Below are 115,343 nucleotides of genomic sequence, written 5' to 3'. Positions count from 1 at the left end.
TTGGGTTTGATGATGGCAGTTGCGAATGTTTGTGGTTCATTGGTTGGCGTGAAAATGGCGTTAAAATATGGTAGTGGTTTTATCCGTATTTTATTTTTGATTTTGGTCAGTATCTTAATTTGTCGTCTTGCTTATCAAATGTTTTGGATGTAAGTCATTCTCATTACTAAAATTTCTTATACAAATGATTGCAAGCGCTGACAATATCAGCGCTTTTTATTTTCTATGATGATAACGCTCTGATCAAAAAATGTTTGAAATCTTTTAGGATAAAAGGAAAATCATCATGAATATATTTGAAGCTTTAAGAGAAAGTCACGACATTCAAAGAGAATTATCTGAAAAATTATTAAAAACTTCAGGGGATACACCTGAACGCAGAACTTTATTTGAGCAATTAAAAAATGAATTGTTTGCACACGCTGTAGGCGAAGACCGCTATTTTTATATTCCTCTGATGATGACAGATTCGGGTTTGAATATTACTCGTCATGCTTTGTCTGAACATCACAAAATGGATGAGCTTTTGGAACAACTCAGTGAAACTGAATTTAGTAATCCTGGTTGGTTAGCTATTGCTAAAAAACTGTCTGAAACTGTGCATCATCACTTACAAGAAGAAGAGCATGGTTTCTTTCAGCAAGCAGGTAAAATTTTAGAGGATAAGCAAAAAGAAAGCTTAGCTAAGCAATATTTAGCTGAGTATAAAAAATATAAAGCGAAAGAAAAGGACAGTTTGGTTTAGTGAACACACAAGAATGGGTAGATGCATAATCAGCCCATTTTTATTAAAGAGGTTTTAATTTTCAATCACAGTTGATTTGGGTTTGAATGTTACCCCAATCGAAGCAATCATAATGCATAGTAAAGCGATACTTTGCCCAAGGCTAATGTGTTCTTTGAGCAGTACCATGCCTGCTATGGCAGCTAAAGCAGGAGAGAGGCTGGATAGTGTTCCGTAGCTTAGTTTGCTTAAGGTTTTGAGTGCCATTAAATCTAAAGCGTAAGGAATTGCTGTCGCTAATAGTGCTATGATGAGTGCTTGTCCCCAATACTGAGTTTGCATTAATGCAGTTGGGTTATGTACCGCACTGATGGGGAGCATCACTAGCGCAGACAACGTGATGGCAATCGTCAGCGCATGCATACCAATATTTTGCCGTACCACTTTTTGCCCAAAATAAATATAAAATGCCCAACATATACCCGCACCGAGCGCAAAAGCTGCACCCACGTAGGAAAAATGATCTTGCTGGGTATCTTGCCAAGGCACCATTAAAGCAATACCGATCATGGCAAGAACGACCCAGATATAATCGATTTTGCGTTGGATCGACAGGAGTGCCAGTGTTAAGGGTCCTAAAAATTCTAAACCTACAGCAATGCCTTGTGGTAATTTACCCAAAGATGCATAAAACAAGACATTCATTAAGCACACTGAAGCGCTATAAAATAATAAGTCTTTCCATTTTAAATGGGGCAAACGTTTGATGATTTTCCACGAACGGAACATCATAAAAATTAAAATAGAGGCAAAACACAAGCGTAATGTAACGACAGTTAACGGGTCTAAAACTTGAAAGAGTTGTTTGGCAAATGAGGCACTGATCTGATATGCCACCATCGACATGATCATGTAAAATACAGCAAGAAATTGAGAGTTTTGCATAGTGCAGACAAGAAGAAATATTGTGCAATTCTAACATTTTATTATTTCAAAAAGGCATATTCTCATTTATATATAAATATCTTAGAATAGCTTAGCTTGAAAGTTTTTAAAATTTGAATGGCTTTGATTCTTTTATCAATATTGGTCGTTTTTAGCTCAAATAAAATTGAAAATATGCTTGAAAGAATAGAAAAATGAAGTCCTTGAAAATTGTAAATTTATGAATAGGTAATATGATGTCAGACATTAAAATAGAAAATAAAAAATCTTTACAATCGAAAGATGTGGTGCACTATGGGGATGATCATGCTGTAAATTATCAGCATATCTTATATTTAGAAAAACAAGGTGCGGCAAAAACAGATCAAGATGCACAGCAACGCGTGGATATTTTAGTGAATGCTTCCAATGACAATTTTGCCGCAGCGAGTATGCTGTTAGGGCAATGGCATTTCTTGGGGCATTATGTCGAACAAAATATTGAATCGGCTGTGTTATTTTTTAAACATGCTGCGAAACTTGGCGATGCTTTGGCGATGGTTGAGTTAGCGCATATTGGACGACAAGCTTTAAGTGCAAATGTCAGTGCTGAAGAAGGTTTAAATTATTTACAACAAGCTCTGGATTTAAAGCATCCTGAAGCAATCTATATGTCTGCATTAAATATTTTGCAAAATGATGCTGAGGCTGCTTTAAATTTATTATTGAATAATTACCAACAGCATCAACATGAAATGAGTTTAAAAACTTGTATTGAAAATCTTGCATTTGATCCAAATGTAGTCATTGAGCAATTGGAAAATTTGGCGCAAAACGATCACTTTGCGAGTGCTGTGGTTGCTTTTCAGTATTTTAAACAAGGTAATGACAAAAAAGCGTTTAAATACGCACAAAAAGCACAAGAGCACAATGATGCATATGGTTGCTATGTACGTGCATTAATTGAAGAAAAAGACCCCAAAGGTGACCCAGATGTAGCTTATGAATTTTTAGGCAAAGCTGCACAGTTAGGGCATATTGAAGCATGCTATTGGTACGGAATCGAGACTTTACGTAAAGCTGAAAGAGCACAGGATGAAGCAGAGACATTGCAGCTCAATCAACGCGCGTGTCAATTTCTTCAAGTTGCAGCATTACATGGAGATGTTGCCGCAAAATTTTATTATGGACAGTGTTTACGTATGGGAATCGGTATAGAGAAAAATCCTGACGAGGGTATACAGTGGTTGGATCAGGCAGCGCAACAAGGCAATACAGATGCACAATTTGAATTGGCGATGTTATTAAATCCTGAAGATCCTCGTCATGTGGCTTTATTAAGTGCAGCTGCAAAAAATGCTCATGTCCAAGCAATGTTATGCATGGCTATTTATGAACAGCAAAAGCAACAATTTGGGCAAGCAATTCAGTGGTTAGATCTTGCACAGCAAGCAAAATCAGCCCGTGCTTCTTATTTATTGGCACGTATGTATCGTGCTGGGCAAGGGGTGGATGTTGATCTAAAACATGTGGTGACGTTGTTGCAACAAGCTGCTGAAGGGGGAGATGTCGATGCATATTTTGAGTTGTATCAGGCATATTCACAAGGTTTAGGCATTCGAAAAAATAAGAAAAATGCTGAAAAATATTTGGCTTTGGCACAGCAAAATCAACATATTGAAGCCTGTGCAATCGCATTGTAATTGAGCAGTTAGATGCAGTTTAACAACCCGATTGAATACTATCATCACCAACACGGTCGCTTATTTGTGGTGGGAGATCTGCATGGTTGTTATGATCAATTAATGCAAAAGCTCACCCGAATTCAATTTGATTTTCAACAGGATGTCTTGGTTTGTGTGGGTGATTTGGTAGATCGAGGTGCTGACAGTTTAAAATGTCTAAATTTGAGTCATGAGCCATGGTTTAAAAGCATTATCGGTAATCATGAAGAGATGTGTTTGCATTCTGCGATTGATCCGATGATGGCACGCTTACATGCACAACATGGTGGTGAATGGTTTTATGCCTTGTCAGAAACCGATAGAAACCAAGTGGTTGAGCTATGCCAAAAGATGCCGATTATTTTAGAAGTTGAATATCTAGGGCAAAAGTATGGCTTTGTGCATGGTGATATTGAACAGAATGATTGGAATGCATTTAAAGCGACAATTCATACTGAAAAGCAGCGTGAAATCGCCCTGTGGGGACGCTCTCGTATTCGTAATTCTGTTAAGAAAAATTTTCAAAATATTCAAGGGATTGATACTGTTTTTCTAGGGCATACGGTAGTTGATCTCGTGACCAAACGCCACAATTGTTACTTTATTGACACGGGTGCTGTCTTTGATATGCGTTTAACAGTATTGGAGATCCATCCTGATTTACCGATCGAAAAACAAGTGACAGTTGTCTAAATAGATATTTGAGCAACATTTAAAATTTACTTTTTTAATTTTTTTCAATGGCTTGCTTTGCTTGTTGTGTGGTGTAGGTACAGCCAATCGATGCCACAATAATCACCATTAAAGCCAACCATTGTGTCCATAATAATTGTTCATGTAAAAATATAAAGCCCGAAAGTGCGGCAATGGCTGGCTCTAAACTGGTCAGCGTACCAAAAACAAAAGGGGATAATGTGCGAAGGGCAACCATCTCCAAACTAAAGGGTAATGCACTCGCAAGAATTGCCAAAATCATCAATAACAGTAAGTTGTCAGCATGGAACGTGGCGAGTGGCATGCCAACAAAAATCGCAATGGGCATCAAAAAACACATGCCAATAAACATACCTAAACATACGGTATGATTGCCCGAAATACCCGAAGGTTTTTGTCCAAAAATGATATACATTGCCCAACATGCACCTGCACCTAAAGCGAAAGCAATGCCTAAGGGGTCTAAGCGGTGTTGACTTTGATCAAAGGGGAAAAGCAAAATTAAACCTAAAATTGCAAGTCCAACCCAAATGAAATCAAATTTTTGTCGTGCATAAAACAGTGCCACGCTAAGTGGGCCAATAAACTCAAAAGAAACAGCAATACCCAATGGTAAACGATCAATAGATAGATAAAACAACGCATTCATGCCAGCTAAGGCAATGCCATAGCGAATGACTGCGGGCCAATTGATTTGTTTAAAATTGACCTGCCAAATTTTAAAAATCACCGCCAAAATTGCTGAACCCAATAACAAACGCATAGCGGAAACCGTGAGAATGGGGAACTGATCAAATAATATTTTGGCAAGTGAACCACTACTTTGCATACTGATCATGGCAATGAACAATAAAATCAGTGCATGTAGATGAGGCGTATTTTTTAAATTTGGCATTGAATAGACTAAATAGGTATAAGTGATTCAGCTTTTATCAATGATTTGATTGAAACCGTAGAAAATGAAAAGCATAAAAAAACCACAGCCCGAAAGCTGTGGTTTTACAATACGCTAAAACTTAGAACAATACACGTACACGAATTGTGCCTTCAACTTCATGTAGCGTATCAAGTGCTTCTTTTGATGCAGTTGCATCTACATCCATCACTAAATAGCCGACATCACCTTTGGTCATTAAAGATTGACCAGAGATGTTGATGCCATGTTCAGCAAATAAGTTGTTGATTTTAGATAAAACGCCCGGTACGTTTTTATGAATGTGTAGTAAACGGTGTTTACCTTCAGTCAATGGCAACGCAATTTCAGGGAAGTTTACTGCAGATAAAGTCATACCTTTATCAGAGTAAGCAACGAATTTCTCAGCAACTTCTAAGCCGATGTTCGCTTGCGCTTCCATGGTTGAACCACCTACGTGCGGTGTTAAAATCACGTTAGGAATGTTGCGAAGAGGAGAAACGAATTCTTCACCGTTTGCTTTTGGTTCTTTCGGGAATACGTCAACCGCAGCACCTGCGATATGACCTGATTTTAATGCATCAGCAAGATCTTCAATCACCACACATGTGCCACGTGCAGCATTGATGAAGATAGAACCTTCTTTCATTTGTGCAAATTGTTCTTTGCCCATGAAGTTACGTGTAGAAGGAACGTCAGGTACATGGATCGATACTACGTCAGCATTGGCAAGAAGTTCACCCATAGAACCGACTTGACGTGCATTACCTAAAGGCAATTTAGTCACAGCATCATAATAAATGACATGCATGCCCATACTTTCTGCAAGGACAGAAAGTTGAGAACCGATAGAGCCGTAACCCACGATGCCTAAAGTTTTACCACGTGTTTCAAATGAACCGACAGCAGATTTGTTCCAACCACCTGCATGTGTGTCTGTAGATTTTTCAGGCACACGGCGAAGAAGGAGAATTGCTTCAGCAAGTACAAGCTCTGCAACAGAACGTGTATTTGAATAAGGAGCATTAAATACTGGAATACCACGAACCATGGCAGCATTTAAGTTCACTTGGTTTGTACCAATACAGAAACAACCGACAGCAATGAGTTTTTGTGCTGCTTCAAAGACTTCTTCAGTCAATTGAGTACGGGAACGAATACCAATAAAGTGTGCATCCTTAATCGCTTCTTTCAACGCTTCACCCTCAAGCGCAGTTTTACGATAGTCGATGTTGGTATATCCAGCAGCATTTAATGTGTCGATTGCATTTTGATGAACGCCTTCTAACAACAAGAAACGAATTTTATCTTTAGGCAGTGAAAGATGTTGGCTCATTACGGCTCCGCTACAAAGGCCAAATTTAGTGGCGATATAATAGCATAGGACAGCGACCGATATACATTTCCTTTATGGCGATGATTGTAGGTATTTTTGCAAAATATAAGACATAACTTGTCGTATATGGTCTATTTAAATGTGTAATTTCCATAGTGACATTATGGAAATAGTTTTTTTAAGGGTTTTATTGAAAAATGCCTTATAATGAGCCTTCGTGAAAATAGCCTGTCTCTACGGTGCTGCTTTTATATTCACATTGGTCTAGAAATCACACGATTTGATTGATTTATTTTTAGACACTTTTTACTTGTTTACTTCTGCTAGGTCTGCAAACGATGAACGCTCCAGTCGCTTTAACACCTGAGTTATTAACCCAACTAACTGCAATTGTCGGTGAAAACCGCATTAAAACAGATGCGGATAGTCTCGAAAATTGGGGACGTGATCACACCAAACATTTTGATCCAAATCCATCGGTCATCGTTTTTCCATCAAGCACAGAACAAGTTCAAGCCATTGTAAAACTTGCCAATCAATTTAATGTTGCGATTACGCCATCAGGTGGTCGTACAGGTTTATCTGCAGGCGCAGTGGCTGCCAATGGCGAAATCGTGATGAGCATGGACAAGATGAACCAAATTTTGGAATTCTTCCCTGCCGATCGTATGGTTCGTGTACAAGCAGGTGTCGTGACTGAACAATTACAAAATTATGCTGAAGAACAAGGCATGTATTATCCAGTCGATTTTGCATCTTCTGGTTCATCACAAATCGGTGGGAATATCGGAACCAATGCAGGCGGGATCAAAGTCATTAAATATGGCATGACGCGTAACTGGGTGTTAGGTTTGACTGTTGTGACAGGTAAAGGCGATGTGTTGCGTTTAAATAAAGGCATGATCAAAAATGCCACTGGCTACGCAATGCAGCACTTATTTATCGGGGGTGAAGGGACTTTAGGTTTAGTGACTGAAGCGGAAATTAAGCTTGAGCGCCAACCGCATGATTTACAGGTTTTAGTCCTTGGTGTGCCTGATTTTGATGCCATTATGCCTGTGTTACATGCATTTCAAAAGAAAATTGACCTTACTGCATTTGAATTCTTTGGTGAATTGGCAATGCAAAAAGTGTTAGATAATGGTCATGTACAACGTCCATTTGAAACACAATGTCCATTCTATGTCTTGCTTGAGTTTGAAGCGCCGTATGAGCCAATCATGGATGCGGCAATGGAAATCTTCGAGCATTGTATGGAACAAGGCTGGGTACTTGATGGTGTGATGAGCCAAAGCCTTGAGCAAGTTCATAATTTATGGCGTTTACGTGAAGATATTTCAGAATCTATCGCGCCATTTATTCCATACAAAAATGATATTTCTGTACTCATTACACATGTTCCTGCATTCATTAAAGAAATTGATGCAATTGTGGAAGAAAACTATCCTGACTTTGAAATTTGCTGGTTCGGTCATATTGGTGACGGTAACTTACACTTAAATATCTTAAAACCTGCGGATTTAAGTAAAGATGAATTCTTTGCAAAATGTCAGGTTGTAAACAAATATGTGTTTGAAACTGTGAAAAAATATGATGGTTCAATTTCAGCTGAACATGGTGTAGGCATGACCAAAAAGCCATATTTAGACTACACACGTACAGCTGAAGAAATTGAATATATGAAAGCCTTGAAAAAAGTATTCGATCCAAACGGGATTATGAATCCGGGTAAATTATTTGATCTTTAACTATTTAAAGTAAAATTAAAACGCTCTTTCGGGAGCGTTTTTTTATATAAGATTTTTTTAAATAATGTAATATATTGATTAATAACTGAAATAATAAATAATTGAAACGGGGAAAATATGAATCTAAAAAAATGTACAGATTGTGGACAAGATTATAGTGTGCGAGCGCCTGCCTGTATTCATTGTGGTGCGCCGAATGATGATATGCAGTCTGTTGCAACAAAAAGTGAAAGTTCATCTTTTTTAGGTTGGATCGGGGCGGCAATTTGTGTTGCGATAGGCTTTTATAGTGTAAATCCGAGTGGATTTATTGACATCATTCGTTTTTTTAAACCTGATGTGAATGTCATTGCAGAGTCAGATATCCGTTCGTGTAGTTCAAATGGTGCACAAGCACAGATGAGATCTGCTTTTGACCAAAGCCAATATGCTTTAGCAAATAGCTTAAAAGTCATTTCAATTGAGACGCAGAAAGTGGCAACTGAGGATGGCAGCGCTTTGAGTTGTCATTCACAATTGATGCTGAACAACAGTGAAAAAGTTAATTTTATTTTTAATTTTACACAAAAAGATGATCAATATTTAATTACGGGCAGACCCTTATAACTCAATTTTTCATTTTTATAAGCATGATTGATCGGTGTATTTATTTTTGTGTTTAACTTATCTAATTGATTTTAATTATTTAAATAAATTAATTTTTTGATTTGTTACATTGCTTAAGTAGTATCCTGAGCTAAAAACAGGCATGATGGTTTTATAGATAAAAGATTTGGTTGAGTATTATGATTCGTTTATTTTCTATTTCTGCACTGTGTTTTGCAGTATTGACAGGGTGTGCGACAACTGAAAAATTAGCAAGTAAAGTAAGTTTTGGTGGGGCAGATACACCGATGCAACAGGTGATTAAAGCTCAGCCATCCATCCTAAAAAACCAAAATAGTCTGTCTGTTCGTCAAGTATTTAATCGTGTGGAAAATCCGACAGCAGCACAAATCGCAGTGATTGATTCAAACTTATTGGATGATTCTGTGAGTGCGATTCGTACAGATTATATTTTCAAACGCGTAGAAAATGAATGGAAACTACAAGAAACGAAAAAGACTTATCAATGTAGACGTGGTCATTCGAAAGAGTTTCAGTCAAATTTATGCTCTTAATTTCGGTGTCGTTGAGTGAACTTACGAGATGAGCGATCTCGTAAGTTGAATTTAGTACATACGATTGAATAAACGTATTTCATCTGCTTTTGGTAAAACATCACCATAACCCAGTTCTTTGTACAATGCTGTCGCTTTAGCTCGCCAAATTTTGGCTTGTTTGGCATCGGCTTTAAAAGCTTTGCTGCCATTTTCATATAAGTTCACTAGCAAAATGCCTGCAGTTGGGTTGCCTTGTTGTAATGATTTTTTATAAAGTTCTGCGGCTTTGGCAGGGTCTGCTTTTACTAAATAGCCATGTTCATAATAGCGTGCTAAATCCAGTAATGCCCGATCATGCCCAAGTGCAATGGCTTGATTTAGAGAGGCAATAGATTTTTTGGGGTTATAAATTTTCCACTCTTTTTGTGCGTAAAGTTGTGAGAGTGTATAGAACGCATCTTTTTCTTTTTTTGCAGCTTTATGTTCTGCCATAAATAACTCAGGTTCATAGGTTAATTCTTCAAATTTTTTATTGCTATTTAATAGCTTTAAAACGGCTTGTTGTGCTGCAATATTATCTTTATGAGCAGACATTTTGTAATATTGCATTGCATCTTCAATGGGTTGATTATTCATATTTTTATCTTCAATCATTTTCCCCATCATATAGGCAATAAAGCCTGTGGGGTCAATTTGTATAGAATATAAATGATTGGCTTTTTTCCAATATTGCAGCGCCTTTTCTTGATTTTCAGATCGCCCAACACCGTAAGCATAGCTATATGCAACGTATGCCCAATATGCACCTATACTGTCGGCATTACTAGGATGGTCAGCAAAAAGAGAAAGTAGATCAATGCCTTGTTCTTGAAGTTGTGTATAACCAATTTGATGCATGACACGAATACCAATCAGTTCCATAGCATCAAAACTGCCTAAATCAACAGCTTCAAGAATTAAATCATTCGCCTTGCTTTGGTCTTTTTTTACACCTTCTCCCAAATCGTATTTTTGAGCTTCAAGCAATTTTTTATAGATCTTAATGTCATTTTCATCAGGTTCACGAATGTTTGCCATGTCGCGATATTTCCGTTTTTCTTCCTCACTCATGTTTGAACTTTCAATTTGTGGCAAATTATTTTTAATTTGTTCTGCAAACATACGAGACAGTGATTGATCATTTTCTGGGTCAGTTAAGTAAGCTTCCCATAAGGCTTGGTTAAATGTATCAATGTCATTGATTTGGTGGAATTCAGCAAAGATCGGCGTGTGTTGCACAGAGGATGGTGAATTATGTTTTATGCTGTTTGGTGTTGTACTTGCCAATACATTTTGAAATGGTATAAAAGGCATTAAAATTGCGGTGCAAAGGCTTAGGGTGAGAAGTGGTTTTTTCATTTCTAGTTAAAATATGTGATTGAATTTCGTTAAGTATTTATAGCAAAAATAGCTTTTAAACTGTGTTAAGTTGAGTAAATTTTAAATGCTTGGAAAATATAATTTTAAAGAGATGCAAAAAATCCTAACATTGCCAAAATTAATGATATAAAACCTGTAGTCTTACCTCAAACGTGAAAATAATGAATATCCAACAAGAAATCCAAAATCTATTTCAAAACCGAGATGAGCATCCGCTGTTTTATATTGAAAGTGGCAGCCGTTTATGGGGTATGGCAAGCCCTGACAGTGACTATGATGTACGTGGTTTTCACCTGCCTTGCAAAGCCCAATATTACGACTATCGAAAGCATCGTGATTTAATTGAAATTATGGATGGTGATTTTGACTTTGTTTCTTTTGACCTTAATAAAATGTTTGGTCTACTTGCTAAAAGCAATCCCACTGTTTTGGAATGGGTACGTGCACATATTGTTTACTTTAATCAATTTCCTGAATGGGAAAAATTTAGAGATGGATTGCTGGAGCGTATCGATTATAAGGCTCTGTATTATCATTATTTGTCGCTTGCCAAAGGCGGTATGCATGTGATGCAGACAGCAGATAACTTTACCTACAAAAAAGTGTTTTACTCGATTCGAGGTCTAATGTCAGCCGAACTTGCAACTCAGGAAATCATGCCTGAACTCCTGATCACCAACTTATTTGCCCAAATTGATGAAAATGATCCACTGCGCCATTGGGCAGAAGATTATCTGGAAATTAAAAAACAACAGAAAGAAAAAGCTCAGGTTCCTGCACCTGAACAGGCACAGATTTTAAAATTGTTAAATGATAAAATTGAAGCTTTAAATTTGCGTGCAATTGAGCCAACCAATGATGTGGCACAGCTTCAGCAATATTTAACCGAATATAGCTTTCATTTAAAACAACATTTTTATGGGTGAAACTTTAAAAATAGAAATTAAAAATATAACATCATGAAAAAAATCGCTTTTATCCACTGTAATGACACAATACTTTCGGTTTGGGGATTTTCATCCTGCTAAAACTATTTTTCCCCAAAACAGGGCGACTGCAATTTTAGCAATAAAATGGGGCATTGAATGATGACATATTAGAAGATCAGGCACTTGTAGTCATAGTGAGCAGGTTCAGGTGACCGCCTTGGATGATAGTAAATTTTTATTGCTCAGTGCTGCACCATTACTATAAATGAACCGGTCAAGGCCAAAGGTTTTTTTTGATGAATACTTACACAGAAATTTTACAGGCTTATGACGATCTGAAAAATGGGAGATTTATTCAGCAATCGTCAATACGCTAGCTTCATAACAAATGGATAACTTTCACTCAAAAAAAGCCTGTGTTACACTCAACATTCTGCGTTTGGTTGTACTCTGTTTCAACGTGAGTCTGTAGGACTCAAGTGAACATTGACGCAGATCTATCTCACTCTATTTTCTATTTTGACTTGATTTAGACACCTTGTGAATACGGTGTTGATCTCGCTTGATTAAAGCAAATCTCAATTTATTTTAAATTCTCAGTGCTTGTCATTGGGCTGACGTTTATTTACTGAAAAATAAGCGTAGACCTACAAGCCATTATGATCTGTAGAAAACAATGCAAAATAATGCACACAATGTAATGCAAAAAGAGCAGATGACGACTTTGAGCCGTGCAACATTCATGTTTCCACTGGCGTTAGTTTTGTTCGAATTTTCAGTCTATATCGGTAATGATTTAGTACAACCTGCGATGTTAGCGATTACCAAAGAGTTTGGTGTCAGCAGCACTTGGGCACCTTCATCCATGTCTTTTTATTTGTTGGGAGGGGCCTGTGTCGCATGGTTATTGGGTCCCTTATCAGACCGTTTAGGACGTAAAAAAGTCCTGTTGGCAGGTGTAATTTTCTTTGTGATGACCTGCGTACTCATTTTATTCACACATCATATTGAAAGCTTTTTAGCCCTACGCTTTTTACAGGGTTTTGGTTTATCGGTCATTGCAGCAGTGGGTTATGCCGCAATTCAAGAAACCTTTGAAGAGCGTGATGCGATTAAAGTCATGGCTCTCATGGCAAATATCTCTTTGCTTGCACCTTTAATTGGACCTGTTTTAGGGGCTTTTCTGATTGACCATGTGTCTTGGCACTGGGGTTTTATTGGAATTGCCTTTTTTGCCTGTTTGAGTTGGTTTGGTTTAAAAGCCAAAATGCCTGAGTCTAAAGTGAGTATTCCTAAGCAGCCTTTGCGTTATATTTGGGATGATTATCAAAAAGTCCTGAAAAATAGAACTTTTATTGGCATGACTTTAGGTTTGCCTATGGTGGCGATGCCATTGATGTTATGGATTGCGCTTTCACCTGTCATGTTGGTTGAGGAGTTAGGACTCAGTAGTCTGCAATATGGCTTGGCTCAGTTTCCTGTTTTGGGCGGTTTAATTGTGGGTAATATTGTCCTGATTAAAATGATTGACCGTTTAGCCTTAGGTAAAACCGTTTTAATGGGCTTACCGCTGATGCTGTTAGGAACTGCAATCATCTTACTGGGAGTGATTTGGCGTGAATATTTTCTCTACTGCGTCATTTTAGGCATGACTTTGGTCAGCTTTGGTGAAGGGATTAGCTTTTCAATACTTTATCGTTTTGCATTGATGGCGTCAGATGTGTCTAAAGGAACGGTTGCTGCGGCAGTTTCAGTGTTAATGATGTTTATCTTTTTCTTTGTGATTGAGTTTATTCGCATCATGTATGAACATTTTCATTTATGGGCATATGCTTTGGCATGTTTTACCTTGATCGCTTTATGGTTTACGATTCCCCGTAAATTATTAAAAGAAATCATGCAACAGCGTCAGGCAAATGGTGAGTTTTAAAAGCTTATTTTATTTTTAGGGAGAGGGTTTTTAAAATGAGCTCTCTTTCATCCCTCCTGTGAGGAGGGAGGTTTTGAAGAGAGATTTTTTAGATCGTTTAAGCAGAGAAAACTCAAGGAAGAAAGGATTTTATTGCGCTAATTTCTTGAGTTTATGATCAAAGACAAAAGGTCCAAACGGTAAAATCGAAGCAATTAGTCCTAAAATAAACATTTTAATCGACCATTTTTGCTTTTCACAGACCACAAATAAAACCACTAAAAATAAAATGAACAGTACGCCATGCCCCATTCCGACATATTTCACTAAAATAGGGTTATCAAACATATATTTCATCGGCATTGCAATGAATAATAACAATAAAAATGAAATGCCTTCGAGAAGTCCAACAAGTCTTAAGGTTTTGATATTCATGGTCACTGCATAAAATGAGAATGAATATTCAGTGTAACGGATTAATGCTTGAAAGCAAAATAAAACATCAATAATAAAATATATTAAATAATTGAATTTATTGAAAATAAAACCAAGCTATTGGCTTGGTTTTAATCCAAAAATTGACTTAACTTGTTCAGTATAAAGTGAATTTGATGCGCTTGAAATTCAATGTTTTTATTTAATTTCAAGTTTTAATAACGTCATTTTGAGCTTCAATAATTCAGGTAAAGTTTCCAATAACAAACTGATTTGTTTCAGTGCCAATAATAAATCGTCGGATAGGTTTTCTTGTTCAGTGAATTGTTTAATTTCTTGTAATTTCTCCTGAATGATCAGCTCATCTAAGGGGTGTTGTTGAATTAAGGCATGATGTAAGGTAGCTTTACACCATAACATGAGCTCTAAAACTTGTGCATCATTGACCTGTGTGCGATGTGTACCCAATGCAGATACATAGCTGAGTTGGCTATGACTATAAACCAAATACCGAAAAGCGGTGTGGATCAAGTCCTGATTGGGATTGGGTTCAGTACTTAAACTTGAAATCATACTCGACAGTTCGATTTGTGCATTATGTGCAAAGCGTCGAGCTTGACGGTATTCCACACTGTTATTTTTACCGTGTTGGTACTGTGACACGATTGCATCAAAATAGTTCAATGTTGCCTGACTACTTTTGCGGATATTATTGGAAATATTACGAAAATTCCAATCCGGCCAAATAAAACTGACAGCAAACCATGCGATTAAACAGCCTAAAATCGTGTCGATGATACGCGGTAAAATAATCGCATAGCCTGCACCTTTGAGATTAAAAATCAATAACACCATTAAGGTTGCCATTAAAGTGGCTATGGCATATTTTTTGGAACGTAAATAAAAGAAATACACACCAAAAATGATGGTAAGCACCAGTTGACCTTCAACACTAGGTACAAAATATAAAATTGGAATGCCTAAAAGCACACCTAAAACAGTACCTAAGGTGCGCAGTTGCAAACGGCTTTTGGTGGCAAAATAACTGATTTGACAGACAAATAAACTGGTCAATAAAATCCAATAGCCATTTTTAGCAAAGGGTAACAACGAAATGCTATAGCCGACAGCAAAGACAAAGGCGATCCGTACTGCATGTCGAAATAGGGCAGAATTCGGCGTGAAATGAGGTTGAATTTTCAACCATAAATCATGCATACCATGAATATCATCATCCAATAAATTTAAATTATCCTGATGTTCACTATAACTTTGCTGATAATTGCCTTGCTCAATACTTAAATTATGAAATTGTTCTTGGACATTTTTTAAATTGCGCAGGATGAGTTGTAGATTTTTCACTTCAAGATTACGTGGATTTTCCACAATCCATTCATGCATAGAGTGTTCTAGATTGTGTAGAGCGGTGGTGTTTTTAGGCGTAATTGAAAAATTTTCTTGTTGAACAATAGCATGTGCCAAGCGTTGACAATTTTCTGCATGCAAAACAATATTTTTCTGAATCCGATAAATTAAATCTGTACGACTAAAATTGCGCTGAATATGTTCATAATGCAAATAATTCGAGGTTGCTTGCTCATGAATATCTTGTGCTAAAAAGTATAAATTTAAACAATAAATTGTATTTTTATTGGCACGAGAGGCTTTTAAGCGTGTGAGTAAAGAGGCTTTGGTAAAATTCAGTTGTTGTACAACAATGCTGTTTTGTAAGGATAAATCATATAAAAGCTGTTCGACATTGTCTTGATTGTCTGGGTCAAAGAGTTTAGATTTTGCCAAAAGTAAATTCGCAAGCGATTGAAAATTATTGGCTAAATTATCTTGTAAAGCTTGTGTGGGTTTGAGTAAATAAAAAATAATCGAGCTCATGCCATACCATGCAACCCCCAATACAAAATAGCTAGGCTGGTCGTACCATTGATCGTATTCCCCCAAACCAAACATGGTGTAGATGGACAAAAGTACAGTGCCAAATGAAATGGTGGCATAACGTTGCCCCAATGCACCCATGAGTATAAATAGCCCACTCGAAAGCGATAAATAAATTAAAAAGAGAAATTTATACGGAGATAAAAACTCTAAAATACTGCTCACACTAAAAAATAAAATCGCTACATAGATCAAATTTCTGAGACGAATACTGAGTCGATCATCAAAATCGGTGAGTGCTGTTGCAATTGCACCTAAGGTCACAGGCACAATCAAATATTTCAAATCTAAAAAATATAATCCTAGCGTTGTTCCACTTAATACAATCAACATCTGTAGGCAATAGATCAGAATCGAATTTGATTTAAAAGCGTGTAGATGGATTGAAAAATGATTCACAGGAATAAACTGACATTGAAGAGAAAGGGTAAGGATTAGCCTGATATTATTTTAATTTATTGTCAATTTCTAAGAACGATTCACTACAAAAATGTGCAGATTTGATGGGAGGATTGCTTCTGAGGATAAGTTTGAGCCACTGTGAATAAATCTGAATTTATCCACAGTTGCGCTATTGTGTTCGTAGATTTAAAAAATCTTAAATTACCCCACAAGCAATACGATCACCACCACCGCCTAATGGTTTTGGATGGTCAGAATAATTGTCACCCCCTGCATGAACCATAATGGCTAAGCCTTGAACGTCTGCAAGTTTTAAACGAGGCGCATAGACCGTGGTTTTAGCATGACCTTCTGTATCGACATTAAGCACAGGTAAGTCCCCTAAATGCCCATCATTGGGTGTGCCATGACCGGTGGCTTGTGTTGGGTTGAAATGCCCACCCGCAGCCAATGCAGCAGCCATTTTCCCATCTTTTTCGGCAGCTTCACATGAACCTTTTTCATGAATATGGAAACCATGAAAGCCGGAAGGAAGTTGCGTGAGATCAGTTGAAATTTTTAAACCTTGCGTGCTGTCTTCTAATTGAATAGTACCAATTTTTTCACCAATTCCTTCCGCACTGACGGCATGTACATCCACAGTTTCATGTGCTGCCTTTTTTGCAGAAGTGATTGATGTGGTTGTACAAGCAACAGTAGTCAAACTAAGCAATACAGATAACGCCGTGAATTTAAAAATCTGATGAGATAACATGCACAAGCATCCTATGTTTTGTTGTTTATTGCATTATTCAAACAAAATACGGTGTATTGCACAGTAGAAAATAAGTGTTTGAATGTAAATATTTATAAATGAAAAATATTTACTTCGGTGCTTTGAAATCATTGTTCTCAATGTCATAAGCCATGGTTGCATCAGGGACTTGTTGTGCTTCATGGGTTTCATGTAACCATTCACGCCAAATCGCCAATAACACCGCTAAAATCACAGGGCCGATAAATAAACCAACCAAACCGAAACTCGCTAAGCCACCTAAAACACCAAACATGATCAATAAAAAAGGAATTTGGGTTGCACCAGAGATAACCAAAGGACGGATGACATTATCTGCTGTACTCACAATACACACTCCCCATGCCATGACCCCAATTGCTTCAATGGTCATGCCTTTAGAGAACAGCCAAAGTGAGACGGCTCCATACGCCAACGGTGGACCAAAAGGAATGAGTGCCATTAAAAAGGTGATAATGGTCAATACCATCGGGTTGGGTGCACCCGCCACAAAATAGCTTACGCCTGCAAGTAAGGATTGAGCAACCGCAGTTAAACCTACCCCATAGACAACTGCACGTGTGGTTTCAGAAATCGTATCTAAATAATGATGGATACGTGGACCGATGACCATTTCTAAGGCTTTACTGACTTGTTGTAAAATGGTTTGTCCGTCACGATAAAAGAAGAATAACGACATAATGGCAAAACAGAGTTTCACCAAATTTTTCGAAATTTCACTCAGAACAAATTTACCGTAATTAAGATGCCCCTGAATCCAAACGCCGATATTTTGTGAAATGCTGCTTGGATTTTCATTGATATCACGGACGATGCGAGAAATTTCTTTACCAATAATTGGTAGTTGACGTAAGACATCAGGCACATCAAGATGTCCTGAAGACAGTTGACGTTGAATATCAAAATATAAATTTCGACCTTCATGTTGCAACATGAAAATACCAAAAATCAAAGGAATACCAATCACCAAAACCACCATAGTGATCATGATTGAGGCGCTCAGACTCGGACGGTTTTCACCACACATACGCAAAATGCGTTTATACAGCGGCCATGTCATATAGGCAATAATACACGCCCATAACACAGGAACAATAAAGTATTTGAGAATATCAAAACCTAAAAAAACCAGGATAAATAATAAACCAAATAAAAGCACACGCTGTAAAGTGGAAGTGAAATCGGACACGAATTTCTCGAAATTAATTAATTATCGTATAGTTCATATTAACTGAAAAATAGCCTCAGGCAATGTTAAATGCACCGCCTGAAATATTATTTTTGAAAATGCTGACCATGATCTATTTAGAACCAATCACTCGGATCATCAATTAAAGCATCTAATAGCGGTTGCCATTGCATTTGAATTTGGACAAAATTCTTTTGATTTTTATCAAAAATAGATAAGCCTTGCATGGCCAGTTGCCCATAAGCACTGCGTTCAGAGATCCAAGCCACAGGTTGCTGTTCGATTTTTTCAAAAAACTGTTGAATATCTTTAGCACTAGCACTGTTGGGTTTAACACGATTGGCAAGCAGTAAAATATCAACTTTACCCTTACGAATACGCTTAATCTCTTGAATATGCTTTAAAAAGCGTTTGGTGCTGTCGATGTCGAAAAAGGAGGGTTGTAAGGGCGTGACGATGGCATGACATTCACTGATGAGTTGTTCAGCATGTGCACCTGTCAGAGCCCCAGGCGCATCAATAATTAAATATTGTAAATTTTTTGGCGCATCGCCAATCGACTTTTCATGACGCCAATCTAAGCTTTGAATTTCATTGGCATCGTTTGGTCGCTGTTTTAACCACTGCAAGGCAGATTTTTGATTGTCTGCATCGGCAAGTGCCACGCTATAGCCTTTTTGTGCAAGCGCAGATGCGAGTGTAATCGCAGTAATGGTTTTTCCGCAGCCACCTTTTTGATTTGCAATGAGAATTGTTTTCATAGTTTTCATTGATTCACCCAACCCGTCCTGCCACTAGCTTAGCATTATTTTTAAAGTGATAGGTTACAGATGACAAAAGTCTTAGAGTTGTTTACATTGAAAATTATTTTACAAAACCTAAGCTTAATTTTAAGCCCAATGAATGATAGATAGGAACTCATTATGTCGCTGTGGATGGCAATGTTGCTTGGTGCATGTATCGGCATTGTTTTAACAACATGGGTGCTGTCCAGTACACGAAATGGAAAAATCAAAGCAGAATATGAGCGTTATATTGCCGAGTTAGAACTTGAACATCAGCAGGCTTTAGCTGAGGCAAAAAAACGCAGTGTAAATACCAGTCGTGCAGTTTTAAAAGGGAAAATGGCAGAGCAACTCGCACCCATCATGCCACAATTTCAATATTTACCCAGTGATGCCAAGTTCTTAGGCGATCCCATCGATTATGTCGTCTTTGATGGGTATAGTGCATTTCGTGATGATGAAGGTGCGGCTGAAGAGATTGAAATCGTACTGATTGATATCAAAAGTGGGGGCGCACGTTTGACAAAGGGGCAACACGCTATTGCCCAAGCCATCCGAGCAGGGCGAGTGCGTTTTGAAACCATTCGCATCGATTTTGATGATTAAAAAATATCAATTGAGCTAGGCTTTTTGTACACGTGCCAACAACATACGGCATCCCACTTTGGGTAGGTCATCGGCATCAAAATAATATTTTTCGACAAATTTAAAGTTTGCATTGGATAAATACAGTTCAATATTGCGGTTTAAATGACAACCATCTGCAATGACTTTTTGCACAGGGGTGAGTAAGTTTTGCAATTTTTTCAGGGTTGGGTGATCGTGATATTGCACATGTTCAACCAAATGAAAAGTTCCTTCAGGTTTCAGCACCCTATAAATTTCAGCTAAAGCTTGTTCTAAATGGGCAATACTACACATCGTCCATGTACTGACAATATGATCTAAAGAATGGTCAGCAAAAGGTAGTTTTTCAGCACTGGCTTGAATGTGCTGGACATGAAAAGGAGTATTTAAAACCTGTTTTTGTGCCAACTGATAAATATCAGCATTGGGTTCTAAGGCGATGAGTTCTTCGACTTGGTAAAAGGGTAAATTTAGACCTGTCCCAAAACCAATTTCTAAAGCACGGCCATGCACTTTTCTGAGTAGCTCTGCACGTGCTTCCATCATACTTGGGGTTTGCATAATGTGATTGAGTAAATGTGGAAAAATACGTTGTTGATAAAATTTATAAATCATTGCTTTCACAGTTTTATTATTAAAGAAAATAGTGTAACGAAAATATAGACTTAAATATAAGACAAACAAGTGACAAAATTTCTATATTTTGTTACTTAAACTTGATTTTATTTTAATTTTCATCAGCGATACTGATACTGAAGAAATCGTTCAAAAGAGATGTTGAAGGTGAAGAATATGACACGGAATTTATGGTGCGCAGCAGTTTTGGCATTATGTTCAGCATCTGTGAATGCATCTCAATCTGCTGAATATAATATTGCTAATGGATTAGCGCCGATTATTAAAGATCAAAGCATTTCTGTACTTGAACCCTTTCATGGTGAGTTTCGTATTTTAGGTTCGAAAGAATATCAAGATGATGAACAAGCCAAATTTTCACCCATCGATTATGCAGTCACACGTGGCATTTTTACTGAACCTGAAATTGCTCGGCAGATTTCAATTAACCAATATGATCGTTATTTGAATTGGAAAATGGCACGTCCACCTGTGCCGCCAAAACTGGCAACGCAAATGGTGAGTAATATGCATATTATTCCTGCTAATCCCAAAATTGCCCAAGAAATTAAGAAAGTTAAACGAGGTGATCTCGTCCGTTTAACGGGAGATTTAGTGCAGATTAACGATAAAGACTTGGTTTGGAAGTCAGCCCTAGATTGGACTGGAATTGGCGATGGCGCATGTAAATTGATTCGAGTCGACTCAATTCAGTGGGTTGAAAAGCAGAATATTTAAAATCAAAAAAATGATGGGAGAACTGGGTAGAAAGTTCAATATCCTGCGTATTTCTGAAATACATAACATAAAGCTGCTGGGATCGATCTCAGCAGCTTGCTCTTGAAAGCAAATTTTCAATCTCTTATTAAATGTTTATGGAGTTGTTTTGGTTTTCCAATGATCTAACTGTGCTTCTGCACTCAGCAAATCACTCATACCACGGACAGATTCAGCAGGATTATTCGCTTGATCCTTCGTTTGCATTTTACTGTCAAAGGCTTTGGCTTGATTTTCCCAATATTGATAGAGCAAACCTTGAATATAGCGACCTTGTTCAGTTTTTAAATCTAACTCTTTGAGCATATTTAAAGCAGATTGGATGCTATCTCGTTTACGTTGTTGGTCAATTTCCTCAGTCAATGTGCCTTCAGCATCCATTTTTTCTAAATCAGCTTCTAAAGCTTCATTCATGGCATCGAACTTTTCTTGATATTCATCAAGTAAAGTAATGTCGGCTGCATCTTTAGGTGTACTTGGAAAATTTTGAATTGGCTTAGTTTTGAGTTCTTTCATGACCGCTTCAGAACTTTGTTGGGTTTTATCTGTTGATTGTTCTGCATTCTTATCATTTTGTGATGAACATGCACCAATCAGAACAGCGCTTAGGAGGACTGAAATATAAGCCAAGGGACGTAAGAGGTGCATGAAACTAAAACTCCTTAAGATATTCATCGGGTTTGCTTTTTAAAGTGATAAGCATAAGTGACGTAAGGAAACTCGATTTCGTCATCTGCATATTTGCCTGTATGTTCTAATATAATAGCTTCAAATTGTTGTTTTAGCTGTTGCTGTTGTGTGGAAGGCATAGCAGCAATAAAGCTAGTTGACAATAATCGTTTACTGACCACATTTTCAACTGTTCCTTTATGAATTTGTGAAAATAATTTTAAACTTTCGAGCTGAAATAAAAATTGATGTTCAAAGACGTGTTGCCAATCGCCACGATGATAACGAGGTGTATTTCCTTCAAAGGGAGCAATTAAGTCGGCTAATGCTTTAACCCAGGGTACATTTTCATCGCGCTGATTCCACACTAAGCCTAAATGTCCTTCGGGTTTTAGGATATGGTAAATTTCATTCAAGCTCTCGATATTGGCAAACCAATGAAAGGATTGAGCACATAAAATGGCATCAACACTTTCTGAAGCCAGTGCGATCTCATCACTTTTTGCTTGTAATGTTTGGACATCGGGATGAGCAAGATGTAACTGAGTAAGCATTTCTGCCACAGGTTCTACCGCAATAATTTGCGAGCTTGCTTGCTTTAAATAAGGCAAAAACTTACCTGTTCCTGCACCTAAATCAACCACAGTCGAGTTGGATTGAATTTTCAGCTCATCAATTAGCCAATTAACAATTTCAGATGGATAATTTGGACGTACTTGTTGATATAGTTCAGCAGCAGAACTAAACCCTTTCTGTGCAGCAGGATGTAGAGAATGTGTCATATTTTGCGCTTTTTTATCTGTGCAGACTCTATAAAATATGACACTTGATACGATGAATAGGCAAGTTATCTATTTATTTAATTTTAACGAAAGATAAGAGAGCCGTTTTTCGGTATTGCAATGGACAAGCAAATCATTTTTGAAGACGATCATATTCGAGCAATTTACTTACAAGGCACAACTGACACTTTGGTTTTGTCATTTGGTGATTTGATTACACGTGCCAAAGGCTTGTCGATTAATGCTGAAAAATCATTGATGAAATATGACTATAGTATGGTTGGCATCATGCCAAAACAAAAGTCATGGTTTCCTATGTCAAGCATGTTGGCTTTACTTGAACAGTTACAACCGATTTTAAAACAATTTAAAAAAATCGTGGGGTATGGCGGCTCAATGGGTGGCTATGCTGCAATTAAATATTCAAAACCATTACAAATGACACGTGTCGTGGCGATGGTGCCACAATATTCAATCGACCCGAATGAAGTTGAAGATAAACGTTATACCGACTTTTATGATGCCAAATTAAATGCAGATATGAGGATTCAGGCACAGGATATTGTCGAAAATTGTGAATATATTATTGTTTACGATCCGTATTTTGAAAATGACAAAGAGCATTATTTAAAAATAAAACCACTGATTCCACAATTACATACCTTGCATTTGCCTTATACAGGACATGATGCCATTGCGGTTTTAGCAAACTCTGCTTTATTACATGACTTTATTGAACATCCTTATGATCAGACTTATTTTTATAAGCAAATTCGTGAAGTCAAAAAGAACAGTAAATTTTACTATCGCAGTGTGATTGCGCATTTGTTAGGTACGCATAATGAAGCGTTAGGAAAAATATTAAAAGGGGTTGATTTACAACTCGATAGCACTTTTTTTGATACCAATTTAAAACAGACCATCACCCGTATTTTACTGACGAATAAACGTGTCGATGAGCAAGATTTACAAAAGCTTGGTATTCAAGTGAACTTGCCTTTTGAAGAAAAAACTCAGTTACAGGACTGTTTTGGCAATATCATTGTATTTAATGTTATTACCCAAAAACTTGAAAGTTATAACCAGCAAGTGATTGATGTCAATGGAAAATATATTATTCCTTTGAGTGTTGAACACACGGGTTTAGTTGAAATCGAAGTAAAAAAACAGACCTATTTGATCTGTATGAATGATCGCCGTGTGACCAAATTATTCAAATGTGATGATGCTTTGTCGATGGATATGAACCCAATTGTCATTAAAAAATGTGCAGATTTTTATGTGTTGAGCTATAAAAATTTATATATGCGTTGTGATGAAGCTGGAAATTGTTATTTTGATGCTGAAAGTGTGCAAGAGACTGAAAAATACAGCATTATCTAGCGACATTTGTTTAATTCTATGCGTGAAAATAAAGATCGATATTCCTGAAAGTCGGCGAGTGTTTGCGGTGCTTGAGGGTTTAACTCAATACGCTGGTGTTGAGTTGTAAAATGACCTTTATTTTCCGATAGATTGGTTAAACCACCATCGGTATAGCGATATTCATAACGTGCTGCATAATTTAATTGTTGTTGTTGAAACAGATAATTTTCTTTAATTTTGCCTGTTTCACCAAAAAATAGCGCTTCGATTTTACAGCCTTGTTTGAGTTTGGAAAGTCGTATAGCATTTCCTTCAGTTGATGAGTATTGTTCAACATTTTCAATTATTTGTAGTGTGGTATCAGCCTGACAAAAAGAACTGAATAGATACATACAGCACATGCTGAATCCAAACTGAATCTTTGCAAAACAGTGTACATTGAACATTTTTGTCTGACCCAACAAATGAAGATTTAAATATGCAATAAATCAGGCAGAAAAACAAATTTAAGTCTGATACTGATGAAAAGTCTCTTATTGTTCAGATACTGTGTTATATTTCATCAAATTCATTTAAATTTTTATTGCAATTTCAATCGTTACAAAATGAAAAATAGAGAATGATGTGAAATACAAGTCAGGGATTGGCTGTTCGATATTCAACATAAATGTGTGGATATTGAGATGATAAAATAAGGGCTAAGTATGATTAAGGCACAGGCGACATCAGTTTTGAAAAAAATAAGAAAAAAAGCAGTGCAGCCTAAGCAAGAGCGTACCCAGAAACGTATGCAGATGGTGATTGAAAAAACCCAAGAATTATTACTTGCAGTCGGCATTGAGCGGATTTCGATTCCTGAAATTGCCAATGCGGTGGGTATTCCTCGTACCAGTATTTATCAGTTCTTTCCCAGCAAATATGATCTACTTCGACATATTGCATTGCTGCATTTAAATGAGTTAGTAACAAGAATTGGGCAGGCCGCAATCTCAGTGCTGAGTGAACATCCGCAATCTTCCATTGAAGACTATGGCAAAAAACTTTCTGCGAGTATGATCCGAACCACCGCCGATTTTTTTAATGACTCTGAAGTGGCGAGTTTAATTATTTTAAGTGGACCTTTTACTCGTCAAGCTTATATGGAATATCAAGTTGAGCTAAAAAAGGTCAGTGCCAGTGTACGTAAGGCATTGGAAATGATTCAAGTCGATAGTTATGTACCCCAAGAACCTGATGCTTTGACTATTCTGATGGAATTGGTGTTTACCTGTATGAAGCATGGGTATTACACAGAAAATTATATTTCTGAAGCCATTATTCAAGAAGCTTATCGGATTGCGATTAGCTATTTATTTTCCTTAAAAAATAATGACTTTGTATTAGACGCAGAGCGACCATAGTCATATGAATAAAGCAGTTTTTACAGATAAATTATGGTAAATTTCAATCGTTTATTGATTAATTTGTGCAGGGATAGCCATGAAAGGTGTATTTTTAGATTATTCATCATTGGATAAAAATGACTTAAATTTTAATGATTTAAAGTCCTATTTTGATGATTTTAAATTATATACATCGACGACACCTGAACAACTGCTTGAACGTATTCAAGATGTCGATGTAGTGATCAGTAACAAAGTGGTGCTTGCGGCTGAGCATATTCAACAAGCTAAAAATTTAAAATTAATTTTGATCTCTGCGACAGGGACAAACAATGTTGACCTTGTGCAAGCGAAACAACACGGCATTGTGGTGTGTAATTGTCAGGGTTACGGCACTGCTGCTGTGGCACAACATACACTTGCGCTGATGTTGGCATTGGCAACTTCTTTAATTCAATATGATCGTGCAGTTAAGCAAGGTCAGTGGAATAATTCCCCAATTTTTTGTTTGTTGGATTTTCCTATTGTTGAATTATCAGGTAAAACCTTAGGGATTGTGGGCTATGGTGAACTGGGTCAAGCTGTTGCACGTTTAGCAGAAGCATTTGGCATGCGTGTTTTACTCGCTGCATTGCCTAATCGTAAGATGGATGCAAGTCGTATTGCCTTAGCTGAATTATTGCCACAGGTAGATTTTTTAACTTTACATTGCCCTTTAACCGAACAAACCCGTGATTTAATTGGGGCAAAAGAGTTTGAATTAATGAAAAATTCTGCTTTTCTAATTAATTGTGCTCGTGGTGGTATTGTTAATGAACAGGCCTTGGCAAATGCACTGCGACAAGGGCAAATCGCAGGGGCTGCAACGGATGTTTTAACTGTTGAACCACCAACACAAGGCAATGTTTTGTTGGGAGAAGATATTCCAAATTTAATTATTACCCCACATAGTGCATGGGGCAGTGTGGATGCAAGGCAGCGCATCGTGAGTCAACTGACTGAAAATTTAAAAGCATTTATAAATGGCAATGTAATTCGACAAGTGAATTAATTTTTTATTCGCATTAATTATAAAAAATCCCTCAATCAATGAGGGATTTGAAAAGTATTTAAAATAGATTGCTAAACATTAAGCACCTGTTTTTGTTGCACGTTCAGCAGCTTTTGTTTCTTCACCACGGAAGAATTTTTTGGTTTTTTCCCATGTTCTAGAGAAAAAACCTTGAGTTTTTTCAGATTGTTCTTTGACGACTTCTTTGGTCTGTTCTGCTTTTTCTACAACAAACTCTTTTGCTTCAACAGACTTTTCAACAGCAGCATCTTTTACTTCAGTCGCTTTTGTTGCAGTTGCGTCGGTCGCATGCGCAATTTTATCTTTTGCCACATCTTTAGTTTCAACTGTTTTAGCCACGACAGCATCTTTTACTTCAGTCGCTTTAGTTGCAGTTGCGTCGGTTGCATGCGCAATTTTATCTTTTGCCACATCTTTAGTTTCAACTGTTTTAGCCACGACAGCATCTTTTACTTCAGTCGCTTTAGTTGCAGTTGCATCGGTTGCATGCGCAATTTTATCTTTTGCCACATCTTTAGTTTCAACTGTTTTAGCCACGACGGCATCTTTTACTTCAGTCGCTTTAGTTGCAGTTGCATCGGTTGCATGCGCAATTTTATCTTTTGCCACATCTTTAGTTTCAACCGTTTTAGCCACGACTGCATCTTTTACTTCAGTCGCTTTAGTTGCAGTCGCATCGGTTGTATGCACAATTTTATCTTTTGCCACATCTTTAGTTTCAACCGTTTTAGTGATTACGGTATCTTTTGCTTTAGCCGCAGCATCCGCTTTAGCCACAGCGTCTACTTTTACTTGAGTTACAGCAGTTGTTTCAGCAAAAACAGGTGTACAAGCCAAAATACTTGCAGCGATGATCGTTGTTTTTATGGTTTTCATAAATGACATTCCTCAAAGGTGAGGAGTACCGATTGTACCCCAGTAATAAGGCCGAAATATTAAAACTAAGTTATTGATAAATGTAAAAAAGAAATGAAAGTTATACATCTTGGATACAACAAGACCACAAAAATAGACATTATGGTTAAAGCATTGTTTTTAAAAAATAACTTTTATATTTCAAATGTTTTTTTTTATTTTTATAGTCTATTTGTTATATTTATATTACATAAAATTACAATATGATTAAAATAAAAGCAGTGAAAATAGCCAAGTTCTACGCAGAAATTTTCATCATGATATATCGTCATTATATGCTGCACAGATCAGGGCTTGGCGAATGAATATGACTGATGCTCCAAGCCCAAATTTAGCGTGCACGTTTATTGTGGAATATCTTCTTTTTGGGCTGAAGGTTGAGTTGAGTCTGTTGTGTTGCTTGCCTGTGGTAGTGGCAGTGATTTAAAAGAAATCTCTGGTTCTTCAGGTGCTGTTCCATTTTGTTGGGTTGGATCTATGGTCTTTGCAACATGAGCAACAGGCACAGTAGATGTCGTTGTTTCTAAGGGTATTGTTTGAGCGGTTGTATTTACAACTTGTGTTGATGTTGCTTGTTGGGTCGTGGTCGTTGATGAAGATTGACTCAAACGACCACGTTCAATAGGAACTGTGCCCTGATTTGTTCCCACTATAGCGTCACGGGTGTTATTGGCGGTTTCTGTCACTTTTTCAGCACCTTTTTGTACGCCTGTTTTTGCACGTTCAGTCTGTTGTTCTGTAAAGGTTTTTGTTTCTTCCCATGCATTGTCTACTTTCGGCTTAATTTTTTCTACACCACGTTCAGCAGCAGCACCTACACGCTCAGCAGTATTTTGAATTTTTTCACCTGTTTTATGTGCTAATACTTTGAAAATATTTGGGTTGTCACCATAAGGTGCAGGTGTTTTTGTTTCTGCATAAATTGAAGATGTTGCCAAAATGGCAGTAGCAAAAGACAAAATTTTAATACTTTTCATTGTGACTCATTCCTTCATATATGTGTAGATCAATAACGTGTTTACTCAGCATCATACTGTGAAAAAAGTAGTGACATCGGCTCTGTAAGCAAAGTAATACAGAGTAAAAACAAAGATATTGTATAGTCTACATGTAGAAGAAGATCATTGAGAAATTAAAAATGATAAAAATTAAATATTTAAATATATTTTGGCTAATTCTCCCGATTTTATTTTTACAACCGAGTTTTGCCTGTGGTTGTGGTGGGGAATATTCTTTAAGCCTTGGTCATCAAATTTTAACGTGGATGATCAGGGTGATCGTCCTATTCATTTATTTAATACCGAGCTTGTGGTTTGTAAAATTTTATCAGTTTTTATCATTAAGAATAGTTCATCTTATTGTTCCTCATATGATTTTATTTTTAATGATTGGGGTATTACTTAATACAGATACTTTGGGTTTAATGAAAATTTATGATCAAATTCGAGATGTTATACCCCCATTTTTTGTGATTTTTGTCGTGGGAATATTTGCGCTATTTTTGTGGTTCTATCCAATTCTTTATGTTTTAAAGATGAATAGAAAAAGAACTACTTCAAAGCTTTAATTTAAAGTAGTTCTGTCATGATTATTGGCATTTTTCTAAGTTTGTTGCTTTAAAATTCTTTTGTAAGGCTGCAAAATTTTTCAGTTTTTCAGTATCTTGAATGTCGAAAACGGTTTGTTTATTTTCTACTTCGGCATTTACATTTGAAAATGCGGAAATGAGTTGATCACCTTTAAAGATCCAATGTTCTGTGGCTTTGCCTGTTTCAAAGTTGCCTGTAAATTCGATCACGCAGTTGTCTTTTTGCTTAATCAAACGTGCAAGATTGTGTTTAGTTGTGGGTTCAGCCGAGATGTTTTTGTGTTGTTCTAATACGACAGGTGCGTTGGGATTGGTGGGTGTTGTAGAACAAGCAGAGAGGGCTAAGGTTGTTAGAATTGTAGAGAGGGTAAGTTTTGCAGACATTTATAGGTGCCTTAGGTTTCTAATAGATTCGCATGAGTTTATACAATCCATTGAGATGATTCAGTTTTATTTGGTTTTAGATTGTTAATGGTGAATCAACTTTAGGTATGATCTGTCTTATCGGTGGCTAATATCTTTTTTAATTCATCGATTGTAAGTGGTGGGTTTTTACGATGAATCATTGCATGGCAATTAGCACAAACAGGGACTAAATCTGTAATAGGATCTAAAATATATTCTGTTTTGATTTCTGAAAGTGGTTTTATGTGGTGGACGTGAATGAAATCTTTACCTAACTCACCATAAGTTTTTTCAAAATTAAAACTACAACATTGACATGAGTACTTCCAATGTTCTAAACACTTTTTCCGTGCTTGAGGATTTCTTTCATAAGCATTTACAATAATTTGCTTAATTGATCCTTCAGTATAAGTTGTATTCTGATCTTCAATTAATTCATCTTGAGAAGAGTTTAGTGCTAATGAATAGTTTGTAATTTCGCGACCATTCACTTTAACTTTTGTTCTTGAATATTTGTCTTGCCATTCAGCAACAATATCAGACTGTTTTGTTAATTCAGCCGAGAACCAATCCACCATATTTTGTGCAATAAATAAGATAGATTTATTTGAGTTTTTAGCAATTTTTTCTAAAGTAGTTTGATATTGCTCTAATAGATGTTGAACAATTTCATCACGATGTATTGAAGATTGTTGATTCAAAGCTAAATCAATTTCGTCAGCAATAATTGGAAAATAAATTCTTTTCTCAAATAGAGTTGCATTTTCTTCTTGATTTATTAGATTAAAAATTTTATTGAATGTTAATTCTGGAACAATATTTCCATTGCCCTCTGGCGTCCAACGCATATTTGGATCTATTTTTTCTAAATCTAATAATGAGATTAAAGGGGACTTTGAAAGTTGTGAAAATTCTAAATTTACAAAATTTGCTTGTGCTATTTTTTTGATTACATCTTTATCTGTATAGACATCGGAGACAATTTTTCCACAACCAATAATTCCTTTTTCATTTTTAGATAATTTTCCTAATTTCATTAGTAAAAAGTTATCACCTATTCCTATATCATTTTTTCGGTTTGTTTTCCATTGATGGTTAGGTTTTAGATTAGGCAGTTTTGAAATCATGTCATCTAATGTTTCCCACGACCATTGATCTGGATTCCATGTGAATAAATAAGTACTCATGTTTTTATCTATAAATTATAAAACCCCACTTATTTAAGCAGGGTTTTACTTTTATTACAAATATTTAGCTTAGTGCTGAAGCACAGAAATATCTGCAACACTTTTAAACAAAACATTTAAATATTTGATTGAATTTCAACTGATATTGTTCATTTCTTAAAACTTCGGTAAAAAGAATAACACAACAATTGCCCCTAAAATTCCACCCAAAATCAGCCAATCTTTTTTACGCATATCCGCAATATGTATGACTGAGAAATAAAGGCTACTGTAAAAAATCAGCACAAAAATAATAAAGGCTAAAGGGCTGTTATAAAAAAATTTGGTGACACCAAAAAAGATAAAAATAACTGTACTTGAAATCCAATAGAGAATCGCTAAAAAGAACTTATACATAGATAAGTTGCGAACTGTACGATCTAAACGGGGTAAACTAACGGCTAAAAAAACTAATCCAATAATTCCACCTACGATAGAAATGATCATAAAAAATAGAGCACTCATATCTTTCTTTTCAGGAACGTAGGCAAAGTTTTTGGAAATTAAATAGCTACCAATCAAAAACAAAACATGAATTAGTATAAGTTTGAGATCTATACGATAAGGACTTTTTTGTGGTGTTATATTCATTGTTGACATTTTTATTGTAGAGATTAAAAAACCCCACTTATTTAAGCAGGGTTTTTATTCTATTTCAAATATTTAGCTTAGTGCTGCAACACCGAAATATCTGCCACAGCTGTAAACAAACCACGCAACTGCGCAAGGATGCGTAAACGGTTGGCTTTCAGTTCAGCATCTTCAGCCATGACCATGACATTATCAAAGAAAGCATCAATTGGCGCACGTAAAGCAGCCAATTTAGAAAGTGCTTCAGTATAATCTTTCGCAGCCAAAAGCGGTTGAACTACTGGAAGAAGATTTTGAATCTCCGTATAAAGCGCTTTTTCAGCATCTTCAACTAATTTAGATTCAACGATTTCACCTGTAGGCGCAGCTTCTTTTGCTAAGATATTCGCAACACGCTTATTGGCAGCAGCAAGTGCAGCAGCTTCAGGCAAGTCACGGAAATGATTTACCGCATTTACACGCTTATCAAAATCTAAAGGAGATTTTGGAGAAAGCGCTTGAACTGCTTGGATCACATCAACCGCAACGCCTTGATCTTCATACTTCGCACGATAACGACCTTCAAGGAATGCAACCGCATCATTTAAAGTCTTCGCATGATCTTTAATCACATCGCCATAGGCAGCCAAAGCAAGCTTGATCAATTCTTCAATTGAAACATCAAGATTGTTTTCAGTCACTAAACGCAAGATACCAATCGCAGAACGGCGAAGTGCAAACGGGTCTTTCGAACCTGTCGGTGCTTGACCAATACCAAAAATACCTGTGAGCGTATCTAAACGATCTGCAAGGGCAATAGTCGTACCTGTCTTAGTTTTCGGTAAAACATCACCTGCAAATTTAGGAAGATATTGTTCACCTAAAGCTTCTGCAACTTCATCGTTTTCACCTTCAAGACGTGCATAGTAAGTCCCTGCAATCCCTTGAAGTTCTGGGAATTCACCTACAAGCTCAGAGGTTAAGTCGCATTTCGCAAGCAGTGCCGCTTTTTCAGCATCGGCAGGATTTGCACCTGTGATTGGCGCTAAAGCCACAGCAAGTTTGGCAATACGTTCAGATTTGTTCCATAAAGTACCCAATTCAGCTTGGAACACCATGTTTGCCAATTTTTCTTGACGTGAAGCAAGCGGTTGTTTTTGGTCTTGCAAGAAGAAGAATTCAGCATCTGACAAACGAGGACGTACAACTTTCTCGTTACCTTCAATAATTTGAGTTGGATCTTTAGACTCAATATTTGAAACGGTAATAAAGTAAGGCTGAAGTTTATTGTCCGCATTCACCAAACAGAAATACTTTTGGTTGTCTTGCATGGTGGTGATTAATGCTTCTTGCGGAACAGCAAGGAAGCGTTCTTCAAAGCTTGCACGAAGTGCAACAGGCCATTCAACCAAAGCAGTCACTTCATCACGAAGGTCGCTTGGTACAATCGCAATCGCATTCACTTCATCTGCAAGTGCTTTGACTTGACTGTCAATGAGTGCTTGGCGTTCTTCAAAAGAAGCAACAACATGCGCTGCTTTTAATTTTGGTAAATAATCATCTGCATTTGCCAATGTAATTGCTTCAGGTGCATGGAAACGGTGACCATATGTCACGTTATCCGCTTTATGATCCTGAATGGTTGCATCAACCACGTCATTGTCTTTCAGCAATACAACCCATTTTACAGGACGAACGAATTCAGTACGGCTTGCCGCTGAACGCATACGTTTTGCAATTGGTAGATTGTCCAACGCAGTTTGTAGAATTTGTGGAAGTAAAACGTCAAGGCTTTGACCTTTCACATCTTTCAAATAACACACTTTTTCAACTTTACCTGCTTGGAAAGTTGATACTTGATCTACAGTGATGCCTTGACCACGCATAAAGCCTTCAAGTGCTTTAGTCGGTTTGCCTTCAGCATCAAAAGCAGCTTGTTTTGCAGGACCATCAAAACGTTTTTGAGTGTCTGCTTGAGCACCGTCAACATTGACAATTTTCAATGCCAAACGACGTGGTGCTGCATAAGCTTCGATAGAATCAAATGCTAAGCCTGCATCTTTTAAACCTTTAACCGTTTCAGCTTGTAATGCATCACGTAAAGTTTTTAAGCTTTTTGGTGGAAGTTCTTCACAGCCTAATTCGAACAATACTGTATGTTTAGACATTATTTGCTCTCCTTAGATTCAGCATTTGCTTCAGCTTCAACTTGTGCTTTTAACTGTGCCAATACCTCATCACGTAAGTGTGGTTCAGCCATTGGGAAACCAAGTTTTGCACGAGCAGCTACATAACTTTGTGCGATTGAACGGGCCAATGTACGTACACGTAAAATATAGCGTTGACGTTCAGTTACAGAGATTGCGCCACGCGCATCGAGCAAGTTAAAGCTGTGTGATGCTTTGATGACTTGTTCATACGCAGGAAGTGGAAGTTCAGCTTCCATTAAACGTGTTGCTTCAGCTTCATAGAAGTCGAAAAGCTCAAACATTTTTTCAACGTTGGCATATTCAAAGTTATAAGTCGATTGTTCTACTTCGTTTTGATGGAACACATCGCCATAAGTCACAGTACCGAATTGACCCTTAGTCCAAACAAGATCGTAAACAGAATCTACACCTTGTAGGTACATGGCTAAACGTTCTAAACCGTATGTGATTTCACCTGTAACTGGGTAACACTCAACACCACCGACTTGTTGGAAGTAAGTGAACTGAGTCACTTCCATACCGTTGAGCCAAACTTCCCAACCTAAGCCCCATGCACCAAGTGTTGGAGACTCCCAGTTATCTTCTACGAAACGAATGTCGTGAGTCAACGTGTCGATCCCAATCGCTTTTAACGAGTCAAGGTATAACTGTTGAATGTTGTCAGGGTTTGGCTTAAGCACCACTTGGAATTGGTAATAATGCTGTAAACGGTTTGGGTTTTCGCCATAACGTCCGTCTTTTGGACGACGTGAAGGCTGAACGTATGCTGCGTTCCATGTTTCAGGACCAAGCGCACGAAGGAAGGTTGCTGTGTGGAATGTCCCTGCACCCATTTCCATATCGTAAGGTTGTAACACCACACAACCTTGTTCAGCCCAGTAGTTTTGTAAGGCAAGAATTAAGCCTTGGAATGTATCAATATGCGATATGGCGCGACTCATGCAGCATCCACTATAAGTATTAGAAAAAATTGGTTCTAAGTATAAGGATTTTGGGGGAGAGTGGCAAAGGTTATAGATCAAGTTATACTGTTTTTCATGGTGATCAGAATTAAAGCAAAACATGTATCTAACCGATTATGAAAATAAATTCAAAAGTTGGACAAGTTTTAAAGACTTGCCATTTGGATTGTCTTTTTTAGATGATGAATATGAAATAGAGAATTATCTTGCTGAGCGGACAACTTTTTTAAAGGGATTCGAGGCAACTGAGTTTTCTCGACTGTTTTTTTTTAAATGCCAAAGTCTTTTAAGTATGAGAAATTTTTAAATATTGTGGATGGTTGGGATTCTGAACAAGATATTGCCAATGTTCGTGAATGGTTATTTGAGCTAGAAATTCCTTTCGATCAAGATATTTACATGCTTTATGATGAAAATGTTATAAAAACCAAATGGAAAGTTTTTGTAAAACATTGGGATGTTTTTAGTTGGTTAGTCGGGTTTAGTTTAAATATTGTTGATCGTACAAGAAGCTGGATGTTAGAAGTTCATCATGATCAAGTCATGAATTTTTATTCGATGGAAAATAGATGAATCATTTAGAAATTATTGGCAAAAATTTAGTTCATGAAAGAAGTGTGGAAGATTATATTGATTGGGCAATTTTGAAACTTGAGCAAGGTTTTGAAACAGAGTCGATTATTGCTTTAGTGTCTTTGATGTTGGAAGTTTTTCCTGAGTTGAATATTGCTGAACACTATTTTACTCAGTCTATTGACGAAATTGGTTTAGTTCATCCAAGTGATAAAGCAGCAATTTATGCATATTTGCAGTTTTATTGTGATGAAGTGATTCTTGGGAAAATTAAACCTGAAAAGGCTGTCAGTGAATTAACGGAGATTTGTGAAAATATAAATTTAAGCCCAGAATTAAAAGAAATTTATCATCCAGCAATGACAGTCTGGTATCAGTTAAGTGAGGATTTATATATGTTTTCTATGGATGAATCTTCAATTTATCATTATGAATTTAACCATTTAAATACAGATGCTTATATTTTAAAAATGATACATCAATTTCAATCAAAACTAATGATAGATTGATCACAATAACTTAAAATGATTTAGGTGGATGATGAAATTAGCTTTGTTTGACCAGAAATGGTTAGTTTGGCAAAAAGGTCGACAACAATCAGGCTATGACAAACTGCTCTTAGCCTATATTCCAATGGGTATTAAAGTAGATCTATTTTTATTGCGCTTTCCGATAGGCTCAGAAATTCCACCTCATCGGGATATTGTCAAAGCAGGGCGACATTTTCGTTTAAATATCATCATTAAAAAATCAAAGAAAGGCGGTGAGTTTATCTGTGAAAAGCCTATTTTAAATTTAGACCGAATCAAATTATTTCGTTCAGATGTATATACACATTCAGTCACGAAAGTCAGTGGTTCTGCACGATATGTATTGAGTGTGGGGTGGATATTAGCAGCATAAATCAAAACTTAATCTTCAAACCATAATTTTTTTCATAAGATGGATATTAAATATATCTTATGACTACAACGACGTATAATTATACTCAAATCGGTAAAATCAAGGAACGACGTGTTTCATACTCAACTTGAATGGCTTAATACCCTAAAACCCAATTTTAAAGTTTTACCCCTCAAAGACCGATTGTTATGTGGTGTTGGCGCATTACTAGGTTTAGCAATCTCATCGCTCATCAGTTGGTATGTGTTGGGTGATTTTAATGCATGGTATATCGCACCGATGGGCGCATCGTCAGTTTTACTCTTTGCCGTTCCTGCAAGTCCCTTAGCACAACCGTGGAATATGGTGGTGGGCAATATCATTGCAGGGGTGATAGGGGTGACTTGTGCGATGTTTATTTCCAATCAAACAGAAGCATTTAGTATTGCAGTTGCTACGGCTATTTTCTTGATGATGACCACAGATTCGCTACATCCACCGAGTGGGGCAGTTGCAATTACAGCCGTGTTAGGCGGAGATTCGATTCATCAATTGGGCTACAACTTTATTTTCTATCCTGTTTTATTAAATTCTGTTTTGCTTTTGGCTGTGGCAATTATTTTTAACCGTTTACTTGGCAAGCAATATCCACAAGTGGCTCAAGTCAATACACGTTCTAAAGATCCCACACCGACACAAAAAGTCACCATTCAACCGCAAGATATTCAAGAGGTTTTAGAGCAACAAACTCAGTTGTTAGATATTAGCGAATATGACCTGCAAAAAATTATTTTACAGGCACAAGAAAAAGCCAGTGCGCGTGTAGTGACACAGTTTCTCTGTGAAGACATTATGTCGAAAGATGTGATGAGTTTGCAGGAAAATGATAATATTCATCATGCTTTAGATCAGTTTAAAAAAGTGAATTTGATGAGCTTACCCGTCATTAATGTACAACAAGAATTGGTTGGAACGTTGGCTTTATATGATGTCGTTGAGTGGTTTAAACGAGCTGCCGATCCACGAGCATCATGGGAACATATGGTCAAACAAATTATGAATCGGAAAGTCGTTACGGTGCAACCACAGCAAGACATTCAAGATTTAGTGCCTTATTTTGTAGAACGTTCTTTTAACTATATTCCTGTGGTTGAGCAACATCGATTGGTGGGTATTATTAGTCGTGCAGATATGATTGCTGCCTTACAACAACAGATCAATAGCTTGAAAAGTTTAAAAAATTAAAATTTGGATATAAAAAACGCTACGACAGTTTAGGGGATACTTTGTCGTAGCGGTGAAAATGAAACAGTGTATTAAAACAATGAGTGAAAGATTATTTAAATTTTTCGTTTTGCACAGTACGAATGGGTTGTTGATAACCATTTGAGTATGGGGACTGCAATTGCAAATCCTGTTTAGGAATCAATAACCAAAGCACCAGATAAACTAAAATTCCTGGAAAAGCCGCACTCATACATGAAACGATAACGAAAATGATGCGTAATAATGTGACATTCCAACCAAAACGTTCAGCAATACCGCCCATGACACCGGCGATCATATTATGTCGGCTAGAACGATATAAACCAGATTTGGCCATGAATTGTTTCTCCTAAAAAAATTTAAAAAGGAAAATACCTTTAAAATATATATTGGGCGAGTTGAATGGTTTTAAAGAGGAAATCTTATTGCGATTGTGTATTTTCTGTAAATAACAAGCAGATATTGATCTCATCCATAGTGATAAATTTGAGATAAAAATGTGTGCTAATGATTTGAATAGTTGTGTCTTTTTGTAACAATTGCGGTTGATCAATTTATAGTTTATATAAAAATAAATTACTATAGAGCGATTATTACAAAATTTGAATTTTAAGCTCAAAGATCGTTTTATAGATATGAAATATGAAGTTATCTCTAAATTTTCAACCCTATCTCGCTAAAATTATCACGGTTGGAATATGTAGTTTTCTTACAGCGTGTGATTTTCCGCAGCAATCTGCGGATCAAATAGCAGCAAATAGTACAAATCTTGGGGAGCTGAAACAGGATGCACAACAAGAGGGTAAACGTCTAACAGAAGTTGCAGGCAGAACAGCATTGCCACATGCACAATCTTCTGAATCTGCTGCTCAAGAAATTGTCTCTACACAGTCGCAACCTTATGTTGGGCGTTATCATGTAATTGTTGATTGCAGGGAAAAATTCGCATTATGTGCACAAGGTAAAGCTGAGTTTGTGATTAATTTACTTAAAGATGGTACTTCACATCGAACTTTAATTTATTTGGGGAAAATGAGCTATGAAAAGAAATCTAACCAAGCAAATCGCGTATATCAACAAAATACATGGCGATTTAATCCCCAAACACGGCAAATCGAAATACGTCGTATAGAGGGTGTATATTTTTATTATAACGTTAATAAAAATGGTGATTTAGTTATTGATTTAAAAAATATTTATTCAAATAATGAGATAGAAAATGGTCGATTTATTGACGGTACATATGTTCCAACGCAGGAATATGTATTGAAAAAGTTGATAAGCGAAGAAGAAAATTAAAACAAAAATAAATTGATAGGTTGTGTGGGGGATGAACCCCTAATCCACTTGCTGAGTCGCTTAGGACTTACGTGTATTTATAAATGGGGGTAATTATTGGATTTAAAGGGCTTTGTTGCACAAAACTACCGTTAAAGGCTTATTCGGTATTATAATTCTCAAATGAATAAGCCCACACCTAAAATCTATCGTACAACCCATTGGTCTTCTTATAACAGAGCATTAATAAATCGAGGAAATATTTCTATTCGTTGATTCTATTGGCTTAAAGTTTTTAGGTGAAGGCGAATGGAAACCTAAAAAACATCAGCCTGAATATCGTCGCCAATGGCGTAAATTACATATTGGTATTGATGCTGAAACCCTTCAAATACGCGCTATTTAGCTCACAACCAACAATATGAGTGATTCACAGGTGCTTGATGATTTACTGGATCAGATTCCACAAGAAGAACAGATAGACTCGGTCTATACTGATGGGGCTTATGACACCAAACAATGTCGTCAGGTCATCGCAGAGCGACAAGCGCATGCGGTGATTCCACCAAGAAAAAATGCGAAACTTTGGAAAGATACAAAGACCAGCTCGCTATAGCGAAATGAATTACTTCGAACAGTTAAAAATTTAGGCAGCACACTATGGAAAAAATGGTCAGGCTATCATCGGCGAAGTTTGGTCGAAACCAAAATGCATTGCATCAAATCTTACGAAGCAGAGCTTCTCAGGCGATAAACTGAGTGCAAGGAGCTTTCAAAGCCAAGTCAACGAGATGCATGCACGTGTGGCAGTATTAAATACATTTACGGCGTTGGGTTGACCTCACACCCGAGTTGTCACCTAAATTTGGATAACTTGGTGAAAGTTTAGCTTTTGAATGTTTGTGCGACAAAGCCTATTTCCTTGTTAATTTGGCTTTTTATGAGCGATTTAATGCAACTTTTACCACTGTTCTTTTCATACACTTTGTTATTGTCTTCTTCGCTTAATGACTCAAAAATTTTTATTAGATAATCGCAAGCTTGTTCAGTCATAGATTTTGTAGGAGCTGATCTTGTTTCAAGATGATAGATAAATTGTTTAAATTTAGCGGAATCTATAAAAAAATAATTTAGTATTGAATGTAATCTATACTAGTCATTAAAAGTACGGAAATTTCTATACTCGTGGTGCTGTATTTCTTTAATGAAAATTGGAGAGATACTTGTAAAGTATGTTTCATTTTCTATGGAAAATGGGCTAGGTGGGTGAAGCAATTTACTTAGAATGACATCGAGACTATTAATGAGTTTTTTGACAATAGTCTATTCTCCGAATTTAAGTATTTGCTCATTTGTATGTAATTTGCATATTATAAGATTAATACAAATTTGAAGATTGATTTTTGTATCGAGATTTCTAGTAATACGATTGTCTTCAGCTTCTAAGATTTTTTGAATTTCAGAATTAAGTCTTTCAGCTTGTCTCTTGTTTTCATATTCTAGATTTCTTAATCCATCAATCAAATTATTCATTTTTTGCTACCTATTCCTAAACAGCTAATTTTGTTTTTATTTTATTTTCTATAAGTTGTTGAAATATATGGTGGGTTGTGTGGGGTTCGAACCCACGACCAATAGATTAAGAGTCTACTGCTCTACCAACTGAGCTAACAACCCTGAAAAAACTTTAAAATATCATTTTAAAATTTTACAAGAAAACGCCGTGTCTGATTTTTAATATTAGACCACAATACCATCTAACTGTTTTTAAGTTAAATAATTGATATATAATATCAAATTTATAGCTTTAACAGATAAAATTAACAAAATTTCGAGAATGGCGAAGCATCTGAAGAAGATGTTTAGTCTTGGTCGGAACTTGTAGGTTTCTATTCATTATATACCAAGCTGGTATAGAAAGAAGCCCTAAGAAAGAATGGTGGGTCGTCCGCGATTCGAACGCGGGACCAACGGATTAAAAGTCCGCTGCTCTACCAGCTGAGCTAACGACCCTGAGCAAGGATAAGCTATCCTGAGCAGGTATTGTAAAATTAGCTTTTACAATAAGATGGTGGGTCGTCCGCGATTCGAACGCGGGACCAACGGATTAAAAGTCCGCTGCTCTACCAGCTGAGCTAACGACCCATCTAAAGATGATCAAAATAAGTGGTGGGTCGTCCGCGATTCGAACGCGGGACCAACGGATTAAAAGTCCGCTGCTCTACCAGCTGAGCTAACGACCCACTATATCTAAGTTTTCACTTAAATACGTAGTGTAAAATAAATTTAAACACTACTTTGTTTTGATGGAGCGTATTTTAGCAATTTATTGATAGAGCGCAAGTAAAAATTAATAAAGTTTGCAGCGTTCGGTTATAAATAACACAATTTTAGGGGTTATTTTCTAAAAATTCCATTTATAACCGAAGCTGGCATTAGAAACGATACTTATATGCTTCTATATTTTGGCAAATTTCATCGTTAATTTCACAATAATGATTTGCACCTGGTAAAAGAACATATAAACGATCTGTGGTTTTTTTCGGATCGTAGCCTTGTTCTTTGAGTTTATTTTTTTGGTATTTAAAAGTACCCGTGGTTTCTACGGCTTCTTGAATACGTAAAAATACAGGTACTGCATAAGAAGGTAAACCTTTTTTGAACTCAGTGACCATATTGGTTAAGTCTTGTTCGCTAAGTTCAACACCATCATTTAACGTGATGGCTGCCATACCTGCACGCCCATTGGTGTTTGGAATTTCGACTCCATAAACCACCGCTTCAGTGATTTTTTCGTATTCACTAACAATATTTTCAACTTCAGTAGTCGATACGTTTTCACCTTTCCAACGGAATGTATCGCCTAGACGGTCAACGAATTGTGCATGACGGAAGCCAATATCACGGACTAAGTCACCGGTAATAAAGTAAGAGTCACCTTGAGTAAAAACATCATGCATGATCACAGATTTATTTTTTTCAGGGTCAGTATAGCCATCAAAAGGTGAGCGTTTCGTGATTTTACCCAGCAGTAAGCCAACTTCACCTTTTTTAACTTTAATGCAATAACCTTTTTTATCACGTACAGCTTCGTTCTTTTCTTTGTCAAACTGGATGATTGCATAAGGGATTGGTGAAAAACCGACTGTATTATCAAAGTTGAAGATGTTGCTAAAACCGACATTACCTTCGCTTGATGCATACAATTCTAAAATTTCTTTAATACCAAAGCGTTGTTTGAATTTGCTCCAAATATTGGGGCGCATCCCATTGCCGATCATTTTGGTGACACGATGTTTGCGATCATTGTCTGACGGTGGTGCATCCATTAAATAGCGGCAGAGTTCACCGACATAACCAATGGCAGATGCATTAAATTTCTGTACATCAGTCCAGAAACTAGAAGTTGAATATTTTCGGCGAATTGCAAGTGTAGCTGCGCCTGCGATTACTCCACACCAACACACCACCATACCTGTTGCATGATAGAGGGGTAGGGTGCAGTACAAGACATCATCTTCATTTAAATTGAGTACATGCCCATAGGTTCCAAAAGCGAGCATCCAACGGCTATTGGTAAAAATAACTGCTTTGGGTAAACCTGTCGTCCCTGAGGTATAGATGTAAAATAAGCCATCTTTGCCTGTGACTTTATGGGTTGTTGGGACATTGAATTTAGGGAAACGATCAATGACTTCTGCAATGTTGACATAATTTTTAGGTGCTTGACCCACATCTTTTTGCGTTTCTTGGTCAGCAAACCAGTGAAAGCGATCTTGTGCAATATTAAGATCTTGGCGGATGTCATCCACTGCTGCACGACATTCTTCACCAACAATAATTGCGATAGGATTTACGAGGTTAATGCTATGGGCAAGTACTTTGCCGACTTGAGAGGTATTGACCAGTGCAGAGGTTACCCCAATTTTTGCTAAAGCAATGACTGTTGCAATTAATTCAGGGCGGTTTTCAATCATCACCGTGATGACATCACCTTTGCTTGCACCAATCGACAAATAGTAGTGTGCAATTTGGTTTGCCCAATTGTTAAGTTCTTTATAGCTAAAACGTTGCTCTTCAAAAAGCAAAGCATCGCCATAAGGGTTACGTTTCACTGCACGTTCAAATGCTAGACCTAAACCCGAAGGCGTATTGGGTGTACGTAAATAGGCTTGTTTTAGTCCTGTGAGTAAATTGGGTACTTTACTGAGAAACTGAGGTAATCGTGCTGCGACATCAGTAATCCCAATAAGATCGTTTTGTATATTTGCGCTCATAAGCATCCTATTTATTTTTCGTAATCCAATAAAGTCTATTTTGTTTGCGAGTAACTTTACGTAAATTTTACAGTTGTCCTTTTAAGGGTATAGTGCTAGTGCAATCAACCTAATTTGACAAAACTCATCAAAATAGTATTAAAAATAGCAAAAAAACCTAGCCATCGAAATGACTAGGTTTTTTAAAATTACCCGCAATTCAGCAAATTATTCAGCTGCAGGCGGTGTCGCTTTTTTTGGTGGGCGACCACGAGGACGGCGTGGGCGCGCTGGTTTTTCACCATCAGCTTTGTCAGCATCTGCATTTGTCTCAGCTTTTTTACTGGTTTTTTCTACTGGTGTAGATGTTGCAGTATCAAGTGCTAAGTCTTGTTGTGCTTTTGCTTTGCTTTGCGGTTTTTCAGTTGTTTCTGCCTTTGCTTCAACAGCCTGTGGCTCAGCGTGTACTTCAACTTTTGGTGTTATTTCAACCGTAGTTTCAGTTGCTGTGTCAGAAGGGTTTTCAGCGTGTACAGCATCATTTTGTGTTGCTGCTGTTTCGACGATTGCTACTTCAACAATAGGTGCTGCAGCTACGGCTTGAACAGGAGTTATTGTTTCAGTCGCATGCTTTTGTTCCACATGTGCTTGTTTTGCTTGTTCAGCAGCAAGCTTTGCTAAACGGCGACGTTCGCGAGGATCGTTAGCAACACGTTTGTCTGAAACAGGTTTTGGCGGTGTTAAGTCTAACACTGGCGCAGGTTCAGCTTCAGGTGCAGCCTTGCTAATTTCCACATCACGAGTGACTGCTTTTTTCTCTACTGCGACTTCAGATTTTTCAATTTGAAGTGTAGATGCATACTCATCTGTGAACTTTTGTAGTGCACGATTGAAGGTTGGAATCAGTCCAAATTGTTCAATTAATACCGCACAGTCTTCACCATATACATGACGAATTAAGCTGCCAATGGTGTATTGACCTAAAGTTGGCACTTGTGACGGTGTTAGCCTTGGTGCTGCAACAGGTGTAGATTTTGTTGCTTCACGTTGTTGACGGCGGCGTTGGCGTGGATCATTGCTTGCACGTTTTACAGGTTGGCTTGGCGCTTCAAGCTGCTGCTCAGGTACAGATGTAACCTCAACTTTTTTTGCCACAGGCTGAGCGATATCTTGGCTCACCAGTGCTTCAACTTCAGTTTTAGCGACAACAGGCACTGTCACTTCTTTTGAGGTTGGCACAGCTTTTTGTTGTGGTGCTAAAGCGATGATTTCACTTTTTGATTGATCTACATTGACCACAAGTGCAGTGGTCAATGTGTCATTGCGTGGAGCATCAACCAAGTCCACTTTAATGCTTGCAGTTTTCTCTACTGCTTTTGCTTCAACAGGTGCAGTGACCTGTGCTTGTGCAGTTGGATTTTGCTCATCATTAAACACGCTTGCATCGCGGTGGCGATTTGGACGGTTTGGACGTTGATGGTTGTTACGATCACGGCGTGGAACTGCAGGTTCAGCGTGATGATTTACATCTGCATGCTGCTGTTGCTGATCGTGTTGAGGACGCTGTTGTTTCTGTTGACGGCGTTGCTCTTGACGTGGTTCACGCTGTTCATGACGTGGCGCTTGCACAACTTCTTCAATCACTTGATTTTGTTCATGTGACTGTTCGCGCGCTTCTTTGTGCTTATTATTGTTATTACGTTTTTTGTTGTTACGTTGAGATTTTTCATCTTTCTCAAGCGTTTTTTCAGCGTAATCACGTTGTTCATTTTTTTGAACAGGCGTGTGACTTAAATAAGCATTGGTGTCTGCGACTGGACGTTGAGGTGCTGTTGTTGGTACTGGCGCAGCGACAACGTTTGTATTCACTTGGCCAAACTGACCACGACTGACTGCACCACCATTGATCATTTGTTCAATCGCAGCTGCTGCATTGTTTGCAGTACGTGATTGATCAATAGTTGTTGCTTGTTTTTGTACAAACAAGTTTTCTAACCATGCGCATGGGCTAGATGAAGGTTGTGCAACTTGTGCTTGCACCACTTGTTGTGGTTTTTGTTGTTGCGCTTGTGCTGCATTTTGCTTTCTATTGCTGTTGCCTTGCTTTTGATTTTGCTGTTGAGCAGGCGCAGCTGGGTTGAGTTGAGCAGCTTGTTGCTGTTCTTCTTCTAAATGCCATTCAGAAGACTCATAACCTAACTCTTTTTCGCTTGAACGAGTTGCTTCAGTACGTTCATAACTGGTTGGTGCAAAGCCTTCAGGGTTATATGAAATTTCGTAATGAGGCGTTTCTAAATGTGGATGTGGCAATACAGTCACACGTACATTTGAAGTTTGTTCTAAGTAGACAAGGCTATGACGTTTTTCATTCAATAAGAATGCTGCAATTTCAACAGGAACTTCAACTTGAACTTCACCATGACGTTCACGAAGCGCAATTTCTTCTACTTTACGCATGATTGAAAGTGAAAGTGAACGTAAGTCACGTACCATGCCTGTGCCATGACAGCGAGGGCAGACATAACCTGTTGCTTCTTCAAGAGAAGGGCGTAAGCGTTGACGACTCATTTCCATTAAACCAAAACGTGATAATTGACCGAATTGGATACGGGCACGATCACTTTGAGTCGCTTCACGAAGTTTAGCTTCAACCATGCGTTGGTTGCGCTCTTTGGTCATGTCGATAAAATCAATCACCACTAGACCGCCAATATCACGTAAACGCAGTTGACGAGAAATTTCTTCAGCCGCTTCTAAGTTAGTACTTAACGCAGTTTCCTCTACGTCATGACCACGTGTCGATTTTGCTGAGTTAATATCAATCGAAACCAACGCTTCAGTTTGGTCAATGACAATTGAACCACCAGAAGGAAGTTTTACTTCACGCTCATAGGCTGTTTGAATTTGGCTTTCAATCCCGAAATGGGCAAATAGAGGCTCATTGATGGTGTAGGTTTTGAGTTTGTCGAGTTGGTTCGGCATCACGGCTTTAACAAAGTTATACGCTTCGTTATACGCTTGCTCAGAATCAATTAAAATTTCGGCAACATCATCACGTAGATAGTCACGAATGGCACGTGTTACTACACCTGCTTCTTGGTGTACTAACATCGGAGATGGACCTGAATTCGCAGTGCCTTGAATCTGTGCCCAAAGGTCTAATAAATGTTGTAAGTCGAGTTGTAGTTCTTCTTGTGAGCGTCCAATTCCTGCGGTACGAACAATCACACTCATACCACGTGGGGTATTTAATGAAGCCAACATTTCTTTCAGTTCTTCACGGACTGAACCTGAAATTTGACGACTGATACCACCACCTTTTGGATTGTTTGGCATCAAGACCAAATAACGACCTGCAAGCGAAATATAAGTGGAAAGTGCTGCACCTTTGTTGCCGCGTTCTTCTTTTTCTACTTGGACAAGAAGCTCAGTACCTTCAGTAATGAGTTCACGAATGTTTGAAGTTTGGCGAGGATCTGCTTTGTAGTAAGAGTTGGCAATTTCACGCATCGACAAGAAACCTTGACGACCTGCACCATATTCTACAAATACAGCTTCTAAAGACGGTTCTACACGAGTCACATGACCTTTGTAGATATTGGCTTTCTTTTGTTCACGCGTGCGATTTTCTAAGTCAAAATCGTAAAGGCGGTGACCAGTGATAAGTGCAACGCGAATTTCTTCGGCATGTGTTGCATTAATCAACATACGTTTCATGGGTGTAACACCTAATAGTGATCCACACCGACAACTCGCTGTTTTAGTCTAACAAACATCATGGCTTAGAAATACATTGTTGATTTTGGATAAATCTTAATGCGTCTAAAGATGATTTGCCTGCCTATGAATGGGCGGGGAATTACATCTGTGTGATGTTGCAATCCTACTTTAACCTTTGCACGATTAAAGTTTTTGAGCGCTTCACTGGCACTAAAAAGTGGTGCATTGGATGACTGTTATGTCGTCTTTCACTGGCACATACTGCTCGAAGATTAACTCGTCTTATTTGAGATCAAGTATGTCTTGATACGGAATGATCATCGTATCTTTACAAGTTGTGCAGTTCCAATGCCTCAAACACTTATGTCCTGAAATTGCTCTAGCGACTTGTCTGATGTGTATCAGTTTATGTTTAAAAACCAACGTAGAGGTTGGCGCATATATTTTTAAACAAACTGATTTATGTACTTTAAGTACAATTAAACGCAACAGTCTGTCATTTTGCCGATATAATAAGCCTTCGGCGTCGGCATATTCTTTTGGGACCATTCCGAGCTTTGGGTGAATCCTTTATCACGTCTATGCTTTCAAAAAGTTTTTCGTTTCAAAAGTTTCTGAGAACATACGTGTAAAGTTCACTTACGGTGGTATCCGTGCGCTGACTATAGCAAACCTTGCATCATCTGCCTATGGGCTATACGGTTATTTTGTATGAAATGTATAGTCTAAGTGATCAGTTTTTAATCAAAATTTCGTTTTTATTGGGTCATCGTAACTGTATGAATTCTACGCAAGATTGGCAAAGTGTCACCTGGTTTGAAGTTGACGAACATCAGGAAGCGCAACGCATTGATAATTTTTTATTTTCACGTTTAAAGGGCGTACCGAAAAGTCGTATCTATCGTTTGATTCGTGAAGGTCAAGTCCGAGTCAATAAAAAACGAGTAAAGGCAGAAACCAAACTTGCCATTGGTGATCAAATTCGTGTTGCTCCAATTCGCTTTGAACAAAAAGATGAATCTACTGTACCTGTATCCGATAAGGTTGCACAAAGTCTACTCAGCCGTGTGGTGTATGAAGATGAAGGTTTGATGGTGGTCAATAAGCCTTCAGGTATTGCTGTACATGGTGGGAGTGGTGTGGCATATGGCTTAATTGAGGGTTTACGCGCGGCGACAGGTAAAAAATATTTAGAACTGATACATCGTATTGACCGTGATACATCGGGCTTAGTGATGATTTCTAAAAAACGAAGTGTCTTGAAAACATTGCAAGATTTATTGCGTGAACACAAAATTCAAAAAACGTATGCTGCGATTGTTAAAGGGCAAGTAAGTTTAGATAATCAATTGATTGATCAGCCTTTGTTACGTTATGAATTGGCAAATGGTGAGCGTCGTGTCCGTGTGTCAAAAGATGGTAAAGATTCTAAGACACAATGGAAAGTGGCTGAACGTTTTATGCATGCCACATTGGTTTATGCATCACCACTTTCAGGACGTACGCATCAGATTCGTGTGCATGGTTTAAGTATTGGGCATCCTTTGGTGGGGGATGACAAATATGGTCATGAGACTGAATACCGTGGACCAAATCCACGCCGTTTATGTTTACATGCGATGCGTTTGGAAATTCCTGGTTATGAAACTATTGAAGCGCCGTTGCCTGAAGATATGCAGAGTTTGGTGGCTCAGTTAAGAGCGCAAAAAGCGGATAAGCCAACTGCTTAATTGCTTAAAAATACTCTCCTTTTATGAAGTGGTATTGATTAATTAAAAGGGCAGGCTGATCAGTTTTTACCTAAATGATCAACCATAGTTATTCATTTTATTAGATTGAACATTCCTTCTATTTACCATATGTGGCTCAGGGAGAAGGTTAGGATGATGGAATTTATTTAATAAAACCCCTTCCTAACCCTCTCCTAAAAGGAGAGGGGATTTTATTGAGAAAAGTCATGCAAAAACCTGTAGAGCTGATTATTTTTGATTGGGATGGAACATTGTTTGATTCTGTCGGGCAAATTGTGGCGAGTTTAAAATTTGCTGCACAGCAATTTGAACAGCCTTTAACAGATGATGCGGCAAAAAGTATTATTGGTTTGGGCTTGCCTGAAGTGGCGCAAGTTTTATTTCCGACGGTACCGAAATTACATCGTGATATTTTGAAAACCTACGGTGATCATTATGTAGAGCATTCTAGAGGTGATCAGTGGTTTGCGGGTGTGTCGGAAATGTTACATGATTTGAGTGCAAAAAATCTCAAGTTGGCCGTTGCAACTGGTAAAAGCCGTAAAGGTCTAGACCGTGTTTTAGGACAAACCGATAGTCGTGATTTATTCTGTGTGACCCGTGCTGCAAGTGAAACCAAATCCAAACCTGATCCATTAATGTTGGCTGAAATTTTACAACAGACAGGTATTCAGGCAGATCGTGCGATTATGGTGGGTGATACCTCATATGATTTGGAAATGGCAAAAAATATTGCAATGCCGCGTGTAGGGGTGAGTTATGGTGTACATAGTGTTGAAGTTTTACAAAGCTTTCAGCCACTCAGTATTGCGCATGATGTCGCTGCTTTGCATCAATTTTTAAATACACAAGTCGATGCTTAGCGTGTTGCTGCCGAATATGGATTAATCATCCATAAAAATCAAAAAAGCTACGTTATTGAAGTCACGCAGCTTTTTTATTTAATTTTAAAGTTTTGAATTTCAGGTTGATGCGTGTTCCAGTCGATCCAATAGTGAGTAACAGTGACCATTTTATTTTGAATTTTCATAATTTTATAAACATCATGTCGTGGTGGTTAGATTTCATTTGTATTTTTATAACCACGAGAACATTCCATGTCATTTTGCCATGCAGCCGCTGTGGCTTGAGCATTAAATTTTAAGCCCGCGCAAGTTGCCCTATTTAAAATGAGATATTTCCCTTTAAGTTGAGCTTGATCGTTGTTTGCGAAAGCGTCTGAGGAAATAGAACCCAGTGAAAGAAGTGTCAGTAGACCGAGTATTTTAGAAAAAGATGTGATCATTGTGTTGTTTTTATTATAAGTTGATAAGGCTCAAGCATAAGTGTTCTTCATCATGATTCAAAAATTGTGAGTGAATATACAGGCTCATATTATCTTTTAGTCGTAGAAAAAGAAAAATTTAAAAAATAATTAAATCTTAATTCTGAGTAATTTAGTGGTCTTTGTGATTGATTTTAAACAGTTGTTTTTTATGTTGAAAATTATTCCTATTATTTATAGGTTCTAACTATTGTTATAAATAAAATAAGTATTGGCACAAAAACAGCATTTTACCGATGCTTAAACTGTTCATAAAAGTATCCGTTTTAAAGAAATAATCAGATGCAGACAAACTGCAATGATTGGTCTGATCTATTTGCAAAACCTTGAGCGCTGTGTTGTGAAGGTTGCGCCATCTAACGGTATAACTCTATTTTTGTCGTTTAAGGAAATATTGATGTCGAATTCTGCTGTTGTTGAATCAGTTGCCCAAGCCATCCGTGATGCTGAAATATCAAAAACTGCGATTGCACCAATTCGCCCACAATTGGGCGGTGAGTGTGCCGATGTCGATATCGCTTATGCTGTTCAAGAAGTCAATACTCAACGTGCGCTTGCTGAGGGTCGCCGTTTAGTGGGGCGTAAAATCGGTTTAACTTCAATTGCTGTACAGAAGCAATTGGGTGTTGATTCTCCTGACTTTGGGATGCTATTTGCAGACATGGCATATGGCGATGGTGAAGCCATTCCTGCGGGTTTATTGATTCAGCCGAAAGTTGAGGCTGAAATTGCGTTAATTATCAATAAAGATTTAACCCAAGAAAAACACACTTATGCAGATATTATCAGTGCAACTGAATATGCCTTGCCTGCTGTTGAAGTGGTGGATAGTCGTATCGAAAATTGGAAAATCAGTTTGATTGATACGGTTGCAGATAATGCATCTTCTGCTGCTTATGTACTGGGCTCAAAACCTGTGAAACTTGAAAATCTTGACCTCGTCAATTGCAAAATGACGATGACACGTGCAGGTGAAGTGGTCTCCCAAGGTGTGGGTAAAGCATGTCTTTCAAATCCATTGAATGCGGCTGTGTGGTTGGCAGATGAAATGGTACGTCGTGGTCGTCCATTGTTGGCAGGTGACATCATCTTAACGGGTGCACTTGGACCGATGGTTGTGGCACATGCGGGTGATGAATTTGTTGTGGAAATCGAAGGTTTTGGTTCAGTGACTGCAGCTTTTGCAGCTGAATAAGCTTGAATTTTACAGCGTATTTTAAGAGATATTGTTCATGAAAAAGATTAAATGTGCATTGATTGGTCCAGGAAACATTGGTACTGATTTACTTTATAAATTGCAACGTAGCGAATTTTTAGAACCTGTATGGATGGTGGGAATTGACCCAACTTCGGAAGGTTTGGCACGTGCGGCAAAAATGGGCTTAAAAATCACCAGTGATGGTGTTGATGGTTTATTGCCACATGTTTTAGAAGATGACATCAAAATTGCTTTTGATGCGACTTCTGCATATGTTCATGCTGAAAATAGCCGTAAGTTAAATGAGCTTGGCGTACAAATGATTGATTTAACGCCTGCGGCAATTGGTCCTTTTTGTGTACCGCCTGTGAATCTTGCAGCATTGCTTGCAGCGGGTGAGTTGCCAAATGTAAACATGGTGACGTGTGGTGGGCAAGCAACCATTCCGATGGTAGCGGCGATTTCTCGTGTGCAAGCTGTTGAATATGGCGAGATCATTGCCACTGTATCGACTAAGTCAGTGGGACCAGGTACACGTAAAAATATTGATGAATTTACACGTACTACTGCGGGCGCAATTGAAAAAGTCGGTGGTGCAAAAGCAGGTAAAGCGATCATCATTATTAACCCTGCTGAGCCACCACTCATGATGCGTGACACAGTGCACTGTTTGGTTGAAGGTGAACCTGATCAAGCGGCAATCACTGAATCTGTGCATGCTATGATCAAAGAAGTTCAAAAATATGTACCAGGTTATAAATTGGTGAATGGTCCTGTATTTGATGGTAACCGTGTATCTATGTTCTTAGAGGTAGAAGGTTTGGGTGACTACTTACCTAAATATGCAGGTAACCTTGACATCATGACCGCAGCCGCAGCACGTACTGCTGAAATGTTTGCAGAGCGTTTGATCGCTAACCAAGTAGAAGCATAAGGAGCATTTTCATGTCTAAGATTATTATTAATGATATGACTTTACGTGATGGTATGCATCCAATGCGCCATCAAACAACACCTGAACAAATGGTTGCAATTGCCACTGCACTCGATGAAGCAGGTGTGCCATTAATCGAAGTGACACATGGTGATGGCTTGGGGGGTAACTCAGTCAACTATGGTTTTGCTGCCGCAACTGATGAAGAATATTTAAAAGCAGTCATTCCAAACTTAAAACAAGCCAAAGTTTCAGCTTTACTTTTACCTGGGATCGGTACGGTTGATCACTTGAAAATGGCACATGATGTTGGTGTGGCAACTATTCGTGTGGCAACGCATTCAACAGAAGCGGATGTGTCTGAGCAGCATATTACTGCTGCGCGTAAACTCGGAATGGACACAGTGGGCTTCTTAATGATGGCACATATGGCATCTCCTGAGAAATTACTCGAAGAAGCACAGAAAATGGTGTCATACGGTGCAAACTGTATCTATGTTACTGATTCAGCAGGTTATATGCTTCCACAGGATGTGACTGACCGTGTCGGGATTTTACGTGCAAACTTAGGCTCAGACATCGAAATCGGTTTCCACGGTCACCATAACTTGGGTATGGGTGTCGCAAACTCGGTTGCGGCTGTAGATGCGGGTGCAAAACGTGTGGACTTGGCTTCAGCAGGTTTAGGCGCAGGTGCAGGCAATACACCACTTGAGCTGTTTGTTGCGGTTGCAAACCGTATGCAAATCGAAACAGGTGTGGACTTGTTTAAAGTACAGGATATTGCTGAAGAACTGATTGTACCGATGATGCAACAACCGATTCGTGCGGATCGTGATGCAGCGACTTTGGGTTATGCAGGGGTTTATTCTTCATTCTTGTTATTTGCAAAACGTGCTGAAGCAAAATATGGCGTATCTGCACGTGAAATCTTACTTGAACTTGGTCGTCGTGGTACGGTCGGTGGTCAAGAAGATATGATTGAAGATTTGGCACTCACCATGTCAAAAGCGAAAGAAGCGAATGCTTAATCATCATTTTGATGTTTAAGAATATGAAAGCGTCCGAAAGGGCGCTTTTTTATTTTGTGATCCTTTGAGTTAAATTTTGATTTGTAGCGTATGTTGAATATTGGGCTATAGGAAATTTCTTTTACGTAAACGTTTTTTCTTATAAATCTAAGGTTTAAGGTTTTTTTAAATAAAAATAACTTAAACAAAAAAACACTAACAGATTTCATAATGTAAGAATATTTAAGATAATTTAGAATTAATAAAGGTATTTAAATAGATTTAAAATCATAAACTGAAATAAAGGTGTTAAAAGCCTTATTGTTAAAAAATATTAAAAAATATAGTATTCAAATGATGGTTTTTATCCATCGAGATTTCGCTGAAAATTCTTATACTGTGGTCTGATATTAACTTTTTATATCGTTCAGCATGATGGTGACATAGCTTAATTTGATTATTGGGAAATTTAGCCATGCGTCGTCAATCATTATGGATAGCAATGTGTGCTGCAACTGCTGCTTTAGGGACAACTGCAACTTATGCAGATTTTTTTGACGATAGCCAAGTGCAACTCAAACTGAGAAATTTTTATCTAGATCGTCAAATCGACCAACCTGATCCCAACAAAACTCAGGATTTTGGTAGTTGGTCTCAAGGTATCACCTTAGATGCAAAATCAGGTTATGCCGAAATTGGCCCTGTACAAATGGGTGTGGATGTTTTGGCACAATACGCGGTGCGTTTAAGTGGTGATCGTGGTGATAACGATTACATTATGCCGTACGATTATGCCACTAAAGAACAAGCACGCGATAATGCTAAGCTTGGCGCGACTTTAAAGGCGAAAGTGAGTCAAACGGAATTACGTATTGGTGAAATTTTACCTGCAACCCCAGTGGTGCATTTTGACCCATCACGTCAATTATTGACTACCTTTGAAGGGGTGTGGTTAGAGTCTAAAGATCTGAAAAATACCAAACTGACTTTAGGTTATTTAGATGGAATCAATGCCCGTTATGAAAACCAAGTCCATGATTTTAAACTTTGGCCAAATGAATTAAATACAGAAAAGAATCAAGTAAAGTCTGGTGATAGTGAAGCAATGTGGGTTGCGGGAATTGACTATCAAGTGACACCTGAATTATCTGCAAGTTATTTCTATGGTGATGTAGAAAATATTTATCGTCAAAATTATGTAGGCTTTGCCTATAACAAAAAACTAGATGCCAAGAATAAACTCGCAACTCATGCACGCTATTTTGATAATCGTGAATCGGGTGAGGCTTTATATGGTGAGATTGATAACCAAGCTTTGTCATTAAAAGCAGCTTGGACACATGGTAACCACACAATGGATGCAGGTTGGCAGCAAATGTTTGGTGAGCATGGTACACATACACCATTTATGCCAACGCTGTCGGGTTGGGTACCACAGCCGTATTTAGCCAATTGGTCTGTCGCAAGTTTTATTCGTAAAGATGAAAAATCTTGGAGTCTAGGTTATACCTATGACTTTAAAGATACTGTTGCGCGAGGTTTGACCGTGACAGCACGTCATTATGATGGATCTAATATTGATAATAAAAATGGTACAAGAGGCAAAGAGCAAGAAGATAATTTGATCGTGAATTATGTTGTGCCTGAAGGTAAGCTCAAAGGTTTAGGTTTTCAGTGGATGTATATCGATGTGAACTATGACAATGTCCCGGGCTTCGTTGATTTACAAGAACATCGTGTTGCAACGACTTATACGTATCGTTTCTAATTAAACAAGCTTAAAAACGTGCTGCATAGACGGCACGTTTTTATTATGGCTTTAAATCGTATTAAATCATTATAAAACATATGTTTAAATAATCGTTTTTTTGTAGTTTGTCATCGTTATTAAATATCAATTTCGCTTGCATTCACAGGTACTATGAAACGGTAAATTAGGTCATTTGAATCTATTGAGAACGATATTTTAAATAGGTTCAACCCATAGATAAGCTGTAAAAGGAATAGGTATGAGTACTGTACAAATCCCAGATTATAAAACTGATGCTTTCTTCGGTTTGGAAGATAAATGGATTGAAACGGCTGAAGGTGAATTAACACATTACCATGAAGTGGGTGAGGGTACACCGATCCTATTCTTACATGGTTCTGGTACAGGTGTTTCTGCTGCAGCAAACTGGTGGTTAAACTTGCCACAAATCGGTGAGCAAGCGCGTTGTATCGCCATTGATACTATTGGTTATGGTCAAACTGTTGTTGCACCAAATACCGCCTATGGTATCCGTGCGTGGGTGGATCATGCAGTGCGTACTTTAGATGCCTTAGGCATTGAAAAGACTTGGCTTGTGGGTAATTCTTTGGGTGGTTGGTTGGCATTCCAAATGGCGCTTGATTATCCAGAGCGTGTACTCGGTATTGTTTCAATGGGTACAGGTGGTGCAAAACAAACTGCTGCACTTAAAGCACATGCCAATCCTGTATTGACTGAAGAAGGAATCAAGAAAACATTGTCAATGTTCGTTGTGAACAAAGACTTGATCACTGATGAGCTGGTAAAAGTACGTTTTGCTTCTGCTGCAAATGATTATGCATCTAACCGTCTGATGGATGTTGTGGGGGCACGTGACCGAGATCGTTTTGAGTTCCCGCTTGATTTTGAAAAAATGAAAGACATTACAGTCCCTGTATTATTGATTCATGGTACGCAAGATGTGGTAATTCCTGTTTCTCGTACATGGGATATCTTAAATATTGTGCCACATGCAGATGCGCACATTTTCAGCCAATGTGGTCACTGGTCACAAGTTGAGAAAGCAGAAGAATTTAATACTGTAATTAAAAATTATTTAACCGCACGTGGCGTGTAAACGGTCTGTATTGCAGTTAATAAAAGGGCAGCGAAAGCTGTCCTTTTTTATGCTTGATTTGATATGTAATTGAGCACCTTTCAGCTCATAATAAAACTTGCGGCAACATTGATGCAAATTGCTAAAATGGTGGTATTAAAGCCATAGGCGAGCAGGATATGAAGAGTATTCAAAACACGCATTGGACGAGAGCTAATAGAAACATCAGCAGTTTGTGCAGAGGTGCCACAGACATAACTAAAATAGACAAAGTCAGGGTAAATTGGATTGGGCGTCTTTGGAAAATCTAAACCACCCTCCAAATGTTTGGCTTTGGCTAAATAAAAGTCATGTGCATAATGAATAGCAAAAATAGTATGCATAAAAAGCCAAGCAAAAATAATGGTAAGAATGGCTAAAGATAAATGACCAAAACGAATCGTGGGCGTAGAGGGTAACTGTGACAATTCAACTATAATGGCAATAAAACACATGATTAATGTCATGATGAGGAGGACTAAGATCGCCCATTTACTTTCATCCTGTTGTTGGGCACGTTTTAAAATACTATGCGTATCTGCTCGCCACAGTGCATGCATGGTCAACGCTAAATACATCACAATGGCAAGATTCCAACTGAGTAAAAGTCGTGTAGACCATAAAAAATCAGTGCTAAAAGTAATGATGCAATAAAGTAAAGCTGTGATTAAAAATGTACTAAAAAAGAGAATTCGAGTGCGTATAATGGTTTTAAATATTTGAAAAATATTAATCATTTTCTAATACCTAGATTATGTGATTTTTTATTCTATGGCGCTAAAAAACAGTTTAAAGCAATTGTCGATAAATCATTAGACTTAAGTTGTATAAAAAACCCAAAATGATCATGAATAGATGTCGTGCAAAAAATAGCACTTTAAAACGATGTAAAATTATAGGTGTGGATAAAAATCTAAGATCTATATATCATTTTAAAGTGTGAACTGGGTCTTGGTTTTAACTCACTATTATTCATTGAAAAAATAGTAGTGAGTGAATAGCGTAAAAAAATAATGAAAATAAAATTATTATTCAGCACGATTGATATCGAGATAAAACACTTTGGTGAGCAGTTCGATGAACTTTTGTACAGCGAATGAGTTGCTATGTTTACGATAACTGACGTAGAGATCGAGATAAGGTAATTCGACATCCAAAGGTCGAATCACAGAGTTATTCATGGTCAGTGGGGCAATATAGCCAGGCAAAATGGTGCAGCCTAAACCCATACCGATTGAGTTGATATTAAATAAAATATTGTCAGCCGTTTGGACAATATTGAACTCAATCCCTTGTGCTTTAGCAAAGTCTAAAATGGCATTATGCAAAGTGCCAGATTGCTCCAAAGCAGGGATAATAAAGTCTATACCATTCAAGGCTTTCACAGGAATACGCTCATATTTTGCCAAAGGATGATTTGCAGGCAAAATAAAGATCAAAGGTTCACGGAGCACAAATTTACTTTCAATTTCCTCATTATGAAAATTATGACGTGTGAAAGTAATGTCTAATTCACCTTTTTGAATAGCACGCATTTGTTCAAGGTTATTTAAACTGAGCAATTCAATTTTAAGTTCTTGATTTTGAACACGTAAATTTGGGAGTACATAAGGGAATACTTTCATCTCGGCAACAGGCACGAAACCAATACGCAATAACTGTTGTTTGGCTTTTGACACTTGGCGTGCCATTGCGACAGCTTTATCCGCTTGGGCTAAAGTGAGACGAGCTTGTTCAAGAAATACAGCACCTTCTTCAGTAAGTTCTACTTTACGTTTGGTTCGATTTAAAAGTTTAACCCCGACATCTTCTTCTAAGTCTTTAATTTGCTGACTAAGAGAGGGTTGTGCGGTATATAACTTTAAGGCTGCCTTACTGAAATTAAGCTCTTCAGCTACAGTGATGAAATATCTGAGGTGTCGTAATTCCATATAACTCTTCCAAAGAGTAATCCAAAAAATGTCTTAGTATGTTACTGCTTGAGTATAATCTATAATTTACCATTCCGTGAAGATGATTATGATATTTAGAAAATAAATGATTTGTTGCTAATCATCAAATTTTTAGATAAAAAATAATCGAATTATTAATTCATAAAATATCTTAATTAAAACAAAATAAATATTTCCATAAAGTGCCCCTCAAAAGCGATGATCACCTCAACTTAAGTCATTTAGTTTGTGACCCCACGTTTGTCGCAGGAGAGCTTTCATGAGTGGAAAAATTGATGTGCGCGAAATCGACGCATTAGTCGATGCACAAAATGGCCGTATTTCACCTTCTATTTATACAGATCCAGATCTTTATGAATTAGAACTTGAACGTGTATTTGGTCGTACGTGGTTATTCCTTTGCCATGAAAGCCAAATTCCAAAGGCAGGCGATTTCTTCAATACCTATATGGGTGAAGATCCAATCATTGTTGTCCGTCAAAAAGATGGCTCAATTAAAGCATTACTCAATCAATGCCGTCACCGTTCTATGCGTGTGAGCTTTGCAGACTGTGGTAATACACGTGCATTTACTTGCCCATATCACGGCTGGTCTTATGGTGTTGATGGTTCTCTGAAAGATATTCCACTTGAAGATCGTGCATTTCCACAAGGTGCTTGTAAAGAGCATTGGGGCTTGATCGAAGTTAACCGTGTCAAATCTTATAAAGGTTTAATATTCGGTTGTTGGGATGAAACAACACCTGATCTAGAAGAATACATGGGTGATATCGCTTGGTATTTAGATGGCGTATTAGACCGTCGTCCGGGTGGTACAGAAATCATCGGTGGTGTGCATAAGTGGGAAATCGAGTGTAACTGGAAATTTGCAGCAGAACAGTTTGCATCTGACCAATACCATGCATTGTTCTCTCATGCGTCAGCGATTCAAGTTTTGGGTGCAAAACCAGATGATGAATCATCGAAAAAATTAGGTGCTGCCCAAACGGCTCGTCCTGTATGGGAAACGGCGAAAGATGCAATCCAATACGGTTCACGTGGTCATGGTTCAGGTTTCTTCTTTACAGAACAACCCGATGCGAACGTATGGGTGGATGGTGAAGTTGCCAACTATTTCCGTGAAACTTATGAAGAAGTAAAAGAACGTTTAGGCGAAGTTCGTGCATTACGTCTTGCAGGTCATAACACCATGTTCCCAACATTATCTTGGTTGAACGGTACTGCAACGCTTCGTGTATGGCACCCACGTGGTCCAAACAAAACTGAAGTATGGGCATTCTGTATTGCAGATGCTGAAGCATCTCAAGAAGTGAAAGAAGCATTTGAACGTTCTGCAACACGTGCCTTTGGTCCTGCGGGTTTCCTAGAGCAAGATGACTCTGAGAACTGGATTGAGATTCAAAAAGTCTTACGTGGTTATAAAGCACGTAAAAACCAATTGATCATGGAAATGGGTTTAGGCAAAGAAAAAATCCGTGAAGATGGTATTCCAGGTATTACCAACTACATTTTCTCTGAAACTGCAGCACGTGGTATGTACCGCCGTTGGGCAGATTTGTTAATCCATGAAAAATGGGAAGACGTAGAGAAAGCCGCTGACGAATATGAGAAGGAGCTTATGAAATGAGTCAGATCAGTTTAGAACTTCATCACGAGATTAGTCAGTTTCTATATCGTGAAGCAAAATTGCTAGATGATTGGAAATTCCGTGAATGGTTAGACACCTTAGCTGAAGATATTTCTTATACGCTTCGTACTACACCAAACGCGCAAACACGTGATCGTCGTCGTTCAGTTGAGCCTCCTACAACTTGGGTTTTCAATGACACGAAAGATCTTTTAGAGCGTCGAGTGGCTCGTCTTGAAACAGGCATGGCTTGGGCAGAAGAGCCTCCTTCACGTACCACCCATATGGTTTCAAATGTCATCGTAGAAGCGACAGAAGTTGAAGGCGAATATGACGTTTACGTGACTTATTTATTGTACCGTACACAAAAAGAGAAAGACGTGACGATTTACTGCGGTAAACGTCATGACAAAATCCGCAAAGTTGAAGGCGGCTTAGGATGGCAGATTTTCAACCGTAAAATTACCCTAGACCAAGTGACGTATAACTCACACAACCTGAGCGTATTCTTCTAATGAATAAGATTTTTGTTTGCCAAGTTGATGACTTGGATGAAGGCGAAGCCCTTAAAGTAGATTGTGGTGTGAATGGTATCGAAGCGCTTGCTGTATTTAATAACGGCGGTGAATTCTTCGCGATGAATGACAAGTGTAGCCATGGTAATGCATCCATGTCTGAAGGTTATCTCGAAGACGACGGTACGGTTGAATGTCCACTACATTCTGCACGTTTTTGTTTGAAAACAGGTGAAGCATTGTGTCTACCTGCAACTGATCCAATCAAAACATTCCCTGTGATTGTTGAAGATGGTCAATTGTTCGTAGAAATGGCAGGAGAGTAATCATGGGTTGGCTACAAGGCGAAGTTGCATTAATTACGGGTGGTGGTTCAGGTTTAGGCTGGGCATTGGTGGAGCGTTTTATTGAAGAAGGTGCGCAAGTGGCCGTTCTTCAGCGTTCAAAGGCCAAAGTCGATGCCTTAAATGAGCACTTCGGCGGTAAGGTTCTTGCAATTGAAGGCGATGTAGCTAGCTATGCAGACAATCTTCGTGCTGTAAATGCTACCGTAGAACGTTTTGGTAAACTGGATTGCTTTGTTGGAAATGCGGGTATTTGGGATCACTATGCCGATATCGTCAATACCTCAGGTGAGCAGTTAGAAAAAGCTTTTGATGAAATCATGGGCATTAACACCAAGTCGCTGATCCTTGGTGCCAAAGCTGCACTCGATGCATTGATCGCTTCTGAAGGTTCTATCATATTTACTTTGTCTAATTCAGCACTGTACTCTGCTGGCGGAGGCCCTGTATATACAGCGTCTAAGCATGCAGGGGTTGGTGTTATGAAAGAATTAGCCTATGAGCTTGCGCCTAAAGTACGAGTGAATGCAGTTGCGCCGTCAGGTATGAATGTGAATATCAAAGGTGCGGCATCTTTAGGTCAAGAAAATTTGGGTCTACTCGATGCTCGTGATCCTGAGAAAATTGCGCGTGGCATGCCACTGAATTTCTTACCTGAGCCTGAAGATATGACAGGTTCATATGTCTTGCTTGCATCACGTGCCAATAACCGTCCATTAACAGGCGTATTAATTAACGCTGAATGTGGTTTGGGTATTCGTGGTTTACGTCAGCCACGCGCTGGTTTTTTTGATGAATAATTGCGTTATCGCATCAATGGATTAATTTGGCAGCCTATTTGGCTGCCTTGCCTGTTTAGGAGTCTCTCATGGCTGTGAAACTGATTTGTGCATCGCACAGTCCTTTAATGGAGTTTGCTTCACCACAAGAACAACGTAAAGAACAAGCCGTTCGTGATACGTTTGAAAAACTTGCGGCTGAAGTTAAAGCCTATGATCCGACTTTGATTATTACTTTTGGTCCAGACCATTTTAATGGTTTCTTCTATGATTTGATGCCAAGTTTCTGCGTGGGTATTCGTGCCACTGCCGCAGGCGATTGGGACTATGGTAAAGACAATGCACACATTGATGTGCCTGAAGAAAAGGCATTAGGTTTAGTCCGTCGTGTGTTGGACGAAGGCGTTGATGTTGCGTATTCATACCGTATGCAAGCGGATCATGGTGTGACTCAGCCACTACATTTCTTGTGTGGCGGTCAGCTTGATCGTTATCCAACCATTCCCATTTTTATCAATGGCGCTGCTGCACCGATGCCAACCACCAAGCGTACTTTAGCGCTCGGTCGTGCAGTGGGTCAGTTCATTAAGTCGTTAAATCTTGAAAATGAACGTGTGCTTGTTTTAGGCACAGGCGGATTATCACATGATCCACCGACACCACAAATGGGCTCAGTACCACCAGAAGTGGAAGAATTCCTCATTGCGGGTCGTAACCCAACTGAGGAAGCACGTAACACACGCCAAGGTAAAATTATTGCGGTCGGTCAAAAGTTGGCAGCAGGTGATACCTCTGTGGCTGTGCCGTTAAATCCTGAATGGGATCGTGCTTTATTAGACACTTTTGCCAAAGCGGATTTTGCAAGCATCGAAGCCATGACAGAAGCTGAAATTCGTCGTGATGGCGGTCGTGGTGGTCAAGAAGTGCGTTCGTGGATGGCAGCCTTTGCAGCCTTGCATGAAATTGGTGAATATGACATGACGACACATTGTTATGAAGATATTAGTGAGTGGATTGCCGGTTTCGGTATTGTATCTGCAGAATTGAAATAAGGATAAAACCCATGAGCCAAAATGAAATTGAAACAATCGTGATTGTTGGTGCTGGTCAAGCTGGTGCGAGCGCCATTTTAGAACTTCGTGCAAACAAGTATGAAGGCAAAATCATTTTGGTGGGTGATGAAACACATCTGCCTTATGAACGTCCACCTTTATCTAAAGATGTCATCTTAAAACCTGAAGAGACCAAGATTGAGATCTTGTCAGAGCAAAAACTCATTGACTTAGGTGTTGAGCATATTGCTGACAATGGCGTGGTTAAAATTAATGCAGAGGCCAAAACCATCGAATTAAAAAATGGCGAAACGCTTGCCTTTGATAAGTTGTTGCTTGCAACAGGTGGGGCAGCACGTCGCTTACCCAATTTCGATGCTCTGGGTAAACACGTTTATACCTTGCGTAATCTTGAAGATTCACAAGCGCTTGTGCCTGTTTTACAAGCGGGTCGCCGTATTATTTTAATTGGTGGTGGTGTGATTGGGCTTGAGCTTGCATCATCTGCACGTTTCAAAGACTGTCAAGTGACCGTGATTGAAATGGGACCAATGGTGATGGGACGTTCATCGCCTCGCATTTTGAGTGAGTTCTTGCTCGAACAACAACGTCTTGCAGGTGTTGATGTACGGTTATCTACTTCAATTGCAGACTGTAAGCTTGACGGTGAAGAAGTTGTCGTAACTTTGGCTGATGGCGAAGAACTTCGTGCAGATGCAGTGGTGTATGGTATTGGTATTGTGCCGAATGCTCAGCTTGCAGTCGATGCTGGTTTAGATGTTGATTTTGCAGTTAAAGTGAATGAAAACTGCCAAACCTCACATGCTGATATCTATGCAGCGGGTGATGTTGCGACTCAACTTCGTGATTGTGGTCAGCATCGTCGTGTAGAAACATGGGAAAATGCCAATTTACAAGCGGGTATCTTTGCTCGTCATGTGATGGGGGTTGAGCATCCTGTGGCAAATCCAGCATGGTTCTGGACAGATCAGTTAGACATTAACTATCAGTTTGTCGGTGATATGGCAGCAGCAGAATGGTTGGTACGTGGTGAAATCAATCCTGCACAACGTGCTGAATCATCATTTGTATTATTTGGTGTGACGGATGGCGTGATTGTGGGGGGTATTACCGTGAATGCGGCCAAAGACATGCGTCACTTGAAAAAACTCATCAGCAAGCAAGCGCCCTTTGAAGCAGAGAAATATCTCGATTTAACACAAGACTTACGTAAACTTGTCAAATAATCTGCTAGATAAAAAACCTGAGTACTTTTACTCAGGTTTTTTTATGGATTTAGCAAGGCGTATGTAGGCGTAAATGTAATGTTGGACAAAGTTGTCCTTGCGTATCCCAGGGTGAACGCGCAATGACTTGGAAACCATGTTTTTGATAAAAATGTTGTAAATCTGGATAATTTTCTAAGACTTCCACTTCTCGAATTCCTAAAGATAAAGCATATCGAAGTAAAGTTGAACCTATGCCTAACCCGACATATTGTGGATGTACATAGAACATTTCAATTTTTTGATAAGCCAAGCCTATAAAGCCGACAATTTCATGATTGATTTCAATATGAAATAACTGTAAATGTCTAAAATAATGATATTCAGTGATAAGTTCTTTTATTTTTAATAAATGTTGTTGATGAGATGTATTGTGAATATTTTCTGTACATTTTTGCCAAACAGATAAAAGCTGCCGATGCTCAGAGATTAAAGATGAACGAATTTTGGTTTGCATAAAAAGCTCGCTCAAATGTGAAAAGCAACAAAAATTAAAGGAAAAACACATGTTATTGCATGAATATGACTTAAAATGCAGATAAAAATCAAATTACTATATTTGATGATAAAAAATAGGACAATAAATGTCAGATTCGAACAAAATTGTGGTGTATGCAGCACTTTTGGGTAACCTTGTGATTGCCTTGGTGAAGTTTATTGCTGCTTATATTACAAATAGTTCTGCGATGCTCAGTGAAGCGATTCATTCGGTAGTCGATACACTCAATGAAATATTATTGTTGTATGGTATGAAAAAATCGCAGCAAGCGCCCAATGTAAAACATCCCTTTGGTTATGGACGGGAACTTTATTTTTGGGCATTTATTGTATCGCTCATGGTGTTTGCATTAGGGGCGATTGTGTCGATTTATCAAGGGGTGCAGCATGTTCTACACCCTGAAGAGATGACATCTCCTTATGTTAATTATATTGTGTTATCTATTGCAATTGTCTGTGAAGGAACATCTTGGTTTGTTGCTTTAAAATCTTTTAAAAAAATGAAAGGTAAAATGAGTTACTTTCAAGCATTCAGGCGTAGTAAAGATCCCACTACATTTACAGTGTTATTTGAAGATTCGGCAGCCTTGATCGGTTTGTTTATTGCCTTGATTGGTATTTTTTTGGCACATCAATTGAATCTTCCTGTGATTGATGGTATTTCTTCGATTTTGATTGGCGTGGTTTTGGCGATTTCTGCTGTTCTTTTGGCAAGAGAAACCAAAGGTTTACTTTTAGGTGAAATTGCTGATCCACAATTAAGAGAAAATGTGTTAAAAGTGGCAAGGCAAGATCCTGCGGTGCATTATGCCAATGGTGTTTTGACTGAACAAATGGGTGCGCATCAAGTGCTCGCCTCACTGAGTTTAGAATTTAAAGATAATTTAACTTCAGATGATATCGAAGCTTGTGTTAATCGTATCGAAAGCAAGATTAAAGAAATTCATCCTGAAATTATTGCGTTATTTATTAAACCGCAAACACAACAGATGTGGTTAGAACGAATGAAAGGGCGTTTAGAGTCGTAATGTCAAAAGAGATTGAACAGAATTCGGTTGAAGATCGTACTTTACATACCGAAGAAGTTGTAGCGACCGTTCCTACACAACAACTACACTATAGATTAGAAACAGAGGCTTGTTTAGCACATACATGGTACAGACCCATATTTCGAGTGTTGGCTTCAGATCACCATAATGGAGAGAAATTTTTTAATCCTGTCCGTAGACCTGAGGGTAATCGGCGTTGGGATTTAGTTAAATGGCTCAGTACGCGCAAGTCTTCAACATGGAAAGTCGACTCATCCAAAGAAGCTGCCGAGTTTTATGCAACACCGCGTGCTCTACCACAAAACCGTCCCAATGCACCTGAAAATGATTGGCAAGTTTGGTTTGTTGGGCATGCAACAGTTTTATTGCAAATCGGACCTTATAACTTTTTAACAGACCCTGTTTGGGCAGACCATGTGAGTCCAAAACAAGGGCGTGGTCCTAAGCGTGTCATTCCTGCGGGAATTGCTTTAGAGCATTTACCGACCATCCATGCTGTATTGCTCAGTCATAACCATTATGATCATATGGATATTGCAAGCTTGCGCTGGTTGCATGATAAATTTGCCATGCCAATTTATACAGGATTAGGGAATAGTCATTATTTACCAAGCGATTGGCATGTGATTGAAATGGATTGGTGGCAATCGGCACTCTTTAGAAATTTAAAAATTGTTTATACCCCTGCTCAACATGGCTCAGGTCGTGGCTTCCGTGATCAAAATGCGGCATTGTGGGGAGGATTTTCCATTATTTCACAGCATGGACATTTTTTCTTTGCAGGTGATTCGGGGTATTCAGGACATTTCAAAGAAATTCAAAAGCGTTTAGGTTCACCACGCATTGCCTTGATTCCGATTGGTGCTTATGAACCACGTCAGTTAATGAAATATATGCACATGAATCCACAGGATGCCTTTCAGGCACATGTCGATTTACAAGCAAAACGCTCTTTGGCAATCCATTACCGTACTTTCCAACTGACAGATGAAAGTCGTGAACAACCTGAACATGACTTGCAACTTGCGATGAAAAATACGTCTAAGTTGATGAATCCATTCTATTGCATTAAAGAGGGGCGTAAATTAATTGTCTAAATAACCCTTTGCAATCAGAGGCGTTCAAACATGGCGTGTATTATTCAAGGTCAAATTGATCGAGTAAAGTTGCAAGACATTATTCAGCCCATATTGTTACCTTTAAATATCAAGGTTATTGAAGATTGTTCTGAAATGGCTGAACCGAATTATTTAAATTTCGATAGCCATTTCGAAGTATGTTATCTATCTAACCACACACTCATGGGCAATGCTCCAAACTATGTTGGGCGGAAACCATCTTTCCTTTGAGTTTGAAGAATATTTGGCTGATCAACTGAAGCGACAATACGATTGGGTTACCGTTGCTGATAACTATAGCTTAATGGCTGATCGTCTTAGAGGTAATGTGCTTTCAGGTTATTACTCGATTTTATTTGAGTAAGATCATTCGATTTTTTTAGTCGATAATGGCACTTTTGATGATAATAACCACCTGTATTTTAAGAACTATCTTGTATAGCACCCACCCACAGAACAACAGAAAATAGTGGATCAAAATTGTAAATTTGAAACCTGTTTAAATGAACAGTATATTGGTCATGTTTCAGAAGATGCGGTATTTTACCCAATAATGAAAAGTACTTATGTTCCTTTAGTGCTATCTGAACTGATAGAGCGAGCGTGTATTGAATAACCTACTATAAGGAACACAATAATGAAAATATTCCAAACTTTATTTTTATCTCTCGCATTGACCCATATCGCTTTTGCAGAAACTCAAACCATTCAAATTCATCATTCAAATTTTGAATTTAAAACTGTTAAAAATAAAAGTGAAGAAGGCTTTGAACGTAAAGACCTTGAATTATATCGAGATCATAAGAAATTACTCAGTCATACACTGCATTACAATACAGGTGATTGCAGTATTCTCACCACCGAAATCGGTGATTATGAAGTGAAAGGCAATCAACTGATTTTTTACACCTATTGGGCAGCAGGGGATGGTCAGGGCTTGTGGGCTTTTCCCTATGGTGTACGTAAACAGGTCTATGCAGTAGATGCCAAAGGCACAGTCAAACCTGTCAGCGCCTTGATGTATGTGGAAGATATTATGGGCAATCCTTTGGAGCATGATCCACAACAGGAATATTTACAATTTTTAAATCGTCCACCCAAAACAGCTCAACAGCAAAAAACACTGAATGATTATATTCAGGTGATGCAAAGCAGATATCATGCTCGTTTTGTACATGATCAGCAACGTGAACAATTATTAAAAGAGGTGAAAGGCAGGCTAGCAAAACAAATTGCAGTGGAAACTAAAGGCTGGAAAGAACACTTTGGGGCTAAGGTCAGAATGTAGTTGAGAGCTGCTGTCCCATGCTCATAAACTGCATCGGAAATATGGAAAAGTAACATTAAAATTTTAAATCCATATAAAAAATAGTGATTTTTCTCTCTCATTATAGTTATGCAAATCGCTATCTATATGAAAAATAAAAAAGTCATTTATTTTTAATATTTTAAATAGAAATATTCGATTGTTTTAATTGGTTAAATTCGCTGTGATTTACTAAAAAAAACAGCTATGTTTTTAAAGTAGGCCATTCAACAAAACTTACTTTATCTCTTTAATTTATAATTGTATGCGGAGAATAATTATGGATAACAACACGCCAGCTTCAGGTTGCCCATTTCATCAGGCAGGTGGACAAACCAGTGTAGCCAGCACCGACAATACGGATTGGTGGCCAAATGCACTGAACTTAGACATCCTTTCGCAGCATGATACAAAAACCAATCCACTGGATCCTGATTTTGATTATGCCAAAGCATTTAAATCACTTGATCTAGAAGCAGTTAAACAAGATTTAAGAGAACTGATCAACAGCAGTCAAGACTGGTGGCCATCTGACTATGGCAGCTATATTGGTATGTTTGTTCGTACTGCATGGCACTTAGCAGGTTCATACCGTAAACAAGATGGTCGTGGTGGCGCAAATACAGGTAACCAACGTTTTGCACCATTGAACAGTTGGCCTGATAACGTCAATACCGATAAAGGTCGTCGTTTACTTTGGCCCATCAAGAAAAAATACGGTAACAAACTGTCTTGGGGTGACTTGATTGTATTGGCAGGTACAGTTGCGTATGAAGTTGCAGGTTTAAAAACCTTTGGTTTTGGTGGTGGTCGTTTAGATATTTGGGCACCTGAAAAAGACATTTACTGGGGTGAAGAGCGTCAGTGGCTAGCGCCAACCAAAGAACGTTATAAAGATGATCAAGATCGTTCATCTTTGGATAATCCACTTGCTGCAGTTCAAATGGGTCTGATTTATGTCAACCCAGAAGGTGTGGATGGGGTTCAAGACCCACTACGTACCGCGCAGGACATGCGTGTGACCTTTGACCGTATGGGCATGGATGATGAAGAAACCGTTGCACTGACTGTGGGTGGTCATACTGTTGGTAAGGCACATGGTAACGGTAAGGCAGAAAACCTCGGCGCAGATGTTGAAGGTGCAGATGTCGAGTTTCAGGGCTTAGGTTGGCACAACTCAGAAGGCACAGGCAATGGTCCAAATACTATGGTCAGTGGTTTAGAAGGTGCTTGGACAACCCATCCAACCCAATGGGACAATGAATTTCTTTATTTATTATTTACCTATGAATGGGAAAAGACCACCAGCCCAGCAGGCGCAAAACAATGGGAACCCATTAACATCAAAGAAGAAGATAAACCTGTTGATGCATTTAACCCAAATGTGCGCCGTAATCCAATGATGACAGATGCCGATATGGCACTGAAATTTGACCCTGAATACCGCAAAATTGCAGAAGATTTCTATCATAACCCAGACAAATTGGCTGATGTGTTTGCGCGTGCTTGGTTCAAATTGACGCATCGTGATATGGGACCGAAAACCCGTTATTTAGGTGCTGACGTGCCTGCTGAAGATCTAATTTGGCAAGACCCAATTCCAAAAGTAGATTACACACTATCTGATGTGGATATTGTTAGTTTAAAAACTAAATTACTCAATAGTGGATTAACGTCTGCTGAACTGATTGCAACTGCTTGGGACAGTGCACGTACTTTCCGTGGTTCTGACTACCGTGGTGGGGCAAATGGTGCACGTATCCGTCTTGCTCCACAAAAAGATTGGGAAGGAAATGAGCCTGCACGTTTAGCGAAAGTTCTGGCGAAACTTGAAGAAATTCAGAGCACATTGGTTAAAAAAGTCAGCATTGCTGACCTGATTGTTTTGGGTGGTACAGCAGCTGTTGAGAAAGCAGCACGGGATGCAGGTGTGAATGTCAAAGTTCCGTTCCTTGCAGGACGTGGTGATGCAACTCAGGAGCAGACTGATGTTTATTCTTTTGAGGACTTTGAACCTAAAGCGGATGGTTTCCGTAATTTTGTTAAAGCAGACTATGTAGTTCAGCCTGAAGAATTATTGTTAGATCGTGCGCAATTGCTTGGTTTGACTGCACCTGAAATGACGGTATTGGTCGGTGGTTTACGTGTATTGGGCGTGAACTATGCTGACTCAAAACATGGTGTGTTTACGGACAACGTAGGCGTACTCAGCAATGATTTCTTTGTGACATTGACAGACATGTCATATAACTGGAAGCCGACAGGTAAGAACTCTTATAATATTGTGAGCCGTGCGACAGGCGAAACGAAGTATACAGCAACGCGTGTAGACCTTGTGTTTGGTTCTAACTCGATTCTGCGTTCTTATGCTGAAGTGTATGCTCAGGATGATAACAAAGAGAAGTTTGTTAAAGACTTTGTGGCGGCATGGACGAAAGTGATGAATGCGGACCGTTTTGATGTGAAGTAATTAATTTAAGATTTTAAAAAACCGCCTGAGGGCGGTTTTTTGTGGAACAGTGAAATTTCATGTAAAAAGCCTAGGTTTTTTAAACTAGACTTTTTTTATGGATTGCAAGACACTGATTTAAATAAAGTTATACATTGCATTTCGCATAAGGTGTATTATGTTAATTTTAGAAATACTTATAAAAGGTCAAAAGCTGAAAAAAAGATGATATAAAAAATAGAAATAAAACCAACAAGAAGTATAACTATCTTAGTCCCATTTTTTTTTGGCTCTTGATAAGTAGGCTTTTCTATAATTATTGGTTTTTCTATAATTTGGAGTTCTTGCCAAGCTTTCAACTCTTGAGAGCTTACATACCAATCAGTTCTATTTCTCTGAGAAAATTTAGAGTTGTTATAAGAGGAATTAATATCCCTAATTTCGGATAACAATGTGTTAATAAATCTAAATCCTTCTTTTTTAAATCTTTGTATTTCTTCTTGATTTAACTTTATATATAAAAAATGCTCACCATGTGTACCTACCATTATTCCAGCTTCTAAGAGATATTCACCATTTTTTTCAGCAAAACAATAATCTCTATCCATACCTAATATTTTAGGGTGATTAGGCTGATCAGTAGTAATCACTTGGCATAAATACAAGAATCTAAGACAAGCCTGATATTCTGATGCATAGGTTATATTTTCTATAACTTTTCCATCATTAAGAGTTAAGACATGCCAAGACTTATCAATTAATCTTATACACCAGCTCTTCGATTTTTTTTTTAAACATAACTCGTTGCTGTGGCAATTGAGCAGTTTTGCTTTGTCAGGTGAGAACAATGTTTGAATATTATTCAAGTTAAGAGACATACAAGAATAAGTTCCTTTTTTTATATTTAGCAATGTAACAGATATTAAATTAATGTTCTCTCAATGTTTATTTAACATAATGGCGCTTATGCGAAATTAAAAGTTAAATATTATTGTTTTTCAAAAACTTAATTAATTAAAAAATTGTCATTCATCCGTAAAAAAAGCGACTTGAAACATGCCGCTTTGTTTTTGAGCTGTTTTGGTGTCTTTTGCTAATAAATAGACATATTTATTTACAAACCTAATATGCGTTAAGCTAAATTCTTTAGAATACAGACCACATCCCCCTCCAAAGCCTCCCAGTCCTTAAAATCAGGTTCAATCAGTAAAGTCTGAGAAATAAAACCATAGCAAATCCGTTGCACATTTAAACTCATACGTTGCAATTGCTTATCATCCTGTACAAAAGGCACAAGAATACTGCGCCACATCTGTACCATCATAGCGTAACTTTTCTGATAAATTTCAATACTCGAAATCTGCCGTTCCAACAAAAAAGACTGTGCCCATAAAAACTGTTGTGCCTGCATTTGTTGCAACTGAAAATGAATCACCTGCTTTAAATAATCACCCAACAGTAAATTTGTGGATAACTCATACAGACTTTGTGCATAACTTTTTAAAGTTTCAGCATTGGTTTTTACATGCTGATGAATCAGCAAGGCAATCAAATCTTCCTTTCTGGAAAAATACTCATAAAACGTGCCCAAACCCACACCTGCAAGCTCGGTGATTTCGCGAATGGTAATTTCATGCGCAGCACGTTCATGCAAAAGCCGAACAAAACTTTCCATCAGCGCTTCTTGAGTCATACGCGCTCTTGATTGACGGGGCTTACGCCGTACATTGATGCTTGCTAAAGCCATAAAAATAATCCGAACATCCAAGTCTGAATTTTCTTCTATACTGAATGTAATCGGACAAAACAACAAGACAGGAGTTGAAAATGAATACAGCACAATCTCAGGCAATCACAGCATGGCAAACCCACGAGATCAACAATCAGTTTGATGAATTGCAAAACTACAATTTATTCAGCACAGATCAGGTTTTACAAGAAATTCTGCAACGTTATGGCAGTCAGGATCAAAAAACACTGAATGAACTCGCACAGATTGCAGGTTCAGCTGAATACTATCAATATGCAGATTTAGCCAATCGACACACGCCGATTTTGCATGCTTTTGATGCCCGAGGTCGCCGTAAAGATTTCCTTGAATTTCACCCCTCATGGCACAAATGGATGTGTTTAAATCGTCAATATAATACGCATGCATATCCATTTAACCATCCACAATCGCCTTCAAAATGGGTGGATTGGGCTGCACGTTTCTTTCTTGCAGGACAAGTAGAGTGTGGAAATTTATGTCCCAACTCTATGACTTTAGGCAGTATTCCACTACTTCAAAATGAACCTGAACTGTGGGCAAAAGTCGGCGAAAAATTATTATCCAATGAATATGATGAACGCGATGTGCCTATAGCTCAGAAGAAATCCATTTGGGTGGGCATGGGCATGACCGAAAAGCAGGGTGGTTCGGATGTCCGTGCCAATGAAACTTTTGCTTTGCCTGTGGCTGAATTAGGTCGTGGCAAAGCCTATTTACTGACAGGGCATAAATGGTTTTTTTCTGCGCCAATGTGTGATGCGCACTTGGTTGTCGCAAAAACTGAACACGATGGTTTGGCGTGTTTCTTTGTGCCACGTTGGTTGGAAGATGGCACAAAGAATAATATTCACATTCAACGCTTAAAAGACAAAGTCGGCAACCGCAGTAACTCAAGCTCGGAAGTTGAATTTAAAAATGCGTGGGGCATCATGATCGGTGAAGCAGGACGGGGGATTCCCACCATTATTGAAATGGCGAATTACACACGTTTGACTTGTTCTGTCGGTTCAAGTGCGATGCTGCGTCAGGCATTGGTACAGTGCATTGCCTATACCCGTCAGCGTAAAGCTTTTGGGAAACATTTAGCTGAACAGCCTTTAATGCAAGCAGTACTTGCCGATTTGGCTTTGGAAACTGAAGCGGCAATGCAACTCTCATTTCATCTTGCACATTGCTATGAGCATGATGATGCCTTGTCTCAGGCTTGGAAACGCATCATGACCCCTGCAGCGAAGTTTTGGGTGTGTAAACGTACTGTTGAACTGACGGGTGAGATGATGGAAGTCTTTGGTGGCAATGGCTATGTTGATACAGGCATTATGGCACGTATTTTTAAAGAAGCGCCGGTCAATACCATTTGGGAGGGTTCGGGCAATGTCATGTGTCTGGACGTGTTACGTGCCATTCAGCGGGATCGTGAATCTATAGAAGTATTGTTCAAGTCTTGTGCTGAAATTGCTTCACAAGATGTGATTTTACAAAATGAATTACAGTCCTTATTTAAATTATTTAGCAGTTTACAGGCAGATGAATTGCAGTTTATAGCACGTAGTTTGGTCAGCCGTTTGGTCATTCTCGCGCAAGCGATTTTACTGAAACAGTATGCGCCTGACTTTGTTGCCGATGCATTTATTCAAACCCGTTATAGCGAATTTCATGGACGTGTAGTGGGCATGGTCGATGCAAAAGTGGTGGATGTCAAAAGGTTATTGGAAAGAGCTTTGGCTTCTTGATTAACTGATTTTCTATTGTAATATGATGAGCACATTTGATAAAAATGAATGTGTTTATCATTTTATGAAAAAATAATATTATGAATTTTAAAGAAATATTTGAGTTTAAACTTAAGCTAGATTTGGAGTTAATTTCAGTCAAAGCAATTCAAGATTGGGCTGATGCTCAAATTTTAATTGATCATAATAATCAAATTGCTTTACATATTTGCTATTTAAGCAATGATCATGAAGTATTGAATTATATTAGCCATTTGATCATGATTTCTGAAGAGAAAAATCAAAATGAATTAAAATCAGTTGTGGCATTGCAGGTTTTAAAAGAATATTTTCAAAATCATTTGCCTAAAATGTTAGATGATCAATTGGATTTTCATATTGTTAAATTAAGAGAACTAGCATCTTACATTTATGAATTAACTGATTTAAATAAAGTTGTCAGTTTGGATTCTTACATTGTTGCCTATGATGACCAAATTACATTAGCCATTGAAGGTAATGCAGGAATGACACCACAAATGGCTTATAATGAGCTATATCAATATCTTAAAGATTGGATAGAAGAACATATTTAAAAAAAGAGTTTTGAGGAAAAGCTAAGTTGAGTGATGAAGATAAATTACTACTGAAATTTGAACTAGAATTAAAATTGAAATCGCCTGAAGATGTTCAACAATGGGCAATGCAAACTTTAGAAAACGATCCATCAAATCTAATAGCTTTAGATCTTTGTTTTTAATAATGTGCAAGATGTTTATCGTTATTTTAAAAATTTAGAACTTCGTGATTTTGATTCTGATATGGTGAATAGGGCTGTTTATAAAACCTTATACCAATTTTTAGATGACCAAAGTGAATATATTATCAATAAAAATCAAATTGATGCTTTTGTAAAAGATACTTAGAATATAACGCTATACGCAACAAATGAAGAGTTAAATACTTTGGTAAGCTATTATGATAATGAATTTATGATGATTGAGTTAGGTTACAAAGAATTAGAACCTATTGAAATTTTTAATAAATTTATTGTTGAACTAAAAGAGATTTTACTTGGTTTTCTTGATCAAAATTAAGATTTTAGATGATATAAAAACCGCTTGAAAATTACACAAAAAAGCGTAATATCACATTGCTACCAAGAGGTAGTGTATTCATAAAATAGGTCAATCAAATGGCGAAGAAAAAAGCTACGCCAGAAGTTGTGATTCACAACTTTGTGGCGAAACACATGAACGATTTTAACAAAAGCCAAACTTTTGTAGATCGAAAAAAAGATGCAAAACGTGGTTATTCTAAACACAAAAAAGGTCGATATTCTGATGATTATCGACCTTTTTACTTTCTATTACTTTGTTAAAATTGATAAACGATTTAAATTATAAACTGACCACACGAGAAGAGTTTTTCACCATATCTGCTAAGCCATGCGTTTTAAAATAATATTCTAATAAACTTTTAACCATGAGTGGATTATTCATTTTTAAAGATTGATCTAATAGTGCTTGGGCATCAGGCATAGGCACATGACAAATTGCTTTACGTACGCGTAAAATATTACTTGAACTCATAGACAGAGTATTGAAGCCCATCGCCATGAGTAAAATTGCAGTCAATGGATCGCCCGCCATTTCGCCACAAATACTGACAGGTTTATCATACTTATGACATTCTTGTACTAAGCGTGTTAAGGCACGAAGTACCGCAGGATGTGAATGCGAATAAACATTGGCTACACGTGGATTATTACGGTCAACAGCAAGTAAATATTGAGTTAAATCATTAGAGCCGACAGAGAAAAAGTCAACCAAAGGCGCAAACTCATCAATTTGTAAAAGTACACTTGGAACTTCAACCATGATGCCAATTTTAGGTTTGGTGATTCTGACCTGTTCTTCCTCTTGTACAGCCACCCAATCACGCTCAAGTAAATATAATGCTTCTTCAACTTCACTGACACTGGTCACCATAGGCAGTAAAATATGTAAATTATTTAAACCAATACTGGCTTTGAGCATGGCACGGATTTGTGAAGAAAAAATTTCAGGATGATCAAGGGTAAAGCGAATACCACGCCAACCTAATGCTGAGTTTTCTTCTTCAATCGAGAAATAAGGTAAGTCTTTGTCCGCACCAATATCTAGTGTCCGCATGACCACAGGTTTATTGGCAAAGTGGCTGAGTTGTTGGCGGTAAATTGCCCGTTGTTCTTCTTCACCCGGAAAGCGCTCACGCAGCATAAATGGAATTTCAGAACGATATAAACCAACGCCTTTAGCACCACGTTGTACGCCACGAACGACATCAATCATTAAGCCTGTATTGACATAGAGTTTGACTGCAACACCATCAGGTGTGACAGCATCCTTCGTTTCATACTGTTTTAAATCTTTGGCAATTTGTTCTTCTTCTTTTTGAATTTCTTTATAGCGGGTACGCAAGCGACGAGGTGGATTGATAAAAACACGACCTTGATGTGCATCGACAATCATTTCCACATCATCGAGTGTATTGACCGGAAGTTCAGTGACCCCAACGACAGTTGGAATGCCAAGTGCACGTGCGACAATCACCATGTGTGAGTTCATGGCTCCTTCAGTGGTGACAATCGCTGCAATTTTATCGACAGGCAATTCTACCAAGGCGGCAGTAGAGATTTCATCTCCAATCAGAATACTTTCATCTGTCAACTCACGATGACTCGAATCCGCTTCTTGTAAATAGGCTAAAATACGACGACCCAAATCTTTTAAATCTGAGACACGTTCACGTAAATAGTCATCTTCCATTTGTGCAAAGAGCGCAATATGTTTGTCGATGACAATACGTACCGCACCTTGTGCCCAATGACCATCACGAATTTCTGTTTTAATCTCAGACGGTAATGCATTTTCATCAAGCATACGCAAGAACACACTAAACAGGGCACGTTCTTCTGCCATTAATGCGTCTTGCATTTTGTCATCTAGAGACTGAATTTCATTGCGTACTGAAGCAATGGCATGGTCTAAAAGTTGCAACTCTTCACTAATATCGTCTGCTTCACGGTCAGGTACTGCTGCCAGATCTGCGGGTGGATATAAAATGACGGCACGACCAATGGCAATGCCTCCTGAACCTGAAATTCCTTGGAAGGTTTTATAGGTCGGTAAACTATTGGGTTTACGAAAAACATCGATATTACCCACGGCATGAGCATGCGCAATAACACCTGACAGTTGAGCGCACAGTGTGACCAAGAATGACTCAGCCGCTTCGCTGAAATCCTGAGGTTCTTTATTTTGTACCACGAGAACGCCCATCACCTTACGGCGATACATGACAGGTACACCAAGGAAGGAATTATAAATTTCCTCGCCTGTTTCAGGAAAATAGGCAAAGCGTTCATGTTTGAAGGCATTGTCTAAATTGACGATTTCCTCACGTTGCCCAACTAAGCCCACTAAACCTTCACTGGTATGTAATGATACCGTTCCAACAGAGTTTGGGTTTAGTCCTTTGGTTGCCATGAGGACAAAACGTTGATTACGCTCATCCAACAAATAAATGGAGCAGACATCCACGTGCATGGCTTCAGAAACTTGATTGACCATAATTTCTAAAGATTCATGCAAGCTGACCGAGGTATTAATCTCTTGGACAATACGTCTTAGCGTGTCCAGTTGCATGTTCGACATGAATATAAGCTCCTTAAATTTAGATGGTGCTTGAGTTGCAAGATGATCTATTATTTATAGCAGTACCTCCCTGAAAAATCATTTACATTTTTATGGCATTTTCAGGTAAACGCTGTGGCATTTGCATACATAACTCCATCATTGCTTTACGATAAACATCACGTTTAAAATTCACCACTTGTCCAAGTGGATACCAATAGCTGACCCATTGCCATTGATCAAACTCTGGTGGGTCAGAAAGATTCAACTGAATATACTTCGTTGAAGCGACCAATTTTAATAAAAACCATTTCTGCTTTTGTCCAATACATACAGGATCGGAGTCCGATCTAATGTATCGAAGTGGCAAACGATAATGCAGCCAACCTTCGGTTTGCGCAATTATTTGGACATGCTCTGGTAAGAGACCAACTTCCTCATGGAGTTCTCTAAAAAGTGCTTGTTCAGGAGTTTCTCCAAACTGGATCCCTCCTTGAGGAAATTGCCATGCATTGTGACCAATGCGCTTTGCCCATAAGACTTGTCCAATATCATTTGCCAAAATGATCCCGACGTTGGGTCGGAAACCTTCTGAATCGATCATTTGGCTACCTAAAAATTGTGAATTTCATTGACTTTGTATATGGGGACATACACTCTTTTGTCCAACTCGATAAAGTCAAAGTAATAATGTTGTAAAATTGCTATGATCTTACCGAATTTCTATCGACTAGCGGAGATAGATTTACAATTTTTTTCTTAAATTTCAGTTTGAACGAGTATTTTCATGAAATTGGCGTTGTTTGACCTAGATCACACCTTATTAAATACCGACTCTGACCACTCTTGGGGAGAGTTTTTAGTCAATGAAGGCTTGGTCGATCCAGTCCGACATCGTGCAATGAATGATAAATTTTATGAAGACTATAAAGCAGGGCAGCTTGACCCGATTGCGTATAATGAATTTGTTTTTGAGTTTTTAACACAACATGATCATGATTATTTGACCGAGTTGCATCAGTTATTTATGCAAAAAGTCATTCGCCCACAAATGCGTCCTAAAGGTTTTGAAGCAATTCAAAAGCATAAAGATGCAGGGCATGCATTGGTTGGGATTACAGCAACTTCAGACTTTATTACTGCACCAATTTTTCGTGAGTTTGGAATCACGGAAATTATTGCCACCAATGCTGAAGTAAAAGATGGAAAATACACAGGAAAAGTCATCAATATTCCGTGTTATCAAAAGGGTAAATTGGCACGTTTAGATCAATGGTTAGAAGGACGTGATGTCACTGAATCTTGGGCATATTCAGACTCAATCAATGACCGTTTTTTATTAGAATATGCTGATCATGCTTTTGCGATTAATCCAGATGATCGTCTAGAAGCACTTGCTAAAGAGCAAGGTTGGGATATTCAAGATTGGTCGATTTGATTACTTCTGACTTAGATGAATGACAGCACTTCGGTGCTGTTTTTTATTGCCATATTTTGAAAATAATCAGCATCGTGAGAAGATTATATCTATGTCTTAACTTTGTAAATATTTTCAGATGTTTAAGATTTGCTACTTCACTTTAAAATTAAAAATGTTATGTTGAAATAAGAAATTTTAAAACTGATGGAGAAAATAAAATGAGCCAAACACGTCCAAGAATGACCAATTTATTTGAACAATTGGGTTTAGACTCAAGCGAAGCGGGAATTGCAAAATTTATTGAAACACATCAGTTAGATGCAAGTACATTTTTGACTAAAGCTGATTTTTGGACGGAAGCACAACGTCAATTTTTAGCTGAAAAACTCAGTTCAGATGGTGAATGGGCAACGATTGTTGATCAGTTAAATGAATCATTACATGAAGACTCAGTAAAATAGAACGAAACGATATATTTTTTAAAAAAGCTCTCCTCGCTAAACAAGGAGAGCTTTTTTATTTATTTCATCATATCAATAAGTTCTAAAACAGCACGAGATTGACTACGTGCAGGATGCCAAACCATCCCTAATTGGCGATACATATTGACAGGTATATCAAGCTGTTTAAGGTCAGGGTTTAACAAAGTTTTAGGGAGTACAGACCAACCTAAACCGATGGATACAAGCATACGAATGGCTTCGAGTGTGTTATTACTCATCGTAATTTTCGGTTTTAAGCCTTGTTTTTCAAACTCAGCTAAAGTGATTTGACTGGTATATGTTTGTGACGCAGGAATTAAACTTGAATATTCAATTAAGTCTTCAAGTGTTAGATTTTCCTTTTGTGCCAAAGGATGAAATGGTGCAACGACAAAAACCAAAGGGTCATTCCAAATTTTCACATATTTTAGGCGTTCATCACCTTGTGGCGGTAAAGTGAGAAAGGCAAGTTCTAAGTCACCAGCTAAGACTTGTTCATGTGCTTGTTCGGAGTCTACAAAATGCACATCTAAAGTCACATTTGGAAAATCTTGTACATATTTTTTGAGATGTGTTGGCAAGTGATGTAAACCAATATGATGGCTTGTGCCAATTTTTAATTTACCTTGCACCTGTCCTTGTTCGTGACTAAGCGTGTGATGAATATCACCTAGCTCATTTAACCAATTTTTAACTTTAGGAAGCAATGAGTTAGCAGCATGAGTTGCTTGGACGCCACGACCTGCGGACTCAAAAAGTTTGACACCAAAATAATCTTCTAAGCTATGTATTCGTTTGGTGACCGCAGGTTGGGTAATAAACAGTTGTTCTGCTGCCATCGAAATAGACCCAGTTTCCATTACTTTTACAAAAGCTTCAAAGGCAGCAAGATTCATAACAATTTCCATCCATAAAGAATTTTTATGCGTAATTCATTATTCAGAAATTTTAAGAATTAATCAAAGCAATTTTTACTTTTTTTAAATTGCATAAAAAATAACGACGTTTTTTATTTCTCCATAAAAATGCTATACAGATTTTCACGGTATAAAAAATAGAAGGTCTATTTGTAGAAAACGTCATAAAAACAATAAAAAGCGGGTTTTATTTATAGATAGAACATCATCACTTTTAAGCAGTTCAGGATACTTGGTGGATATATTTGAGAGCTTATTAGATTTTTGAATGATCGCTTTATTTGGGTGTGATTGGGTGCTGTATTTTTTCATGAGATGAGCTTGTACGTTATTCTGTTTAGAATGATCAGGATGTTTTCATCGCTGCGGTGGAGGTGGTGATTAACCTCCACAACAGGTTTTTACGATGCTTTTGCTTCTAGTTCTAGAGCTTGTGCTGCTTGAGCATCTTTTTTATTCCATACTTTTTCATGGAAGAAGAAAGCAACAGCTTGAACAGTGGGTTCAAGTAAACTTAATGTGATTGCCATCCATACGTTGCCTGTAACAAGATAGCCCACAAGCATTGCTACTGTAATGTGCATGATGTAGTAGCTTAATGTTTTTTTGAAAATACGTTGATTGGTATGTACGAAATTTTGAATACGAGCCATGAGAATCACCACAAATGTTTTAACTTAAATAAATAATAATCATTATCATTTAAAAAGTAAAAAAGTTTTTTTGATTGATGATGATTGGTTTTGTGAATTAAATCATAAAATGGCGGCTTAATATTTTTTAAAAATATAATTTATAATTAAAAATATTTAAATATAATCACTTAATTATAATTTTTTTAAATATTAGGGGTTGTATGAAATTCAAATTAGGTCTGTTGGGGCTAGCAGTATTGTTCAGTGGTTGTGGTGGAAGCCCGTATTTAAAAGACTTACCTGAAAATGATTTATTAGAAGCCGCGATTGTATCTCAACGTATTGAAAGTGAAATGGCTTTAAAAATGCAAATTTGTGGTGATATTCAGGCATTGGGTCTTGAAACACAACAGGAAGCTAGTGAATATGGACGTGAATTAAAACGTGCTTATGAATATTATGAACGTCAAACGCATTCATTTAATCGAAAAATCCGCCGCTATCTGAACGATTATGAATCACAATATGCTGCAGAATATCGAGATCAAATGAGAGAAGCTAATGTTCAGCTCAATATGCTTCCTGCACGTCTTGCTACAGCGAAGTTTTTTGGCGTCGATAATAAAGAAGTAAAAGAAGCTTTATCAGATGCAAATCCTCATTTTTCATTTTCAAGTGGAAATCCTAACTCGGTGATTATTCTTCAGGCACTTTATGAAAAAGAAAAAAATATTAAATCACAATGTGAAAAACTAATTGCCAATATTTTTGATGATAAAATTCAGCCAGATTTCTCTAAATATGGCAATGAATATAAAAAAATCACAGGGTTAAAAAGCTTAAACAGCACTGATTAATTGTATTTAAACCTATTGCATACTTTTATTGATAAAAGTATGCAATAGGAAATTTAAGACTTTTTTCTTAAAATATCGTTGAGTCATTGCACAGGTGAATAGCAGCATTTTTAAGAGAATATTTTATTCCAAAAAGTTTTTAAATTAATAAAAATGATAAATTAGATTTATGTAAAAACGTGGTTATAATCGAAGTTAATGAAAGAATTACCCAGTCCAGTGGAGCACCTCGACATGGCAGGCGAAAACCAAAAAGCAAAAACATTGTACGATAAATTGTGGGATGACCACTTAGTAAAACAACGAGATGATGGCTCTGCACTTCTTTATATTGACCGTCATTTATTACATGAAGTGACTTCACCACAAGCATTTGAAGGCTTACAACTTGCAGGACGTAAACCGTGGCGTTTAAGTGCTAATGTGGCAACTCCTGACCATAACGTACCCACTTCAAGCAAAGAGCGTACAGCAGGTATTGCAGGGATCGAAGATGATACATCTCGTATTCAAGTACAAACTTTAGATGATAACTGTAAAACATTTAATGTGGTTCAGTTTGACATCAATGATGTTCGCCAAGGGATTGCACATGTTGTTGGTCCTGAGCAAGGTTTAACTTTACCGGGTATGACGGTGGTATGTGGTGACTCACATACAGCAACACATGGTGCCTTTGGTTGTTTGGCGCATGGGATCGGGACATCAGAAGTTGAACATGTATTGGCAACCCAATGCTTAGTTCAAAAGAAAATGAAAAATATGTTGGTGCGTGTTGACGGTAAATTAGGTCAGGGCGTCACACCAAAAGACGTCGTATTGGCAATCATTGGTAAGATCGGTACTGCGGGCGGTACAGGACATGCGATTGAATTTGGCGGTCAAGTCTTCCGTGATATGTCCATCGAAGGGCGTATGACGGTTTGTAATATGGCAATCGAAGGTGGTGCACGTGTGGGTATGGTTGCTGTCGATGACAAAACCATTGAATATGTCAAAGACCGTCCATATGCACCGAAAGGCGAACAATGGGATGCTGCGGTAGCTTATTGGAATACTTTGCATTCTGATGAAGGTGCACATTTCGATACTGTAGTCGTTTTACAAGGTGAAGAGATTGAACCACAGGTCTCTTGGGGAACTTCACCTGAGATGGTCATTCCAGTGTCTCAAGCAGTACCAACATTAGAACAAGCCAAAGATGACGTACAACGTAATGATTGGACACGTGCTTATCAATACATGGGTTTAAATGGTGGTCAAGCATTGGCTGATATCCAATTAGATCGTGTATTTATTGGTTCATGTACCAATTCTCGTATCGAAGATATTCGTGCAGCGGCTGAAGTGGCTAAAGGCAAGAAAGTTGCATCTACGATTAAACAAGCGATGGTTGTACCGGGTTCAGGTTTAGTCAAAGCACAAGCAGAAGCTGAAGGTTTGGATAAAATCTTGATCGAAGCGGGCTTTGAATGGCGTGAGCCGGGTTGTTCAATGTGTTTAGCGATGAACGCTGACAAATTACAGCCGGGTGAGCACTGTGCTTCGACGTCAAACCGTAACTTTGAAGGTCGTCAAGGTAATGGTGGGCGTACCCATTTGGTGAGTCCAGCAATGGCGGCAGCGGCTGCAATTGCAGGTCATTTTGTTGATGTGCGTTCGTTCTAATTTGGACTAATAGGAGCAAAGATAATGAAAAAATATACCGTTGAACAAGGTATCGTTGCACCATTAGACCGTGCCAATGTCGATACAGATTTAATCATTCCAAAACAGTTTTTGAAATCAATCAAACGTACAGGTTTTGGTGAAAATTTATTTGATGAATTACGTTATTTAGATGAAGGTTTTCTAGGACAAGACAATTCTAAACGTCCTAAAAATCCTGATTTTGCCTTGAATCAACCACGTTACCAAGGTGCAACGGTTTTGATTTCTCGTGCTAACTTCGGTTGTGGTTCAAGTCGTGAACATGCGCCTTGGGCGTTGGAAGAATATGGTTTCCGTACGGTCATTGCACCAAGTTATGCGGACATTTTCTTTAATAACAGTTTTAAAAATGGCATGTTACCTGTCATTTTGTCAGAAGAAATTGTTGATCAATTATTCAAAGAATGTTTTGCAACCGAAGGTTATCAGTTAACGATTGATTTAGAAGCGCAAGAAGTTCGCACACCAAACGGTGAAGCATTTAAGTTTGAAGTTGATCCATTCCGTAAACACTGTTTATTGAATGGCTTGGATGATATTGGTTTAACTTTACAAGCGGCAGATGAGATCAAAGCTTATGAAGAAAAAACCAAAGCTGCTCGTCCGTGGGTTTTCTCTGACATACAGGCTTAATTGCATAATAGATAGCGTGAAGGTTCAACTCTTGCTAACATGTGGAACATAAGAATATATATGTTTTAGGTGGCAGGGTTGGACCAAAATAATGATTAAGGTCTTTGATTATCGTATTGTACTAGGTGCATTGGGTCTTTTATTGAGTGCATGTCAAACATCGGACTTTTCACGCATTCAAAAAGCGGAAACCCAATATTATGATCCACGCAATAATGTCAGTATTTATTGCACGGGAGCAGAAAACTGTGAATTTAGCCGACTCAATAGCATCACGTTGATCGATGAAAATACCCATCGTATTCATAAAGATGCATTGAAAACAGGTTATCTCAAGCTTTCAAGTCAAGATCCGAAAAATCACGCTGTGTATTTGACAATACCTGCAAATCAGTATGAATTAGTGATACGTTTTTATCCTATTTCTCAACAACATGCTGAAGTTTTTCATGTGATTCATCGTTTTAAAGCGAATCAGCAATATACCTTTAAAATGTATCGTAAACGCTCTGAAAGTGCAGGAAGTTTATTGAATGTATCAGCACCTTCACCGCTATGTGTCGATTTGCTGCAAGAGAAACGCACCATACGTCGTTTTTGCCGTCCCTATAATGCAGAGACAGGCTTAAGTGAATATATTGAACAAAAAATTTAAACTTACTTGGCGGTTTAACTGTCAACAATGAAAATGGAAATACAAATGTCTAAACAAATTTTGATCTTGGCGGGTGATGGGATTGGTCCTGAAATTGTTGCTGCTGCTGAAAAAGTCCTGACCAGCGTCAATGAAAAATTTAATTTAGGTTTAACGTGGGAACATGGTTTGCTCGGTGGTGCTGCGATTGATGCACATGGTTCACCTTATCCAGAGGTCACTGCTGAGCAAGCAAAAAAAGCGGACGCGATTTTATTAGGTGCTGTGGGTGGTCCAAAATGGGATACGATTGAGCGTTCAATCCGCCCTGAACGTGGTTTATTAAAAATTCGTAGTGAATTGAATTTATTTGCAAACTTACGTCCTGCGATTCTTTACCCACAACTTGCTGATGCTTCAAGCTTAAAACCAGAAGTGGTGTCAGGCTTAGATATTTTGATCGTACGTGAACTGACAGGTGGGATCTACTTCGGTCAACCACGTGGTATCCGTGAACTGGAAAATGGTGAGAAGCAGGGCTATAACACTGATGTTTATGCTGAATCTGAGATCAAACGTATTGCCAAAGTTGCTTTTGAAATGGCAAATTTACGTGGTGGCAAAGTCTGTTCAGTCGACAAAGCCAATGTCCTTGAAGTGACAGAGCTTTGGAAACAAACGGTAACTGCATTGAAAGAAGAACAATATCCAAATATTAATCTTTCACACATGTATGTCGACAATGCTGCAATGCAACTTGTACGTGCACCTAAACAGTTTGACGTGATTGTAACAGGTAACTTGTTCGGTGACATTCTCTCTGACGAAGCTGCAATGTTAACGGGTTCTATTGGTATGTTGCCATCAGCATCTTTGGATGAAAATGGTAAAGGGATGTATGAACCATGTCATGGTTCTGCGCCAGACATCGCAGGTCAAAACGTAGCGAATCCGCTTGCGACCATTCTTTCTGTTGCAATGATGCTGCGTTATACCTTCCGTGAAGAAGCGGCTGCTAAAGCGATTGAAGACGCTGTAGGTAACGTTTTAGATCAAGGTTTGCGTACAGGTGATATCATGTCAGAAGGCATGAATCAAGTCGGTACAGTAGAAATGGGTGATGCAGTCGTTGCAGCACTCGCTTAATATTTTATTTTAGATATCATATAAACGCAGCTTAGGCTGCGTTTTTTTATATAAAAAATTTAGTCTTTAGCAAGCTCGTCCTGTATAGTGAACAGCTTTCGCAATATTTTGATCTAACTCAAAAATGATTTTACATTGGAAGTGAATATCATAACTACTTGCACCAGACTGTACTTTACCTAGATGTGCATCCCCTTGTGGAATAGGAATATTTAAAGGACGATAAACAGTATAAATTATTTGTGATTCAGTTATTTGTGGTGATTTGCTCTGATAGCCTAATTTTTTAAAATTCAAGTTATCTTGGATATTTTGACTGGATTGACCAAGAAATTGATGTAAATATGCATTGAGATCATAAGGACGATTAAGCTCAGTTTGACATGCGATTAAGCCTAAACCTATACAACACACCCCGATGAAAGACATAATTTTTTGCATAAATATTTTTCCTCATGTCCAACACATTATTGATATTGACATTCCTGATCAGTGTAGTAAAAAATTTCATGATGTAGTGTTGTTTGATTGCTAAAACAGCATTTAAAAATAAAAATCAAAGATGATTAGGATTAGAAAATGAAAAAGATAACGCTGTGTTTGGGTGTAATATGCCTGTCAAGTTTTGCATTTGCAGATAATTGTGACAATGCACGTAATGCTTATGATGATATTTATTGTAGTAATAAAATTTATGCCAGCGCAGATGCTGAATTAAATAAAAATTATCAATTGCTCAGAAGTAAGTTAACAACAAATCAAAAAACGATTTTAAAACGTTCTCAAATTTCTTGGATCAAAGCGCGTGATGCACAATGTTCAGATGAAGCAGAACGTACAGTTTTTGTGAACTGTAATTTAGAGAAAACACAAGAACGCAACGCTTGGTTAAGAGAGCGAATTCGTGAGTGTGATACGGTGGGTTGTAAAAATAGTACGCTGAATTAAAACATTAAAAAAGCCACAAGGGTGGCTTTTTGCTTGCTAAAACTTAGCGTGCACGGTATGTAATACGACCTTTACTTAAGTCGTAAGGTGTCATTTCGACTTTTACACTGTCGCCAGTTAAAATACGAATATAATGTTTACGCATTTTACCAGAAATGTGTGCAATCACTTCGTGACCGTTTTCTAAACGCACACGGAACATAGTATTAGGAAGCGTTTCGGTGACAACGCCTTCGAACTCGATAAGTTCCTCTTTATTGGCCATAGCCTACCTGATGATCAAATTGGAAAGGCGCAAATTATAGGCAAAAAAATAGAAAAAAACAAGTCGGCAGTCAGTTATAGCGAAGTAAATGTAGTCAAAATAGACGAACAAAGAAATAAATTATTTCAACAAAAAGTTGCTTATATGTGTTGTCAGTTTGGTCAATCGTCTGTAATCTAAATCTTATGATTTAAGTATAAATGAATAAGATACAAGGAAGGGCACTGCGTGAGTCAGCTAACTGATGCTTCGGTTGTTTTGCGATTAGGCTATCAAGCAATTCGTCGTGCGGGATTGCCAACTGAAGAACTATTATCAAAAGCCGGTGTGGCATTAAATCAAATTGATCAAAATGCCCGTACTCCTTTAAGTGCGCAATATGCTTTTTGGATTGCCGCTGAAGAGGTGAGTAAGGATCCAGACATTGGATTACATCTTGGTGAACATTTACCATTATACCGTGGGCAAGTGATTGAGCATTTGTTTATTTCAAGTGAAAACTTCGGTGAAGGGCTCAAACGAGCATTGGCATATCAACGGTTAATTAGTGATGCTTTTCATGCCAAGTTGGTCGTTGAGAACGATGGACGGTGTTATCTAACCAATGGTGAGCAACCATGGGGGGAAAATATTGTCAATCGGCATTTTTCTGAATGTGCATTGTCAGGAATTTTACGCTTCTTTAAGTTTATTACCGAAGGGCGCTTTCAGCCTATTTATATCGATTTTAACTTTAGTGAAGGTGCTTCCGATGATGAATATTTTCGTGTGTATGAGTGTCCTGTAAGTTTAGGACAAAAAGAAACCCGTTTATATTTTGATGCTGCGATTTTGGATTATCCTTTGTGGCAAGCGGAACCTGAACTTCTACAGTTGCATGAGCAGCTTGCGATTGAAAAATTGCAAGAGTTAGCACGTTATGATTTGGTCGGTGAAGTACGTCGTGCGATTGGTTCAACTTTAGAAAGTGGTGAAACAACCCTTGAAACTGTCGCTGCTCAATTGCACATTACGCCACGTCGTTTGCGTACTCAATTGTCTGAAGCAAATACGAGTTTTCAGCAGATTCTTTCTGATTACCGTTGTCGTTTAGCCAAGAAACTTTTGGCAAACACCAATGAAAGTGTTGAGCGCATCGTATATCTGACGGGCTTTTCTGAGCCGAGTACTTTCTATCGTGCATTTAAGCGTTGGACGAACGAAACACCTGTCGAATATCGAAAACGTAAACAGCATTAAGTAAGAGTATCACTCACGATACAAAGCTTCGGGTGTTATGAACCGAAGCTTTTTGCATTCTAAGTAAGAGCAAACATACATTGTTTGTAGCATGAGTAATACAGAGTCAGTTTAAGTTTATTCAGGCATGTTGAGCCAATGTGGTCCCAAAGGCATTTGGGGTAATTCAAATTGCTCAGGATAATCCGCATGGATGAAATATAAACCATCTGGAGGCGCGGTAATTCCTGCTGCTTTACGGTCTTCGGCTGCAAAAATTTCATCAATATGATCAATCTCATACATTCCTTGTCCGATTTCTAATAAACATCCCATAATGTTACGTACCATATGATGTAAAAAACCATCTGCTTGGATATCAAGAACAAGATAATTGCCGTGACGGATCAAGCGACAATGCTTTACATGGCGTACAGGTTGATTTGATTGACAGGCTGCGGCACGAAAGCTTTCAAAATTATGTGTGCCTTCAAATTTCTTGGCAGCAGCAATCATTTTGTCTACATCAAGCGGGTAGTAGGCATGTGTGACTTGCTTAAAGAGTAATGCAGGACGGCTCGGTGATTGATAAACTACATAACGATAACGGCGAGCTTTGGCTTTAAAGCGTGCATGAAAATCATGATCCATTTCCTTGATCCACTGGATAGAAATGTCTTTCGGAAGTTGGCTATTTGCACCCATGAGCCAGCCACGCATCGGGCGAATTGCGTTGGTGTCAAAATGCGCCACCATATTGGTTGCATGTACGCCTGCATCTGTACGACCTGCACCATGTAAAATAATCGGCTCATCGGCGATGGTGCTGAGCACTTTTTCCATGGTTTCCTGAATGCTGCGTACGCCAGCCTGTTGAGTCTGCCAACCTTTATATCGAATGCCACAAAACTCAATACCAATTGCAAAGCGTTGCATAATTACCTCTATTCAGGCTGATTGTTTAAGTGATCATACCCAATGGTCATGCCACTGTTGGGAGCTTGGGTATTGTAAATAAATTTTTAAGATTTTGGCATAGAGATCGGCTTGGCTTTGAGCATCACTGCATAAAATGTTGGCATCTTGTATCCATTGACTGACCGCATAACGTTGGTCTAAGCCGCCAAAAGGGACTTGGCTGCTTAAAATTACACAGCAACCATGCGCTTTTAAGCGTTTTAAATATTGAATAATCGTGGCGTTAACCGCTAAATTTCCAACACCGTAAGCCTGCAAAATGAGAAAATGAGGTGCTTTATGCAGTAAAGTAGCGAGATTATTTTCCAGTTGTTGTTGTTCAATCGGTAAGATCATCCAATTGAGAATATTCAGCTGTTGTGCTTTTTCTATGTCGACTTGGTCAATAATATAGGCTTGATTTTGAGAAGGAAAAATATTCTTCTGCAAATTTTCAACCTTTTGACCATGAAAAGCATCTAAAGTCGTACCATGAAATTTTAAAGCAGTACGGGCATAAAAGACTTGGTGATAAAACGCTAAATACACACCTGAAGGAACTTTTGTCAAATTTTCTAGCGCAGTGTTGAGGTTGTCCATTGCATCGCTCAATTCACGTATACCATCGCCTTGAGTGTCTAATAGCGGATATTGGCTTCCTGTCAGGATCACTGTGCAAGAGTCGGCTAAAAAGCGTGACAGTACAGCAGCAGCGTAACTGAGTGTATCTGTTCCATGAATCACCACAAAATATTCAAAAGCATGTTGTAGGTTTTGAATTTGCTGAATGAGTTTCAACCAAACTTGGGCAGTGCAAGCACTGCTGTCTAGGATTGCAGGTGCTTTAAAGCATTCTATCTGTAAATGTGATGGTAATACTTTTTCAAGCTTTGGAATAAACTCGGTTTCAGGCATAGGTGCTAAAGGTTCGCCTATACACCCAAAAGTTCCACCCATGTAAATTAAGGCAATTTTTTTGTTCATCATTTTCAGGCTCAGGATGTTTTGTTCGCTGTTTTCAAGTGGCTGAATGGGCTTAATTTTTGAGGCTGCATAATAAAAAAAGCAGCCATCTAGGACTGCTTTATCTTAAAACGAATTATATTATGATGCTATTTGATTAAGTAAGTTTTGTGACTGTAACTTTTGCTCAGTTGAATAATGATCCTGATCTTGCGCTAAGAGTTGGCGTGCAGCATCGTATGCACCCAAAGTAATATATTGTTCAGCAAGATCTAAGTTTAATTCAATTTCATTTGTATTTAAAAGATCTGGAAATGCTTGCGCTAAAGGGTCAAGCGTTGCTGCTGTTTCTTGAATCTGACTTTGAGCTTGAGAATCTAGGCTTGGTACAATTTGCGGTTCATTAACATCAAAATTAAAGTTTGGTGCTGGCTCTATTGCAAAGCTATCTAGTTTAAAGTCTAAGCTATGCTCTGAGATCGTTGGCTCAGACGTTGCTGTATCGATGTTAATCGACTCTGAACTGCTTGGTGTAACAGGTGCTTCAAAATCGAGTTTAAATTCACTTAAGCTTTCTACTGGAGATGTGAGCTTAGTCACTGTTTCAGTTGGGGGGGATACAGCATCTAGGCTAAATTCAAGTGGTGTCTTGTTTTCAGGCGCTACGACAAATTCTTCAACGACAGGTGATGCTGTAGGTGTTTCTAAACTAAAGCTAAAATCTAATGCATCGCGTGTTTGTGGTTTATCTGTATGTGTTCCAGGTTGAGTTAAATCAAATGCGAGTGCATTATTTTCAGTTTCTGCTTTTTCTTCAGCAGGTGTTGCAACTTTTTCAGTGGTTAAACTTGGTGTGAACTCTAAATCAACATGTTCATTTGATACTGTACTTTCAGGCGTCGCTAAAGTTTTCTCATCTGCTAATTCAATTGGTTGAGGTTCATTTTTTGCACTTGGACTATATTCATTTTGCAGTAAATCAAAACTGTTATTGTTTGTTGGTTTATGATCAACTAATGCGTCAAAAGCATCTGCGGGAACTGGATTTTGGATCACAGAAGTAATTGTTGGTGTTGTTGCTTCAGTCGATGTTTTAAACTCAATAACTTCAATGGTTTGTGCATCAATTTGAGTTTTTTTATCTTCAATTTGTTGAGCGATATCATGCAAATTTAAAGAGCGTAAATACTGAACCAATTGATTAATTGCAAATTCATCTTTTTGTGCTAAATGAATGTCCAATAAGTACAAATATAAGCCATGTTGACGGTTGTCTTGGTTCAAGGCTAAATTGATCTGAGCTTCAGCAGCAGAATAATTTTTAGCGCTGATTAAACTTTCAATTTTTTGCTTTAAATCGGCACTGACAGCTATAACTTGATCTTGAACAACAGGTTCTGGTTCAGATACTTGTGTTTGTTGACGCTGACTCGTACGGGCACTTTTCGCCACATTCTTTTTGGCTGTTTTTTTGTTGCTGACTTTTTTGTTGGTCTTACTGCGGTCAGCATCCTGATTGTTTGCTTCACGTTTTTTTAAGACAATCGCAACCACTAATAATAAAACAAAAGGAATGATATACAACAACATATTCGGTTACCCCTTCATTGTATCCAATGAACCTTAATTTAAAAAATACGTGAATTACTTAGGTTTTCTTGCTTGAGCTTGCTGTTGCAATTGTTGCTGAATTTGAGCAAGTCGTGCATTGAGCAATTGAATTCGATTGTTCTTTTGATTTAGAGCTGAACTCAATTGCGTCACGTTATTTTGTAATTTAACTGTTTTTTCACGTGCTGTCATAACTTTTACAGATAATTCTGCTGAAGTTGTTTTTTGTAGACCATTTTGATGTGCTGCGGATGTCGTTTGTGATGGCTTTTGATCTGCAACAATACTCATTTCTGCTTGGTTGAGACGATATTTGGTTTTGGTGTTGGCTCTTTGTTGTGCAGTTGGTGGTGGAGCAGGTTTAAATTTTTGCTGCGCATTCGGCATTGGTTGTGCAAGATTTAAAGCCACACCTTGACGCAATCGGTTGGGATTACCTTGTACAAAAGCTTGAGGATTATTGGCTTGTAATTGGCGCATTACTTCTGGAATGCTTTGTTTGGTTTTTGCTGCAATTTTACTTGCAATAGACCATAAAGACTCATTGGCTTGGACAGTATGTTGTCCTTTTATTGCAGCCGATGCAGCTTTTGCTTGTGGTGTAGCTTGTGTATTTTGTGGTTTATTGGTTGTTTGAGGTTGTGGCTTAGCTTTGGGGTTTACTTGTGCCATGTGTTGTTGTGGTATAGGTTTTGGGGTTATTTGGGCTGTTTCAGTCTTCTGTGTTGGAACAGGGTGATGCTTCAAGAAAGCAGCACGTGTTGCTTCACGATCTTCACGTATCTGATGGGGATTATTATTTTGAATAGAAGGTTGCGATGCTGAAGACGTGTTCGCCGTATTGGTGGCTGTACTTAATGCAGGCAGTGCTACTGTTGAAATAGCGAGATTGTTTGCTATAGCCGTGTCTTGTTTTACTGGCTGAGATGGTTGTAGCGAAGCACTTTCAGGTAAATTTAAAGCAATATCCTTTTCACTAACAATCATTTGTGGGGTCAGTGCTGTTTCATTACTCGGCATTGCCATTGGCGGGGGCGCTGTTTTGGTACGCGGTAAGCTGGCTTTGACTTGTTGGATATAAGTTGAACTACCTTCCTGAATTTTCAATAAAATATTCAGTTCTGGTTCAATCACAGGGCGAGAAGAGGTAATGACAATGACGCCACTGCCATCACCTGAACGACGTGTAAAAAAGTTTAAATGTCCAGGCGGTTGATGCGATGCACGAATATTCATCATATCTTCTGCTGATGCAAGATTAACATCAATTTTTTCGTTTGGATTCGAATTGCTAAATTTCATCTCTGCATAGAGTAAATCTCCTGAACTCGACTGAATTTGAATTGGATCAAGTTGAATTGCAGATACAGATTGTGATGCAATAATAGCTAATATGGCAATTTTTAGTTTGTTATATACGGTCATCGCTTTCATTGCTCTAATGAAATTGTCGTCAATTAACTAAGCACGGATTTGCTTAGTTATATCCCCAAATAAATTTTTAACCGTATAGTTACACAAAAAAACCGAACTTTACAGTTCGGCTTTCATTATTTGACTAAAAATTTCAAAAATTAACTATTTTTGTAGTCAATCAGGATACGTAACATACGGCGTAAAGGCTCAGCAGCACCCCAAAGTAATTGGTCACCGACTGTAAATGCGCCTAAGTATTCTTTACCCATATTAAGTTTACGTAAACGACCTACAGGAACAGACAGTGTTCCAGTCACTGCAACAGGTGTTAAATCTGTCATGGAAGCTTCACGGGTATTCGGTACAACTTTAGACCAGTCATTTGCACTTGCGATAATATCTTCGATTTCATCCAATGGAATATCTTTACGAAGTTTTAACGTTAAAGCTTGAGAATGGCAACGCATTGCACCAATACGTACACAATGACCATCAATAGGTACAATTTGCTGATTGCCTAAGATCTTGTTGGTTTCAACTTGACCTTTCCATTCTTCTTTTGACTGACCGCTTTCGAGCTGTTTGTCGATATATGGAATGAGAGAACCCGCTAAAGGCACGCCAAAGTTTGCAGATGGGAAGCCTTCACCACGTTGTAATTGTGCAATTTTAGAGTCAATGTCTAAAATTGGTGAACGAGGATCATCAAGCAAATCTTTGGTATTGTTATATAAATAACCCATACCTGTGATCAGTTCACGCATGTTTTGCGCGCCTGCACCAGAAGCTGCTTGGTAAGTCATTGAAGTTGCCCATTCCACTAAATTGTTTTGGAATAGACCGCCTAAGCCCATCAGCATCAATGAAACAGTACAGTTACCGCCCACGAAAGTTTTCGTGCCTTTCACTAAACCATCTTTGATGACATTCATATTCACAGGATCGAGAACGATGATCGCTTCATCATCCATACGTAAGGTAGATGCAGCATCAATCCAGTAACCATCCCAACCATCAGCTTTGAGTTTTGGAAAAACTTCAGTGGTATAGTCGCCACCTTGACAGGTAATAATGACATCCATTTGCTTCAGACTGTTAATGTCTGATGCATCCATAAGTGCTGGGGCGGTCTTACCGCCAAACGCAGGAGCTTCACCACCTGCATTACTGGTAGAAAAATAGAATGGCTCAAAATGAGCAAAATCATTCTCTTCAACCATACGTTGCATAAGGACGGAACCAACCATCCCGCGCCAACCGACCAGACCTACTTTCATGTCACTTCGCCTCGGTGCGTTAAAAAATTAATAGGGGGGTTCGAGTGTATCAAAAGGACGTGTAACTGCAATAGCTACACAATCAAAACACCAACAATATTGTGCAATATATCTTGTTTATGTTACATGCAAAACTGATATAAATTTATAAATGAATAAAAATTTAAGAATATAAAGAGTGTAAATTATGTTTTGGATTGAAATTTTAGCAGGATTGGTGATTTGGCTGAGCTTTTGGTCATTGATCCCACGAGATGAATGGTGGTTTCGCGGCGCAGATTTTCCACGACTACAAATCTTAGTCTTAGGTGTCGTGGCATTGCTTTTCCTTATTTTTTGGCAAGGAGAATGGGATGTCAAACGAGATATTATTCTGATTTTGTTGATTGCGGCTTTGGCGTATCAGTTAAAAATGGTCTTGCCTTATACTTTTCTGTGGAAGAAGCAAGTTGCACAAGTGCGCCCAGAACAATTAGAGCCAGATCGTCAAATTTCTTTAATTGTATCTAATGTGCTGACACCAAATGATCAATATCATTTATTGATTGAACAAATTGAAAAGTATCAACCTGACATCGTATTAACGTTAGAAACAGATCAAACTTGGCAGAATGCTTTGTCTAGCATCGAGAAAGATTATCCTTATCGCGTGCCTGTACCTTTAGATAATTTGTATGGCATGCATTTGTATAGCAAACTGAAATTGCTCGACACTGAAGTGAAATTTATTCTGAGTGATGAAATTCCCTCGATTCATACCACCGTGATCTTACGTTCAGGACAGCCTGTGCAGTTGTATTGTTTGCATCCAAAACCACCAAGTCCAACCGAAGCAAAAGACTCGACCTTACGTGATGCCGAGTTATTGATTGTAGGAGATCAAATTAAAGATTTGGATGAAAGTTGCATTGTGATGGGTGATTTAAACGATGTTGCTTGGTCTCGCACGACACGTTTATTTCAACGAATTAGCGGTTTATTAGACCCACGTGTTGGACGTAAATATGTCAATACCTTCCACGCTGATTATAAGCTGTTAAGATGGTCGCTCGATCATATTTTCCATAGTACTGATTTTGCTTTGGTGCAGATGCAACGCTTGCCACATATTGGCTCAGACCATTTTCCTGTATATGTGACTTTACAAACAGGGCGTGTGTTTGAACAAATTCAAGAAGAATTAGAGCAAACCGATGCCGATGAGCAAGAAGCACAACAAGCGATTCAAGAAGGAATTGAAAAAGCAGAGCGTGAAGAAAAAGTAGTCACCGATGAAATTGCACAGGATTATAAATGAGGCTAACCGATTATTATGAAGTTTGTAGCCTTTGTACGAAAAAGCTTACGTCTATTTAGGTGCATAGCGGATAGGCAACGCATGCCGTTGGTTTTAATATAGGCTTATCGGCACACGGAGTAGGGAAAGGAAGAGTCCCCTTAAGGAAGACGAAGCCGATGGAAAATCATCATGGACATGATGTTGGAATGGACAACCAAACACAATAAAAAGAACAGCACTTGAAAGCACAACCTCATATACCCGAGTTTTGCAGGATGCAGAACTCGGGTTATGCTTATTTAGGGTGAGCAAAAATATAAGACCAATACCAGCGTCGAATTCACACTAGACAAATGATGACAAGATAAAAATGTCAATGTTATGATTTCGGCTCACAAACACAATTAGAATATTGGTTATGCACAAAAAAAAATCACCTGAATTGCCGCAATTTTTATGGACAGATTTCAGTATAGACCTGACCTCACATCAATATAAAAATAAGCTTTTGAATCAGCAACAAGGCTTTGACTTAGGTAAAGCACAGCGAAAACTAATTTCACGTTCAGAACTGAGTCAACTCTCAGAGCGCCCAAAGGGAGTCGATGCATTAACGATTTATCATTGGAGTAATCAAGGGCGTGTAGATCGTTTAAAACCTGTACGTGCGAAACGAATGAGCGTTTCGCCATTTGCTTATTTTCGTGGTATGCCTTCTTTGATGTTATATGACCTTGCATGGGAAAAAAGCCATTCAGGTTTAATGCAGCAAATTTGTGGTGATTGTCATTTGTTAAATTTTGGTGGTTTTGCCAGTCCTGAGCGTAATTTATTATTTGGAATTAATGATTTTGATGAAACGTTAGTTGCGCCTTTTGAGTGGGACTTAAAACGCCTTGCAACGAGTTTTATTATCGCAGCAAGTGAAATTAAGCTCGGTGAAAAAGTCGGTTTAAAAGCGATTGAAGTCATGCTTAATGCTTATCGGCAGCATTTACAACATTTTAGAACACTATCACCCTTACAAACTTGGTATGAAAAAGTAGATGCAGCGGTACTTTTGCAACATACCGAAGACCAAAAAATTCGTAAAAAACGTGAAAAACATTTAGCGACAGCGCATCGTCGTACTTCTGCTTCGGTATTGCCGAAACTTACGGATTATGATGCAGAAACTGGGCATCGTTGTTTTATTGATGAGCCACCATTATTGCGTCATCCTGAAAAAGGTGAAGTTTTTGCGAAAAATTCCAAAGCATTTTTTAAGCGTTACCGTGACTCTTTAAAGTCTGACCGTCAGGTATTATTTGATCGTTATAGTTGTACCGATATCGCATTAAAAGTTGTTGGCGTGGGGAGTGTAGGTACACGTGCTGCGATTGCTTTGTTTGAAGATGCAGATCGTGAACCTTTAATTTTACAAATGAAAGAAGCAAATCCTTCTATTTTAAGCTCTTTATTTCTTGAAAAAGCCAAGCATGAAGGCGAACGTGTCATTTCAGGGCAACAGTTAATGCAAGCAGCAAATGATATTTTCTTGGGTTTTGCCTCATATAGTCAGGAGCATCAACAGTTTTATGTCCGCCAGTTACGTGATATGAAAATCTCAATCGACCTTGAAGATATGGACGATGTATATCTTTATGAATATGCCGACAGTTGTGGTTTGGCATTGGCACATGCGCATGCAAAAGCAGGCAATGCCGATGTCTTGATGGGCTATTTGGGTGAAGGTAAGCAAATTGTCAAAGTTCTTCAAGAATATGCGGTTCAATATGCCGAACGCAATGCGGCAGATTATGCACAATTTTTACAAGAAATTGAAAATGGGAAAATAGACGTTGCAGGGGATGAGGTTCTTTAAAATGATCTAAGTCTTACAGCAGCTAAAAATGCCTTTACTTAATCAAAGGCATTTTTTATTCCTACGTAATAAAAGCACGTAATGCTTCGTCAAGCTTATTTATTGCTGTAACACTTGTTTATAAAGCTCAATCGTTTGATCACACATATCTTTTAAACTGAACTGTGTGACAGGTGCAACCTGCTGTGGCTGATCAATATGTAATTTTACAGCATTCAAAAGCGCAATGTTGTCATCTACCGCAATTTTACCTTGTGGATAGACATTTGCTAAAATTTCAGCGACACCGCCTCGATCCCAACCAATGACAGGCGTACCAACAGAAAGTGCCTCCAATGCTGTACGACCAAAAGTTTCGGCTTGATTAGACAAAGACAGCACCAAGTCAGAAAATGCCAGCCATTCTCGGATGTCTGAACGATGACCCACAAAGGTGATGTGATCAGTTAATTTTTTGCTTTTAATGGTGTTTTCTAATTCATCTAAATAAGCTGCTTTTTTCGGGTCTGCGCCACCGACCACAACAGCATGCAGTTGTGGATATTGATCACGCAATTTTTCCATCAGTTCTATCAGCGTTTCATGACCTTTAAGACGAGTAATACGCCCCGGTAGGCAAATTAAAAACTTATTTTCTAGTTGTGGAAAATCTTCAAACGTTTTATTGATCCATTGTGCAGGAGCTTGATAACCATGTGGAAATGCTTTGGGATCAATGCCTCGATAAATACGGACAATATCTTCAGGTGGGCAGTTTTTATAATGATCTGTAATATATTTGACCACGCTGTCAGAGACGGCAATGACTTTTTCAGCCTGAGTCATAATGGCACTGTAGCGATTAATGGAATAAAAACCATGCACAGTGCTGATCAGATGCGGACGTTTTTCTACAGCAATGCCTTTGAGGGCAAAATGCGTTAGCCATGCGGGCACCCGTGAACGTACATGTACAATATCAGGTTGATGCTGTTCAATCAGTTTACGTAGTGGTCGGATTTGCCACAGACTAGACAAAGCTTTTTTATGAATAGGCAGCGTTAAATGGGTTGTTCCTTCTGCTTCTAGTTCGGGAACTAAGCGTCCGCCATTGGACACCACTAAGGATTGATGACCCTCTGCAACGAGCGCTTTGGCAATTTCCAAAGTACCACGTTCTACACCACCACTATTTAGTTCGGGAAGAAGTTGCATTACTTTCATACGTTTTTCCTTGTCATTGTGAGGTTGGTGCAGCGTTTAGAACAGTGTAATCGCACTTTTTGCAACAGATTTAATAAATCTTTTCATAGCCGTCAGGACGAGTTTTGAAGCGACGATGAAACCACATATATTGAGTTGGTGCGATGCGTAATTGCTGTTCAATGATTTTGTTGACACGAATCGCATCATCTAGTTCATCATCACTTGGCAGATGATCCACCGCAGGTTCAATCAACACTCGGTATTGTGGATTTTTAATGTCACCATGACGATAAAAATACAGAGGAATGGCGACCGCTTTAGAAATTTTTAATAAACGACGATGCGCCGTCACTGTTGCTGCAGGTGTACCAAAAAATGGGGCCATAACCCCTTGTTTTAAGCCAAAATCTTGATCAGGGCTATACCAAATCGCATCCCCTTCCTTTAAATGGCGGATAAGCCCCCGCATATCATCATGGTCGATTTGTGCTTTGTAAATGGTGCCACGACAACGATAAATCAGCATATCTAACAAAGGATTGTTTTGTGGACGATAGACCACATCAGGTTCAAAATATTGCGCACATAAATAACCACCCGCATCGAGTAAAGTGCTGTGTGTGCCTAATAACAAAATCCCTTTACCTGCGGCTTGTGCATTTTGAATGTGCTCTAGACCCTCAACTGTTACTCGACCTTTAAACCATTGTGGTGAGTACCAAGCATTTAAGGTTTCAAAAACACCAATCATCATGTCAATAAAAACCTGACGGGCATGCTCTTGTACTTGTTCAGCCGACCATTCAGGGAAACATACTTCGAGATTACGCACAGTGGTTTTACGTCTTGATTTCAGTCGTTTAAATGCAACATTTCCTAGAAAAGTCGCTAAGCGATGCTGAATAGGCCAAGGTAAAATTGCAAGTAACATTAAAAAGACAATGGCGATCCATATTCCCCAATATTGTGGCAATAAGAATGCCCAATAAAACTTTCCTGATACGTACTGATGCTTTTTACTCATATGAATGTGAGGGGTGGCAATGGTTGAGATGGCTGAAGTTTAACATGAACTAAATTTAAAGATGGTAGGCATTGTTTGATAATATGACCAACAAGAATCAGACTGCGATGGCTTTAATTTAATGAAAAGTATACGCTTAATTCAAGGTGATATTACCCTTCAAAAAGTCGATGCAATTGTCAATGCTGCCAATACATCACTTCTCGGTGGTGGTGGAGTAGATGGGGCGATTCATCGGAAAGGTGGCGAAACCATTTTAGCTGAATGTCAAAAAATTCGTGCAAAGCAAGGGGGGTGTGCTGTCGGGGAAGCAGTGATGACGACAGCAGGCGCATTACCGAGTCATTATGTCATTCATACTGTAGGTCCAACATGGCAAGATGGGAAACAGCAGGAAAAACAATTATTGCAAAAAGCGTATAGCAATAGTTTACATCTGGCAGATGAAAAACAGTTGCAAAGTATTGCTTTTCCAAATATTTCTACAGGGATTTATCGTTTTCCAAAATATGATGCAGCAGAAATTGCAGTACAGAGTGCAGTTCATTTTTTGAAAAATGCACAGTATGTGCAAGAGATTCATTTTGTGTGTTTTGATGTGGAAAATTTTAAAATTTATCGCCAACAGTTAGCGCAAATAGATGCAGCCGATGTGCAAATTTTAGGTATATAATTTCTCAAATTTTTTTGTTTACAAGCCACTATGCGCAATCATTTTCTCGATACTCATAAAGCGATTTTGATCTTTTTAGTGGTCTTGGGACATTATATAGAACGTATGATCGGATGGCATAATCCAATCAGCCATACATTGTTGGCAACAATTTATTTGATTCATATGCCTGCCTTTATTTTTGTATCGGGTATTTTGTATAAAGATCAAAATTGGCTGAAAAATATTGTATTTTTTCTATCACTTTATTTTCCATTTCAGTTTTTATTTATCGCATTTGAGAGTTTATGGTCAGGACAGTTTCATTGGAACTGGAATGTGTTGATTAAGCCTTATTGGGTGCTTTGGTATTTGCTCGGTATGATGGTATGGACTGCACTGACTCATTTTCTCATTCAAATATCGAATCGGTTTGCTTTATTTGTATGTCTCTTATTGTCCATTATTGTTGGTTTAAGTCCTTGGAATAATTATTTATATTCAGTGGGTCGGATTTTTGTATTTTTCCCATTTTTTATTTTTGGGGTGCTGTATGGCAAAGTCATCATTGCCAAAATTCAACACTCAATGAGTGCCAAATGGTGGGGCGTGATCTGTCTACTGATATATGCAGCATTGATGTATTTTTCTCAGATCAATCAATATTGGTTATATGGTAGTTTGAGTTATACACAATTAAAAGTCAGTATTTTTGATGGAATATTCATACGAACTTTATGTTTGATGCTATCTGCAGTAGGGGTAGTAGCATTACTGTCTGTTACGCAATTTTTTCAAGGCAAATGGTTGCAATTAGGTACTTATACTTTGCCTGTGTACTTGTTACATGGTTTTGTGGTGATCGCAATTTCGCGGCTTTATTCTCTAGATCTTAATATTTTCATGGAAATAGCGATGTGTATGGCTCTTTCTGTTTTGACGTGTTGGATATTGCAACAATATGTTTTTGATCAAGTATTAAGAAAAATATCATTATGGTTAGTCAAGCCGACTGAAAAATTTATGCATATACAAAATAAAAAATAGGTCTAGGTGTTATGTTTTGGTGCGTTTTTTGCTTGAGATAAAATAGGATCTAAAATAAAACATGCTAGGTGTGGATGAATATATCAAACTTAAAAAATACATTTGAAAATGCACAATATTGGTACGCAAAATTAGAATTATCTTTTAAGGCTGATCATAAACGCACCATTTTACATCGCCGTAAACATTTTGGACCTGTTCGGGTGCAAAAAATGCTGTGGCCTGAAAAAACAGGGGTATGTCATGCCATTATTGTACATCCACCTGCGGGCATTGCTGGGGGCGATCACTTAAGTTTTCAAATTGATGCTGAGCAGTATGCCCATGCCGTAGTTACAACGCCTGGGGCAGGAAAATGGTACAAAAGTAATGGTAAGCCTGCCTTTCAGCATATTCATATTCATGTCAAAAATCATGCGATATTGGAGTGGTTGCCACAGGAAACGATGCTCTTTAATGGTGCAAATGCCAATTCTGAAACGATTGTTCATTTAGATCAGACCGCAAGTTTTATCGGTTGGGATCTATTGGTCTTGGGGCGTCAGGCACAACAAGAAAAATTTGAGCAGGGGCATTATCAAAATCATTTTAAACTATATCGAAATCAGACACTTTTAGTTGCAGATTCACTGAATTTTGTGGGAAATGATCGTTGGTTGAGTTCTTGTTTAGGCATGAATAGTTGGGCTGTGATGGGCAGTTTTTGGGCTGTGCCTCCTGAGAAATTTCGTGCAAATATGCATTTGGATCAGCAGCTTGATTTGATCCGAGAATTGATTATGCGGATGAATACGCCTGTGACTTTGACTATTTTAGGTGATGTGATTTGTGCACGTTATTTAGGACAGGATGTTCGACAATGCCATGACGCTTTTGCAGCCATTCGGGCAAAACTTAGACGTTATTGGTTTGATTTAGATGAAGAATTTCCAAGAATTTGGCGGACTTAGTTTTTAAATATGATTTAGTTTTTAGATGGTAATGTGATGAATATCTCGATAAACTGATTAAAAAATACAACCTCAAAAAGATAAGTTAATGAAAATATTAATATTATTCTGTTGCTTAATACCTTTGTTCTGTTATGCGATGCCTGAAAATGACATTTTCGAAATCAAGCAAGGTATGTCAAAAAATCCGATATTTATAAATAATTTAGAGCGATGTCCAGCGGATACATCACCCAATAAAAAAGCCAAATTCTTACAAGATGATACTATTTTGGCTGCATATTGTCAGAAAAACACTTTAGCATGTTATAAAAAATGTGAGCATGATCAAGGATATGCTTGTTATTTTACAGCATTGAGTTTACAGCAAGCGCATCAAGTACAAGCTGCTGAGCAATTATTTCAAAGAGGCTGTGAATTAGGTGTCGCATCGGCATGTACCAATCGAGCAGCGGGTGCAATGACGTTTATGGACTCATTAAGTTTAGAGCGAAAACAATGTATTACAAGGACATTTGAAAAATCATGCCGTTGGAATGACCCTTGGGGCTGCACAATGTATGCATCTGAGTTAATTAAGAATGATGACTCGAAAGAAAGCTATGATAAAGCGTTAGATGCGCTGATTATGAGTTGTGTTTACGGCAAGTCAGATCCTGCCTGTACACAGGGTTTAGAACTCAAGCGTTATATTTTAGATCATCGTGATTAGAAAAATGAGCACGATTTTTGCATGAATTAAAAAAACAGGAAAATGCTATGGAACTTAATCCCACCGAAAAAGACAAATTATTGATTTTTACCGCAGGCTTGGTGGCAGAGCGTCGCAAAGCTCGCGGTTTAAAACTCAATTATCCTGAAGCGATTGCATTGATTTCTGCAGCATTGTTGGAAGGTGCACGTGATGGGATGACCGTCAGTGAACTTATGCATTACGGCACTACACTACTCACACAAGATGATGTGATGGATGGCGTGGCGGACATGATTGCTGAGGTTCAGGTTGAAGCCACTTTTCCTGATGGTTCAAAGTTGGTGACGGTTCATCAACCCATTCTGTAATAAGGAGCAATGCATGATTCCCGGTGAAGTGATTACCCCTGATGCAGAGATTGAACTCAATGTAGGACGCAAGACCTTAAGCATCAATGTCGCCAATATGGGAGATCGCCCGATTCAAGTGGGTTCGCATTTTCATTTTTATGAAGCCAATGATGCTTTGCAGTTTGACCGCGAGCAAACCAAAGGTTATCGCCTCAATATTGCGGCAGGGACAGCCATTCGTTTTGAGCCGGGGCAAAGTCGTCGTATTGAATTGGTGGCATTGGCAGGCAAGCGTGAAGTGTATGGTTTTGCAGGACGAGTCATGGGAAAACTTGATGATGCGTCAGATACATAATTTAAAATATCCACGAAATTAAGGTATTCAACCATGAAAATATCACGTCGTGCTTATGCAGAAATGTTTGGTCCTACGGTTGGAGATCGTGTCCGTTTAGCTGATACCGAGTTATTTATACAAGTGGAACAAGACCTGACCACTTATGGCGAAGAGGTTAAATTTGGTGGTGGCAAGGTTATCCGTGATGGCATGGGACAGTCACAACTTTTGGCAGATGAAGTTGCAGATACCGTCATTACCAATGCGTTGATTGTGGATTGGTGGGGCATTATCAAAGCCGATGTCGGTCTGAAAAATGGGCGAATTTGGAAAATTGGCAAAGCAGGTAATCCTGATATTCAACCGAATATTACCATTCCTTTAGGTGCGGCAACCGAAGTCATTGCAGGTGAAGGGCAGATTTTGACCGCAGGGGCAATTGATACCCATATCCATTGGATTTGCCCACAACAAGTAGAAACCGCATTGATGGCAGGAACCACGACCATGATTGGTGGCGGAACAGGTCCTGCGGCAGGGACATCGGCAACTACAGTGACCCCTGGACCTTGGCATATTGCCACCATGTTACAAGCGATTGATGATTTGCCGATGAATATTGGGCTGTTGGGTAAAGGGAATTTGAGTCAGCCTGAACCGATTGCAGAACAAATCAAAGCAGGGGTGGTCGGGCTTAAACTACATGAAGATTGGGGCTCGACACCTGCAGCAATTGACAATTGTTTGAGTGTTGCAGACGAATATGATGTACAAGTGGCGATTCATACCGATACTTTAAATGAAAGTGGTTTTTTGGAAGAAACGCTTGCTGCATTTAAAAATAGAACCATTCATACCTACCATACTGAAGGCGCAGGCGGTGGGCATGCACCTGATATTTTAAAAGCGATTGGTCAGGACAATGTATTGCCATCTTCAACCAATCCAACCCGTCCTTATACGGTTAATACCATTGATGAGCATTTGGATATGCTGATGGTTTGTCACCATTTAGACCCTGCCATTGCCGAAGATGTGGCATTTGCTGAAAGTCGAATTCGTCGTGAAACCATTGCCGCAGAAGATATTTTACAAGACTTAGGTGCAATTTCGATGATGTCATCGGATTCGCAAGCGATGGGACGGGTCGGTGAAGTGATCATTCGAACTTGGCAAACTGCCCATAAAATGAAAGTGCAACGTGGCGCATTGCAAGGGGATACACCGCATTGTGATAATCAACGGGTGAAGCGTTATATCGCTAAATATACCATTAACCCTGCCATTACCCATGGTTTAAGTCATGAAGTCGGTTCGGTTGAAGAAGGAAAATTGGCAGATTTGGTGTTATGGAAGCCTGCATTTTTTGGCGTTAAACCGTCCATGATCATTAAAGGTGGCATGATTGCAGCCGCACCGATGGGCGATATTAATGCGTCGATCCCAACGCCTCAACCTGTGCATTATCGTCCGATGTTTGGGGCTTTTCCGCGTGGTGTACATAACACTTGCATTACCTTTCTTTCACAAGTGGCAATTGATGCAGGTGTTGCAGAAAAATTACAGCTTAAAAAGATCATTTCCCCATCAAAAAATACGCGAAAAATCACCAAAAAGGATATGAAGCACAATGATTATTGTCCTGTGATGGAGGTTCATCCTGAAACTTATGAAGTGAAAGCCGATGGCGTGCATTTGACCTGTGAACCTGCCGAAGTGCTACCGATGGCACAACGCTATTTTTTGTTTTAAGGGACGGGTTTGATGGCAATTTATTTGATTCGACATGCAGAAAGTGTAGGAAATGTTGATGGTCAAACAGAATCACATGCCAGTATTGCACTGACTGAGTTGGGGCATTTACAAGCACGACAACTTTTAGCACAGTTGCCGAAGGCTGATCATGTCATTATTTCACCCTTTTTAAGAACTTTACAAACGGCTCAACCCTTGCTTGATCGGGATCAATTAAGTGCCGAAATTTTGCCGATAGAGGAATTCTCTTATCTTTCCGATGTGAAATGCAAAGGTACAACCTTATCGCAGCGTAAACCGTGGGTAGATGCCTATTGGCAGTTGGCGGATGTGGACTATGTCGATGCCTCGGATGCTGAATCTTTTCGAGATTTATATCAAAGAGTTGAAGCTTTATTTACATTTCTTGATCGAGAACAACAACGTTATTTAGATCAAAACTTGATGATTTTTAGTCATGGTCAATTTTTACAGTTATTTCAAATGTTAATGACTAAACCACAGGCAGTTTCAGCCGAATTAATGCGAGCATTTCGCCGCAATATGTTACATCAACCGATTAAAAATACAGAGTTTTTTATTTATAAGTAGGATGCTGATGAAAATATTTACCCAACGATTGGAGCAGACGGAAACTGAAAAGACATTTGAAACGGTTGCTCTGACTTTTGATACCCGTCAAAAAAGTCGTTTTCGTGCCACTTTGGATAATGGTGATGATATTGGCGTGGATTTACCACGTACAGGTATTTTAAGAAGTGGCGCATTGATTGCTACCGAGCAAGGCGAGATTTTAAAGGTCAATGCTAAAGCGGAACATTTGATGCAAGTCACAGCAAAGACCGAGTTTGAGCTGTTAAAAGCAGCATATCACTTGGGCAATCGGCATGTCCCGTTGATGTTGACCCCGACCGCTTTGTATTTTGAGCCTGATCATGTACTTGCGGAAATGGTGCAAGGCTTGGGTTTGGCTGTCACAGAGGTTGATCATCCCTTTGAGCCAGAAAGTGGTGCTTATGCGCAACATACACACAGTCATGAGCGTTTATCGAAAGCAGAAAGTCATCATTTAAGCCCGATCAAGTCTTTACACCATGTCCATTAATGCCGCGCAACTGCTCAAGCTCTTAACGCTTTCTTCAACCGCTTTACCTGTGGGCGCTTATTGTTATTCACAAGGTGTGGAAAGTGCGATTGAAAAAGGCTTGATCCATGATGAAAACAGCAGCAAAGCCTATTTTGAAGATGTTTTGGAAATGCTGTTGCTTCGCTTCGAGCTGCCTATTTTGCAACGGTTAATGCAGCATTTTTCACAGGAAAATGAATTTTTATATTGGGCGCATTTATATCGGGCGAGTCGTGAAAGTAAGGAACTCTTGGCTGAGTCACAACAGTTGGCATTTTCCTTAAATGCATGGATCAAAGATGTCCTTTTACTTGATGTCACGGTGAAAAAACAGTTTGGTTTTGTGCCTGTCTATGCACAGCTCTGTGGTCGTCTAGGCTTAAACGAGGCGGATGTTTTAACTGCTTATAGTTTTTCTGTTTTAGAAAATCAGGTCTTGGCTGCGGTTAAAACCATTCCATTGGGTCAAATGAGCGGTCAACGGATTTTATGGCATTTGCATGGCTTGGTTCCTGCTGCGGTAGAGAAGGCGATGGCGCTACAGGATGATGAAATGAGTAGCAGTTTGCCACAGTACGCCATGCTCAGTATGCAACATGAAACGCAATATTCAAGATTATTCCGTTCTTAAATTAACAACATTTAACTTTAGTATTCACACAAAATAAAGGAAGAAATCATGTCAGAACGTAGTCCATTACGTGTTGGAATTGGTGGTCCTGTTGGATCAGGTAAAACGGCATTGACCTTAAATTTATGTCGTGCATTACGTGACAAATATAATATGGCAGTGGTCACCAATGATATTTATACCAAAGAAGATTCTAACTTTTTAACTCATAATGAAGCCATGTCACCTGATCGTATTGTGGGGGTGGAAACGGGTGGTTGCCCGCATACAGCAATTCGTGAAGATGCATCAATTAACCTTGCTGCAATTGATGATTTATGTGAAAAGTTTGAGGGTTTGGAACTGATTATCATTGAAAGTGGTGGTGATAATTTAGCTGCAACCTTTAGCCCTGAGCTATCCGATTTAACCCTTTATGTGATTGATGTTGCAGGGGGTGAAAAGATTCCTCGTAAAGGTGGACCGGGCATTACCAAGTCAGATTTATTGATTATTAACAAGACAGACTTAGCGCCAATGGTGGGTGCAAATCTTGAGGTGATGGATCAGGATGCAAAACGCATGCGTGGTGATAAACCCTTTTTATTTTCAAATATGAAAACTGAAGATGGTTTGGCTGAAATTATTTTATTTATTGAAAAACAAGGTTTATTTAAAGCCTGAGGAGCGATGGAAATGACAAAATTTGGGCAAAAAAGTATTTTATTTTTTTTATCCTTGAGTCCTGTTTTTGCAATGGCGCATCCCGGGCATGATCAAACTCACTCAGGTTTTGCAGCAGGATTTACACACCCATTCACAGGGCTTGACCATATGATGATGGCGATTGCTTTGGGGGTGTTATTTTATTCAGCCACTAAAAAATGGAATGTGATCGGCATGATTGGTATGGTCTTGGCTTTGGTTGCTGGCTTTGCAATTGGGGTGGCACATTGGATACCTGAAGCATTTGCAGAATATGGCATTGTGGCTTCGCTGATGGTGGTCGCGATTGCATTATGGTCGAAGTCAAACATGATTTTACCTGTAGCAACGGCGATGTTGGTCACTTTTCATGGCGTTGCACATGGTGCTGAACTGGGTGGTGCAGGGCATGTAACAGCTTTGGTTGCAGGTATGGTGGTGGCAATGTCACTGATTTATACTGTGGGTCTACTGTTAGGGAAAGTGATTGCGGACTACATGCCTTATGGTAAAAAAATCGTGGGTGTTTTTGCTGCCTTTGTTGCGTTGATTACTTTGGCTTAATGTGTAGAACATTTCAAAAAATCCTGCATGAAAATGTGGGATTTTTTGTGTCTGATCGTTTTATATAAAAATACTTAACTCACTGAAATTACTCCTCATCCCTGAGTCATATATGGCATAAGAGAAGGAACTTTCAATATTCATTTTCTATCAATCTTGGTTTGTTTTTACTTTTGTAAGTACTTTATTTTAAAAAAACACAAAAAATAAGGCTTCAAATGAAGCCTTAAATTTAACCAAACTATTTTTATTTTAGTTTTATTATTTTTCCATGGTTTTGCACAATGAACAGATCACGCCATTATGTTGATGTGAATACATAATATCAGGACGTTCATAATCTTCATGACATGATACACAATGATAAACCGTCGCAACAGGTGTACCTTCAGCATCATAACGCGGCTCTTTGATGCCATCATTTTCAGACTTAATATAATATTTCCCTTGGGTGATTAAGCCCATCACAGGAGTCAGTACAAATGCCACAACCAAGGCAATCAATGGAGAATAGGCAGCAAGGAAATCCCCAAACAAGCCAAAGAATGCAGCAATGGACAGACCCGCAGCCGCAAGGAAAGAAACCATTCCAACAGGGTTGACGTTATACAACATGTCACGACGATATTCAGGCTCTTTCGGTGACAGCTTAAGCACATATTTATTGATGGCAATATCCGTTGCAACTACAACCACCCAAGCAATGGCAAAGTTAGAATAGAAACCTAAAATTTTACCTAAGACCGCAAACATATTGCCTTCCATCAATGCAAGGGCAATGACAAGATTAACAATGACAAAAACAATGCGTCCCGGATAATGTTTGCTGATACGGGTATACGCACTCGTCCAAGCCAAAGAACCCGAATAAGCATTGGTGACATTAATTTTAATTTGTGAAATCACCACTAAAATCACGGCTAAAGACAGCGCCAACCAACCCGGTAACATGTCATGGAAAGCGGCATTGAACTGTTGTACAGGCTCAGTTGCATTGACACCTGGAATTTTTGTCAGTAAATAAAAACCTAAAAATGCACCAATGATTTGTTTAATTGCACCCAAAATGACCCAACCTGGACCTGCTGAGATGACTGCAATCCACCAAGATTTACTGTTTTCTTTGGTTTTTGCAGGCATAAAGCGCAAATAATCAATTTGCTCACCAATTTGCATAATCAGCGACAAACAAATCCCTGCACCTAGCATAATCGCTGCCATGTCCATAGGTGCATAGCCGCTTGTACCTGTATAGGTGGCAAAAGAGCTGACTAAACTCGGTTCTTTATGAATTAAATATGCCACAGGTCCAATCATCAAAATTAACCAAATCGGCGTGGTCCATACTTGTAATTTACTCAGTGCTTTCATGCCATAAATCACAAGGGGAATGACCATCACTGTGGAAATCAGATAACCAGCCCAGAGCGGAATACCAAGCCCGAGCAGTAAACCTTGCGCCATGATTGAACCTTCAAGCGCAAAGAAAATAAAGGTAAAACTCGCAAAAATAATACTGGTTAACACTGAACCCATATAGCCAAAGCCTGCGCCACGAGTAATCAAATCTAAATCAATATTGTAGCGAGCAGCATAATAGGCAAGTGGAATACCTGTCAGGAAAATAATGATCGCAGCGAAGAGGATCGACATGACAGCATTGGTTGTACCATACGTCATACCAATACTTGCGCCAATTGAAAAATCAGCTAAATAGGCAATGCCGCCTAATGCGGTAATGGCAACAACTTTAGGGCTCCAACGACGAAAACTATGTGGTGCATAACGTAATGTGTAATCTTCTAATGTTTCATTTGCAGCTGAGGAAGTGGCTTTATCCTCAAAAGTATCTGTTGTAGATGGGTTATGCATCGCAAAAACTCCTGTATTTTAATTTTGTGTTTGTCTGGTGTTTTGCAAAATAGATGCCAAATGTTTGAAGGATGTTTTATTTTTATTAAAGGTTTGAATTTTAATAAAATATTTATTATTGATGATTGAGGGGAATAAATTTAAGCGCTATTTTTATCCATCAATGCACTTGAATAAATGCACAAAAAATGACAGAAAATAATGTTTTAAAAATACTATGAGCATTTTTAGCGCATCAAAAAATGAAAATATCGTGTTGATCATATTGAAAAATTCGGACTTGAATCAAAAACTCCGCACTAAAGGCGGAGTTTTTGCAGCTAAAAAAATATAGAAATTAACCTTTACTCATTTCTTCAAGTTCTTCCCAACGCTCAAGTTTTTCTAGCAATAAATCATCAATTTCGGTTAAGCGATTGGACAGTTTCATGGCTTGATCTGAATCAGAAACAAACAATGAACCATCTGCAAGTAGGTTGTTAATTTCAGCTTGTTCCTTTTCCAAAGCTTCCATTTCAGCAGGAAGTTGCTCTAAAGCACGTTGGTCTTTATAGCTCAACTTAACTTTTTTCGGTTGCGTAGCTTGTGCTGCCACCGCTGCAGCTTTTGCTGCGGCTTTTTTTACTGCACTCTTTTGATCCACAACGGTTTGGTCAGGGCGCTGTTCAAGATAATCCTGATAACCACCGATGTATTCATCAATATTGCCTTTACCATCAAAGACCCAAGTCGACGTCACGACATTGTCCATAAAGGCACGGTCATGCGAGATGAGAAGTAATGTACCTTTATAGCCACCGAGCATTTCTTCGAGTAGCTCAAGTGTCACCATATCTAAGTCATTGGTTGGTTCGTCCATGACAATCAGGTTGGATGGTTTAAGTAAAAGCTTAGCCAAAAGAATACGGTTACGTTCACCACCAGACAGTGCTTTTACAGGTGTACGGGCACGTTCAGGTGAGAATAAAAAGTCTTGCAAATAACTATAGATATGACGACGACCACCATTCACATCTACAAAATCAGAACCTTCTGATACGTTATCTTTGACTGATTTTTCTAAATCTAGCGCATTACGCAGTTGGTCAAAATAGGCGACTTCAAGCTGTGTTCCTGTTTTAACGCTGCCTGTATGTTCTTGCTCACCTAAAATGGCTTTAATCAGGGTGGTTTTACCCACACCATTATCACCGACTAAACCAATACGATCACCCCGCAAGACCAATGCAGAGAAATCTTTGATGATCGGTGCATTGTCACCAAAAGTAACGCTGAGATTTTCAATCTCAAAGACCACTTTACCTGAGCGTTGTGCTTCTTGCGTCGCCATACTGACTTTACCTTGTTGTGAGCGACGCGCTTTCGATTCTTCACGTAAAGCTTTTAACGCACGGACACGACCTTCATTACGGGTACGACGTGCTTTGATCCCTTGACGAATCCACACTTCTTCTTCAGCTAAACGTTTATCAAACAGCGCATTTTGCTTATCTTCAGCTTCCATTTGCTGTTCTTTTAGCTCAAGATAACGTGAATAGTTACCCTCATAGCTACGTAAAATCCCACGATCTAGCTCAACAATACGGGTTGCAATGCTGTCAACAAATGAACGGTCATGCGAAATAAACAATAAAGTTAAATTGTTTTGATCCAACAAAAATTTTTCTAACCATTCAATACTTTCAACGTCTAAATGGTTAGTTGGTTCATCGAGTAATAGGACATCAGGCTGGGTCAGTAAAGCACGAGCCAATAACACACGGCGTTTACGTCCACCTGATAAATCTGCTAAGTCTGCTTCTGGGTCTAAGCCCATTTTACTTAAAATTGCATTGACTTTGGTTTCAAGTGACCAACCATCGAGTTGATCCATTTGATGTTGTAGATTGCCCATGCGTTCACAGGCTTCCATGTCGCCGAGTACACAAGCATCGCTCGCTTCATGATATGCTTTTAATACTGAAGCTGCTTGACCTGAACCGTCAGCAACGATGTCAGCAACTTTGCCCGAATCCATCGGTACATCTTGCGCCAACATGGCAATGGTGATGCCATTTTGCAAGGAAACTTCACCTGCATCAGGTAATAAACTTCCCTCAATCAGTTTAAGTAAAGTAGACTTACCTTCACCGTTACGCCCAATCAAACAGACTCGTTCGCCACGTTCTAAACTGAAGTTTGCGCCGTCGAGCAGGGCAGGTCCACCAAACGCAAGTTGGACATCCCTTAAAGTAATATAGGCCATAATGTTTCCTAAACATCCCACAGTGAGGACTAAAAAGTGACTAAACAGAAAAATTTTGATGATCAAGCGTCATTTTCCGCACCCATAGAAGATTTGCAAGTCCGAATTACATTTTTAGATGATTTAGTCGAACAATTAAATGATCAAGTGGCACAACAAAGTTTGGAAATTGCAGATTTAAAGAAACAAATGAAACTCCTTTATCAGCGTGTAGAGTCTGCGGATTTATCAGAAGGCGTTGCAGCTTTTGACCCAATGACCAATCGCCCACCTCACTATTAAGATATTGGCTGAGGTTGTTTTTTCGCTGTAAATTGTGAGATCGCACGGAAAATATATTTGACCTTTGTGTAAAAGCTCGGTGTAATGCTGACTTCCATTTCCTTGTTAACATTGAATTATGCAGAATAAAGTCGTACTTCTTGATATCGAAAATAATATGCCAACATTAAACATGTTAAGGGATATTGTGGAGCATTATTCGGCTTTATATCTATTTAATTGTGCAGGGAAAATTGAGTTTGCATTGGATGATTTGACAGAGCTGGCAAGCTTGATTACGAGTGGACAAATTATTATTTTAGATGTGCCTGAAACCACTGAAAAAGAATATGAATATGCGGTGGTGGTTGGGCAACTTTTAGCATTACTTGAGCAAGATAGCCATATTGAAGTTATTTCTGCGATGCCAACTTGTCAGATGCTCATTGATATGTTGCGTAGTTCAGAGTTGAGTTGTCATTTCATTCAAGTTGAACCTGAAAGTACCACCAAAGCCTCAAAACATACGCTTCCAAGTATTGAAACGATTCAAAAAAAGCCTGCTTTGCAGTTAATTAAAAAATATTGTGATGTTGTCGCAAAAATGACAGGTAAACCCAATACGGTTGAAAAATTAAAAAATTCCCTTGTTAATTGTTTGCAGATTGTGCCTGAAAAAGCCCAACATTTATTGGGTATGTTAATTAATCTAAAAATAGTCAAAAAACAGGATGAGCAAGTTTGGTTTCGCAAAAAATTGTTGAAACAATGGTCACAACTTGATTTAGAACAAAAAAATGGAGTTTCAGAGCGTAAAGTATTAGAAATTGATGCTGTTTTAGAAAAACTCAGTGCTGGTGCAAAACAGGTGATTTCTGAGTTGGAAAAGCAGCAAAATAAAGCAAGTGACACAACATTTTTAAATCAAGATTTTGAAAAAATTGATCCAATTCAGTGGGAAGTAATTCAAAAATTAAATGAATTAAAAACCAATAAACCCAAAGATATTTATGCGCTGCGAGATTTGTTGGAAAAAATGTTTCCACAAGCAGATGTGCGTTTATTGCTCAAAGAATTGATTGAAAAAGGTTATATTTATTGGAATGGGCATGATGTGATTTATAGTCATGAGATGTATTTGAATTAAAAATTAAAATTGTGTTGGGGGACGCATGAAGAAAGTTTATATTTATTAAAGAAATATGAGCTTATTCAGGTGAATAGTAAAAAACAAATTTCATATAGTCCGATTTTATTTGCGAATTAATTTATCAAACAAACTTGCGTTTTATATTCAGCTTATGCAAATCTAATATAGGAATAAAAAGGTGAATTATGGAACACACAGGTCTTTGGGTAGCGGTCATTGTTATTGTTTTTGTCATGGGCTCAATTTTTGGTTTGCGTGTAAGCCCAAGAGAAAAAGCACTAGGTATGATGCGAGAAAAAGCCCGAAAAATGGGATTACATCCACGATTGGTGGCAGCACCTGATTGGACAAAAGTCCCAATGGCAACTGAAAATCGTGCCAGTATGGTGGCGTATTATAGTGTGTTAATTCCAGAAGCTCGCCTACCTTTGATGCGTGCACGTGTAGAAGATCAAAAACTTAAACTGTTGCAGGGCGATGCGAAATTTAATGATTTTCCCATTGCATTAAAAGGTATTTATGCTATTGATATGCAAGCTAACTGTGTGGGACTCTATTGGGATGAAGAATCAGACCTTCGAGCAACCCAGCTAGAAGATATGAAAGCATATTTATTCTCCTTGGCTGAAATTTAACTTAAAAAAATAGGATAGACGGTTCATTATGGCGCAAGCTCCTCGGTCCACAACCAAAAGCACAACTGCAGAAACTCCCAATGCAGGCAAGAAACGTGCCTTAGTGATTGTGGAGTCGCCTGCAAAAGCGAAAACCATTAATAAGTACTTAGGTTCAGATTACATTGTAAAGTCATCTGTAGGTCACGTGCGTGATTTACCCACAGGTGGTTCAAGTAAAACGACAGAAAAAAAACCTGTAACGCGTGCCAAATTGACAGATGCACAGAAGGCTGAAAAAGCACAAACGGCATTGGTCAACCGTATGGGGGTTGACCCAGAGCATGACTGGAAAGCGCAGTATGAAGTGCTTCCAGGCAAAGAGCATGTTGTTGCTGAACTGAAAAAACTCGCTAAAGATGCTGACGAAATCTATCTCGCAACGGATTTGGATAGAGAAGGGGAAGCGATTGCTTGGCATTTACGTGAAGTGATCGGGGGGGACGATAGCCGTTACCATCGTGTTGTTTTTAATGAGATTACCAAAAATGCGATCCAGGATGCGTTTAAACAGCCGACACGCCTTGATTTAAACCGAGTGAATGCACAACAAGCCCGCCGTTTCTTAGATCGTGTGGTGGGCTTTATGGTGTCACCATTGCTATGGGAAAAAATTGCCCGTGGTTTGTCAGCAGGACGGGTACAGTCTGTGGCAGTGAAACTGGTGGTCGAGCGTGAACGTGAAATTCGTGCTTTTATTCCTGAAGAATATTGGCAAGTGTTTGCAGATACTAAGTCTCACAAAGATGACATTCGCTTAGAAGCCGTCAAGCAAGGTGGTAAAACTTTAAAATTGCAAAATAAAGCCCAAACCGATGCTTTATTAAAAATTTTAAATAATGCTGAATATAAAGTTTCAGCCCGTGAAGATAAACCAACGAAGGTCAATCCAAGCGCACCATATATCACCTCGACGCTCCAACAAGCCGCAAGTACACGTCTCGGCTTTTCTGTAAAGAAAACCATGATGCTTGCACAGCGTTTGTATGAAGCAGGTTACATCACCTATATGCGTACTGACTCAACATTCTTGAGTGATGACGCAGTGAATATGGTTCGTGCACATATCGAAGCTGAATTTGGTACGAAATACTTGCCGGCAAAGCCAAATCGTTATGGCAATAAAGCAGGTGCACAAGAAGCTCATGAAGCAATTCGTCCATCGAATGTGGCACTAAAAGGTGATCAACTCGCAGGCGCGGAACGTGATGCACAGCGTTTATATGATTTGATTTGGCGTCAATTTGTCGCATGTCAAATGACCCCTGCTGAATATTTATCTTCAACGATTCTGGTGGATGCCAATGGTGTAGAACTTAAAGCCAAAGGTCGTACTTTAGTTTTTGATGGTTTTACCAAAGTTCGTGGTCAAAATAAATCAGATGATGATGTATTACTTCCTGCGGTGAAAGTGGGTGAAATTCTCAAGTTAGAAAAACTTGATCCATCACAACATTTTACTAAACCACCTGCACGTTTTACCGAAGCATCTTTGGT

Annotated in this window: 114 protein-coding genes, 4 tRNA genes and 1 pseudogene (2 of these 119 only partly in view); 70 read left to right on the top strand and 49 right to left on the bottom strand. The window is 38.5% G+C overall.

What is annotated here, in order from left to right:
- Positions 1–153, top strand: partial view of a sulfite exporter TauE/SafE family protein gene (locus HUV91_RS14280; RefSeq protein WP_174493836.1) — the final stretch only. It extends 615 nt beyond the left edge of the window; the window shows 153 of its 768 coding nt (coding positions 616–768); its start codon lies beyond the left edge, outside the window; its stop codon occupies positions 151–153.
- 133 nt (positions 154–286) lie between these two features.
- On the top strand, positions 287–745 hold the full coding sequence (locus tag HUV91_RS14275) for a hemerythrin domain-containing protein (protein ID WP_174493835.1): 459 nt from the start codon (positions 287–289) through the stop codon (positions 743–745).
- 54 nt (positions 746–799) lie between these two features.
- On the opposite strand, the gene HUV91_RS14270 is transcribed toward HUV91_RS14275, so the two are convergent.
- Positions 800–1,669, bottom strand: coding sequence for an EamA family transporter (locus tag HUV91_RS14270; protein ID WP_174493834.1), 870 nt, complete (start codon positions 1,667–1,669; stop codon positions 800–802).
- 236 nt (positions 1,670–1,905) lie between these two features.
- Between HUV91_RS14270 and HUV91_RS14265 the strand changes: the two genes are divergently transcribed.
- Positions 1,906–3,351: a tetratricopeptide repeat protein gene (locus tag HUV91_RS14265; protein WP_174493833.1), complete on the top strand. Its 1,446-nt coding sequence runs from the start codon at positions 1,906–1,908 to the stop codon at positions 3,349–3,351.
- 12 nt (positions 3,352–3,363) lie between these two features.
- A complete protein-coding gene (locus tag HUV91_RS14260) occupies positions 3,364–4,065 on the top strand; it encodes a metallophosphoesterase (RefSeq protein ID WP_174493832.1) in 702 nt (233 codons plus the stop codon).
- A gap of 34 nt (positions 4,066–4,099) precedes the next feature.
- Here the strand turns inward: HUV91_RS14260 and HUV91_RS14255 are convergent, their stop codons facing one another.
- Positions 4,100–4,981, bottom strand: coding sequence for an EamA family transporter (locus tag HUV91_RS14255; protein WP_174493831.1), 882 nt, complete (start codon positions 4,979–4,981; stop codon positions 4,100–4,102).
- 121 nt (positions 4,982–5,102) lie between these two features.
- On the bottom strand, positions 5,103–6,335 hold the full coding sequence (gene serA / locus HUV91_RS14250; protein WP_130072212.1) for a phosphoglycerate dehydrogenase: 1,233 nt from the start codon (positions 6,333–6,335) through the stop codon (positions 5,103–5,105).
- Between the two features lie 338 nt (positions 6,336–6,673).
- Between serA and HUV91_RS14245 the strand changes: the two genes are divergently transcribed.
- From HUV91_RS14245 to HUV91_RS14235, 3 genes are all read left to right on the top strand, one after another.
- A complete protein-coding gene (locus tag HUV91_RS14245; protein WP_174493830.1) occupies positions 6,674–8,083 on the top strand; it encodes an FAD-binding oxidoreductase in 1,410 nt (469 codons plus the stop codon).
- A gap of 117 nt (positions 8,084–8,200) precedes the next feature.
- The gene (locus tag HUV91_RS14240) at positions 8,201–8,689 is read left to right on the top strand and encodes a hypothetical protein (RefSeq protein ID WP_130072210.1); all 489 of its coding nucleotides are present in this window, start codon (positions 8,201–8,203) and stop codon (positions 8,687–8,689) included.
- Between the two features lie 179 nt (positions 8,690–8,868).
- Complete coding sequence (locus tag HUV91_RS14235; RefSeq protein ID WP_130072209.1) at positions 8,869–9,243, top strand: hypothetical protein; 375 nt, start codon at positions 8,869–8,871, stop codon at positions 9,241–9,243.
- A gap of 51 nt (positions 9,244–9,294) precedes the next feature.
- Here HUV91_RS14235 and HUV91_RS14230 read toward each other — a convergent pair whose 3' ends face one another.
- Positions 9,295–10,623, bottom strand: a complete 1,329-nt coding sequence (locus tag HUV91_RS14230) for a tetratricopeptide repeat protein (RefSeq protein ID WP_174493829.1) — start codon at positions 10,621–10,623, stop codon at positions 9,295–9,297.
- A gap of 182 nt (positions 10,624–10,805) precedes the next feature.
- On the opposite strand from HUV91_RS14230, the gene HUV91_RS14225 reads away from it, so the two are divergent.
- Together HUV91_RS14225 and HUV91_RS14220 are read left to right on the top strand one after the other, a co-directional pair.
- Positions 10,806–11,570, top strand: coding sequence for a DNA polymerase beta superfamily protein (locus tag HUV91_RS14225; protein WP_174493828.1), 765 nt, complete (start codon positions 10,806–10,808; stop codon positions 11,568–11,570).
- Positions 11,571–12,273: 703 nt separating this feature from the next.
- Positions 12,274–13,503, top strand: a complete 1,230-nt coding sequence (locus HUV91_RS14220; protein WP_174494008.1) for an MFS transporter — start codon at positions 12,274–12,276, stop codon at positions 13,501–13,503.
- 129 nt (positions 13,504–13,632) lie between these two features.
- Here HUV91_RS14220 and HUV91_RS14215 read toward each other — a convergent pair whose 3' ends face one another.
- The 5 genes from HUV91_RS14215 to HUV91_RS14195 form a co-directional block, all read right to left on the bottom strand.
- A complete protein-coding gene (locus HUV91_RS14215; RefSeq protein ID WP_130072206.1) occupies positions 13,633–13,917 on the bottom strand; it encodes a DUF3817 domain-containing protein in 285 nt (94 codons plus the stop codon).
- A 198-nt stretch (positions 13,918–14,115) separates the two neighbouring features.
- On the bottom strand, positions 14,116–16,266 hold the full coding sequence (gene yccS, locus HUV91_RS14210) for a YccS family putative transporter (RefSeq protein WP_228721880.1): 2,151 nt from the start codon (positions 16,264–16,266) through the stop codon (positions 14,116–14,118).
- Between the two features lie 199 nt (positions 16,267–16,465).
- The gene (gene sodC, locus HUV91_RS14205; protein WP_130072204.1) at positions 16,466–17,023 is read right to left on the bottom strand and encodes a superoxide dismutase family protein; all 558 of its coding nucleotides are present in this window, start codon (positions 17,021–17,023) and stop codon (positions 16,466–16,468) included.
- A 109-nt stretch (positions 17,024–17,132) separates the two neighbouring features.
- The gene (locus tag HUV91_RS14200; RefSeq protein ID WP_130072203.1) at positions 17,133–18,251 is read right to left on the bottom strand and encodes an AI-2E family transporter; all 1,119 of its coding nucleotides are present in this window, start codon (positions 18,249–18,251) and stop codon (positions 17,133–17,135) included.
- A 116-nt stretch (positions 18,252–18,367) separates the two neighbouring features.
- On the bottom strand, positions 18,368–19,012 hold the full coding sequence (locus HUV91_RS14195) for a ParA family protein (protein WP_174494007.1): 645 nt from the start codon (positions 19,010–19,012) through the stop codon (positions 18,368–18,370).
- A 162-nt stretch (positions 19,013–19,174) separates the two neighbouring features.
- Between HUV91_RS14195 and HUV91_RS14190 the strand changes: the two genes are divergently transcribed.
- Positions 19,175–19,642 carry a Holliday junction resolvase-like protein gene (locus tag HUV91_RS14190; RefSeq protein WP_174493826.1) on the top strand — a complete coding sequence of 156 codons (468 nt, stop codon included), beginning with the start codon at positions 19,175–19,177 and terminating at the stop codon, positions 19,640–19,642.
- A gap of 15 nt (positions 19,643–19,657) precedes the next feature.
- Here the strand turns inward: HUV91_RS14190 and HUV91_RS14185 are convergent, their stop codons facing one another.
- Positions 19,658–20,278 carry a class I SAM-dependent methyltransferase gene (locus HUV91_RS14185; RefSeq protein ID WP_174493825.1) on the bottom strand — a complete coding sequence of 207 codons (621 nt, stop codon included), beginning with the start codon at positions 20,276–20,278 and terminating at the stop codon, positions 19,658–19,660.
- Positions 20,279–20,455: 177 nt separating this feature from the next.
- Between HUV91_RS14185 and HUV91_RS14180 the strand changes: the two genes are divergently transcribed.
- Positions 20,456–21,016 (top strand): hypothetical protein, encoded by a 561-nt coding sequence (locus HUV91_RS14180; protein ID WP_130072200.1) that lies wholly within the window; start codon positions 20,456–20,458, stop codon positions 21,014–21,016.
- Positions 21,017–21,151: 135 nt separating this feature from the next.
- Here the strand turns inward: HUV91_RS14180 and HUV91_RS14175 are convergent, their stop codons facing one another.
- Together HUV91_RS14175 and HUV91_RS14170 are read right to left on the bottom strand one after the other, a co-directional pair.
- On the bottom strand, positions 21,152–21,703 hold the full coding sequence (locus HUV91_RS14175) for a hypothetical protein (RefSeq protein ID WP_174493824.1): 552 nt from the start codon (positions 21,701–21,703) through the stop codon (positions 21,152–21,154).
- A 23-nt stretch (positions 21,704–21,726) separates the two neighbouring features.
- Positions 21,727–22,506, bottom strand: a complete 780-nt coding sequence (locus tag HUV91_RS14170) for a class I SAM-dependent methyltransferase (protein WP_130072198.1) — start codon at positions 22,504–22,506, stop codon at positions 21,727–21,729.
- Between the two features lie 120 nt (positions 22,507–22,626).
- Between HUV91_RS14170 and HUV91_RS14165 the strand changes: the two genes are divergently transcribed.
- Complete coding sequence (locus tag HUV91_RS14165) at positions 22,627–23,889, top strand: hypothetical protein (RefSeq protein ID WP_174493823.1); 1,263 nt, start codon at positions 22,627–22,629, stop codon at positions 23,887–23,889.
- Here HUV91_RS14165 and HUV91_RS14160 read toward each other — a convergent pair.
- Positions 23,886–24,263: a hypothetical protein gene (locus HUV91_RS14160; protein WP_130072196.1), complete on the bottom strand. Its 378-nt coding sequence runs from the start codon at positions 24,261–24,263 to the stop codon at positions 23,886–23,888. The genes HUV91_RS14165 and HUV91_RS14160 overlap by 4 nt on opposite strands.
- Positions 24,264–24,575: 312 nt before the next feature.
- Between HUV91_RS14160 and HUV91_RS14155 the strand changes: the two genes are divergently transcribed.
- On the top strand, positions 24,576–25,271 hold the full coding sequence (locus HUV91_RS14155; RefSeq protein WP_130072195.1) for a TetR/AcrR family transcriptional regulator: 696 nt from the start codon (positions 24,576–24,578) through the stop codon (positions 25,269–25,271).
- Between the two features lie 79 nt (positions 25,272–25,350).
- A complete protein-coding gene (locus tag HUV91_RS14150) occupies positions 25,351–26,304 on the top strand; it encodes a 2-hydroxyacid dehydrogenase (protein ID WP_130072194.1) in 954 nt (317 codons plus the stop codon).
- 78 nt (positions 26,305–26,382) lie between these two features.
- Here HUV91_RS14150 and HUV91_RS14145 read toward each other — a convergent pair whose 3' ends face one another.
- Positions 26,383–27,201, bottom strand: coding sequence for a hypothetical protein (locus HUV91_RS14145; protein WP_174493822.1), 819 nt, complete (start codon positions 27,199–27,201; stop codon positions 26,383–26,385).
- A gap of 383 nt (positions 27,202–27,584) precedes the next feature.
- Positions 27,585–28,217 (bottom strand): hypothetical protein, encoded by a 633-nt coding sequence (locus HUV91_RS14140; protein WP_174493821.1) that lies wholly within the window; start codon positions 28,215–28,217, stop codon positions 27,585–27,587.
- Between the two features lie 161 nt (positions 28,218–28,378).
- Here HUV91_RS14140 and HUV91_RS14135 point away from each other — a divergent pair, with 161 nt between their 5' ends.
- Complete coding sequence (locus HUV91_RS14135) at positions 28,379–28,807, top strand: hypothetical protein (RefSeq protein ID WP_174493820.1); 429 nt, start codon at positions 28,379–28,381, stop codon at positions 28,805–28,807.
- Between the two features lie 21 nt (positions 28,808–28,828).
- Here the strand turns inward: HUV91_RS14135 and HUV91_RS14130 are convergent, their stop codons facing one another.
- The 5 genes from HUV91_RS14130 to glyQ all read right to left on the bottom strand — a co-directional run bounded on the left by HUV91_RS14130 (position 28,829) and on the right by glyQ (position 34,180).
- Complete coding sequence (locus tag HUV91_RS14130; RefSeq protein ID WP_174493819.1) at positions 28,829–29,212, bottom strand: hypothetical protein; 384 nt, start codon at positions 29,210–29,212, stop codon at positions 28,829–28,831.
- Positions 29,213–29,313: 101 nt separating this feature from the next.
- Positions 29,314–30,420, bottom strand: a complete 1,107-nt coding sequence (locus HUV91_RS14125; protein ID WP_174493818.1) for an HNH endonuclease — start codon at positions 30,418–30,420, stop codon at positions 29,314–29,316.
- A 156-nt stretch (positions 30,421–30,576) separates the two neighbouring features.
- Positions 30,577–30,924 carry a hypothetical protein gene (locus HUV91_RS14120; protein ID WP_228721879.1) on the bottom strand — a complete coding sequence of 116 codons (348 nt, stop codon included), beginning with the start codon at positions 30,922–30,924 and terminating at the stop codon, positions 30,577–30,579.
- 203 nt (positions 30,925–31,127) lie between these two features.
- A complete protein-coding gene (gene glyS, locus HUV91_RS14115; protein WP_174493816.1) occupies positions 31,128–33,197 on the bottom strand; it encodes a glycine--tRNA ligase subunit beta in 2,070 nt (689 codons plus the stop codon).
- Positions 33,197–34,180 carry a glycine--tRNA ligase subunit alpha gene (gene glyQ / locus HUV91_RS14110; protein WP_130072187.1) on the bottom strand — a complete coding sequence of 328 codons (984 nt, stop codon included), beginning with the start codon at positions 34,178–34,180 and terminating at the stop codon, positions 33,197–33,199. Before glyQ ends, glyS begins: the two co-directional genes overlap by 1 nt.
- Positions 34,181–34,474: 294 nt before the next feature.
- On the opposite strand from glyQ, the gene HUV91_RS16630 reads away from it, so the two are divergent.
- The 4 genes from HUV91_RS16630 to HUV91_RS14090 all read left to right on the top strand — a co-directional run bounded on the left by HUV91_RS16630 (position 34,475) and on the right by HUV91_RS14090 (position 36,901).
- Positions 34,475–34,774 carry a hypothetical protein gene (locus HUV91_RS16630; RefSeq protein WP_228721878.1) on the top strand — a complete coding sequence of 100 codons (300 nt, stop codon included), beginning with the start codon at positions 34,475–34,477 and terminating at the stop codon, positions 34,772–34,774.
- Positions 34,771–35,283, top strand: a complete 513-nt coding sequence (locus tag HUV91_RS14100) for a hypothetical protein (RefSeq protein ID WP_174493815.1) — start codon at positions 34,771–34,773, stop codon at positions 35,281–35,283. Before HUV91_RS16630 ends, HUV91_RS14100 begins: the two co-directional genes overlap by 4 nt.
- A 28-nt stretch (positions 35,284–35,311) precedes the next feature.
- Positions 35,312–35,677 (top strand): 2OG-Fe(II) oxygenase, encoded by a 366-nt coding sequence (locus tag HUV91_RS14095; protein ID WP_228721877.1) that lies wholly within the window; start codon positions 35,312–35,314, stop codon positions 35,675–35,677.
- Between the two features lie 111 nt (positions 35,678–35,788).
- Positions 35,789–36,901 carry an HPP family protein gene (locus HUV91_RS14090; RefSeq protein WP_130072184.1) on the top strand — a complete coding sequence of 371 codons (1,113 nt, stop codon included), beginning with the start codon at positions 35,789–35,791 and terminating at the stop codon, positions 36,899–36,901.
- A gap of 91 nt (positions 36,902–36,992) precedes the next feature.
- On the opposite strand, the gene HUV91_RS14085 is transcribed toward HUV91_RS14090, so the two are convergent.
- Positions 36,993–37,259, bottom strand: a complete 267-nt coding sequence (locus HUV91_RS14085; RefSeq protein WP_130072183.1) for a PspC domain-containing protein — start codon at positions 37,257–37,259, stop codon at positions 36,993–36,995.
- Between the two features lie 305 nt (positions 37,260–37,564).
- Between HUV91_RS14085 and HUV91_RS14080 the strand changes: the two genes are divergently transcribed.
- Together HUV91_RS14080 and HUV91_RS14075 are read left to right on the top strand one after the other, a co-directional pair.
- Positions 37,565–38,221 carry a hypothetical protein gene (locus HUV91_RS14080; RefSeq protein WP_174493813.1) on the top strand — a complete coding sequence of 219 codons (657 nt, stop codon included), beginning with the start codon at positions 37,565–37,567 and terminating at the stop codon, positions 38,219–38,221.
- Positions 38,222–38,383: 162 nt separating this feature from the next.
- A pseudogene (locus tag HUV91_RS14075) lies at positions 38,384–39,039 on the top strand (IS5 family transposase).
- A 484-nt stretch (positions 39,040–39,523) separates the two neighbouring features.
- On the opposite strand, the gene HUV91_RS14070 reads toward HUV91_RS14075, so the two are convergent.
- From HUV91_RS14070 to HUV91_RS14040, 7 genes are all read right to left on the bottom strand, one after another.
- Entirely contained in the window at positions 39,524–39,733 is a 210-nt protein-coding gene (locus HUV91_RS14070; RefSeq protein ID WP_174493812.1) for a hypothetical protein, read from the bottom strand.
- A 68-nt stretch (positions 39,734–39,801) separates the two neighbouring features.
- A tRNA-Lys gene (locus HUV91_RS14065) sits at positions 39,802–39,877 on the bottom strand.
- Positions 39,878–40,137: 260 nt separating this feature from the next.
- Positions 40,138–40,213: transfer RNA gene (locus HUV91_RS14060), tRNA-Lys, on the bottom strand.
- A gap of 56 nt (positions 40,214–40,269) precedes the next feature.
- Positions 40,270–40,345: transfer RNA gene (locus HUV91_RS14055), tRNA-Lys, on the bottom strand.
- 22 nt (positions 40,346–40,367) lie between these two features.
- A tRNA-Lys gene (locus HUV91_RS14050) sits at positions 40,368–40,443 on the bottom strand.
- A gap of 192 nt (positions 40,444–40,635) precedes the next feature.
- Positions 40,636–42,477: a long-chain-acyl-CoA synthetase gene (locus HUV91_RS14045; protein WP_174493811.1), complete on the bottom strand. Its 1,842-nt coding sequence runs from the start codon at positions 42,475–42,477 to the stop codon at positions 40,636–40,638.
- 207 nt (positions 42,478–42,684) lie between these two features.
- Positions 42,685–46,173 carry an Rne/Rng family ribonuclease gene (locus HUV91_RS14040; protein ID WP_174493810.1) on the bottom strand — a complete coding sequence of 1,163 codons (3,489 nt, stop codon included), beginning with the start codon at positions 46,171–46,173 and terminating at the stop codon, positions 42,685–42,687.
- 782 nt (positions 46,174–46,955) lie between these two features.
- Between HUV91_RS14040 and HUV91_RS14035 the strand changes: the two genes are divergently transcribed.
- Both HUV91_RS14035 and HUV91_RS14030 read left to right on the top strand, forming a co-directional pair.
- Entirely contained in the window at positions 46,956–47,906 is a 951-nt protein-coding gene (locus HUV91_RS14035) for an RluA family pseudouridine synthase (RefSeq protein ID WP_174493809.1), read from the top strand.
- Positions 47,907–48,133: 227 nt separating this feature from the next.
- On the top strand, positions 48,134–48,790 hold the full coding sequence (locus tag HUV91_RS14030) for an HAD-IA family hydrolase (RefSeq protein ID WP_174493808.1): 657 nt from the start codon (positions 48,134–48,136) through the stop codon (positions 48,788–48,790).
- 194 nt (positions 48,791–48,984) lie between these two features.
- Here the strand turns inward: HUV91_RS14030 and HUV91_RS14025 are convergent, their stop codons facing one another.
- On the bottom strand, positions 48,985–49,212 hold the full coding sequence (locus HUV91_RS14025; RefSeq protein WP_174493807.1) for a hypothetical protein: 228 nt from the start codon (positions 49,210–49,212) through the stop codon (positions 48,985–48,987).
- A gap of 436 nt (positions 49,213–49,648) precedes the next feature.
- On the opposite strand from HUV91_RS14025, the gene mhpD reads away from it, so the two are divergent.
- The 5 genes from mhpD (at position 49,649) to HUV91_RS14000 (ending at position 55,260) form a co-directional block, all read left to right on the top strand.
- Positions 49,649–50,446, top strand: coding sequence for a 2-keto-4-pentenoate hydratase (gene mhpD / locus HUV91_RS14020; RefSeq protein ID WP_130072175.1), 798 nt, complete (start codon positions 49,649–49,651; stop codon positions 50,444–50,446).
- A 37-nt stretch (positions 50,447–50,483) separates the two neighbouring features.
- On the top strand, positions 50,484–51,383 hold the full coding sequence (locus HUV91_RS14015) for an acetaldehyde dehydrogenase (acetylating) (protein WP_174493806.1): 900 nt from the start codon (positions 50,484–50,486) through the stop codon (positions 51,381–51,383).
- A gap of 11 nt (positions 51,384–51,394) precedes the next feature.
- Complete coding sequence (dmpG, locus tag HUV91_RS14010) at positions 51,395–52,414, top strand: 4-hydroxy-2-oxovalerate aldolase (protein ID WP_130072173.1); 1,020 nt, start codon at positions 51,395–51,397, stop codon at positions 52,412–52,414.
- A gap of 454 nt (positions 52,415–52,868) precedes the next feature.
- Positions 52,869–54,161: an OprD family outer membrane porin gene (locus tag HUV91_RS14005; RefSeq protein WP_174493805.1), complete on the top strand. Its 1,293-nt coding sequence runs from the start codon at positions 52,869–52,871 to the stop codon at positions 54,159–54,161.
- Positions 54,162–54,402: 241 nt separating this feature from the next.
- Complete coding sequence (locus HUV91_RS14000; RefSeq protein ID WP_130072171.1) at positions 54,403–55,260, top strand: alpha/beta fold hydrolase; 858 nt, start codon at positions 54,403–54,405, stop codon at positions 55,258–55,260.
- An 80-nt stretch (positions 55,261–55,340) separates the two neighbouring features.
- Here the strand turns inward: HUV91_RS14000 and HUV91_RS13995 are convergent, their stop codons facing one another.
- Entirely contained in the window at positions 55,341–56,015 is a 675-nt protein-coding gene (locus tag HUV91_RS13995; RefSeq protein WP_174493804.1) for a DUF1345 domain-containing protein, read from the bottom strand.
- A 291-nt stretch (positions 56,016–56,306) separates the two neighbouring features.
- Complete coding sequence (gene hcaR, locus HUV91_RS13990) at positions 56,307–57,209, bottom strand: DNA-binding transcriptional regulator HcaR (protein ID WP_130072169.1); 903 nt, start codon at positions 57,207–57,209, stop codon at positions 56,307–56,309.
- Positions 57,210–57,489: 280 nt separating this feature from the next.
- Here hcaR and hcaE point away from each other — a divergent pair, with 280 nt between their 5' ends.
- From hcaE to hcaD, 6 genes are all read left to right on the top strand, one after another.
- Entirely contained in the window at positions 57,490–58,857 is a 1,368-nt protein-coding gene (gene hcaE, locus HUV91_RS13985; protein WP_174493803.1) for a 3-phenylpropionate/cinnamic acid dioxygenase subunit alpha, read from the top strand.
- Complete coding sequence (gene hcaF, locus HUV91_RS13980) at positions 58,854–59,372, top strand: 3-phenylpropionate/cinnamic acid dioxygenase subunit beta (protein ID WP_130072167.1); 519 nt, start codon at positions 58,854–58,856, stop codon at positions 59,370–59,372. The genes hcaE and hcaF overlap by 4 nt, the downstream gene beginning before the upstream one ends.
- Positions 59,372–59,698 carry a 3-phenylpropionate/cinnamic acid dioxygenase ferredoxin subunit gene (gene hcaC / locus HUV91_RS13975; RefSeq protein ID WP_130072166.1) on the top strand — a complete coding sequence of 109 codons (327 nt, stop codon included), beginning with the start codon at positions 59,372–59,374 and terminating at the stop codon, positions 59,696–59,698. The genes hcaF and hcaC overlap by 1 nt, the downstream gene beginning before the upstream one ends.
- 2 nt (positions 59,699–59,700) lie before the next feature.
- Positions 59,701–60,516 (top strand): 3-phenylpropionate-dihydrodiol/cinnamic acid-dihydrodiol dehydrogenase, encoded by an 816-nt coding sequence (gene hcaB / locus HUV91_RS13970; protein WP_130072165.1) that lies wholly within the window; start codon positions 59,701–59,703, stop codon positions 60,514–60,516.
- A gap of 68 nt (positions 60,517–60,584) precedes the next feature.
- Entirely contained in the window at positions 60,585–61,547 is a 963-nt protein-coding gene (locus HUV91_RS13965) for a 3-carboxyethylcatechol 2,3-dioxygenase (protein ID WP_130072164.1), read from the top strand.
- An 11-nt stretch (positions 61,548–61,558) separates the two neighbouring features.
- Complete coding sequence (hcaD, locus tag HUV91_RS13960; protein WP_174493802.1) at positions 61,559–62,794, top strand: 3-phenylpropionate/cinnamic acid dioxygenase ferredoxin--NAD(+) reductase subunit; 1,236 nt, start codon at positions 61,559–61,561, stop codon at positions 62,792–62,794.
- Positions 62,795–62,843: 49 nt separating this feature from the next.
- Here the strand turns inward: hcaD and HUV91_RS13955 are convergent, their stop codons facing one another.
- On the bottom strand, positions 62,844–63,290 hold the full coding sequence (locus tag HUV91_RS13955) for a GNAT family N-acetyltransferase (protein ID WP_165353024.1): 447 nt from the start codon (positions 63,288–63,290) through the stop codon (positions 62,844–62,846).
- A 127-nt stretch (positions 63,291–63,417) separates the two neighbouring features.
- On the opposite strand from HUV91_RS13955, the gene HUV91_RS13950 reads away from it, so the two are divergent.
- From HUV91_RS13950 to katG, 5 genes are all read left to right on the top strand, one after another.
- Positions 63,418–64,359: a cation diffusion facilitator family transporter gene (locus tag HUV91_RS13950; RefSeq protein ID WP_130072161.1), complete on the top strand. Its 942-nt coding sequence runs from the start codon at positions 63,418–63,420 to the stop codon at positions 64,357–64,359.
- A complete protein-coding gene (locus tag HUV91_RS13945) occupies positions 64,359–65,477 on the top strand; it encodes an MBL fold metallo-hydrolase (RefSeq protein ID WP_174493801.1) in 1,119 nt (372 codons plus the stop codon). The genes HUV91_RS13950 and HUV91_RS13945 overlap by 1 nt, the downstream gene beginning before the upstream one ends.
- Positions 65,478–65,507: 30 nt before the next feature.
- Positions 65,508–65,729, top strand: coding sequence for a hypothetical protein (locus HUV91_RS13940; protein ID WP_174493800.1), 222 nt, complete (start codon positions 65,508–65,510; stop codon positions 65,727–65,729).
- 406 nt (positions 65,730–66,135) lie between these two features.
- Entirely contained in the window at positions 66,136–66,786 is a 651-nt protein-coding gene (locus tag HUV91_RS13935; RefSeq protein ID WP_174493799.1) for a hypothetical protein, read from the top strand.
- Positions 66,787–67,084: 298 nt separating this feature from the next.
- On the top strand, positions 67,085–69,274 hold the full coding sequence (katG, locus tag HUV91_RS13930) for a catalase/peroxidase HPI (protein ID WP_174493798.1): 2,190 nt from the start codon (positions 67,085–67,087) through the stop codon (positions 69,272–69,274).
- A gap of 176 nt (positions 69,275–69,450) precedes the next feature.
- On the opposite strand, the gene HUV91_RS13925 is transcribed toward katG, so the two are convergent.
- A complete protein-coding gene (locus HUV91_RS13925) occupies positions 69,451–70,131 on the bottom strand; it encodes a hypothetical protein (RefSeq protein WP_130072155.1) in 681 nt (226 codons plus the stop codon).
- A gap of 254 nt (positions 70,132–70,385) precedes the next feature.
- Positions 70,386–71,000, bottom strand: coding sequence for a TetR/AcrR family transcriptional regulator (locus tag HUV91_RS13920; protein WP_174493797.1), 615 nt, complete (start codon positions 70,998–71,000; stop codon positions 70,386–70,388).
- Positions 71,001–71,080: 80 nt separating this feature from the next.
- On the opposite strand from HUV91_RS13920, the gene HUV91_RS13915 reads away from it, so the two are divergent.
- The 4 genes from HUV91_RS13915 (at position 71,081) to HUV91_RS13900 (ending at position 74,117) form a co-directional block, all read left to right on the top strand.
- Positions 71,081–72,757, top strand: coding sequence for an acyl-CoA dehydrogenase family protein (locus tag HUV91_RS13915; protein ID WP_174493796.1), 1,677 nt, complete (start codon positions 71,081–71,083; stop codon positions 72,755–72,757).
- Between the two features lie 80 nt (positions 72,758–72,837).
- Entirely contained in the window at positions 72,838–73,332 is a 495-nt protein-coding gene (locus HUV91_RS13910) for a hypothetical protein (RefSeq protein ID WP_174493795.1), read from the top strand.
- A 26-nt stretch (positions 73,333–73,358) separates the two neighbouring features.
- Positions 73,359–73,496 carry a hypothetical protein gene (locus HUV91_RS13905; protein ID WP_174493794.1) on the top strand — a complete coding sequence of 46 codons (138 nt, stop codon included), beginning with the start codon at positions 73,359–73,361 and terminating at the stop codon, positions 73,494–73,496.
- 435 nt (positions 73,497–73,931) lie between these two features.
- Entirely contained in the window at positions 73,932–74,117 is a 186-nt protein-coding gene (locus HUV91_RS13900; protein WP_130072151.1) for a DUF7230 family protein, read from the top strand.
- 19 nt (positions 74,118–74,136) lie between these two features.
- Here the strand turns inward: HUV91_RS13900 and ptsP are convergent, their stop codons facing one another.
- Both ptsP and HUV91_RS13890 read right to left on the bottom strand, forming a co-directional pair.
- Entirely contained in the window at positions 74,137–76,434 is a 2,298-nt protein-coding gene (gene ptsP / locus HUV91_RS13895; protein WP_130072150.1) for a phosphoenolpyruvate--protein phosphotransferase, read from the bottom strand.
- Between the two features lie 82 nt (positions 76,435–76,516).
- The gene (locus tag HUV91_RS13890) at positions 76,517–77,017 is read right to left on the bottom strand and encodes an RNA pyrophosphohydrolase (protein ID WP_130072149.1); all 501 of its coding nucleotides are present in this window, start codon (positions 77,015–77,017) and stop codon (positions 76,517–76,519) included.
- A 183-nt stretch (positions 77,018–77,200) separates the two neighbouring features.
- Here HUV91_RS13890 and HUV91_RS13885 point away from each other — a divergent pair, with 183 nt between their 5' ends.
- The gene (locus HUV91_RS13885; RefSeq protein WP_174493793.1) at positions 77,201–77,851 is read left to right on the top strand and encodes an HAD family hydrolase; all 651 of its coding nucleotides are present in this window, start codon (positions 77,201–77,203) and stop codon (positions 77,849–77,851) included.
- Positions 77,852–78,051: 200 nt separating this feature from the next.
- The gene (locus HUV91_RS13880; RefSeq protein ID WP_174493792.1) at positions 78,052–78,294 is read left to right on the top strand and encodes a DUF2789 domain-containing protein; all 243 of its coding nucleotides are present in this window, start codon (positions 78,052–78,054) and stop codon (positions 78,292–78,294) included.
- A 59-nt stretch (positions 78,295–78,353) separates the two neighbouring features.
- Here HUV91_RS13880 and HUV91_RS13875 read toward each other — a convergent pair whose 3' ends face one another.
- Both HUV91_RS13875 and HUV91_RS13870 read right to left on the bottom strand, forming a co-directional pair.
- On the bottom strand, positions 78,354–79,211 hold the full coding sequence (locus HUV91_RS13875) for a LysR family transcriptional regulator (RefSeq protein WP_130072146.1): 858 nt from the start codon (positions 79,209–79,211) through the stop codon (positions 78,354–78,356).
- Positions 79,212–79,633: 422 nt separating this feature from the next.
- The gene (locus tag HUV91_RS13870) at positions 79,634–79,891 is read right to left on the bottom strand and encodes a DUF2061 domain-containing protein (protein WP_171457442.1); all 258 of its coding nucleotides are present in this window, start codon (positions 79,889–79,891) and stop codon (positions 79,634–79,636) included.
- A 197-nt stretch (positions 79,892–80,088) separates the two neighbouring features.
- Between HUV91_RS13870 and HUV91_RS13865 the strand changes: the two genes are divergently transcribed.
- The 5 genes from HUV91_RS13865 to leuB all read left to right on the top strand — a co-directional run bounded on the left by HUV91_RS13865 (position 80,089) and on the right by leuB (position 84,847).
- Positions 80,089–80,724, top strand: coding sequence for a hypothetical protein (locus tag HUV91_RS13865; RefSeq protein ID WP_174493791.1), 636 nt, complete (start codon positions 80,089–80,091; stop codon positions 80,722–80,724).
- 234 nt (positions 80,725–80,958) lie between these two features.
- Positions 80,959–82,392, top strand: coding sequence for a 3-isopropylmalate dehydratase large subunit (gene leuC, locus HUV91_RS13860; protein ID WP_130072143.1), 1,434 nt, complete (start codon positions 80,959–80,961; stop codon positions 82,390–82,392).
- Positions 82,393–82,416: 24 nt separating this feature from the next.
- Positions 82,417–83,067, top strand: coding sequence for a 3-isopropylmalate dehydratase small subunit (leuD, locus tag HUV91_RS13855; protein WP_174493790.1), 651 nt, complete (start codon positions 82,417–82,419; stop codon positions 83,065–83,067).
- Between the two features lie 91 nt (positions 83,068–83,158).
- A complete protein-coding gene (locus tag HUV91_RS13850) occupies positions 83,159–83,722 on the top strand; it encodes a hypothetical protein (protein ID WP_174493789.1) in 564 nt (187 codons plus the stop codon).
- A gap of 45 nt (positions 83,723–83,767) precedes the next feature.
- On the top strand, positions 83,768–84,847 hold the full coding sequence (gene leuB / locus HUV91_RS13845; protein ID WP_174493788.1) for a 3-isopropylmalate dehydrogenase: 1,080 nt from the start codon (positions 83,768–83,770) through the stop codon (positions 84,845–84,847).
- 66 nt (positions 84,848–84,913) lie between these two features.
- Here leuB and HUV91_RS13840 read toward each other — a convergent pair whose 3' ends face one another.
- The gene (locus tag HUV91_RS13840) at positions 84,914–85,288 is read right to left on the bottom strand and encodes a hypothetical protein (protein ID WP_174493787.1); all 375 of its coding nucleotides are present in this window, start codon (positions 85,286–85,288) and stop codon (positions 84,914–84,916) included.
- Positions 85,289–85,426: 138 nt separating this feature from the next.
- Here HUV91_RS13840 and HUV91_RS13835 point away from each other — a divergent pair, with 138 nt between their 5' ends.
- A complete protein-coding gene (locus HUV91_RS13835) occupies positions 85,427–85,795 on the top strand; it encodes a lysozyme inhibitor LprI family protein (RefSeq protein ID WP_130072478.1) in 369 nt (122 codons plus the stop codon).
- A gap of 43 nt (positions 85,796–85,838) precedes the next feature.
- Here the strand turns inward: HUV91_RS13835 and infA are convergent, their stop codons facing one another.
- A complete protein-coding gene (gene infA / locus HUV91_RS13830) occupies positions 85,839–86,060 on the bottom strand; it encodes a translation initiation factor IF-1 (RefSeq protein ID WP_004692529.1) in 222 nt (73 codons plus the stop codon).
- A gap of 228 nt (positions 86,061–86,288) precedes the next feature.
- Between infA and HUV91_RS13825 the strand changes: the two genes are divergently transcribed.
- Positions 86,289–87,299 carry an AraC family transcriptional regulator gene (locus tag HUV91_RS13825; RefSeq protein ID WP_130072138.1) on the top strand — a complete coding sequence of 337 codons (1,011 nt, stop codon included), beginning with the start codon at positions 86,289–86,291 and terminating at the stop codon, positions 87,297–87,299.
- A gap of 117 nt (positions 87,300–87,416) precedes the next feature.
- Here HUV91_RS13825 and truA read toward each other — a convergent pair whose 3' ends face one another.
- From truA to asd, 5 genes are all read right to left on the bottom strand, one after another.
- Positions 87,417–88,214: a tRNA pseudouridine(38-40) synthase TruA gene (gene truA / locus HUV91_RS13820; protein WP_130072137.1), complete on the bottom strand. Its 798-nt coding sequence runs from the start codon at positions 88,212–88,214 to the stop codon at positions 87,417–87,419.
- A gap of 33 nt (positions 88,215–88,247) precedes the next feature.
- Positions 88,248–89,219, bottom strand: a complete 972-nt coding sequence (locus HUV91_RS13815) for an asparaginase domain-containing protein (protein ID WP_174494006.1) — start codon at positions 89,217–89,219, stop codon at positions 88,248–88,250.
- Between the two features lie 120 nt (positions 89,220–89,339).
- Positions 89,340–90,788 (bottom strand): hypothetical protein, encoded by a 1,449-nt coding sequence (locus tag HUV91_RS13810; protein WP_174493786.1) that lies wholly within the window; start codon positions 90,786–90,788, stop codon positions 89,340–89,342.
- Positions 90,789–90,842: 54 nt separating this feature from the next.
- Entirely contained in the window at positions 90,843–92,234 is a 1,392-nt protein-coding gene (locus HUV91_RS13805) for a hypothetical protein (protein WP_174493785.1), read from the bottom strand.
- 149 nt (positions 92,235–92,383) lie between these two features.
- Positions 92,384–93,502 (bottom strand): aspartate-semialdehyde dehydrogenase, encoded by a 1,119-nt coding sequence (asd, locus tag HUV91_RS13800; protein WP_130072134.1) that lies wholly within the window; start codon positions 93,500–93,502, stop codon positions 92,384–92,386.
- A 187-nt stretch (positions 93,503–93,689) separates the two neighbouring features.
- Between asd and HUV91_RS13795 the strand changes: the two genes are divergently transcribed.
- Both HUV91_RS13795 and HUV91_RS13790 read left to right on the top strand, forming a co-directional pair.
- Positions 93,690–94,799: an endonuclease/exonuclease/phosphatase family protein gene (locus tag HUV91_RS13795; RefSeq protein ID WP_174493784.1), complete on the top strand. Its 1,110-nt coding sequence runs from the start codon at positions 93,690–93,692 to the stop codon at positions 94,797–94,799.
- A 400-nt stretch (positions 94,800–95,199) separates the two neighbouring features.
- Positions 95,200–96,645, top strand: coding sequence for a DUF2252 domain-containing protein (locus tag HUV91_RS13790; protein WP_174493783.1), 1,446 nt, complete (start codon positions 95,200–95,202; stop codon positions 96,643–96,645).
- 99 nt (positions 96,646–96,744) lie between these two features.
- Here the strand turns inward: HUV91_RS13790 and HUV91_RS13785 are convergent, their stop codons facing one another.
- Together HUV91_RS13785 and HUV91_RS13780 are read right to left on the bottom strand one after the other, a co-directional pair.
- Positions 96,745–97,848: a glycosyltransferase family 4 protein gene (locus HUV91_RS13785; protein ID WP_174493782.1), complete on the bottom strand. Its 1,104-nt coding sequence runs from the start codon at positions 97,846–97,848 to the stop codon at positions 96,745–96,747.
- Positions 97,849–97,918: 70 nt separating this feature from the next.
- Positions 97,919–98,854 (bottom strand): lauroyl acyltransferase, encoded by a 936-nt coding sequence (locus HUV91_RS13780; protein ID WP_174493781.1) that lies wholly within the window; start codon positions 98,852–98,854, stop codon positions 97,919–97,921.
- 121 nt (positions 98,855–98,975) lie between these two features.
- Between HUV91_RS13780 and HUV91_RS13775 the strand changes: the two genes are divergently transcribed.
- The 12 genes from HUV91_RS13775 (at position 98,976) to HUV91_RS13720 (ending at position 107,644) form a co-directional block, all read left to right on the top strand.
- Positions 98,976–99,527: an O-acetyl-ADP-ribose deacetylase gene (locus tag HUV91_RS13775; protein ID WP_174493780.1), complete on the top strand. Its 552-nt coding sequence runs from the start codon at positions 98,976–98,978 to the stop codon at positions 99,525–99,527.
- A gap of 30 nt (positions 99,528–99,557) precedes the next feature.
- Positions 99,558–100,553: an acyltransferase family protein gene (locus HUV91_RS13770; protein WP_174493779.1), complete on the top strand. Its 996-nt coding sequence runs from the start codon at positions 99,558–99,560 to the stop codon at positions 100,551–100,553.
- A 74-nt stretch (positions 100,554–100,627) separates the two neighbouring features.
- A complete protein-coding gene (locus HUV91_RS13765) occupies positions 100,628–101,503 on the top strand; it encodes an urease accessory protein UreD (RefSeq protein WP_174493778.1) in 876 nt (291 codons plus the stop codon).
- Between the two features lie 88 nt (positions 101,504–101,591).
- On the top strand, positions 101,592–102,215 hold the full coding sequence (locus HUV91_RS13760; protein ID WP_130072126.1) for a hypothetical protein: 624 nt from the start codon (positions 101,592–101,594) through the stop codon (positions 102,213–102,215).
- 47 nt (positions 102,216–102,262) lie between these two features.
- Positions 102,263–102,565, top strand: a complete 303-nt coding sequence (ureA, locus tag HUV91_RS13755; protein ID WP_174493777.1) for an urease subunit gamma — start codon at positions 102,263–102,265, stop codon at positions 102,563–102,565.
- A 13-nt stretch (positions 102,566–102,578) separates the two neighbouring features.
- Entirely contained in the window at positions 102,579–102,902 is a 324-nt protein-coding gene (locus HUV91_RS16625) for an urease subunit beta (protein WP_130072124.1), read from the top strand.
- 33 nt (positions 102,903–102,935) lie between these two features.
- Complete coding sequence (gene ureC, locus HUV91_RS13745) at positions 102,936–104,636, top strand: urease subunit alpha (RefSeq protein ID WP_174493776.1); 1,701 nt, start codon at positions 102,936–102,938, stop codon at positions 104,634–104,636.
- 12 nt (positions 104,637–104,648) lie between these two features.
- Positions 104,649–105,230, top strand: a complete 582-nt coding sequence (locus HUV91_RS13740) for a histidine phosphatase family protein (protein ID WP_174493775.1) — start codon at positions 104,649–104,651, stop codon at positions 105,228–105,230.
- Positions 105,231–105,237: 7 nt separating this feature from the next.
- Positions 105,238–105,744: an urease accessory protein UreE gene (ureE, locus tag HUV91_RS13735; RefSeq protein ID WP_174493774.1), complete on the top strand. Its 507-nt coding sequence runs from the start codon at positions 105,238–105,240 to the stop codon at positions 105,742–105,744.
- The gene (locus tag HUV91_RS13730; RefSeq protein WP_130072120.1) at positions 105,734–106,396 is read left to right on the top strand and encodes an urease accessory protein UreF; all 663 of its coding nucleotides are present in this window, start codon (positions 105,734–105,736) and stop codon (positions 106,394–106,396) included. The genes ureE and HUV91_RS13730 overlap by 11 nt, the downstream gene beginning before the upstream one ends.
- Before the next feature lie 48 nt (positions 106,397–106,444).
- Positions 106,445–107,059, top strand: a complete 615-nt coding sequence (gene ureG / locus HUV91_RS13725; RefSeq protein WP_174493773.1) for an urease accessory protein UreG — start codon at positions 106,445–106,447, stop codon at positions 107,057–107,059.
- A gap of 12 nt (positions 107,060–107,071) precedes the next feature.
- On the top strand, positions 107,072–107,644 hold the full coding sequence (locus HUV91_RS13720; protein WP_174493772.1) for a HupE/UreJ family protein: 573 nt from the start codon (positions 107,072–107,074) through the stop codon (positions 107,642–107,644).
- 261 nt (positions 107,645–107,905) lie between these two features.
- On the opposite strand, the gene HUV91_RS13715 is transcribed toward HUV91_RS13720, so the two are convergent.
- Together HUV91_RS13715 and HUV91_RS13710 are read right to left on the bottom strand one after the other, a co-directional pair.
- Positions 107,906–109,516 (bottom strand): purine-cytosine permease family protein, encoded by a 1,611-nt coding sequence (locus tag HUV91_RS13715; RefSeq protein WP_130072117.1) that lies wholly within the window; start codon positions 109,514–109,516, stop codon positions 107,906–107,908.
- 337 nt (positions 109,517–109,853) lie between these two features.
- On the bottom strand, positions 109,854–111,761 hold the full coding sequence (locus tag HUV91_RS13710) for an ATP-binding cassette domain-containing protein (RefSeq protein WP_174493771.1): 1,908 nt from the start codon (positions 111,759–111,761) through the stop codon (positions 109,854–109,856).
- A 36-nt stretch (positions 111,762–111,797) separates the two neighbouring features.
- Between HUV91_RS13710 and HUV91_RS13705 the strand changes: the two genes are divergently transcribed.
- The 4 genes from HUV91_RS13705 to topA all read left to right on the top strand — a co-directional run.
- Entirely contained in the window at positions 111,798–112,043 is a 246-nt protein-coding gene (locus HUV91_RS13705) for a SlyX family protein (RefSeq protein ID WP_174493770.1), read from the top strand.
- Positions 112,044–112,161: 118 nt separating this feature from the next.
- Positions 112,162–113,169 (top strand): hypothetical protein, encoded by a 1,008-nt coding sequence (locus HUV91_RS13700; RefSeq protein ID WP_174493769.1) that lies wholly within the window; start codon positions 112,162–112,164, stop codon positions 113,167–113,169.
- Positions 113,170–113,357: 188 nt separating this feature from the next.
- Entirely contained in the window at positions 113,358–113,807 is a 450-nt protein-coding gene (locus HUV91_RS13695) for an ammonium transporter (RefSeq protein WP_130072113.1), read from the top strand.
- A gap of 28 nt (positions 113,808–113,835) precedes the next feature.
- Positions 113,836–115,343: the 5' portion of a type I DNA topoisomerase gene (topA, locus tag HUV91_RS13690; protein WP_130072112.1), read on the top strand. It continues 1,135 nt past the right edge of the window; the window shows 1,508 of its 2,643 coding nt (coding positions 1–1,508); its start codon is at positions 113,836–113,838; its stop codon lies beyond the right edge, outside the window.

This window comes from Acinetobacter sp. Marseille-Q1623 (assembly GCF_902809895.1).
Classification (GTDB): Bacteria; Pseudomonadota; Gammaproteobacteria; order Pseudomonadales; family Moraxellaceae; genus Acinetobacter; species Acinetobacter piscicola_A.
The sequence above is the reverse complement of the archived record's forward strand: the minus strand, read 5'-3'. Positions and strand labels throughout refer to the sequence as shown.

Bases quoted from the DNA above. Each gene is read 5' to 3' on its own strand.
- HUV91_RS14030 (WP_174493808.1), top strand. From the start codon at position 48,134: ATGCAAAAACCTGTAGAGCTGATTATTTTTGATTGGGATGGAACATTG.
- HUV91_RS13840 (WP_174493787.1), bottom strand. From the start codon at position 85,288: ATGCAAAAAATTATGTCTTTCATCGGGGTGTGTTGTATAGGTTTAGGC.
- HUV91_RS13760 (WP_130072126.1), top strand. From the start codon at position 101,592: ATGAAAATATTAATATTATTCTGTTGCTTAATACCTTTGTTCTGTTAT.
- HUV91_RS13715 (WP_130072117.1), bottom strand. From the start codon at position 109,516: ATGCATAACCCATCTACAACAGATACTTTTGAGGATAAAGCCACTTCC.
- HUV91_RS13730 (WP_130072120.1), top strand. From the start codon at position 105,734: ATGTCCATTAATGCCGCGCAACTGCTCAAGCTCTTAACGCTTTCTTCA.
- HUV91_RS14025 (WP_174493807.1), bottom strand. From the start codon at position 49,212: ATGATCACATCTTTTTCTAAAATACTCGGTCTACTGACACTTCTTTCA.
- HUV91_RS14265 (WP_174493833.1), top strand. From the start codon at position 1,906: ATGTCAGACATTAAAATAGAAAATAAAAAATCTTTACAATCGAAAGAT.
- HUV91_RS14140 (WP_174493821.1), bottom strand. From the start codon at position 28,217: ATGAAAAGTATTAAAATTTTGTCTTTTGCTACTGCCATTTTGGCAACA.
- HUV91_RS14135 (WP_174493820.1), top strand. From the start codon at position 28,379: ATGATAAAAATTAAATATTTAAATATATTTTGGCTAATTCTCCCGATT.
- infA (WP_004692529.1), bottom strand. From the start codon at position 86,060: ATGGCCAATAAAGAGGAACTTATCGAGTTCGAAGGCGTTGTCACCGAA.
- HUV91_RS14185 (WP_174493825.1), bottom strand. From the start codon at position 20,278: ATGATTTATAAATTTTATCAACAACGTATTTTTCCACATTTACTCAAT.
- HUV91_RS13790 (WP_174493783.1), top strand. From the start codon at position 95,200: ATGCACAAAAAAAAATCACCTGAATTGCCGCAATTTTTATGGACAGAT.
- HUV91_RS14255 (WP_174493831.1), bottom strand. From the start codon at position 4,981: ATGCCAAATTTAAAAAATACGCCTCATCTACATGCACTGATTTTATTG.
- HUV91_RS14130 (WP_174493819.1), bottom strand. From the start codon at position 29,212: ATGTCTGCAAAACTTACCCTCTCTACAATTCTAACAACCTTAGCCCTC.
- HUV91_RS14045 (WP_174493811.1), bottom strand. From the start codon at position 42,477: ATGAGCGCAAATATACAAAACGATCTTATTGGGATTACTGATGTCGCA.
- hcaC (WP_130072166.1), top strand. From the start codon at position 59,372: ATGAATAAGATTTTTGTTTGCCAAGTTGATGACTTGGATGAAGGCGAA.
- HUV91_RS14155 (WP_130072195.1), top strand. From the start codon at position 24,576: ATGATTAAGGCACAGGCGACATCAGTTTTGAAAAAAATAAGAAAAAAA.
- asd (WP_130072134.1), bottom strand. From the start codon at position 93,502: ATGAAAGTAGGTCTGGTCGGTTGGCGCGGGATGGTTGGTTCCGTCCTT.
- sodC (WP_130072204.1), bottom strand. From the start codon at position 17,023: ATGTTATCTCATCAGATTTTTAAATTCACGGCGTTATCTGTATTGCTT.
- HUV91_RS13940 (WP_174493800.1), top strand. From the start codon at position 65,508: ATGGCGTGTATTATTCAAGGTCAAATTGATCGAGTAAAGTTGCAAGAC.
- HUV91_RS13695 (WP_130072113.1), top strand. From the start codon at position 113,358: ATGGAACACACAGGTCTTTGGGTAGCGGTCATTGTTATTGTTTTTGTC.
- HUV91_RS14240 (WP_130072210.1), top strand. From the start codon at position 8,201: ATGAATCTAAAAAAATGTACAGATTGTGGACAAGATTATAGTGTGCGA.
- ureG (WP_174493773.1), top strand. From the start codon at position 106,445: ATGTCAGAACGTAGTCCATTACGTGTTGGAATTGGTGGTCCTGTTGGA.
- mhpD (WP_130072175.1), top strand. From the start codon at position 49,649: ATGTCGAATTCTGCTGTTGTTGAATCAGTTGCCCAAGCCATCCGTGAT.
- HUV91_RS13945 (WP_174493801.1), top strand. From the start codon at position 64,359: ATGTCAAAAGAGATTGAACAGAATTCGGTTGAAGATCGTACTTTACAT.
- HUV91_RS13900 (WP_130072151.1), top strand. From the start codon at position 73,932: ATGGCGAAGAAAAAAGCTACGCCAGAAGTTGTGATTCACAACTTTGTG.
- HUV91_RS14100 (WP_174493815.1), top strand. From the start codon at position 34,771: ATGAATCATTTAGAAATTATTGGCAAAAATTTAGTTCATGAAAGAAGT.
- HUV91_RS13785 (WP_174493782.1), bottom strand. From the start codon at position 97,848: ATGAAAGTAATGCAACTTCTTCCCGAACTAAATAGTGGTGGTGTAGAA.
- HUV91_RS14040 (WP_174493810.1), bottom strand. From the start codon at position 46,173: ATGAAACGTATGTTGATTAATGCAACACATGCCGAAGAAATTCGCGTT.
- HUV91_RS14145 (WP_174493822.1), bottom strand. From the start codon at position 27,201: ATGAAAACCATAAAAACAACGATCATCGCTGCAAGTATTTTGGCTTGT.
- HUV91_RS14080 (WP_174493813.1), top strand. From the start codon at position 37,565: ATGAAGTTATCTCTAAATTTTCAACCCTATCTCGCTAAAATTATCACG.
- hcaR (WP_130072169.1), bottom strand. From the start codon at position 57,209: ATGGAATTACGACACCTCAGATATTTCATCACTGTAGCTGAAGAGCTT.
- HUV91_RS13910 (WP_174493795.1), top strand. From the start codon at position 72,838: ATGAATTTTAAAGAAATATTTGAGTTTAAACTTAAGCTAGATTTGGAG.
- HUV91_RS14220 (WP_174494008.1), top strand. From the start codon at position 12,274: ATGCAAAAAGAGCAGATGACGACTTTGAGCCGTGCAACATTCATGTTT.
- ureE (WP_174493774.1), top strand. From the start codon at position 105,238: ATGAAAATATTTACCCAACGATTGGAGCAGACGGAAACTGAAAAGACA.
- HUV91_RS13795 (WP_174493784.1), top strand. From the start codon at position 93,690: ATGTTTTGGATTGAAATTTTAGCAGGATTGGTGATTTGGCTGAGCTTT.
- glyQ (WP_130072187.1), bottom strand. From the start codon at position 34,180: ATGAGTCGCGCCATATCGCATATTGATACATTCCAAGGCTTAATTCTT.
- HUV91_RS14000 (WP_130072171.1), top strand. From the start codon at position 54,403: ATGAGTACTGTACAAATCCCAGATTATAAAACTGATGCTTTCTTCGGT.
- HUV91_RS14165 (WP_174493823.1), top strand. From the start codon at position 22,627: ATGGACAAGCAAATCATTTTTGAAGACGATCATATTCGAGCAATTTAC.
- HUV91_RS14170 (WP_130072198.1), bottom strand. From the start codon at position 22,506: ATGACACATTCTCTACATCCTGCTGCACAGAAAGGGTTTAGTTCTGCT.
- HUV91_RS13965 (WP_130072164.1), top strand. From the start codon at position 60,585: ATGGCTGTGAAACTGATTTGTGCATCGCACAGTCCTTTAATGGAGTTT.
- HUV91_RS16630 (WP_228721878.1), top strand. From the start codon at position 34,475: ATGCCAAAGTCTTTTAAGTATGAGAAATTTTTAAATATTGTGGATGGT.
- HUV91_RS13740 (WP_174493775.1), top strand. From the start codon at position 104,649: ATGGCAATTTATTTGATTCGACATGCAGAAAGTGTAGGAAATGTTGAT.
- HUV91_RS13835 (WP_130072478.1), top strand. From the start codon at position 85,427: ATGAAAAAGATAACGCTGTGTTTGGGTGTAATATGCCTGTCAAGTTTT.
- HUV91_RS13880 (WP_174493792.1), top strand. From the start codon at position 78,052: ATGAGCCAAACACGTCCAAGAATGACCAATTTATTTGAACAATTGGGT.
- HUV91_RS13775 (WP_174493780.1), top strand. From the start codon at position 98,976: ATGAAAAGTATACGCTTAATTCAAGGTGATATTACCCTTCAAAAAGTC.
- HUV91_RS14160 (WP_130072196.1), bottom strand. From the start codon at position 24,263: ATGTATCTATTCAGTTCTTTTTGTCAGGCTGATACCACACTACAAATA.
- HUV91_RS14175 (WP_174493824.1), bottom strand. From the start codon at position 21,703: ATGCACCTCTTACGTCCCTTGGCTTATATTTCAGTCCTCCTAAGCGCT.
- hcaE (WP_174493803.1), top strand. From the start codon at position 57,490: ATGAGTGGAAAAATTGATGTGCGCGAAATCGACGCATTAGTCGATGCA.
- ureA (WP_174493777.1), top strand. From the start codon at position 102,263: ATGGAACTTAATCCCACCGAAAAAGACAAATTATTGATTTTTACCGCA.
- HUV91_RS13920 (WP_174493797.1), bottom strand. From the start codon at position 71,000: ATGGCTTTAGCAAGCATCAATGTACGGCGTAAGCCCCGTCAATCAAGA.
- HUV91_RS14005 (WP_174493805.1), top strand. From the start codon at position 52,869: ATGCGTCGTCAATCATTATGGATAGCAATGTGTGCTGCAACTGCTGCT.
- HUV91_RS14230 (WP_174493829.1), bottom strand. From the start codon at position 10,623: ATGAAAAAACCACTTCTCACCCTAAGCCTTTGCACCGCAATTTTAATG.
- HUV91_RS16625 (WP_130072124.1), top strand. From the start codon at position 102,579: ATGATTCCCGGTGAAGTGATTACCCCTGATGCAGAGATTGAACTCAAT.
- ureC (WP_174493776.1), top strand. From the start codon at position 102,936: ATGAAAATATCACGTCGTGCTTATGCAGAAATGTTTGGTCCTACGGTT.
- HUV91_RS13935 (WP_174493799.1), top strand. From the start codon at position 66,136: ATGAAAATATTCCAAACTTTATTTTTATCTCTCGCATTGACCCATATC.
- HUV91_RS14120 (WP_228721879.1), bottom strand. From the start codon at position 30,924: ATGAGTGCTCTATTTTTTATGATCATTTCTATCGTAGGTGGAATTATT.
- HUV91_RS14085 (WP_130072183.1), bottom strand. From the start codon at position 37,259: ATGGCCAAATCTGGTTTATATCGTTCTAGCCGACATAATATGATCGCC.
- HUV91_RS13955 (WP_165353024.1), bottom strand. From the start codon at position 63,290: ATGCAAACCAAAATTCGTTCATCTTTAATCTCTGAGCATCGGCAGCTT.
- HUV91_RS14235 (WP_130072209.1), top strand. From the start codon at position 8,869: ATGATTCGTTTATTTTCTATTTCTGCACTGTGTTTTGCAGTATTGACA.
- hcaF (WP_130072167.1), top strand. From the start codon at position 58,854: ATGAGTCAGATCAGTTTAGAACTTCATCACGAGATTAGTCAGTTTCTA.
- HUV91_RS14260 (WP_174493832.1), top strand. From the start codon at position 3,364: ATGCAGTTTAACAACCCGATTGAATACTATCATCACCAACACGGTCGC.
- HUV91_RS14215 (WP_130072206.1), bottom strand. From the start codon at position 13,917: ATGAATATCAAAACCTTAAGACTTGTTGGACTTCTCGAAGGCATTTCA.
- HUV91_RS13710 (WP_174493771.1), bottom strand. From the start codon at position 111,761: ATGGCCTATATTACTTTAAGGGATGTCCAACTTGCGTTTGGTGGACCT.
- HUV91_RS14195 (WP_174494007.1), bottom strand. From the start codon at position 19,012: ATGAAAACAATTCTCATTGCAAATCAAAAAGGTGGCTGCGGAAAAACC.
- HUV91_RS13995 (WP_174493804.1), bottom strand. From the start codon at position 56,015: ATGATTAATATTTTTCAAATATTTAAAACCATTATACGCACTCGAATT.
- hcaD (WP_174493802.1), top strand. From the start codon at position 61,559: ATGAGCCAAAATGAAATTGAAACAATCGTGATTGTTGGTGCTGGTCAA.
- truA (WP_130072137.1), bottom strand. From the start codon at position 88,214: ATGCAACGCTTTGCAATTGGTATTGAGTTTTGTGGCATTCGATATAAA.
- HUV91_RS14180 (WP_130072200.1), top strand. From the start codon at position 20,456: ATGACACGGAATTTATGGTGCGCAGCAGTTTTGGCATTATGTTCAGCA.
- HUV91_RS13915 (WP_174493796.1), top strand. From the start codon at position 71,081: ATGAATACAGCACAATCTCAGGCAATCACAGCATGGCAAACCCACGAG.
- HUV91_RS13850 (WP_174493789.1), top strand. From the start codon at position 83,159: ATGATTAAGGTCTTTGATTATCGTATTGTACTAGGTGCATTGGGTCTT.
- katG (WP_174493798.1), top strand. From the start codon at position 67,085: ATGGATAACAACACGCCAGCTTCAGGTTGCCCATTTCATCAGGCAGGT.
- HUV91_RS14095 (WP_228721877.1), top strand. From the start codon at position 35,312: ATGATGAAATTAGCTTTGTTTGACCAGAAATGGTTAGTTTGGCAAAAA.
- HUV91_RS13810 (WP_174493786.1), bottom strand. From the start codon at position 90,788: ATGTTGTTGTATATCATTCCTTTTGTTTTATTATTAGTGGTTGCGATT.
- glyS (WP_174493816.1), bottom strand. From the start codon at position 33,197: ATGTCTAAACATACAGTATTGTTCGAATTAGGCTGTGAAGAACTTCCA.
- HUV91_RS13875 (WP_130072146.1), bottom strand. From the start codon at position 79,211: ATGAATCTTGCTGCCTTTGAAGCTTTTGTAAAAGTAATGGAAACTGGG.
- HUV91_RS13770 (WP_174493779.1), top strand. From the start codon at position 99,558: ATGCGCAATCATTTTCTCGATACTCATAAAGCGATTTTGATCTTTTTA.
- HUV91_RS14070 (WP_174493812.1), bottom strand. From the start codon at position 39,733: ATGAATAATTTGATTGATGGATTAAGAAATCTAGAATATGAAAACAAG.
- HUV91_RS14035 (WP_174493809.1), top strand. From the start codon at position 46,956: ATGAATTCTACGCAAGATTGGCAAAGTGTCACCTGGTTTGAAGTTGAC.
- HUV91_RS14150 (WP_130072194.1), top strand. From the start codon at position 25,351: ATGAAAGGTGTATTTTTAGATTATTCATCATTGGATAAAAATGACTTA.
- HUV91_RS13890 (WP_130072149.1), bottom strand. From the start codon at position 77,017: ATGATCGATTCAGAAGGTTTCCGACCCAACGTCGGGATCATTTTGGCA.
- HUV91_RS14225 (WP_174493828.1), top strand. From the start codon at position 10,806: ATGAATATCCAACAAGAAATCCAAAATCTATTTCAAAACCGAGATGAG.
- leuD (WP_174493790.1), top strand. From the start codon at position 82,417: ATGAAAAAATATACCGTTGAACAAGGTATCGTTGCACCATTAGACCGT.
- HUV91_RS13950 (WP_130072161.1), top strand. From the start codon at position 63,418: ATGTCAGATTCGAACAAAATTGTGGTGTATGCAGCACTTTTGGGTAAC.
- HUV91_RS13815 (WP_174494006.1), bottom strand. From the start codon at position 89,219: ATGAACAAAAAAATTGCCTTAATTTACATGGGTGGAACTTTTGGGTGT.
- HUV91_RS13865 (WP_174493791.1), top strand. From the start codon at position 80,089: ATGAAATTCAAATTAGGTCTGTTGGGGCTAGCAGTATTGTTCAGTGGT.
- HUV91_RS13925 (WP_130072155.1), bottom strand. From the start codon at position 70,131: ATGTCTCTTAACTTGAATAATATTCAAACATTGTTCTCACCTGACAAA.
- hcaB (WP_130072165.1), top strand. From the start codon at position 59,701: ATGGGTTGGCTACAAGGCGAAGTTGCATTAATTACGGGTGGTGGTTCA.
- HUV91_RS13805 (WP_174493785.1), bottom strand. From the start codon at position 92,234: ATGACCGTATATAACAAACTAAAAATTGCCATATTAGCTATTATTGCA.
- ptsP (WP_130072150.1), bottom strand. From the start codon at position 76,434: ATGTCGAACATGCAACTGGACACGCTAAGACGTATTGTCCAAGAGATT.
- HUV91_RS14245 (WP_174493830.1), top strand. From the start codon at position 6,674: ATGAACGCTCCAGTCGCTTTAACACCTGAGTTATTAACCCAACTAACT.
- HUV91_RS13780 (WP_174493781.1), bottom strand. From the start codon at position 98,854: ATGAGTAAAAAGCATCAGTACGTATCAGGAAAGTTTTATTGGGCATTC.
- HUV91_RS14015 (WP_174493806.1), top strand. From the start codon at position 50,484: ATGAAAAAGATTAAATGTGCATTGATTGGTCCAGGAAACATTGGTACT.
- leuC (WP_130072143.1), top strand. From the start codon at position 80,959: ATGGCAGGCGAAAACCAAAAAGCAAAAACATTGTACGATAAATTGTGG.
- HUV91_RS14190 (WP_174493826.1), top strand. From the start codon at position 19,175: ATGTCGCTGTGGATGGCAATGTTGCTTGGTGCATGTATCGGCATTGTT.
- HUV91_RS13765 (WP_174493778.1), top strand. From the start codon at position 100,628: ATGAATATATCAAACTTAAAAAATACATTTGAAAATGCACAATATTGG.
- serA (WP_130072212.1), bottom strand. From the start codon at position 6,335: ATGAGCCAACATCTTTCACTGCCTAAAGATAAAATTCGTTTCTTGTTG.
- HUV91_RS13700 (WP_174493769.1), top strand. From the start codon at position 112,162: ATGCAGAATAAAGTCGTACTTCTTGATATCGAAAATAATATGCCAACA.
- HUV91_RS13720 (WP_174493772.1), top strand. From the start codon at position 107,072: ATGACAAAATTTGGGCAAAAAAGTATTTTATTTTTTTTATCCTTGAGT.
- dmpG (WP_130072173.1), top strand. From the start codon at position 51,395: ATGTCTAAGATTATTATTAATGATATGACTTTACGTGATGGTATGCAT.
- HUV91_RS14125 (WP_174493818.1), bottom strand. From the start codon at position 30,420: ATGAGTACTTATTTATTCACATGGAATCCAGATCAATGGTCGTGGGAA.
- HUV91_RS14275 (WP_174493835.1), top strand. From the start codon at position 287: ATGAATATATTTGAAGCTTTAAGAGAAAGTCACGACATTCAAAGAGAA.
- leuB (WP_174493788.1), top strand. From the start codon at position 83,768: ATGTCTAAACAAATTTTGATCTTGGCGGGTGATGGGATTGGTCCTGAA.
- HUV91_RS13885 (WP_174493793.1), top strand. From the start codon at position 77,201: ATGAAATTGGCGTTGTTTGACCTAGATCACACCTTATTAAATACCGAC.
- HUV91_RS14270 (WP_174493834.1), bottom strand. From the start codon at position 1,669: ATGCAAAACTCTCAATTTCTTGCTGTATTTTACATGATCATGTCGATG.